Annotated in this window: 99 protein-coding genes and 1 pseudogene (2 of these 100 only partly in view); 39 read left to right on the top strand and 61 right to left on the bottom strand. The window is 59.6% G+C overall.

Annotated elements, in window-relative coordinates; translation table 11 throughout:
* The 3 genes in view from ACQY1P_RS01575 to ACQY1P_RS01565 are tightly spaced (each overlapping or abutting the next) and all read left to right on the top strand, a layout consistent with a single transcriptional unit that may run on beyond the window.
* A protein-coding gene (locus tag ACQY1P_RS01575; RefSeq protein WP_430253640.1) for an ABC transporter permease crosses the window boundary here: on the top strand, positions 1 to 691 show its 3' portion. 476 nt of this gene lie to the left of the window's left edge; 691 of the gene's 1,167 nt are visible here — the last part of the coding sequence; the start codon falls outside the window, past its left edge; the stop codon is at positions 689 to 691.
* Positions 688 to 1,626 carry an ABC transporter ATP-binding protein gene (locus tag ACQY1P_RS01570; RefSeq protein ID WP_430253638.1) on the top strand — a complete coding sequence of 313 codons (939 nt, stop codon included), beginning with the start codon at positions 688 to 690 and terminating at the stop codon, positions 1,624 to 1,626. The genes ACQY1P_RS01575 and ACQY1P_RS01570 overlap by 4 nt, the downstream gene beginning before the upstream one ends.
* Positions 1,623 to 2,372: an ABC transporter permease gene (locus ACQY1P_RS01565; RefSeq protein WP_113111454.1), complete on the top strand. Its 750-nt coding sequence runs from the start codon at positions 1,623 to 1,625 to the stop codon at positions 2,370 to 2,372. The genes ACQY1P_RS01570 and ACQY1P_RS01565 overlap by 4 nt, the downstream gene beginning before the upstream one ends.
* A gap of 33 nt (positions 2,373 to 2,405) precedes the next feature.
* Here ACQY1P_RS01565 and ACQY1P_RS01560 read toward each other — a convergent pair whose 3' ends face one another.
* The 4 genes from ACQY1P_RS01560 to proV all read right to left on the bottom strand — a co-directional run bounded on the left by ACQY1P_RS01560 (position 2,406) and on the right by proV (position 5,896).
* Positions 2,406 to 2,666: a helix-turn-helix domain-containing protein gene (locus ACQY1P_RS01560; protein ID WP_062577991.1), complete on the bottom strand. Its 261-nt coding sequence runs from the start codon at positions 2,664 to 2,666 to the stop codon at positions 2,406 to 2,408.
* Between the two features lie 78 nt (positions 2,667 to 2,744).
* Entirely contained in the window at positions 2,745 to 3,617 is an 873-nt protein-coding gene (locus ACQY1P_RS01555; protein WP_062577989.1) for a glycine betaine ABC transporter substrate-binding protein, read from the bottom strand.
* A gap of 67 nt (positions 3,618 to 3,684) precedes the next feature.
* Positions 3,685 to 4,575, bottom strand: coding sequence for an ABC transporter permease (locus tag ACQY1P_RS01550; RefSeq protein WP_062459766.1), 891 nt, complete (start codon positions 4,573 to 4,575; stop codon positions 3,685 to 3,687).
* 88 nt (positions 4,576 to 4,663) lie between these two features.
* The gene (gene proV, locus ACQY1P_RS01545) at positions 4,664 to 5,896 is read right to left on the bottom strand and encodes a glycine betaine/L-proline ABC transporter ATP-binding protein ProV (RefSeq protein WP_430253635.1); all 1,233 of its coding nucleotides are present in this window, start codon (positions 5,894 to 5,896) and stop codon (positions 4,664 to 4,666) included.
* A 619-nt stretch (positions 5,897 to 6,515) separates the two neighbouring features.
* On the opposite strand from proV, the gene ACQY1P_RS01540 reads away from it, so the two are divergent.
* From ACQY1P_RS01540 to ACQY1P_RS01525, 4 genes are all read left to right on the top strand, one after another.
* Entirely contained in the window at positions 6,516 to 7,787 is a 1,272-nt protein-coding gene (locus ACQY1P_RS01540; RefSeq protein WP_430253633.1) for an amidohydrolase family protein, read from the top strand.
* A 67-nt stretch (positions 7,788 to 7,854) separates the two neighbouring features.
* Positions 7,855 to 8,853, top strand: a complete 999-nt coding sequence (locus tag ACQY1P_RS01535; protein WP_430253631.1) for an alpha/beta fold hydrolase — start codon at positions 7,855 to 7,857, stop codon at positions 8,851 to 8,853.
* Positions 8,840 to 9,283, top strand: a complete 444-nt coding sequence (locus ACQY1P_RS01530; protein WP_430253629.1) for a DoxX family protein — start codon at positions 8,840 to 8,842, stop codon at positions 9,281 to 9,283. Before ACQY1P_RS01535 ends, ACQY1P_RS01530 begins: the two co-directional genes overlap by 14 nt.
* A gap of 128 nt (positions 9,284 to 9,411) precedes the next feature.
* Positions 9,412 to 10,029, top strand: a complete 618-nt coding sequence (locus ACQY1P_RS01525; protein ID WP_062578413.1) for a hypothetical protein — start codon at positions 9,412 to 9,414, stop codon at positions 10,027 to 10,029.
* A gap of 17 nt (positions 10,030 to 10,046) precedes the next feature.
* Here ACQY1P_RS01525 and ACQY1P_RS01520 read toward each other — a convergent pair whose 3' ends face one another.
* The 3 genes from ACQY1P_RS01520 to ACQY1P_RS01510 all read right to left on the bottom strand — a co-directional run bounded on the left by ACQY1P_RS01520 (position 10,047) and on the right by ACQY1P_RS01510 (position 13,915).
* A complete protein-coding gene (locus tag ACQY1P_RS01520; protein ID WP_430249825.1) occupies positions 10,047 to 11,405 on the bottom strand; it encodes a histidine kinase dimerization/phospho-acceptor domain-containing protein in 1,359 nt (452 codons plus the stop codon).
* Between the two features lie 4 nt (positions 11,406 to 11,409).
* Positions 11,410 to 12,063 carry a response regulator gene (locus ACQY1P_RS01515; RefSeq protein ID WP_113165382.1) on the bottom strand — a complete coding sequence of 218 codons (654 nt, stop codon included), beginning with the start codon at positions 12,061 to 12,063 and terminating at the stop codon, positions 11,410 to 11,412.
* 181 nt (positions 12,064 to 12,244) lie between these two features.
* The gene (locus ACQY1P_RS01510) at positions 12,245 to 13,915 is read right to left on the bottom strand and encodes a phosphoethanolamine transferase (RefSeq protein ID WP_430253627.1); all 1,671 of its coding nucleotides are present in this window, start codon (positions 13,913 to 13,915) and stop codon (positions 12,245 to 12,247) included.
* Positions 13,916 to 14,295: 380 nt separating this feature from the next.
* Here ACQY1P_RS01510 and ACQY1P_RS01505 point away from each other — a divergent pair, with 380 nt between their 5' ends.
* Complete coding sequence (locus ACQY1P_RS01505; protein WP_430253625.1) at positions 14,296 to 15,525, top strand: M24 family metallopeptidase; 1,230 nt, start codon at positions 14,296 to 14,298, stop codon at positions 15,523 to 15,525.
* Between the two features lie 184 nt (positions 15,526 to 15,709).
* Entirely contained in the window at positions 15,710 to 17,818 is a 2,109-nt protein-coding gene (locus ACQY1P_RS01500; protein ID WP_430253623.1) for a carboxy terminal-processing peptidase, read from the top strand.
* Positions 17,819 to 18,548: 730 nt separating this feature from the next.
* On the opposite strand, the pseudogene ACQY1P_RS01495 reads toward ACQY1P_RS01500, so the two are convergent.
* The 8 genes and pseudogenes from ACQY1P_RS01495 to ACQY1P_RS01460 form a co-directional block, all read right to left on the bottom strand.
* Positions 18,549 to 20,195: pseudogene (locus ACQY1P_RS01495) on the bottom strand (HAMP domain-containing methyl-accepting chemotaxis protein); the annotation flags it as partial.
* 457 nt (positions 20,196 to 20,652) lie between these two features.
* Positions 20,653 to 21,138 carry a chemotaxis protein CheW gene (locus ACQY1P_RS01490; RefSeq protein WP_062459796.1) on the bottom strand — a complete coding sequence of 162 codons (486 nt, stop codon included), beginning with the start codon at positions 21,136 to 21,138 and terminating at the stop codon, positions 20,653 to 20,655.
* 1 nt (position 21,139) lies between these two features.
* Entirely contained in the window at positions 21,140 to 22,375 is a 1,236-nt protein-coding gene (locus ACQY1P_RS01485; protein WP_082471774.1) for an HD-GYP domain-containing protein, read from the bottom strand.
* A gap of 11 nt (positions 22,376 to 22,386) precedes the next feature.
* Positions 22,387 to 24,579, bottom strand: coding sequence for an ATP-binding protein (locus tag ACQY1P_RS01480; RefSeq protein ID WP_430253621.1), 2,193 nt, complete (start codon positions 24,577 to 24,579; stop codon positions 22,387 to 22,389).
* Positions 24,576 to 25,085, bottom strand: a complete 510-nt coding sequence (locus ACQY1P_RS01475) for a molybdopterin-dependent oxidoreductase (protein WP_342366109.1) — start codon at positions 25,083 to 25,085, stop codon at positions 24,576 to 24,578. Before ACQY1P_RS01475 ends, ACQY1P_RS01480 begins: the two co-directional genes overlap by 4 nt.
* 341 nt (positions 25,086 to 25,426) lie before the next feature.
* Entirely contained in the window at positions 25,427 to 26,161 is a 735-nt protein-coding gene (locus tag ACQY1P_RS01470) for an autoinducer binding domain-containing protein (RefSeq protein WP_430253619.1), read from the bottom strand.
* A gap of 102 nt (positions 26,162 to 26,263) precedes the next feature.
* Positions 26,264 to 27,721 (bottom strand): chemotaxis protein CheW, encoded by a 1,458-nt coding sequence (locus ACQY1P_RS01465; RefSeq protein WP_430253617.1) that lies wholly within the window; start codon positions 27,719 to 27,721, stop codon positions 26,264 to 26,266.
* Between the two features lie 3 nt (positions 27,722 to 27,724).
* Complete coding sequence (locus tag ACQY1P_RS01460) at positions 27,725 to 29,827, bottom strand: methyl-accepting chemotaxis protein (RefSeq protein WP_430253615.1); 2,103 nt, start codon at positions 29,825 to 29,827, stop codon at positions 27,725 to 27,727.
* 266 nt (positions 29,828 to 30,093) lie between these two features.
* Between ACQY1P_RS01460 and ACQY1P_RS01455 the strand changes: the two genes are divergently transcribed.
* The 4 genes from ACQY1P_RS01455 (at position 30,094) to ACQY1P_RS01440 (ending at position 34,503) form a co-directional block, all read left to right on the top strand.
* On the top strand, positions 30,094 to 30,342 hold the full coding sequence (locus ACQY1P_RS01455) for a hypothetical protein (protein WP_062459810.1): 249 nt from the start codon (positions 30,094 to 30,096) through the stop codon (positions 30,340 to 30,342).
* Positions 30,343 to 30,701: 359 nt separating this feature from the next.
* Positions 30,702 to 31,403 carry a gluconate 2-dehydrogenase subunit 3 family protein gene (locus ACQY1P_RS01450; RefSeq protein ID WP_062577964.1) on the top strand — a complete coding sequence of 234 codons (702 nt, stop codon included), beginning with the start codon at positions 30,702 to 30,704 and terminating at the stop codon, positions 31,401 to 31,403.
* Positions 31,404 to 31,405: 2 nt separating this feature from the next.
* The gene (locus ACQY1P_RS01445; RefSeq protein WP_062459814.1) at positions 31,406 to 33,175 is read left to right on the top strand and encodes a GMC family oxidoreductase; all 1,770 of its coding nucleotides are present in this window, start codon (positions 31,406 to 31,408) and stop codon (positions 33,173 to 33,175) included.
* An 11-nt stretch (positions 33,176 to 33,186) separates the two neighbouring features.
* The gene (locus ACQY1P_RS01440) at positions 33,187 to 34,503 is read left to right on the top strand and encodes a c-type cytochrome (RefSeq protein WP_430253613.1); all 1,317 of its coding nucleotides are present in this window, start codon (positions 33,187 to 33,189) and stop codon (positions 34,501 to 34,503) included.
* A gap of 64 nt (positions 34,504 to 34,567) precedes the next feature.
* On the opposite strand, the gene ACQY1P_RS01435 is transcribed toward ACQY1P_RS01440, so the two are convergent.
* The 4 genes from ACQY1P_RS01435 to ACQY1P_RS01420 all read right to left on the bottom strand — a co-directional run bounded on the left by ACQY1P_RS01435 (position 34,568) and on the right by ACQY1P_RS01420 (position 38,460).
* A complete protein-coding gene (locus tag ACQY1P_RS01435) occupies positions 34,568 to 35,542 on the bottom strand; it encodes a GGDEF domain-containing protein (RefSeq protein ID WP_430253611.1) in 975 nt (324 codons plus the stop codon).
* Positions 35,543 to 35,660: 118 nt separating this feature from the next.
* On the bottom strand, positions 35,661 to 35,966 hold the full coding sequence (locus ACQY1P_RS01430) for a hypothetical protein (RefSeq protein ID WP_430245695.1): 306 nt from the start codon (positions 35,964 to 35,966) through the stop codon (positions 35,661 to 35,663).
* Positions 35,967 to 36,005: 39 nt separating this feature from the next.
* Positions 36,006 to 37,595 (bottom strand): globin-coupled sensor protein, encoded by a 1,590-nt coding sequence (locus tag ACQY1P_RS01425; protein WP_092663004.1) that lies wholly within the window; start codon positions 37,593 to 37,595, stop codon positions 36,006 to 36,008.
* A gap of 520 nt (positions 37,596 to 38,115) precedes the next feature.
* Positions 38,116 to 38,460 (bottom strand): ArsR/SmtB family transcription factor, encoded by a 345-nt coding sequence (locus ACQY1P_RS01420; RefSeq protein ID WP_062578407.1) that lies wholly within the window; start codon positions 38,458 to 38,460, stop codon positions 38,116 to 38,118.
* A 281-nt stretch (positions 38,461 to 38,741) separates the two neighbouring features.
* Between ACQY1P_RS01420 and fliQ the strand changes: the two genes are divergently transcribed.
* Positions 38,742 to 39,008 carry a flagellar biosynthesis protein FliQ gene (gene fliQ, locus ACQY1P_RS01415; RefSeq protein ID WP_062459823.1) on the top strand — a complete coding sequence of 89 codons (267 nt, stop codon included), beginning with the start codon at positions 38,742 to 38,744 and terminating at the stop codon, positions 39,006 to 39,008.
* Positions 39,009 to 39,029: 21 nt separating this feature from the next.
* On the opposite strand, the gene ACQY1P_RS01410 is transcribed toward fliQ, so the two are convergent.
* Entirely contained in the window at positions 39,030 to 39,401 is a 372-nt protein-coding gene (locus ACQY1P_RS01410; protein WP_062459825.1) for a hypothetical protein, read from the bottom strand.
* A 150-nt stretch (positions 39,402 to 39,551) separates the two neighbouring features.
* Complete coding sequence (locus tag ACQY1P_RS01405) at positions 39,552 to 40,424, bottom strand: MBL fold metallo-hydrolase (RefSeq protein WP_174197741.1); 873 nt, start codon at positions 40,422 to 40,424, stop codon at positions 39,552 to 39,554.
* A gap of 465 nt (positions 40,425 to 40,889) precedes the next feature.
* On the opposite strand from ACQY1P_RS01405, the gene ACQY1P_RS01400 reads away from it, so the two are divergent.
* From ACQY1P_RS01400 to arsK, 4 genes are all read left to right on the top strand, one after another.
* Positions 40,890 to 41,423 carry a lipocalin family protein gene (locus ACQY1P_RS01400; protein WP_430253609.1) on the top strand — a complete coding sequence of 178 codons (534 nt, stop codon included), beginning with the start codon at positions 40,890 to 40,892 and terminating at the stop codon, positions 41,421 to 41,423.
* 300 nt (positions 41,424 to 41,723) lie between these two features.
* On the top strand, positions 41,724 to 42,056 hold the full coding sequence (locus ACQY1P_RS01395) for an ArsR/SmtB family transcription factor (protein WP_430253607.1): 333 nt from the start codon (positions 41,724 to 41,726) through the stop codon (positions 42,054 to 42,056).
* Positions 42,057 to 42,102: 46 nt separating this feature from the next.
* Positions 42,103 to 42,810, top strand: coding sequence for an arsenical resistance protein ArsH (gene arsH, locus ACQY1P_RS01390; RefSeq protein WP_430253605.1), 708 nt, complete (start codon positions 42,103 to 42,105; stop codon positions 42,808 to 42,810).
* Complete coding sequence (gene arsK / locus ACQY1P_RS01385; RefSeq protein WP_325264973.1) at positions 42,807 to 44,027, top strand: arsenite efflux MFS transporter ArsK; 1,221 nt, start codon at positions 42,807 to 42,809, stop codon at positions 44,025 to 44,027. The genes arsH and arsK overlap by 4 nt, the downstream gene beginning before the upstream one ends.
* Before the next feature lie 46 nt (positions 44,028 to 44,073).
* On the opposite strand, the gene arsB is transcribed toward arsK, so the two are convergent.
* The 17 genes from arsB to ACQY1P_RS01300 form a co-directional block, all read right to left on the bottom strand.
* Complete coding sequence (gene arsB / locus ACQY1P_RS01380; protein WP_430253603.1) at positions 44,074 to 45,144, bottom strand: ACR3 family arsenite efflux transporter; 1,071 nt, start codon at positions 45,142 to 45,144, stop codon at positions 44,074 to 44,076.
* An 84-nt stretch (positions 45,145 to 45,228) separates the two neighbouring features.
* Entirely contained in the window at positions 45,229 to 45,663 is a 435-nt protein-coding gene (arsC, locus tag ACQY1P_RS01375) for an arsenate reductase (glutaredoxin) (protein WP_113111431.1), read from the bottom strand.
* Complete coding sequence (locus ACQY1P_RS01370; RefSeq protein WP_430253601.1) at positions 45,660 to 46,187, bottom strand: arsenate reductase ArsC; 528 nt, start codon at positions 46,185 to 46,187, stop codon at positions 45,660 to 45,662. Before ACQY1P_RS01370 ends, arsC begins: the two co-directional genes overlap by 4 nt.
* The gene (locus ACQY1P_RS01365) at positions 46,184 to 46,537 is read right to left on the bottom strand and encodes an ArsR/SmtB family transcription factor (RefSeq protein WP_430253599.1); all 354 of its coding nucleotides are present in this window, start codon (positions 46,535 to 46,537) and stop codon (positions 46,184 to 46,186) included. Before ACQY1P_RS01365 ends, ACQY1P_RS01370 begins: the two co-directional genes overlap by 4 nt.
* A 97-nt stretch (positions 46,538 to 46,634) precedes the next feature.
* Positions 46,635 to 49,136, bottom strand: a complete 2,502-nt coding sequence (locus ACQY1P_RS01360; RefSeq protein ID WP_430253597.1) for an ATP-binding cassette domain-containing protein — start codon at positions 49,134 to 49,136, stop codon at positions 46,635 to 46,637.
* Positions 49,137 to 49,208: 72 nt separating this feature from the next.
* On the bottom strand, positions 49,209 to 50,276 hold the full coding sequence (locus ACQY1P_RS01355) for a substrate-binding domain-containing protein (protein WP_062459847.1): 1,068 nt from the start codon (positions 50,274 to 50,276) through the stop codon (positions 49,209 to 49,211).
* Between the two features lie 23 nt (positions 50,277 to 50,299).
* Positions 50,300 to 51,295: an ABC transporter permease gene (locus ACQY1P_RS01350; RefSeq protein WP_430253595.1), complete on the bottom strand. Its 996-nt coding sequence runs from the start codon at positions 51,293 to 51,295 to the stop codon at positions 50,300 to 50,302.
* Positions 51,292 to 51,528 carry a hypothetical protein gene (locus ACQY1P_RS01345; protein ID WP_430253593.1) on the bottom strand — a complete coding sequence of 79 codons (237 nt, stop codon included), beginning with the start codon at positions 51,526 to 51,528 and terminating at the stop codon, positions 51,292 to 51,294. The genes ACQY1P_RS01350 and ACQY1P_RS01345 overlap by 4 nt, the downstream gene beginning before the upstream one ends.
* A 276-nt stretch (positions 51,529 to 51,804) precedes the next feature.
* The gene (locus ACQY1P_RS01340) at positions 51,805 to 52,866 is read right to left on the bottom strand and encodes a ketopantoate reductase family protein (RefSeq protein WP_113165359.1); all 1,062 of its coding nucleotides are present in this window, start codon (positions 52,864 to 52,866) and stop codon (positions 51,805 to 51,807) included.
* Positions 52,867 to 52,938: 72 nt separating this feature from the next.
* Positions 52,939 to 53,238 carry a Dabb family protein gene (locus ACQY1P_RS01335; RefSeq protein WP_430253591.1) on the bottom strand — a complete coding sequence of 100 codons (300 nt, stop codon included), beginning with the start codon at positions 53,236 to 53,238 and terminating at the stop codon, positions 52,939 to 52,941.
* Between the two features lie 143 nt (positions 53,239 to 53,381).
* Positions 53,382 to 54,440, bottom strand: a complete 1,059-nt coding sequence (locus tag ACQY1P_RS01330; RefSeq protein ID WP_430253589.1) for a maleylacetate reductase — start codon at positions 54,438 to 54,440, stop codon at positions 53,382 to 53,384.
* Between the two features lie 9 nt (positions 54,441 to 54,449).
* Positions 54,450 to 55,307 (bottom strand): intradiol ring-cleavage dioxygenase, encoded by an 858-nt coding sequence (locus tag ACQY1P_RS01325; RefSeq protein ID WP_430253587.1) that lies wholly within the window; start codon positions 55,305 to 55,307, stop codon positions 54,450 to 54,452.
* 38 nt (positions 55,308 to 55,345) lie between these two features.
* Positions 55,346 to 56,404: an SDR family oxidoreductase gene (locus ACQY1P_RS01320; protein ID WP_430253585.1), complete on the bottom strand. Its 1,059-nt coding sequence runs from the start codon at positions 56,402 to 56,404 to the stop codon at positions 55,346 to 55,348.
* A 4-nt stretch (positions 56,405 to 56,408) separates the two neighbouring features.
* Positions 56,409 to 57,392, bottom strand: a complete 984-nt coding sequence (locus ACQY1P_RS01315) for a zinc-dependent alcohol dehydrogenase (RefSeq protein WP_430253583.1) — start codon at positions 57,390 to 57,392, stop codon at positions 56,409 to 56,411.
* A 22-nt stretch (positions 57,393 to 57,414) separates the two neighbouring features.
* Positions 57,415 to 58,428, bottom strand: a complete 1,014-nt coding sequence (locus ACQY1P_RS01310; RefSeq protein WP_430245723.1) for a Gfo/Idh/MocA family protein — start codon at positions 58,426 to 58,428, stop codon at positions 57,415 to 57,417.
* Complete coding sequence (locus ACQY1P_RS01305; protein WP_430253581.1) at positions 58,425 to 58,709, bottom strand: YciI family protein; 285 nt, start codon at positions 58,707 to 58,709, stop codon at positions 58,425 to 58,427. The genes ACQY1P_RS01310 and ACQY1P_RS01305 overlap by 4 nt, the downstream gene beginning before the upstream one ends.
* Before the next feature lie 116 nt (positions 58,710 to 58,825).
* Positions 58,826 to 59,899 carry a 2,3-butanediol dehydrogenase gene (locus tag ACQY1P_RS01300; protein ID WP_062459869.1) on the bottom strand — a complete coding sequence of 358 codons (1,074 nt, stop codon included), beginning with the start codon at positions 59,897 to 59,899 and terminating at the stop codon, positions 58,826 to 58,828.
* A 506-nt stretch (positions 59,900 to 60,405) separates the two neighbouring features.
* Here ACQY1P_RS01300 and ACQY1P_RS01295 point away from each other — a divergent pair.
* A complete protein-coding gene (locus ACQY1P_RS01295) occupies positions 60,406 to 61,308 on the top strand; it encodes an NAD(P)-dependent oxidoreductase (protein WP_062459871.1) in 903 nt (300 codons plus the stop codon).
* A 92-nt stretch (positions 61,309 to 61,400) separates the two neighbouring features.
* Positions 61,401 to 63,119, top strand: coding sequence for an extracellular solute-binding protein (locus ACQY1P_RS01290; protein WP_062577913.1), 1,719 nt, complete (start codon positions 61,401 to 61,403; stop codon positions 63,117 to 63,119).
* Positions 63,120 to 63,232: 113 nt separating this feature from the next.
* Here the strand turns inward: ACQY1P_RS01290 and ACQY1P_RS01285 are convergent, their stop codons facing one another.
* Both ACQY1P_RS01285 and ACQY1P_RS01280 read right to left on the bottom strand, forming a co-directional pair.
* Complete coding sequence (locus ACQY1P_RS01285; RefSeq protein ID WP_325265000.1) at positions 63,233 to 63,661, bottom strand: DUF3429 domain-containing protein; 429 nt, start codon at positions 63,659 to 63,661, stop codon at positions 63,233 to 63,235.
* A complete protein-coding gene (locus ACQY1P_RS01280) occupies positions 63,658 to 64,653 on the bottom strand; it encodes an NAD(P)/FAD-dependent oxidoreductase (RefSeq protein WP_430253580.1) in 996 nt (331 codons plus the stop codon). The genes ACQY1P_RS01285 and ACQY1P_RS01280 overlap by 4 nt, the downstream gene beginning before the upstream one ends.
* A gap of 278 nt (positions 64,654 to 64,931) precedes the next feature.
* Between ACQY1P_RS01280 and ACQY1P_RS01275 the strand changes: the two genes are divergently transcribed.
* A complete protein-coding gene (locus ACQY1P_RS01275; protein ID WP_192078406.1) occupies positions 64,932 to 65,279 on the top strand; it encodes a DCC1-like thiol-disulfide oxidoreductase family protein in 348 nt (115 codons plus the stop codon).
* Positions 65,280 to 65,405: 126 nt separating this feature from the next.
* Here ACQY1P_RS01275 and ACQY1P_RS01270 read toward each other — a convergent pair whose 3' ends face one another.
* Together ACQY1P_RS01270 and ACQY1P_RS01265 are read right to left on the bottom strand one after the other, a co-directional pair.
* Positions 65,406 to 66,788 (bottom strand): GntP family permease, encoded by a 1,383-nt coding sequence (locus tag ACQY1P_RS01270; protein WP_192078405.1) that lies wholly within the window; start codon positions 66,786 to 66,788, stop codon positions 65,406 to 65,408.
* A 197-nt stretch (positions 66,789 to 66,985) separates the two neighbouring features.
* A complete protein-coding gene (locus tag ACQY1P_RS01265) occupies positions 66,986 to 67,909 on the bottom strand; it encodes a helix-turn-helix domain-containing protein (protein WP_430253578.1) in 924 nt (307 codons plus the stop codon).
* A 145-nt stretch (positions 67,910 to 68,054) separates the two neighbouring features.
* On the opposite strand from ACQY1P_RS01265, the gene ACQY1P_RS01260 reads away from it, so the two are divergent.
* The 6 genes from ACQY1P_RS01260 (at position 68,055) to ACQY1P_RS01235 (ending at position 76,258) form a co-directional block, all read left to right on the top strand.
* Positions 68,055 to 69,290 (top strand): ABC transporter substrate-binding protein, encoded by a 1,236-nt coding sequence (locus ACQY1P_RS01260; protein ID WP_430253577.1) that lies wholly within the window; start codon positions 68,055 to 68,057, stop codon positions 69,288 to 69,290.
* An 84-nt stretch (positions 69,291 to 69,374) separates the two neighbouring features.
* The gene (locus tag ACQY1P_RS01255) at positions 69,375 to 70,283 is read left to right on the top strand and encodes a carbohydrate ABC transporter permease (protein WP_430253575.1); all 909 of its coding nucleotides are present in this window, start codon (positions 69,375 to 69,377) and stop codon (positions 70,281 to 70,283) included.
* Positions 70,283 to 71,134 (top strand): carbohydrate ABC transporter permease, encoded by an 852-nt coding sequence (locus ACQY1P_RS01250; protein ID WP_113166532.1) that lies wholly within the window; start codon positions 70,283 to 70,285, stop codon positions 71,132 to 71,134. The genes ACQY1P_RS01255 and ACQY1P_RS01250 overlap by 1 nt, the downstream gene beginning before the upstream one ends.
* Complete coding sequence (locus ACQY1P_RS01245; protein WP_430253573.1) at positions 71,131 to 73,233, top strand: alpha-galactosidase; 2,103 nt, start codon at positions 71,131 to 71,133, stop codon at positions 73,231 to 73,233. The genes ACQY1P_RS01250 and ACQY1P_RS01245 overlap by 4 nt, the downstream gene beginning before the upstream one ends.
* On the top strand, positions 73,230 to 74,327 hold the full coding sequence (locus ACQY1P_RS01240) for an ABC transporter ATP-binding protein (protein ID WP_430253571.1): 1,098 nt from the start codon (positions 73,230 to 73,232) through the stop codon (positions 74,325 to 74,327). The genes ACQY1P_RS01245 and ACQY1P_RS01240 overlap by 4 nt, the downstream gene beginning before the upstream one ends.
* Positions 74,327 to 76,258, top strand: a complete 1,932-nt coding sequence (locus ACQY1P_RS01235) for a beta-galactosidase (RefSeq protein ID WP_430253569.1) — start codon at positions 74,327 to 74,329, stop codon at positions 76,256 to 76,258. The genes ACQY1P_RS01240 and ACQY1P_RS01235 overlap by 1 nt, the downstream gene beginning before the upstream one ends.
* Before the next feature lie 214 nt (positions 76,259 to 76,472).
* Here the strand turns inward: ACQY1P_RS01235 and ACQY1P_RS01230 are convergent, their stop codons facing one another.
* Positions 76,473 to 77,363 carry a transporter substrate-binding domain-containing protein gene (locus ACQY1P_RS01230; protein ID WP_430253567.1) on the bottom strand — a complete coding sequence of 297 codons (891 nt, stop codon included), beginning with the start codon at positions 77,361 to 77,363 and terminating at the stop codon, positions 76,473 to 76,475.
* Between the two features lie 222 nt (positions 77,364 to 77,585).
* On the opposite strand from ACQY1P_RS01230, the gene ACQY1P_RS01225 reads away from it, so the two are divergent.
* Entirely contained in the window at positions 77,586 to 79,802 is a 2,217-nt protein-coding gene (locus ACQY1P_RS01225) for a putative bifunctional diguanylate cyclase/phosphodiesterase (protein WP_430253565.1), read from the top strand.
* Positions 79,803 to 79,954: 152 nt separating this feature from the next.
* On the top strand, positions 79,955 to 80,548 hold the full coding sequence (locus tag ACQY1P_RS01220) for a hypothetical protein (RefSeq protein WP_430253563.1): 594 nt from the start codon (positions 79,955 to 79,957) through the stop codon (positions 80,546 to 80,548).
* Between the two features lie 79 nt (positions 80,549 to 80,627).
* Here ACQY1P_RS01220 and ACQY1P_RS01215 read toward each other — a convergent pair whose 3' ends face one another.
* The 4 genes from ACQY1P_RS01215 to ACQY1P_RS01200 form a co-directional block, all read right to left on the bottom strand.
* Complete coding sequence (locus ACQY1P_RS01215; protein ID WP_092662941.1) at positions 80,628 to 81,278, bottom strand: hypothetical protein; 651 nt, start codon at positions 81,276 to 81,278, stop codon at positions 80,628 to 80,630.
* 697 nt (positions 81,279 to 81,975) lie between these two features.
* On the bottom strand, positions 81,976 to 82,599 hold the full coding sequence (locus tag ACQY1P_RS01210; RefSeq protein ID WP_430253561.1) for a pyridoxamine 5'-phosphate oxidase family protein: 624 nt from the start codon (positions 82,597 to 82,599) through the stop codon (positions 81,976 to 81,978).
* Positions 82,600 to 82,803: 204 nt separating this feature from the next.
* Positions 82,804 to 84,573, bottom strand: a complete 1,770-nt coding sequence (locus ACQY1P_RS01205) for a CHASE2 domain-containing protein (protein WP_430253559.1) — start codon at positions 84,571 to 84,573, stop codon at positions 82,804 to 82,806.
* A gap of 36 nt (positions 84,574 to 84,609) precedes the next feature.
* Entirely contained in the window at positions 84,610 to 88,254 is a 3,645-nt protein-coding gene (locus tag ACQY1P_RS01200; RefSeq protein WP_430253557.1) for a FecR domain-containing protein, read from the bottom strand.
* 127 nt (positions 88,255 to 88,381) lie between these two features.
* Between ACQY1P_RS01200 and ACQY1P_RS01195 the strand changes: the two genes are divergently transcribed.
* Positions 88,382 to 88,936, top strand: a complete 555-nt coding sequence (locus ACQY1P_RS01195; RefSeq protein ID WP_062459905.1) for a Pycsar system effector family protein — start codon at positions 88,382 to 88,384, stop codon at positions 88,934 to 88,936.
* A gap of 143 nt (positions 88,937 to 89,079) precedes the next feature.
* Here the strand turns inward: ACQY1P_RS01195 and ACQY1P_RS01190 are convergent, their stop codons facing one another.
* From ACQY1P_RS01190 to ACQY1P_RS01155, 8 genes are all read right to left on the bottom strand, one after another.
* The gene (locus ACQY1P_RS01190) at positions 89,080 to 89,802 is read right to left on the bottom strand and encodes a hypothetical protein (protein ID WP_430253555.1); all 723 of its coding nucleotides are present in this window, start codon (positions 89,800 to 89,802) and stop codon (positions 89,080 to 89,082) included.
* Positions 89,802 to 90,833, bottom strand: coding sequence for a zinc-dependent alcohol dehydrogenase (locus ACQY1P_RS01185; protein ID WP_430253553.1), 1,032 nt, complete (start codon positions 90,831 to 90,833; stop codon positions 89,802 to 89,804). Before ACQY1P_RS01185 ends, ACQY1P_RS01190 begins: the two co-directional genes overlap by 1 nt.
* A 31-nt stretch (positions 90,834 to 90,864) precedes the next feature.
* Complete coding sequence (locus ACQY1P_RS01180) at positions 90,865 to 91,710, bottom strand: ABC transporter permease (protein WP_430253551.1); 846 nt, start codon at positions 91,708 to 91,710, stop codon at positions 90,865 to 90,867.
* Positions 91,703 to 92,470: an ABC transporter ATP-binding protein gene (locus tag ACQY1P_RS01175; RefSeq protein ID WP_430253549.1), complete on the bottom strand. Its 768-nt coding sequence runs from the start codon at positions 92,468 to 92,470 to the stop codon at positions 91,703 to 91,705. The genes ACQY1P_RS01180 and ACQY1P_RS01175 overlap by 8 nt, the downstream gene beginning before the upstream one ends.
* A 43-nt stretch (positions 92,471 to 92,513) precedes the next feature.
* A complete protein-coding gene (locus ACQY1P_RS01170) occupies positions 92,514 to 93,536 on the bottom strand; it encodes an ABC transporter substrate-binding protein (protein ID WP_062459915.1) in 1,023 nt (340 codons plus the stop codon).
* Between the two features lie 122 nt (positions 93,537 to 93,658).
* Entirely contained in the window at positions 93,659 to 94,612 is a 954-nt protein-coding gene (locus ACQY1P_RS01165; RefSeq protein ID WP_430253547.1) for a LysR family transcriptional regulator, read from the bottom strand.
* Positions 94,602 to 95,510, bottom strand: coding sequence for an alpha/beta fold hydrolase (locus ACQY1P_RS01160; RefSeq protein ID WP_430253545.1), 909 nt, complete (start codon positions 95,508 to 95,510; stop codon positions 94,602 to 94,604). Before ACQY1P_RS01160 ends, ACQY1P_RS01165 begins: the two co-directional genes overlap by 11 nt.
* Positions 95,503 to 96,435 (bottom strand): LysR substrate-binding domain-containing protein, encoded by a 933-nt coding sequence (locus ACQY1P_RS01155; RefSeq protein WP_430253543.1) that lies wholly within the window; start codon positions 96,433 to 96,435, stop codon positions 95,503 to 95,505. Before ACQY1P_RS01155 ends, ACQY1P_RS01160 begins: the two co-directional genes overlap by 8 nt.
* A 144-nt stretch (positions 96,436 to 96,579) precedes the next feature.
* On the opposite strand from ACQY1P_RS01155, the gene ACQY1P_RS01150 reads away from it, so the two are divergent.
* Positions 96,580 to 97,836, top strand: coding sequence for an FAD-dependent oxidoreductase (locus ACQY1P_RS01150; RefSeq protein ID WP_430253541.1), 1,257 nt, complete (start codon positions 96,580 to 96,582; stop codon positions 97,834 to 97,836).
* Between the two features lie 144 nt (positions 97,837 to 97,980).
* Here ACQY1P_RS01150 and ACQY1P_RS01145 read toward each other — a convergent pair whose 3' ends face one another.
* Together ACQY1P_RS01145 and ACQY1P_RS01140 are read right to left on the bottom strand one after the other, a co-directional pair.
* Positions 97,981 to 98,943 (bottom strand): dihydrodipicolinate synthase family protein, encoded by a 963-nt coding sequence (locus ACQY1P_RS01145; protein WP_430253539.1) that lies wholly within the window; start codon positions 98,941 to 98,943, stop codon positions 97,981 to 97,983.
* 101 nt (positions 98,944 to 99,044) lie between these two features.
* Positions 99,045 to 99,749, bottom strand: a complete 705-nt coding sequence (locus ACQY1P_RS01140) for a GntR family transcriptional regulator (protein WP_062578394.1) — start codon at positions 99,747 to 99,749, stop codon at positions 99,045 to 99,047.
* Between the two features lie 215 nt (positions 99,750 to 99,964).
* On the opposite strand from ACQY1P_RS01140, the gene ACQY1P_RS01135 reads away from it, so the two are divergent.
* Positions 99,965 to 101,167, top strand: coding sequence for a M24 family metallopeptidase (locus tag ACQY1P_RS01135; RefSeq protein ID WP_092662919.1), 1,203 nt, complete (start codon positions 99,965 to 99,967; stop codon positions 101,165 to 101,167).
* A 65-nt stretch (positions 101,168 to 101,232) separates the two neighbouring features.
* Here the strand turns inward: ACQY1P_RS01135 and ACQY1P_RS01130 are convergent, their stop codons facing one another.
* The 3 genes from ACQY1P_RS01130 to ACQY1P_RS01120 all read right to left on the bottom strand — a co-directional run bounded on the left by ACQY1P_RS01130 (position 101,233) and on the right by ACQY1P_RS01120 (position 104,934).
* Positions 101,233 to 101,733, bottom strand: a complete 501-nt coding sequence (locus ACQY1P_RS01130; RefSeq protein WP_430253537.1) for a cytochrome b — start codon at positions 101,731 to 101,733, stop codon at positions 101,233 to 101,235.
* Between the two features lie 438 nt (positions 101,734 to 102,171).
* Complete coding sequence (locus ACQY1P_RS01125) at positions 102,172 to 104,088, bottom strand: hybrid sensor histidine kinase/response regulator (protein WP_113111405.1); 1,917 nt, start codon at positions 104,086 to 104,088, stop codon at positions 102,172 to 102,174.
* A 21-nt stretch (positions 104,089 to 104,109) separates the two neighbouring features.
* Complete coding sequence (locus ACQY1P_RS01120; RefSeq protein ID WP_244473959.1) at positions 104,110 to 104,934, bottom strand: Crp/Fnr family transcriptional regulator; 825 nt, start codon at positions 104,932 to 104,934, stop codon at positions 104,110 to 104,112.
* A 39-nt stretch (positions 104,935 to 104,973) separates the two neighbouring features.
* Here ACQY1P_RS01120 and ACQY1P_RS01115 point away from each other — a divergent pair, with 39 nt between their 5' ends.
* The 5 genes from ACQY1P_RS01115 (at position 104,974) to ACQY1P_RS01095 (ending at position 111,634) form a co-directional block, all read left to right on the top strand.
* Entirely contained in the window at positions 104,974 to 105,714 is a 741-nt protein-coding gene (locus tag ACQY1P_RS01115; RefSeq protein ID WP_430253534.1) for a response regulator, read from the top strand.
* A gap of 936 nt (positions 105,715 to 106,650) precedes the next feature.
* A complete protein-coding gene (locus ACQY1P_RS01110; RefSeq protein ID WP_430253532.1) occupies positions 106,651 to 107,847 on the top strand; it encodes an acetate/propionate family kinase in 1,197 nt (398 codons plus the stop codon).
* Between the two features lie 73 nt (positions 107,848 to 107,920).
* A complete protein-coding gene (locus tag ACQY1P_RS01105; protein WP_430253530.1) occupies positions 107,921 to 110,326 on the top strand; it encodes a phosphoketolase family protein in 2,406 nt (801 codons plus the stop codon).
* Between the two features lie 144 nt (positions 110,327 to 110,470).
* Positions 110,471 to 110,830 (top strand): TraR/DksA family transcriptional regulator, encoded by a 360-nt coding sequence (locus ACQY1P_RS01100; RefSeq protein WP_092662907.1) that lies wholly within the window; start codon positions 110,471 to 110,473, stop codon positions 110,828 to 110,830.
* Between the two features lie 69 nt (positions 110,831 to 110,899).
* Positions 110,900 to 111,634 (top strand): CBS domain-containing protein, encoded by a 735-nt coding sequence (locus ACQY1P_RS01095; RefSeq protein WP_430253528.1) that lies wholly within the window; start codon positions 110,900 to 110,902, stop codon positions 111,632 to 111,634.
* A gap of 131 nt (positions 111,635 to 111,765) precedes the next feature.
* On the opposite strand, the gene ACQY1P_RS01090 is transcribed toward ACQY1P_RS01095, so the two are convergent.
* Complete coding sequence (locus ACQY1P_RS01090; RefSeq protein ID WP_174197780.1) at positions 111,766 to 112,467, bottom strand: CBS domain-containing protein; 702 nt, start codon at positions 112,465 to 112,467, stop codon at positions 111,766 to 111,768.
* A gap of 250 nt (positions 112,468 to 112,717) precedes the next feature.
* Between ACQY1P_RS01090 and ACQY1P_RS01085 the strand changes: the two genes are divergently transcribed.
* Together ACQY1P_RS01085 and ACQY1P_RS01080 are read left to right on the top strand one after the other, a co-directional pair.
* A complete protein-coding gene (locus tag ACQY1P_RS01085; RefSeq protein WP_430253526.1) occupies positions 112,718 to 113,548 on the top strand; it encodes a universal stress protein in 831 nt (276 codons plus the stop codon).
* Positions 113,549 to 113,849: 301 nt separating this feature from the next.
* On the top strand, positions 113,850 to 115,343 hold the 5' portion of the coding sequence (locus ACQY1P_RS01080; protein WP_430253524.1) for a heavy metal translocating P-type ATPase. 357 nt of this gene lie beyond the right edge of the window; the window shows 1,494 of its 1,851 coding nt (coding positions 1-1,494); its start codon is at positions 113,850 to 113,852; its stop codon lies beyond the right edge, outside the window.

Here is a 115,343-nt window from a genome sequence, read left to right as displayed (position 1 = left end):
TTCCATCATCAGGGAATATGCGGGCCGCGCCGACGTCTTCTGGCAGGAAGCGGGAAAACATGTGACATTGGCGATCGGATCGCTGATTGCAGCCGTCGTCGTCGGTCTTCCCCTCGGCGTTCTTGCCCACCGTATCACTTCCTTGCGTGCCGGCATTCTCAACACGCTGAACTTCGTCCAGACGATCCCGTCGATTGCCCTGTTCGGCATTCTCATCGCGCCGCTCGGCTGGATCGCCATCAACGTTCCGGGTGCGGCCGCGATCGGCATACGCGGCATTGGCGCTGCACCCGCGTTCGTCGCGCTTTTTCTCTATTCCCTGCTGCCTGTCGTCGCCAACACGGTCGTTGGCCTCGAGGGCGTCCCCCGCGAGGCAAACGAGGCAGCCCGCGGTGTTGGCATGACCGGACGCCAACGCCTGTTCGGCATCGAGCTGCCGCTCGCCATGCCCGTCATTCTGACCGGTATCCGCATCGTTCTGGTCCAGAATATTGGACTTGCAACCATCGCGGCCCTGATCGGCGGCGGCGGGTTCGGCGTCTTCGTCTTCCAGGGCGTCGGCCAGACGGCAATGGATCTTGTGCTCCTTGGCGCCGTACCCACCGTCGTACTCGCCTTCACCGCAGCCACCATATTGGACGCACTCGTCGAACTGAACGCCCCTGTTGGCACTCGAGGCAAAGCCGCATGATCGAAATCGAGACCCTCACCAAGCGTTACGGCGACAACACGGTTGTCGACACGGTGACCATGACGATCCGACCGCGCACGGTAACGGTTATTGTCGGAACGTCCGGCTCCGGCAAGACCACGCTTCTGCGGATGATCAACCGGCTGGTGGAACCGACCTCCGGTACCATCAAGCTCGACGGCGTCGACAATCGCGACCTGCCGGGGTTCGAACTGCGGCGCAGGATCGGCTACGCGATCCAGGGACACGGGCTTTTTCCGCATCGAACCGTCGCGCAGAATATCGCCACTGTTCCGGGTCTCCTTGGCTGGGACCGGCCCCGCATCGACGCCAAAGTAAAAGAGCTGCTCGAACTCTTCCAGCTCGACCCCGCCGATTTCGCGTCGCGTTTTCCGCATGAACTCTCCGGCGGGCAGCAACAGCGGGTCGGCGTGGCACGCGCTCTTGCGGCTGAACCCAACGTGCTCCTGATGGATGAGCCGTTCGGCGCTCTCGACCCGATCATTCGCGCCAAGGCGCAGCAGGACCTTATCAGCATTCAAAAAGTGCTCGGCACGACCATCGTTCTCGTCACGCACGATATGGACGAGGCCTTTCATCTGGCGGACCGGATTGCGGTGATGGACAAGGGCAAGGTCGTTCAATACGGCGCGCCGATCGAGCTGGTTCGACAGCCTGCGACCCCGTTCGTCGAGACCCTGATCGGTGATACGGAGCGGCCGTTCCGGCTCCTGTCGATGCAGACTATCGGTGAGGCCGTCGAGCCCAATCAAGCGACAGGGGAACCACTGTCCGAAGACATGAGCCAGCGAGAAGCGCTATCAAAGCTTTTGTGGACGGGACAGCAGGCATTGCCTGTTCGCGCATCCGATGGGCGGATCATCGGTTCTGTTTCGGTCGAAGGACTGTCCAAGCGCGCGGCGTGTCTGGCATGAGAGCGTGGCTTCCTCTCATGCTGCGGGCGTTACTGCTCGTTCTTCTGCTGACGTTCCTGCTGATGCCCGAATTGTTCGATCCCATCCTGCGCCCGCTGGTTCAGCAGAATGCGCCCGCGATCTACAATCAGGGAAGTCTTCTGACACTGACGCTTCTGCATCTGAGGACGGTCGCCATCGCCACGACAGCCGCGATTCTTGTGGCTGTTCCCATGGCAATTCTCGTGACGCGGCCGATCGGCGCCGAGTTTTTGCCGCTCTCGCGGGGCCTCGTGAATATCGGGCAAACCTTCCCGCCAGTAGCGGTGCTGGCGCTCGCGGTTCCAACGCTGGGCTTTGGTGAAAAACCGACGCTGGTCGCGCTCTTTCTCTACGGTTTGCTGCCGATTTTCGAAAACACACTGACGGGGCTGACGACCCTTCCGCCGTCTGTAATGGAGGCGGCGCGCGGGACAGGCATGACCGGGTTGCAGCGGCTGTTCAAGGTCGAGCTGCCGCTCGCCACACCCGTCATCCTCGCCGGTATCCGGCTGTCCGTCGTCATCAGCCTCGCCACGGCCACGATCGGTTCGACCGTTGCCGCAAAAACCCTGGGCGAAGTCATCATCGCCGGCCTGCAGGCCAACAATCTCGCCTTTATCCTGCAAGGCGGCCTGATCGTCGGCGCTCTTGCGATCCTCATCTACGACACGCTTTCCGCCGTCGAGCGGATTGCAGCGCGTCGTACGGGCCTGAACGTGCGGTAATTCCGCTTCTGGTAGAGCTTCAACGCTGACAGTCTAGCTGTCCCACTTCGGCCCGACACCGCGGCCGGTGATCAACCAGGCGAGGCTTACCTGCAGGGAGCGTGCGACGATCTCGAGATCGGTTGCGATCGGTGCGTCACGGTCGTTCTCCCAGGCCTCCCAGACACTCCGTTCCACACCGGACATGTGGGCAGCATCATCTACCGAAAGATCAGTCGCATCGCGTGCCAGGGAGATACGCCCGCCGAGCGTATCGCCGGTAGCCTGGTCGAGATCCGTTCCGTCAATAAACATCGTCTGCTCCTAACAACTGGACGCTGGCATCAAGTAGCAAAAGGGCTCCGCGGATAACCGCGAAGCCCGAGGCCTATGTCAGCCGTCTTCTCCAACCCAGGCCTTGACCTGATCCGGATGGTCCTTGATGTATTTTGCGACCGCTTCGTCGTAGGACGTCTCCTGCGCGGTAAACATCCCCGCTTCGAGATCAGCGATCGGCAGCTTCATGCGCGAGAGGAAGCCGGCAACCTTCGGATTTTCGGTCTTGAAATCCTTGCGGGCGAGAACGTCGACATGCTCTGCTTCACCCAACGACTTCTTGGGGTCGGTCAGGTAACGAAGCTTGTACTTTCCGAACATCCAATGGGGGCTCCAGGACGTGGCGACGAACCACTTTTCGCTGCGCATGGCGCGATCGACCGTCGTCAGCATGCCCGCCTCACTGGAGATCTGCAGCTTGTAGTCGTCGAGACCGTAATCCTTCACGGCCTTTTCTGACAACCGTGTCAGACCTGCGCCCGGATCGATGCCCTGCACGATGCCGGAAAGCTTCTTCTGCACTTCAGGCTTCTTCAGATCCTCGATCGAAGCGATCTCGCTTTCCGGGATATAGGCCGGAACGACCCAGCCCAGCTTTGCGCCATCATAGACGGTACCGAGCGTTTCGACCTTGTCTTTCACCTTGTCGTAATAGTCCGCATGGGTCTGCGGCAACCAGGCCATCATCATCGCGTCGAGATCGCCGCGGCTGACACCCTGGTAGAGCGGAGCGACATCGGACTGTACCAGCTCGACTTCCGTGCCGAGTTCATCCTTGATGAGCTTGGCGGCGAGCTTGGTGACAAATTCAGCATCGGACCAAGCGGACCAGCCGATCTTTACCGGCTTGGCGTCCTGCGCCATCGTTGCGGTCACAGATCCACCGATGAGGGTGGCGGCGAGCCCGAGGGTTGCGAGGGTCTTGAACATGTAGTCTCCTTTTTGGGAGGTTTGCAATTGCGGGTTCATCACCCGCACGGTTCGGCGAAGGACTGGATCAGGCGGTTGCCGTCACCATATCCTCACGCTCGTTTCTCTTGAAAAGCGCGCGCCAGAGGGCGTTCGGCTTTCTGGATTTCTGGCCGAGGCTCTGGGTGATCCGGTCGAGAATGACGGCCAGGATGACGACGGCAAGACCGCCCTCGAAACCCGTGCCCACATCCAGGCGCTGGATACCGGTCAGGACCGTGTTGCCGAGCCCGCCGGCGCCGATCATCGAAGCGATGACGACCATCGACAGCGACAGCATGATCGTCTGGTTGATACCGGCCATGATCGAGGGCAGGGCATTGGGAAGCTGGATCTTGAACAGAAGCTGCGTCGAGGTGCAGCCAAACGCGTTGCCTGCCTCGATAAACTCGTGATGTACCTGGCGGATGCCAAGATTGGTCAGTCGCACGACAGGCGGCATTGCAAAGATCACCGTGGCGATGGCACCCGGTACCGCTCCAAGCCCGAAGAACATCGCTGCCGGAATGAGGTAGACGAACGCCGGCATGGTCTGCATCAGATCGAGGATGGGCCGGACGATGGCTGCGACACTATCCTTGCGCGCCATGGCAATGCCGAGCGGCAGGCCGATGATCATCGCCATCAGCGTCGACGCGATCACCAGGGAAAGCGTCTCCATCATGGCGCTCCAAAGACCCATGTGGTCCACCAGCCAAAGTGCGATGCCGGTCAGCAGGCCGAAGCCGAGGCCGACCCGCCAGAGGGATAGCGCAACAAAGATGGCAATGCCGACGGGCATCGGGAGCGCAAGCAGCGCATCCTGAATCGTCCCGGTCACAAAGCCGATCGCCGACGCGATCAGATCGAGAAAGGGGGAGAAGTTGTCGAGGATGTAGTTGACGGCTGTATCGATGCCGTCGCCGATGTTGAAATTCATGTCTGTCTCCGGTTTCTGGCCGGCTACAGCGCCGCCTGCATCATGAGCCGGCAGGGCGCTGCAACAATTCTAAGGTCGTGAATGGAAATCAGCTGGCGCGGTCGAGCGTTTCAAGCAGCGTCGTTTTGCTGATCGATCCGAGATAGCGCTTGGCGTCATCGATGACGGGGACCGGCCAGGCGCTGGCGGCGACCGTGCCGAGAACGTTGGAGAGCGGTTCGTCGGCTGCGATTGTCTCGATCCCGGTGAGAAATGCTCCGCGGTAGGGATCATCCGCCTTGGCGCGCAGCTTTTCGACTAGCGATGTCTGGCTGACCATTCCCTGGTAGGTCTTGTCGCGACCAAGAATGATCGCGTATTCGCGGTCGAAGTGCTTCATGCGTTCGAGTGCGGCGGCGGCCGATACACCCTGACGGTCGATGATCGTGACCTGGGTCTTGCGGGCAACATCGCCGGCCTTGAAGACATGGCTGACATCAACATTGCGGAAGAAGGAGCGGACGTAATCATTGGCCGGGCTCATGACGATCTCGTCCGGCGTGCCGACCTGAATGACGCTGCCGTTCTGCATGATGCAGATACGGTCGCCGATCCGCATGGCTTCGTCGAGATCGTGGCTGACGAAGACGATCGTGCGGCTTTGTTCGGACTGAAGACGGACCAACTCGTCCTGCATCTCGGTCCGGATAAGCGGGTCAAGTGCGGAGAAGGCTTCGTCCATGAGAAGAATGGTCGGTTCACTGGCCAAAGCACGGGCAAGGCCGACGCGCTGCTTCATGCCGCCGGACAGCTGATCCGGAAGGCTGTCCTCGTAACCGTCGAGGCCCACGGCCTTCAAAGCAACGAGAGCCTTCTGCCGACGCTCGGCTTCGTTGACGCCTGCGACCTCGAGACCGAAGGAAGCGTTGTTGAGCACGGTACGGTTGGGCAGAAGCGCGAAGGACTGGAACACCATGCTGATATCGCGGCGCCGCAGATCGATCAGTTCCTTGCGCGACATCTGGGTGATGTCACGCCCGTCGATTTTTATCGCACCGGATGTCGGCTCGATGAGCCTGTTCAGCAGACGAAGGAGGGTGGATTTTCCGGAGCCGGACAGGCCCATGATCACGAAAATCTCGCCAGCTTTGATCTCGAAGCTCGCGTCGTTGACACCGACGGAGCAACCGGTCGCTGAATGGATTTCGGATTTTGTCTTGCCGGCGCGGATCATGTCCAAGGCCTTGTCAGGCCGCTCGCCGAAGATTTTGTAGACGTTGTTTAGACTGATCTTGGTCGGTGTCACTTCGAGCGGCGCGTCATTTTCAGTTGCATAAGCCATTAAAAATTTGGCCCGGGCTCGGTAGCGCGGGCATTCTCCTAGACAGTCGGATCTACTCTACGGCGGAAGCATAGGCTTTCCGGCCAGAGGTCGTCCGTGTATTTTATTTGGGCGATATAGCCATCGCCGGCGCAGAACCAATCCGATCAGCGTATCGCGAGGATTGTATCAAGTCAGACGTCACGCACTAAAAGCGCGCTTCAGACGCACATTCGTTATGCGCATCTGCAGCCCGTCCATGACCTGTTTGTAGAGCGAGAGATGTGGATGTCCATCAAAAAATCCAATTTGCATGGGCCGGAAAATCTCCCGAAGCGCGCTCATCCATCGCAGATCCACTGCATCAACGAGCATCTCGCCCTATCGAACCCGGATTTCAGACCGGCCATCACGAAACCGTGAAACAATGAAAATCATGCTCTAGCCCAAATTGCGAACCTCCAGACTTTGTGAGCCAGTGAGCTAGACTGCGACGCGCAATCGTCCCAACAAGCCGATTTCCCGACCGTTACACAGCCAACGCAACTCCCCGCAGTCGCTCTGAGAAACACTCGCGTTGCACTGCGACATGGGATATTTGCATTGTTGGGTGATGGGCGAGTAACGACGTCTGGTCTTTATGAAGCGGTTTACTCAGCGTGGTCTCATGGGCGTTGTCGGGCAGAGTACTTTTATCATCGACAATCTGAGATTGGCGGACGGTCGCCAAGGCATGTCGCTGAGTGTTTCGAACGGCGTGATAGTCGCGATCGGAGAGCAGACCGCACAGCTATCGTCGCCGCGTCTCGATGCTGGAGGGGTGCTGATCCTGCCGGGACTGACGGATGCGCATGTCCATCTCGACAAGGCGATGATCCTTGGCCGCTGCCCGCTGTGTGAGGGGACCCTTGCTGAAGCCGTTCGGCTGACGGCGCAAGCGAAACGCAGTTTTACCGCAGAGGATGTCGAAGCGCGCGGCGCGCAAGTCTTGGAATTGGCTGTGCGTGCGGGTACGCAGCGCATGCGCAGCTTCGTCGAGGTGGATCCACGCGCAGGTCTTCGAAGTCTGGAAGGTCTGCTGCGGCTGAAGCGCAGATGGTCGGGTCTCATCGACGTCCAGCTTTGCGCCTTCGTGCAGGAAGGCCTGACCAACGAGCCTGAAACCATCGACCTTCTTCACGAAGCCATGAGGATGGGTGCGGATCTGATTGGCGGATGTCCTTATACGGACCCTGATCCCGTTGCCCATGTCGAGCTCATCTTCGGCCTTGCCCGTCGTTACAACGTTGATGTCGACTTCCACGCCGACTTCGATCTCGATCCCGGAAATTCCATTTTGCCCGAGATCATCAGGCAGACCGAAGCCTTCGGCTTGGGTGGGCGTGTCACTGTCGGCCATGCAACGAAGCTTGCAGCCTTCGACCCTGACGAGCGTGAGAGGATGGCGCGGAGCATGGCCGAGGCCGGTATCGCTCTCGTCGTCTTGCCCGCGACAGACGCGTTTTTGAACGGATCGCGCGACAACCCGATGCGGCCGCGCGGGATCGCTCCGGCAGCCCAGATGAAGCGCTTCGGGGTGGATGTCGCGCTCGCCACCAACAATGTGCAAAACCCGTTCACACCGTACGGCGACGCCTCACTGCTTCGGATGGCAGGCCTCTACGCCAATCTCGATCAGCTCTCGACGGCAGCTGATATGCACAGCGTTTTCGAGATGGTGTCGACAGATGCGGAGAAGATCACGGGGATGCTGGCGCCACCGATCGCTGTGGGGGCGAAGGCCGAATTCATTCTTGTTGCCGCAGAAACGGCCGAAGATGCGATCCGCCGCAACGCGCCCGTCGTCGCCGCTGTCAAACGCGGCGTGTTGCGACTATGGGCGCCTCTTGCGCCTTTGATCATTCCGGACTGAAACTTTCCTTGTCCCGAGCGCGTAGTAGGAGCGAAATGCTCATTTCGGCGAAACGCATTGAGGACTAATGCAAAAGATTGTCTTGCTTCTGGGGTTTGCGCTCGCGGCGTTCGGCATCGTCGGCGCGCGGCAGGTGACGGCCGATGACCATGTGCCACAAGCGGTCCGGATCGATGTCGGCGGTTACAAACTCAACAGCGTTCTGATCGAGCCGGACAAAAAAGCGGATCTTCCCCCGATCGTTTTTCTCCATGGTGCGAGCACGAGCCTCAAAGATCCCCTCTTTTCGTTCAGGAAGACGTTGCAGGGCAGGGCGCGACTGCTGTTTGTCGACCGACCGGGACATGGCAGTTCCGATATCGGAGGCGAACAGAATATCCTTCCGGATGGCCAGGCTGATGCCGTCGCGCAACTGATGAGGAAGCGGGGGATCGGCAAGGCCATCATCGTCGGCCATTCCTTCGGGGGCGCCATCGCCGCAGCATTTGCAGTTCGGCATCCGGACATGGTGTCCGGTCTCGTCTTCCTGTCGCCGGCGGTCTACCCCTGGGACGGAAGCGTCGCATGGTATTATTCTGCAGCCACAGCCCCTGTCACGGGCCAGGTCTTCAGCGCGCTCGTCGTTCCACCGGTGGGGCTGCTGGCGATCAAGGGGGCGGCCAGCGCAGTCTTCTCTCCCAATCCTGTCCCAGCCGGCTATATTGCCGAGACCAATGCGTTTCAGGCGCTGAGCCCAACCGCATTTCGCCATAATGCGCGGGAAATCTCGGCGCTCAGCGACTGGGCACGTACCGCCTCGCGACAATATCCGAAGATCAAGGCGCCGACCGTGATCATCACCGGTGATGCCGATGAGATCGTGTCTCCCGAAATCCATGCCAAACATCTGGCGCGCGATATCCGCGGCGCAAAACTGATCGTCGTCCACAAGCTCGGGCACAAGTCCGACTACGTCGCAAGGGATCTGGCGGTGGCTGCCATGGAAAGCGTTGCGGGCCGACGCAGGGACTTAGCCTCCATTGCAAGGTCGGTCGAGCGACGGATAGCGGCAGATGCAAAGGATTGAACCCGCCAGGGAACGCGAGGGACAGGACCTAACCGTCTGGCGCCGTCGGTGCCGGTTGGGCCTCTTCCTGTTCTATGCCGCAGCGGGCGTCCTGCATATTACCGTGCCGCGGCCGTTTCTCAGCATCACACCCAGCTGGGTCCCTGATGCACCGGAGGTGATTCTTGTAACGGGCCTCTGCGAGATCGCAGGCGCGATCGGATTGCTTGTTCCGTGGTCGCGTCGGTATGCGGGCATTGGCCTGGCGCTTTACGCAGCCTGCGTGTTTCCTGCCAATATCAAGCACGCAGTTACCAGCCTGACTGCGCCAGACGCCTCGCAGTGGCAGTGGCTTTATCACATTGTCCGATTGCCGTTACAGCCTGTTCTGATCTGGATCGCCCTGTTTGCGGCGGGCATCGTCAGGTGGCCGATGAGGGCGAGAGACTGATCTGTCGCCTCTGCGCGACAACAATTCCGCGCCGGCATCGTGCCGCGCTCGGCGAAGGTCGGAGGATTTCCAACCCGAATCCACCGGCAGCACGACACGACCTTAAGGGTTTCAAAAAGGAAGAGACCATGTCCTCCATTTCCAGAACCGGCTTTACGATACTCTCAGGCGCACTGATCGCCGTCACGCTCGGTGTTTCGGCCTTTGCGGCAGACACCGTCCGGGTCCGCGGTACAGTCGAGAGCCTCCAAGGCAAGACCCTGTCTGTCAAAACCCGCGAAGGCACGAATGCCAAGATCATGCTCAAGGATGACTGGAAGGTGTCGAGCGTTGCCAAGGCCTCTATCGATGACATCAAGCCTGGTGACTTTGTAGGGATCGCCTCGCTGCCGACTGCCGATGGCGGTGACGGCGCTCTTGAAGTTCTGATCTTCCCGGCGGCGATGAAAGGCACCGGCGAAGGCAGCTACGCCTGGGATCTGAAGCCGAACAGCTCGATGACCAATGCGACGGTTGCCGATGCGGTCAAATCCGTCGATGGCCACACAGTCACCGTGACGTACAATGGCCAGGAGAAAAAGATCTCGATCCCTGAGGGCACACCGATCGTGACGTTCGCGTCAGCAGTCGAAGCGGATATCAAGGCAGGCGCGACTGTGTTTGTGCCGTCGGAAAAGGCGGCCGATGGCTCCATGTCGAGCGGCCGGGTCGTTGTCGGCACCAACGGCGTCGTGCCTCCGATGTGAACGAGCTCGTCGATCGCCTAGAGATGGCGCAGTTCTATCCGCGCTTCGAAACCGTCGGAGCGTCCTGTCGCCGGAGATGCGAGGATCAACTGTCCGTTCATCTGACCGAGTAGTCGGTCCACAATGGAAAGACCGAGACCGGAGCCTTCGGCTTCGGTCCGGCCACGCCCGAAGCGCTTGCGAATGGCGGCGAGTTCAATCGCACTCATAACCGGCGATCCGTTGGTAATGCGCACTGGGCCACCATCCTCAAGAAATACCTCGACCGGTTTATCCGGCGTCCCGTGAATGAGTGCGTTTTCGATCAGATTGCGCAGCACGATCGCGAACGCGTCTTCGCTCACCGGCGCCGTCAGGCGCGCGCCGGCTGGATGGTGGAGGACAAGCCGTTGCGGATCCGCCATGCCGCGCTGAAAATCGGTCACCACCATGTCCAGAACGCGACCGAGATCGACGGCGTGGTCGGCGAGGCCGATGCCAGCTTCTGCGCGCGACAGCTGCAGCATCTTTTCCGCAAGGTGGCTCAGTCGCGTCAATGAGGCTTCAACCTGGTCGGCACGCCGGCGATGAGGGCTTCCCACAAGTTCGGCGACCAGCATCTGAGTCTGCGCCAGCGCGCCCGCAATCGGCGTTCTCAGCTCGTGGGCGCTGTTGGCGGTAAATTCACGCTCTGCATCAAGTGCTGTGCGCAGCCGCTGCATCAGCCGATTGACCGATGCGGCAATCGGCATCAACTCTTTCGGAAGCGCCGTCGCGTCGATCGGCTCGGTGTTGCCGCCGTCCTTGGTTTCGATCTCCTCGCGCAATGCACCGACGGGACGGACAGCTCGCCGCACCACGAACCAGATCGCCATTCCGCAGACGGGAATGAGCAGCAGAAGTGGCAGAAACAGTGCCATGGCGCCTTCGCGAAGCGCTTCTTCTCTGTTTTCGAAAGCGTCGGCGACCTGCACGAAGACACTCCGATCGCCATTCGCCGCGGTATAAAATTGATAGGTGTCGCTTCGCCACAGCCCTGCCTTCAGAGGCGCCTCGAAAGGTTCTGCCGGCGCATCATGGGAACGGATCAGGATCCGCCCGGCCGTGTCTCTCACCTGATAGATCAGGTACTCCCGTTCGCCGCTCGAACTCGCGGTCTGTAGTTGTTGGGGGGAGGCGCCGACGAGGCTGCGATGTTCAAGGTCGTCGACGGCAAGAGGAACCAGTCTCTCGGCCGTATCCTGCAGAGTGCCATCGAAAATTTCGGCGAGCTCCTCTTCCATCACAACCAGGCCGAGGCCCACGGCAAGCAGCCAGAGAAACGCCATCACCACGGTCAGCCACAAAATCAGACGCCGGGTCATGGAAGGCGCCGACTTGGAAAGAAGCATGCTCATCGATCTACCCTAGCCGATATCCAATTCCGCGCAGTGTTGTGATGTGGTCGCGGCCAAGCTTCTTGCGCAAGCGGCTGACATAGACTTCGACGGTATTGCTCTCGATTTCCGAGCCGAAGGCGTAAAGCGCTTCCTCGATCTGTGATTTGGAAACGACCGCGCCGACACGAGACGACAGCGCGTCAAGCACGGCCCATTCTCGGCTGGAAAGTTCGATGACGGTGCCCGTTGCGGTAACGCGGCGGTCGGTCGCATCGATCTCGAGATCGCCCACGCGAAGAAGCGAAACCGGACGGCCGCTGTAACGGCGACTGACCGCCAACATGCGCGCCGTCAGCTCACCCAGGTTGAAAGGCTTCACGAGGTAGTCGTCTGCACCGCTGTTCAATCCTTCGATGCGATCTGAAATCTGGTCATGTGCCGTCAGAATGATTACCGGCGTGGTGATACCCTTGGCGCGCAGGCGTTTCAAAAGCGCGATGCCGCTGCCATCCGGCAGGCGCAGATCCAGAAGGACAAGACCGTAGCCGGTCGTCGAGAGGGCACTCTCTGCAGCGTCAAGCGTCTTGGTCCAGTCGACGGCATGGTCGGCGCTCGCCACATGGTCGCGCACCGCTTCCCCGAGTGTCACGTCATCCTCGACCAGAAGAACTCTCAAGCAGTCCGCTCCATCCCTTTGCCATTTCGCTTCGGCGATCCGAAGGCGAGAATAGCCGGAAATCTCAGGAAGTGGAGCGACAATCGTGCGCACACAAGCGAAGCACGAGAGGCCTGTTGCCAACGCAGCAAACGATGTCGAAAAGAACTGTCTGACCGGACTACCACCAGTGTCGAACGGGTCAGAAGTCTGCACGCGCGCTGGCAACGCCGCTACTGTCTCTCACCCGCCGGCACGATGCCATTACGTCAAGGTCCGGCTTGTAGCTCGAAGTCCGAACGGACATCATTCCGAGTACGGTGTGAAACAGATTGTCATGTGAGGCGGGTGCAGCCGCTCGGGAAGAGAGGCATTGCGGATCGGTCGTGGTTTTCAACTCCGACCCTTGCCACAGCACAAAGGGCACGTGGGTCTGCTGCGATGGCGCAACGACATACGGAGCGCCGTGCAGATAAAGGCCATGCTCACCGAGCGACTCGCCGTGATCGGACATGTAGATCATGGCTGGAGCGATGACGTCCTGACGCGCCTTCAGACTGTCGATAACCGACGCGAGGATGTGGTCGGTGTAAAGGATCGTGTTGTCATAGGCGTTGACGATCTCGTCGGTTTTGCAATTGCCCAGTTCAGCATTGCGGCATTCCGGCTTGAAGCGGGCAAAGGCCGTGGGATAGCGCTCAGAATAGGCGGGGCCATGACTCCCCATCTGATGGAGGACCAGAACGCTGTCGCCCTTGACTGTCGAGAGCCAGCCATCGAGTGCCGCGATCATTCCCTCGTCGAGGCACTCCCTGTCTTTGCAGTAGCGGGGATCGTTTGCATCGGAAAACGAGTGGTAGGCGGTACGGCTTGCAACGTTCTTGCTGCCGGTGTTGTCGTCCCACCACTCCGTTTTGACACCCGCGTGACCGAGGACATCGAGCAGATTTTCGTTCGCGAGGCCGGCACGATGGGAATAGCCCCGCCGTGTCAGGTTGGAAAACATGCAGGGCACGGAAACCGCTGTTGCCGTGCCGCAGCTTGATGTTTCCTTGAAGTAGGTAATGTCTCGGCGGGCGAGCTCCGGATTGGTGTCGCGGCCGTAGCCACCAAGCGAAAAATTCTCGGCACGGGCCGTCTCGCCGACAACGATCACCACGACGCGCGGTCGGCCGGAGGATGTCGGGGCAATGACGCGGGCATCGGTCCCGAGCGATTTCACGACGACGGTTTCGTCCTCGCCGGTTGCCATGGCAAAGCCGATGGCATTGCCGATCGGCACGAAGGGGTTAAGTGTCATCATCAGGTCTTTGTGGAGCCGCGTGACCGAGGCAATGCTGCGAGCGCTGCTCATTCCGCAAGCGAGCGCGACCAGCAGAAGTGGAACGATTGCCGCGCTGTTCCACAAGACTTTGCCGAAGAAAGGCCTGTGTTCGATCTTCACCCAGCAGCCCAGAAGCGATGGCAGGATACCGAAAACAGCCATGTGCAGCACGAAGGCCGGTGTCAACAGATGCCCTGCTTCAGACGACGTCGTCTGGACGGCGTTGCGGATCATGTCGACGTCGATGATCGTTCCGAACCTGTCCATGAACCAGGAGCCCGCAGCAGCGCTCACGAAAAGAAAGACCAGAACCGGCTTCAGGACATACTTGAGCGACAACGATACGATCAACGCTGCGAAAAGGCATGCGAGACCGAGTATGAAGGCAGCAAAGGCGAGGTGACTGTCAAAATAGGCGAAAGCCCGCGTGAGAAACATCCGGTTGGTAAAGGCCGCCAGATAGAGCGCACCTGTCACAGCCAGGGTAACGCTACCCATCCGCGGGCGGAAGAAAGGAGGTGCGGTTCTGGACAGACTGTAGATCGGCACTGGTTGATCCTCGGCGAACTCGATTGCCACGGATTTGCATCGGATCCTGACACGCACCTGAATGCCCTAGACCAACGGCCACCCTTCAGCTGGGAGTCAGCTTCGTTCGTCATCATTGCCTGAGTGAGAAGCAACAAGGCCTATACTCGGTGAACAGTTTTCGTCTTCGGCCCGGTCTAATTTTCGTGGGCATATTCGTACTGATCGTGTGCTCGATCTCGCTGCTGCGCGATCCCCGGCACGTTCGCAATCCCCAGACGCTACCGGGATCGAACGTTCGACAAACACATATGCCGACGGGTTGAGCCACCGCATCTTGACCGGCCGATGTCCGGTGCGCCATGTCATGGGGTGCATCTTTACGGACGACGGGGCAGGCAGTGGGCGATATCGATCGGGACAGGGCAGAGCGATTGATGCAAGAGGCCGATCTTGATGGCCTGCTGCTATTCCAACCCGAGGCATTCCGCTACGCAATCGGCGCACCCGCTGGCGTCGCAACGATGTGGGGCAGGGCAGGGGCAGCAATCGCTTTTGTTCCGGCGGATGCGGGGCTCTCGCTTGCCGCCGTCGTCAGCGATCACGCCCTTCCAAGCATCCGCAAATCCGCACCTGATGTCGAGCTGCGCAGTCATCGGATCTGGATCGACACCGTCGATACATCGGACGCCGGCTCCATCGCGCAAATCGACCAGTGCTATCGCCGAGGTAGGTCGACGGGGGAAAGGCCTGAAACCTTTGATCGCGAAGCGTCCTTCTGCCTGCTGGGAGAACTGCTTCGCGAGCGCGGTCTATCTGAGGCTCGTCTTGGCGTTGACATGGAGTTCATGCCCGCCGCCGATTTTGCCGCGCTGAAGCACCATCTGCCCCGCGCCTTGTTGACAGATGGATCTGCGGTTCTGCGCCGCCTGCGCTCGGTGAAGACGCCGGTCGAGATCGCTCGATTGCGTCTTGCGGCCAATGCGGCAGAGGCAGGCATCGTCAGAATGGTCGAGGCCATACGGACTGGCTCCTCTGTCCAATCGCTTTCCGACGCTTGGAAATCCGGCGCGAAGGCGTTCGCAATCGGGAAGGGCGTCAGCCTGTCCGGGTCATGGGACTACATCTCCGTTGGCCCGGATCTTTCAGACGCGAACGCAACGGTTGTTCCGGGTGCGCTCATCAAGGCAGATGTAGGAACGCTGGTGGAGGGATATTCTTCCGATAGCGCACGAACCTTTGTCTATGGCGAGGCGTCGCCGCTCGCGAACGATCTCGACAAGATCCTCCTCGAGGCATTTGAAGCGGGCCTCGAGCACATCCGGCCCGGCAATACATTCGGCGCGGTGCATCGGGTTGTCACGGCCGCCATCCGCCGTGGGGGATTGAGCGAATATCATCGTGGGCATTTCGGGCATTCGGTCGGCGGCAGTGCCGGCATCGAGGAATGGCCATTTTTCTCGATGGGAAATGAGGAGCTGATCCAGCCGGGCATGGTGGTGGCGCTCGAGACGCCCTTCTACGGGAATGGCTTTGGTGCCCTGATGATCGAGGACCAGTTCCTTGTGACCTCTGACAGCACGGAATGCATGAATAGATTGCCGCGCGGTCTTCAGAAGATCATGCATTGAAGCCTGACGACCGAACGCCCGCGAACGGCATTCTTCAGAAATCAGGGGCCCGCTGAGCACGCCGTTCGTCCTGGTTCTTGCGATGGACACGCAATATTGCACACCCAGACAGTTGCCAAAACTCGATCATTGTTGCACCACCATTGCGCAAAACGAACCGACATCGCAATTGGAACATAGCGGAATGCGTCTGAGATATTCTTTCCTTGGTCTACTTCTTGCCATCGCACCAGCAGCCTATTCCTTTGAACCGGGCACACCCCCCGTCTTGGCTCCGCTCGATCGGCAGGCACAGGCGGCCAATATCAGCGCACAGTTTCTCGGCCGCTACAGCTACAAGCCCGTACCGCTGGACGACGCGCTGTCGGTCAAGATCATGAACAGCTTCATCAAGTCGCTGGATCCGGACCGGAGCTTTTTTCTCAAATCCGATATCGACAGCTTTGCCGCGAACAGCAAGAAGATCGACGATGCGATCGAAGACGAGGACCTGAAGCTTCCCTTCTCGATTTTCAACGTTTATTCGCAGCGCGTTTCAGAGCGCCTGACCTATGCACGTGAGTTGCTGAAGCAGGGTTTCGACTTCACCCAGCGGGAAGAGTATTCCGTGCTGCGAGACGACGCGCCGTGGCCGCAGTCGCAACAGGAAAGCAACGACCTTTGGCGCAAGCGTGTGAAAAGCGACTGGCTGCGCCTGAAACTGGCAGGCTCCCAGGACGCGACGATCCGCGAGACGCTCGACAAGCGCTACCAGAACGTCCTTGATCGGACCTACCGTTATAAGAGCGACGATGTATTCCAGTCTTTCATGGCTGCCTACACGACGTCGGTTGACCCGCACACGGACTATTTCGGGGCGAGGGCAGCGGCTGAATTTGACATCTCCATGAGCCTGTCTCTCGTCGGTATCGGCGCGGTTCTGCAAGAACGTGACGGTTACACCACGATCCGTGAACTCGTGCCTGGCGGCCCGGCGCAACTCTCCGGCAAGCTCGCTGTCGGCGATCGCATCGCAGGCGTTGCGCAAGGTGAAGATGGCCCGATGAAGGACGTCGTGGGTACGCGCCTCGACGAAATTGTGCAGATGATCCGTGGCGCGAAGGATTCTGTCGTCCGTCTGGACGTGCTGCCTGCAGATACCGGTGAGACCGGAAGCCACCGGGTTATCAGCCTCGTGCGCGACCGGGTTAGTCTCGAAAAACAGGCGGCCCAGAAAAGCATTATTCCGGTCGAGGACAAAGGTGTCACCCGCCGCATCGGCGTGATCACTCTGCCTGCCTTTTACGAGGACTTCGAAGCGAGACGCAAAGGCGAGAAGAACTACAAGAGCGCCAGCCGCGATGTCGCCAAGCTGCTCGTTGAACTCAAACAGGAAAACGTTGATGGCGTCCTGATTGACCTGCGCGACAACGGCGGCGGATCCCTGTCTGAGGCGATTGAACTCACCGGGCTCTTTGTCGGCAAGGGACCGGTCGTGCAGCAGCGCGATGCCAAGGGTAAGGTTGAAATCCTGAAAGACGATCGGTCTGCTCCCGCTTGGGCGGGCCCGGTCGGCGTGCTCATCAACCGCGGTTCGGCTTCGGCCTCCGAGATCTTTGCTGCAGCTATCCAGGATTATGGTCGAGGCGTTGTGATCGGCGAGCCCAGCTTCGGCAAGGGAACCGTGCAGACCGTCGTGGATCTCGATCAGGCGACGCGCAGCAGCGAATCGAAATACGGCGAATTGAAACTGACCATCGCCCAGTTCTTCCGCGTCGATGGCGGTACGACCCAGCTTCGCGGTGTGACGCCGGATATCAACCTCCCGGGCCTTTCTGACCCGAAGACGCTGGGTGAGGCGAGCTATGACAATGCCCTGCCATGGACACGTATCAAGCCTGCCAAATATGCCGCAGTCGGAAATGTCGCATCGGTTCTGCCACAACTGCAGACCCAGCACGAAGCCCGAATCAAGGATGACCCGGATTTCCAGCGGTTCATCGAGGACGCTGCCGAACTGAAGCAGCAGCGCGAGAAAAAGGTCATCTCGCTCAACGAGGCCGAACGCCGGGCAGAACTCGCAGCCGTCGCCAGTCGTCTGAAGGCTCGCGAGCAGATCAACAATGGCCTGGTCGGCAGCGAAGACGATGGTCTGCAAGCAAATGAACGTAGCTTGAGTGCTGAGATCGCTCTTGAGGATGCGCGCAAGAATGCCAAGGACGTCCTGAAAAACGAGGCGTCTGCGATTGTCGCCGATCAGGCGACCTTGCTGCAAGACAGCAATGCACAGCCCGGGCGCGCCAAGCGGAACTAGTCACCAGCGGGCTGCGGGGTCGTCGGGGTTCAAGTGAACCTTACGACGGTCATTAGAGCAACTTCGAATGACGTCGACAGCGCGCGGTAGCGATACCGTGCGCTGTCGTCAAAGCGAAGGGGAGATGCAGTTTCAGCGACGTGGAAAATCCGAGCCGCCCAACAGAGAGCATCAACCAGTTATCAGATAATATGCATTATGGAACCAACGGATATTGATGGCGTGTAGCAGGCTTAGCGGCCTTGGCTGAGACGGTAGATACGTCCGCTACGGTTCAACGTGCCGCCTCTGAAGCGCCGATATCAGCACGCCATTTCCGGCTATCTTTGCCGACGCGTGAGAGACGAAGCGAGAGAGACGAAGCGTGACAAAGCAGTGGCCGCGGGTTTAAAAAATGCAAATCCTAGTTCAGCCGCGACCATCGGTAGCTTGTAATCCCGGCCGACCTGGGAGCCTTACCAGACCGCGGCTAAAACTCCTCCCACGCCTCGGCGACAGCTGCACTTGTTGGAAAAGAGCTGTTCACTCTCGCCATCAGCTTTCTGGCTGCGGACGGCATATGGGGCGCGCCGTTGGCGTTTCCGGTTCGAGGTTGAAGGTCACGTCCTTTGCTCAACGTGAACCGACCAATCATGGTGAAAAGGTTATCTGCTTCGCGGGCAAGGCTGTTGCTGGCTGCAGTCGATTGTTCGACCATGGCCGCATTCTGTTGCGTGCCCTGGTCCATCGTATTGACCGCCATATTGATTTCCTTGAGCCCGACCGCCTGCTCCTTGGCCGCCTCGACGATGGCGGTGACATTGACGCTGACGTCCTGGACGCGGGAGACGATCTCAGTGAGCGATTTTCCGGTTTCTGCAACAAGCTGAACCCCGTTTCGAACCTGCTCGCCTGACGTGTTGATCAGGGTTTTGATCTCCTTCGCCGCCTTTGCAGAGCGTTGAGCAAGTTCACGGACCTCCTGGGCGACGACGGCAAATCCCTTTCCGGCCTCCCCGGCGCGCGCCGCCTCGACGCCGGCATTCAATGCCAGCAGATTTGTCTGGAAAGCGATATCATCGATGACCCCTATGATATTGACGATCTCGTTCGACGAGCGCTCGATTTCGCCCATTGCCGAAATCGCTTTTCGCACGACATCGCCAGACTTTTCGGCACTGTCCTTTGTCTCGGTGACAAGGCGACCAGCGGCTTCGGCACGCTTGCTCGATCCGGCAACGGTGGTCGTGATCTGCTCAAGGGCCGCAGCCGTTTCTTCAACAGAGGCAGCCTGTTGCTCGGTGCGCTTCGAAAGATCATTGGCGGCCGACATGATCTGGTTGGAACCCGCCGCGATCGTCTGCGCGTTCTGGCCGACAGTGCGCAAGGTCTGCTCGAGCCTTTCCATGGAGCTGTTGAAGTTCGTCCTCAACACATCAAGCTGCGCAACGAATGCTGCATCGATCCGATGCACGAGGTTCCCATTCGCAAGCTGATCGAGACCATGTTTCAGGTTATCGACAGCGAACTCCATCGCTTCGGCTTCGGCGGCTCTGATCCGGTCGCGTTCAATACGCTCCCGCTCCGAAACGCTGCGGTTTGCATCGGCCTCGGCCTCCAGACGAGCTCGATCTTTCGCACTTTGCCTGAAGACACCAACGGCGCCTGCCATTGTGCCGATCTCGTCGCGGCGGCCCTCGCCGAAGATGCGCACGTCAAGTTTGCCGCCCGCCAACTCGGTCATGGCCCTCGTCATCTCGGTCAACGGCCGGATAACCGCAGAACGAACCGTCCAAACCGAAATCACCACGACGGTAAGACCCGCGAAGGCAATGATCGCCATGACCAATGTCAGGCCAGCCTTCATCTCCTTTCCTGTCGCGAGCGTTTCGGCTGCGACACGAAGCTGAAGCTTCACCAGTTCGTCGATGGGACCACCAAGCGGATCGATTGTCGGATAAAGATCGGCGTCGGCGAAGCGTCCCAAGGCATCCAGATCGCCGGATGCAATCAGGGTCAGCAGGCCTTTCAGCTTTGCATCGGCCGCTGAGCGAGACGCCTCGAAGGTCGTAGCGATCGCCGACTCATCGGCTGTCATCTTCGTGTTGCGATATTCGCGCCATCGCAGGTCGATGACCTTCATGGCGGTCTCGATGTTTTCGGTCGCCTGCCGGGCTGTCAACGTTCTCGCGCGGGCCTTGTGGACCGTATCGACGATGTTTACCGCGTAACTGTCGGCGACCTGCTTCAACTGCGCCAAGGGGATGACGCGATCTTCAACGATGGAATTGGCAAGATTGCCTTCTTCATCGAGTGCATAGAAAGCAAAACCAGCCATCGACAGTAGCGCCGTAGCGAGGACGAAAAGACAGGCTAGAAGCTTTGTTCGTATCAACATTTTCAACCTCTCATCGGGCATCGACCTGCCACCGGCACAACGGGCCGGAAGTCAGTATGGTCGCAGATTTTGGATTTTGGAAAAACTGACCGTATGCAGTGGCAAGGCGTCTTGCTCGCCGGTACCGCAGGGGTCGATCGGAAAAGGAATTCTAGACGATTGGCCCAAACTAAAATTGTTGCCGTTTACTGGGCAGTGCAAATCCTGAAATCGGTCTCGCGCTGACAAAAGACGAGCGCCTACCCACTCCCTCGATTTGTAGGGCAGATTCGTTAAACTGTGGTTACGATGCGAAAATCAGCAATTCGTCTTAATCAAATACTCATACGTTGTGCAATTGAGGCGTAAGTTGCGTTTCAGGTTGTACCTGCTTCTGCAAGCCGAGTTTGGTCGTGCACCGAACTGTCATCTGACAGTCACGGAGCGTCTAGGCGGATGAGTGCGAACGGCGCAGCTATCAGGCGGCGATGAGGCCGGCGGTATTCAAACCTTCGAACATTCGTTCCAGGTTTAGAAAACAGATCATTCCTGTGGGCTGGACGATGATGCCGTCGGAATAGCTCGTCGCGGCACCCGCGTTCATGTCAGGCACAGGCTGCATGTTTTCGACGGGAATCGTGAGGATGTCCGAGACCCGGTCGACAACAAGACCAAAGGCCATTCCGTGGACTTCCGCCACGACGATCGCACTCCGCTCATTGGGTTCGGTACTCCGCATACCGAGCTTGCAGGCGAGGTCGATGATCGGAATCACTGCACCGCGGAGGTTCATCACTCCCAGAACCTCTCTGGGTGAATGCGGGATCGGCGTCGCAGGGCCCCAGCCGCGGATTTCTCGGATCGTCACCGTCCTGACGCAGAACTCCTGGTCGTGAAGGCGGAACGCGATGATTTCCAGGGTCTCACCGGAACGTGCAGAATTGGAAGGATGCAAAGTGTTCATTTCATCGTCCTTGCAAAGCGGTCGGTTGATTTTCGAGTTCGTAGTTCTGTGTTGTTGGTGACGTCATCATTGCAACAGTCAGTGGACCGTCATTTTTCTCCACGCGGGCATCGCTGATGGCGCGGCGGCAGCGTTCAAAGGATTCCTTCGACTGCGAGCACCCAGCGTGAACCGGGATGCAGCTTGTAGGCACTGAAAGCAGGCTTTCCCTGCGATCGGTCTCCATGATTTCGAGAATGACGGACAATGCCTTGTCGAAGGCCGCGACGCAGCGGGGGTCGAAGTGGCTCCCCGATCTTTCACGTATGTGGGCTACGGCGCGATCCACGCTCCACGCCTCTTTGTAGGGCCTTGCGCTCGTCAACGCATCGAAATTATCGGCAATAGCGACGATGCGGCCGGAAACCGGAATGGTCTCACCCGAAAGACGGAACGGGTACCCCTGCCCGTCCCAGCGTTCATGATGACTGCCAGCAATTTCGGCAGCAAGCTGCAGAAGACTCGACTTCGATTCCCGGAGAATATCGCAGCCGACGACCGTATGTCGCTGCATGGCCGCGAACTCCTGTTCGGTCAGCTTGCCGTTCTTCAGGAGGACGGCATCGGGAATGGCGACCTTTCCGATATCGTGCATCGGCGAGGCAAGCCTGATGTCGGAACAAGCCCGCGCCTCCATGCCGTAGGCCCGCGCGATTGCCTCGGAATAAAGGCCTACGCGCCGCGTGTGCCGGGCCGTCTCGAAGTCCTTGTAACTTGCTGCGATAGTCAAGCGGTCAATGATTTCCTCCTCGCGGGCACGCAGCTCAACGACCGCTTTCTCGACCTCGATACGAAGCCACTCGGCCTTGTCGGCAAGCTTGTTGCGCGCGTCCACGAGGGCGACCAGGTTCTTGATCCGGGCCTGAAACTCCAACGGGTTCACGGGTTTCGTCAGAAAGTCGATCGCGCCTGCATTGAGCGCCGCCATGCGCGTCGCCGTATCGGTATCGGCCGTGACAAATACCACGGGCTTGTCGCGGTAATTCTCGAAGCGAACAAGTTCGGTCAACAGCTCGATGCCGCTGTAGACAGGCATCTGGAAATCGATGACCGCGATGTCGAATTCGAGCGCCGGGGCATCTGCCAGCACGTCTTCGGGGTGAAGATAGGGAATGGCGACGCAGTCCGGCAGTTTCTCGACGAGTCTCGTCAGGAGAGAGAGGTTCGTTTTATTGTCGTCGACAAGTAGAATGCGCATGTGAACGTCCCTTATGCGACAAGGAGCTGCCTGTAGCGGGTGACTGTGTCTTCAAGGTCTGCAAGTACGGTTTCGGTGATTGATGCATGACGGAGGTCCTGAGACCGGTCAGCCACGTCTTGAAGACCGACGCTGCTTGCTGCGCCCTTCAGAGTGTGCAGCAGATGATCGGTATGACGGTGGTCATTGACGGCCAAGGCGGAGTGAAGATCAGTGAGGAGTAGGCTTGCGTCTTCGAAAAAGCTCGACAGGAGTTCGTCGAACGTCTCTTCGCCCAGTGCCTCCACGATCTCCAACCGCCGGGTTTCGAACGCGTTATCGATGCTCGGACTTTGGACAGCCTCCACAGCAGTTTCCGCAGCCGCCTCCAGAGACCCGATGATACCCCGAAGCTGATGCATCGAGACCGGCTTCGACTGGAACCCCGTCATCCCCGCCTCCTCGCAAAGCCGCCTGTCGTCGTCAGAAGCATTCGCGGTCATCGCGATGATGGGAGCGTTCCGGCTAAGGCCGTTGGAAGCGCGAATTTGCTTGGTAGCCTCTATGCCGTCCAGCCTCGGCATCTGCATGTCCATGAGGACGAGATCGAAGCGGGTCGTCTCCGTCAGTTTGACGGCTTCCAGCCCGTCGTTCGCGATCGTGACCAACTGGCCGAGATGGGCGAGAAACCCCGCCGCGACCTGCTGATTGATCACGTTATCCTCGACAAGAAGGATATTCCATGACTGAAACTGTTGGGGCGCGGCCTTTGCCGCCAAGGCGTCGACAAGACCCTTCTCGGCCGGGTTGGCAGGGATTACGAACCAAAAGATGCTGCCCTCGCCTTTGCGGCTGTTGACACCTATTGTTCCCGACAGCGCCTCTACGATCTGCTTGCAGATGGTCAGTCCCAGTCCCGTACCACCGTATTTCCGGCTGATAGACGCATCGACCTGCGAGAACGGCTGGAATAGCTTGCCAAGACCTTCACCGTCGATCCCGATGCCTGTATCTTCAATCTCAAACCTCAGCTGTGCGTCTTGCGGCTCGCCAATCTCCAGCACGCGCAACGTGACGGTGCCCTCGCTCGTGAATTTGATGGCGTTGCTCAACAGGTTGAGAAGAACCTGACGCAGACGGGTGGGGTCCGAGGATATGACCGGCGTGGTGAACGAGATCGGAAGTTCCAGCGCAATGCGATTTCCGTGTTCAGTTGCCCTGTCTCGTACCATTTCGACCGTGGCTGTGACGACGGCCCGAACGTCAACCGCGCGGGTCTCGACGTCCAGTTTTCCGTGTTCGATCTTTGCGAAGTCTAGGATTTCGTTGATGATCTCGAGAAGCGCCTGACCAGAACGCCTGATGGTCTGCAGGCCAGGGGCAACTGACGGCGGTAGCGGAGACAACTCCAGTAGTTCCGCAGTTCCGAGAATGGCGTTCAAAGGTGTGCGGATCTCGTGTCCCATCGTGGCCATGAACTGGGACTTGGCGCGGTTCCCGGCTTCCGCCGCGAGATATGACTCCTTCAGCTGGTTCGAAATCGCCTCCAGGCTGAGACCGGCAAGCTGAACTGACTTGAGCTGACGTCGCAGCGTAAGAATGAGGAATACCACGCAGCAGACAAGAAGTGCGACGAGACCCGCCGATTTCATCTGAAGGTCAAGGACTGCGTCCCGAGCCTCAGCCCGTTCGATGCTGACGGTGCTGTTCGTATAGAGAAGCAGTTTTTCCGTGTTCTCTACCAGCCTCTCAAACTCTGAATCTGCTGTCTCTAGCTGCACCGGATCCACGGGGTCGCCTGCGGCCAGTCTGTCGAAAACGGCGCTGCGACCGAACACCGCGTCGCGAATGGCAGTGACCTGCTCGGCAACAGCCGCATCCAGCTTGAACTTTGTCTCGAACGAGGTTTTGTCGAGAATGTTCATTCGCGAGTACAGAATGTCGTAGCGCGTCCCGAGAGCCTTGATGCGCTCCGGAGTCAGGTCGTTTTCAACGAGCATGATGTGCAGGGTCTCGTGCAACCGGCGCGCTTCCCGGTCGAGCTGGTAGACGGACCACAAAGCGTTCTCGCGAATGCCGTCCTGCAGGGCGGAGTATTTCCTTGAGATATCGGCGAACAGAAAAACGAGGCCCAGCAACAGCAACACGGCAAAGCACTGCAGCACGACGGTCGCCTTGCTGGCTTTCCGGATGATATCGCCACTCTGCTGGGCGGCAGTGATCATTCAGTGACCTCGATATCCTTGATCTGCCAGACCGACCGGGAGAAGTATTTCTCGTTGAACAGACCTTGGTCCTTATCGAAAGGATACACGAGGAAGAGCGGGCCCTTGTCGCGGACAGACATCAGCTTGCCGTCCATGCGGGTGGCGAGCATTGTGTCGAGCGAGGTTGCATCTTCCATCGGCAGGTCAGCGGCATAATCGTTGAGCGCAATGACCTTGAGCTTGTTGCCATGGGCCCCCGCTGCCTCGAGTACAGACCGCAGAAGCGGGCCGGAGAACTTGACCACGCCTTCGGTCCAGGGGGTCTCCATTTCACCCGTGCGGCCCGCAAGGGCTTCGAGCATAGGCATGTCGAACTGGGCTTTGCCACCGACGTTGGGATGATCGAGCTTGGTGCCAGTCACCGTAAGCACCACCTTGCCTTTCGGCAAGTCAAGCGCCGTCGCCTGAAGAGGAAGCAGCGCGCCAGCGACAATGACGGCTGCGATCATGATGCGGTTTATCACTTGAAACTCCAAGATACGAAGTAGACTCGCGGCGCGCGCGACAAGCTGTCAAAACGGGGGGTGCCTATTGGCCAGCGTCCCATCGGGGCATGCGTGGTGGAATACACCCCGCGCTCCTCCCAGATCGGCGTCATGCCGATTGCGTGTTCAACGCTGTGGACGCCTTAATTCTAGGGCGGAGGCATTTATATTAGGTGAATCTTGAAATGAGAATTGGAGTAGAAAGAGACGTTACGAGACGTATCGCTCAATTCTTACTTCTTTGCTGTTGCCTCAGGCGCTTACGGTCGGAAAGATGACCGCGCCCTGTGGCAGATCGCTTTTTAGCTAGGGCGATGCGATCATGCGATGAGCCGGCGGCGTATAGCTTCGGCAATGGCCTGCGTTCGGTTGGTCGCGCCGATCTTCTTCACGGCCGACTTTATGTAACTGTTGACCGTATCGTTCTGGTATCCGGTCGCGACCGCAATCGCCTCGCTCGTAAGCCCAAGACTGGCCTGGGTCAGGCAGGCAATTTCACCCTTGGAAAGCCGAAGCTGGTGGGCAGCGAAGCGATCCATCAGCGGCTTGGTGACAGCCGTGTGAATGGATTCCGCTACCAGCGAAAGGAAGATCAACTCTTTTTCGTCAAACGGTGTCGAGCGGGAAAAACAGATCGCTCCGTAAATGACATCGTTCCTGAGGATCGGGATAAGCGTTCGGTTGTGCAGGCCGAAGGTTCGTTGGAGGTAAACGAGCCTCTGCGGCGGCGGATTTTCCGCGTAGACCTCGCTCTCGACCACGATCACGTTCGAGGCCTTCGCGGCTAGCACGAACGGGTCGGTCAGATAGAGGCGATCCGCGTCATAGGCGTCGAGGAATGCAGGAGGCATGTCGGTGTCGATCGAAAAACCCTGACCGAACCTGTAGTGGTCGACGTCGAGACCGCTGATGGAGATGTAGTCAAATGGAACCGCCAACCGCAGGCGGTCAACGATGTCGTTTTTTCCGAAATGACGATGCTTCGGCACCGAACGCAGGTCGCAATAGTCGTCGAGAGCGTTTGGATCAAGAATGGAAAGCGGGCTGACGGGCATATCAGAATCCGTTGGAAGATCGTCAACACGAGTTTTGGCGTCTCAACGTTAACAAAAGGTAAAGACTCGACCTTGGATTTTGCAACCAACAGTCGGGCTCTTTCAAGCGAGGGCTTTTCTGAGGTCGATATATGGGAGGAGCCGCCCGTCCGCTGACCGAACCATGAAGTCTCCCAGGATCCGATGCTCGAACCCGCTGGAGTCCGTAGCGTCCGGTCCTGTCGCACATTTCGAGGCCATTTCGATCCGTGCCAGACTGTCGACCACCAGGCCAGTCGTCTTGAGGCCGTCCGACACGAGCAGAACGCGACTTTCTTGGCCGGGAGGAACTGCAGGCAACCGGAGCCGTCTGGCAAGGGAGATGAGAGGGATAGCTGTGCCACGGTGGACAAACAGGCCCATCGTGCCGCGTCCGACATTGTTCAACGAAACGTAGTCTTCCGGCATCTCGACGATCTCCCGGACATCGGCAACCGGCGCTGCCATGTCTCCCCCTGCTCTGAAGACCAAGTATGGCAGCAACGCGTCTCCGCGCTGCCCCGGCGCTCGACCGGCCGCCGCTGTCTTGCGCTTGGTGGATGAAAGTCGCGAAAACATCAGCAGGACATCGTCACTCATCATTGTGCGCTCGTCGAGGACGAGAAACAATGTCCGTCCGTCGACGGAATAGACACCGCTGAGAACAGACCCGGTCTCTACGGCATTATCAGGCATCGCCATAATGTCGCCCAACGGTATCGGCCGTATATCGACGACGGTATCGAGCGCAAAGCCCAGCAGCCGGTCGTCGGGGTAACGCAGGACGAGGACGGACGACTGCTTGCGTTCCGACAGGACGCCCATGCCAAGCACCCGAAGCGTATCAAGAACCGGCACCTGGGTGCCATGATGATCGATGACACCGAGGCAGGTCTCCGTCTTCATCGGCGAATCCTTCAACTGCGCGGTCGGCGCGGTGGCCTCGACCACCCCGGCCGCAACGCCGAAAGAAAACGCGCCGCACGTGAACAGCAGAAGCGGCTTCGCATTCGAGCTCGTCTTTGCGACCGCCTCCGCGACTGGCTCTTGCACCGACGGAATTCCCGGCAACGCCAAGATGCGCTCCGCTGCCAGGACCGAGATTACCTTTCCGCTGTGGAAGAATGAATGCGTGACCAAAGGTCCCTGTACAGCGGGTCGCGACACGCCCAGTTCATCGAGTGCCGCGACGTCTTCTGTCGCGATGCCGCGCACTTCGTCAGCAAAAATGCATATCAGCCTCTGTCTTACCCGCAGGACCAGAATCACGGCGCCGTAGGCCTCCGTCGCCGGCAGGCCGAGCATCGGTCGGATATCCATAACCGGGATGGTGCTGCCTCTCAATTCGAACAACCCGCACAAGCCGGTTGCCGCGATGCCTGCATTCGATAGCCCACCGGGCGCCGGAACGACTTCTCGGATATTCTCGACATTGATGGCAAGCATCGCCTCGCCAATGCGCAGGAGGCCGAACTGCTGCGTTGCAGGGCGACTGCCTCTCAGCACTTCCGGCATCGCGAGAGATCTGACCATCTGGTTCATGGGTTAACCTACTTTGCGCTGTTGCGCCGTCGATGACGTCAGGTCATTGATGAGCTCGACAACAGTCCTTGAGACACGCTGCTGAGCATCCGTCGATTGCGCAATCTCCCGGATGGACTCGCCGGTCTTGTTCACGCTGCCGACGATCCGTTCGAAAGCCAGTCTCGCATGCTGCGACCGGTCCGTTCCCTGGTTGACGCGCATGGTCGATTCCTGGATGAGCTTGGATATCTCGTGCGCAGCTTCCGAACTTCTCTCGGCGAGTTTCCTGACCTCGCCCGCGACGACCGAGAACCCGACCCCATGTTCCCCTGCCCTTGCGGCTTCGATTGCCGCGTTGAAGGCGAGAAGGTTGGTCTGACTGGCGATCTCGCCAATCACCTTGACGATATCGGAGATTTCCGTGGAGGACTTCTGGATGAGATCGATTGCCGCGATCGCGCTGCCCAGCGCTTCTGAACCCTGTTCCGCATTGCCCTGCGTCTCGGATGCAAGCGTGGTGGCCGTGCGGGTGTTAGCGGTGATTTCCGCGATCGATCCGGACAGTTCTCCGACAATGCTGGTCATTTGCTGCGATTTCGAACGGATGTCATGCTCGAGCTTGACCTGATCGGTGATGTCGCTGGCATACTTCACCACGCGCACCGTCTCGCCCCGCAGATTGACGATCGGGCTGTAGATCCCCTGAATGTGCACTTCCCGGCCATACTTTCCAACGCGGGCAAAACGCCCCGAAAAGAATTCACCCTTGTTGAGACGCAGCCAGAAATCCCGGTAGTCTTCCGAAACGATGTAATCCTGGCTGCAGAACATGCTGTGGTGCTGCCCCGTGATTTCGCGAAGCGAGTATCCCATGACCCGTAGGAAGTTCTCGTTGGCGGAAACGACATGTCCGTCGAGATCGAATTCGACGACTGCCTGCCCCCGCGAGATCGCGTCGACCCTTCCCTCGAACTCGATGTTGCGCAGTTTCGCCTGCGTGATGTCAGAGGCGAACTTTACGATCTTGATCGGGCGGCCTGCGAGGTCGAGGATCGGATTGTAAGTCGCCTGAAGCCATATGTCGTTACCGCTTCTGGTGAGGCGCCGGTATTCCCCTCCTTCGAACTGGCCACGTCCAAGCCGGTCCCAGAAGGAAGCGTATTCCGCTGTCTGCGTGAAGGCAGGGTCGCAGAACATCCGGTGGTGCTTGCCCCGGACTTCCTCCAGTGAGTAGCCGACGGCGGCAAGAAAATTCTCGTTCGCGTCAAGGATATTGCCGTGCAAGTCGAACTCGATGACGGCCTGGGCCCGGCCGATCGCGTTGACCTTGCCTTCGAACTCGGCGTTCCGGATCTTGCTGGCAGTCACGTCATAGGCATACTTGACCACCTTGCAGGGGTTGCCGTTGAGATCGAAGATGGGATTGTAGGTCGCCTGGATCCAGACATCCTTTCCGCCCTTGGCGAGACGACGGTACTCTCCGCTCTCATAGTCGCCGCGCCCCAACCTCTGCCAGAATGCCTTGTAGGCGGGTGTTCGGGTTTGGTCGGCTCCGCACAGCATCCGGTGATGCTGACCGATGACCTCTTCCCGAGCGAATCCCATCAGGGTGAGGAAATTTTCGTTCACTGCGAGGACGTGGCCTTCGAGGTCGAATTCGATCACGGCCATTGCGCGGTCGATCGCCGCTACTTTTCCCAGGAGTTCCGCCTCTACCGACTTGGTCGCTGTGACATCCATCGCGTACTTGACCACCCCGATGGTCACGCCGTTGTCGTCGAGGATCGGATTGTAGCTCGCCCGGATCCACACCTCGCGTCCGCCGCGTCCGATGCGCTTGAACTCTCCGTCGTGGAGCTTGCCCTCCGCCAGATCACTCCAAAACGCGGCATATTCGGGAGCTTCGACGATCTCCGGCTCGCAGAACATGGAGTGATGTCGGCCACGCACCTCGGCCAGCGAATAGCCCATGAGGGAAAGGAAGTTCTCGTTAGCGTTCTTTACCGTGCCGGTTAGATCAAATTCGATGACCGCTTGCGCACGGTCGATTGCGCGTGCCTTGTTGCGCAGAACGGCGATCTCGTTGAGGTCCGAAAGGGTGCTGACAGAAGACTTTAAAGTCATGGGAGAGCACTTTCGGTAACCAGGCAAACTTCGAATTTCATCACGAACCCCCTCCATCTGAAGCAACGGCACGACCGCGACGGTCTGATACCCGAATTTTAGAGGCAACTAACTAATGAAGGATTAATGCTAAATTAGAGCCCGCGTCGTTATGCGTCCGTTTCCGGTCGTACTGGCGCCGTCGCGGTAACCAAGTCGCTGTAACCAAATTTTGACGGGTTAGCGCTCATCCTTGTCCTGAATTGTAGTGAGTACGGGATAGGAACATGCGTTTCAGCGCTCAGCGGCTTGGCGATCTCGCCGGTATCATCCGGCATCTGAACTGGCGCCTCAGCCCGCTCAGCCGGATGGGTGTCGCCCGGATGGTCAACGACACGACGGCAGCGCTGGAAACTCTTGCTCGCAGCGAGGCCGATCTCTCGATATCGGAGCAAGCTGAAATACGGGCTATTGCCTCGCGGCTGATCGTGATCCTCCAGGACGCGTATTCCGGCAAAACACCGACAATCCACTGACGTCGGCAACCGGCCGTGTCCCTCCCACCTTTTTTATCGGACCGGTCCTGCGGATCCCGCCACCTGAATTTCGAACGCCGACAGCGATCCGCCGGCAAATTGACAATTGATAATAATACTCGATGAAGTCGAGCAAGCCACGAACTTCCCGCAGAGGTAGGCGTTTGTGCGCACGCATCGCAGCATCGCTAATTAGCGCAAAATTTTTCTCATAAATCGTACCTCATAAGCATTGCATACTCAAACCTTGCGGGTTTAAAGGTCAGCAACGAATGAGGCCATATGTCGCAGCGACGGGTGCCTCACGTTTCCAGCCTATTCGGTTCCGGCCCCCTGTCGGGACACCAAGGAGCGATACAATGAGAGATGTCCCGGGGTTACCGTCCCGCCGTAGCTTTTTGAAAGCTTCGGCGGCAAGTGCGGCCGTCGTCGGCGTGGTGATGCAGGCGAAGGCGGAGACCCCGCCGGCCCCGCCACCGATCGAAGAATACCAGCCGGTCTGTCTCAAGCCCACTGAGTGGGCCTTCGTTATGGCTGCCACGGCGCGGCTCATTCCCTCCGAAGGCGAAGGTCCCGGTGCCATCGAGGCCCGCGTCCCCGTCTTTATCGACAAGGAACTGGCCGGTGGATTTGGTGAGGCGGCAGACTGGTACATGGAAGGTCCGCACGATGCCGCAGCCCATCCGTTCCGCGGCTGGCAATCGCCTTTGACGCCGCTGCAAATCTATCAGCAGGGTATCCCGGTGTTCGACGCATGGTGTCAGCAGACGCACGGCAAGATATTTGCCGAGCTTGACGCCGCAACCCAGGACAAGGCCCTGACCTCCCTCCAGAAAGACGAGATGAAGATCAAGCCCGAACTGCGCGACTTCTTCACGATCCTCTTGCAGAACACCAAGGAGGGCTACTTCGCAGACCCGATGTATGGTGGCAATCACGGCATGCAGGCCTGGAAATATATCGGTTTCCCAGGTGCCCGCGGCAGCTACAAGGAGTGGGTGTTGAAGCACAACGTCGCCTACCCGCTCGGTCCCGTTTCGATTTCCGGTGAGAGGGCATAACGATGGCACGCACTGCAAAGAAGAAGGACGTCGTCATCGTCGGTCTCGGCTGGACCGGCTCGATCCTCGGCATGGAACTCGCCAACGAGGGTCTGGAGATCGTTGCGCTTGAACGCGGCCATGACCAGAACACCGTTCCGGATTTCCAGTACCCGAACATGATCGACGAGCTGAAATACGGCGTTCGTCTCGGCATGATGCAAAAGCCGCGCAATTCGACCCTGACGATCCGTCGCAACGTCGATGAAGCCGCCCTGCCCTATCGCAGCCTCGGCTCGTTCCTGCCGGGTATCGGTGTGGGCGGTGCAGGCACCCACTGGAACGGTCTGAACTGGCGTCCGCAGCTCTCGGAATACCGTCTGCGCTCGCATGTGGAAGAGCGCTGGGGCGCAGGCATCATTCCGGAAGACATGAACCTGCAGGATTACCCCGTCAGCTACGAAGAGCTGGAGCCGTTTTTCGATCGGTTCGAGCATGTCGCGGGGATTTCCGGCAAGGCCGGCAATCTCAATGGCAAGAAAATCGAGGGCGGCAACCCGTTTGAGGCACCGCGCTCGCGCGAATACCCGATGCCGCCTATGCCGGTGACCTGGGACGGAGCCAAATTTGCCGAAGCCGCGAAAGCTGCCGGCTGTCACCCGTTCCCGAGCCCGGGCGGCATTGCCTCGCAGGCCTATGTCAACGAATACGGAATGCAGATGGGCCCTTGCAACCACTGCGGTTTCTGCGAGCGCTACGGCTGCTACAACTATTCGAAATCCTCGCCGCAGACGGCGATCCTCGACGCGTTGAAGCGCAAGCCGAACTTCGAATACCGCACCCACGCGGAAGTGCTGAAAATCGAAATGGCGCCCGACGGCAAAACCGCGACCGGCGTGACCTATTTTGACGAAAAGGCCGGCGAAGAGGTGTTCCAGCCCGCGGATCTGGTAATCCTGGCCGCCTACCAGTTGCACAACGTCCATCTGATGCTGCTCTCGGGCATCGGTCAGCCGTTTGATCCCGCAACGAACGAAGGCGTCACCGGTCGCAGCTATGCCTACCAGATGAACGGCGGCTACACGATGTTCTTCAAGGACGAGGTGTTCAATCCGTTCATCGGTACCGGTGCCAACGGCATGTCGATCGATGATTTCGGCATGGACAATATCGACTTCGGTCGTGAAGGCTTTATCGGCGGCGCCTACTGGCGTGCCGGCCAGTCCAACGGTCAGCCGATCCGCTCCATGGCGCTCCCCGCGGGCACGCCGACCTGGGGTGCCGGCTGGAAGAAGGGCATCGGCGAGTGGTACGGCCACTCGATGTCGATCGGCTCGCACGGTTCACACATGTCCTATCGCGGCAATTATCTCGACCTCGACCCGACCTACAAGGATCGCCACGGTCGTCCGCTGATGCGCATGACGTTTAACTGGCAGCCGAACGACATCCGCATGACCCAGTTCATGAAGTCGAAGATGGAGCCGATCGCCAAGTCGATGAACCCGACCTCAATGCAGGAAGGCTTCAAGAAGGACGGCGCCATGTACGACGTGCGTCCTTACCAGACGACGCACAATGTGGGCGGCACTGTGATGGGAGACAATCCGAAGACCTCGGCAATCAATCGATATCTGCAGGCCTGGGACAAGCACAACATCTTCGTGATGGGCGCCGGCGCCTTCCCGCAGAACACCCAGTACAACCCGACCGGCATGGTCGGCGGCCTGGCCTATTGGGCGGCGCATGCGATCCGGACGCAGTACCTGTCCAATCCGCGGCCACTGGTGTGAGGAGCGCAACGATGAAAACCTTTCTTCGCGTCATTCTCATCCTCGCCGTTCTCGGCGTCGTCGGCCTTCTCGCCTTCATCTTCGTGCCGGTCCAGCGCACTGCCGCGGTTGCCCAGCTCCCGGCTGATTACAAAGCACCGGCAGGCAGTGGCGAATACGCCATGCGGGCCGGTGACTGCATGGCCTGTCACACCGCGGAAGGCGGCGAGCCCTTCGCCGGCGGCCGGCCGATCCACAGCCCGATGGGCACGATCTGGGCCACCAACATCACCCCGGACAAGGAAACCGGCATCGGCAATTACACGCTCGATGATTTCCGCGCGGCGCTCTACGACGGCGTTCGCAACGACGGTGCGCATCTCTACCCGGCCATGCCTTACGAAAACTATCGCAAGCTGACGGAACAGGACATCCAGGCCCTCTACCAGTATTTCATGACCGAGGTGCCTGCAGTTTCCAACAAGGTCGAGGAAACGGCACTGTCCTTCCCGTTCAACCAGCGCTGGGGCATTCGCGCCTGGAACTGGCTGGCGCTGGGCAAGCCGGGCTTTGAACCTGTTTCGCAGGACGAGCAGTTCAACCGTGGTGCCTATCTCGTGCAGGGCGCCGGACACTGCGCCGCCTGCCACAGCCCGCGCAACCTGCTGATGGCACAGGATGGCACCGACGAGAGCAGCGCTGCCTTCCTGACCGGCGGCGAGATCGACGGCTATACGGCACCTGACCTGCGCGGCCCGCAAAGCGCACCGCAGAAATGGTCTACCCAAGAGCTGGCGGCCTATCTTACGACTGCCCGCAACGCGCATTCCACGGCAACCGGCGAGATGATGCTGGTGGTGCGCGATTCGCTGCAATACATGACGCCCGAGGACAATCTGGCGATCGCAACCTACCTCAAGAAGATCGGCAGCACTGGTGGTTCCACGGCACCGGCAACGCCTTCGGCGGCGCCTGAAAAGGCCGAGGTTACCGACACCGAGAAAATGCTGACGGAAGCCAAAGCGGATATGCCGCTCGGTCCCCGCCTCTATCTCGACAATTGCGGTGGCTGCCACTTTGTCAACGGCAAGGGTGCCGCGGAAATCTTCCCGGAGCTTGACGGAAATTCGCTGGTTACCGCGAAGTCTTCAAAGGGCCTGTTGGATGTCATGCTGCACGGAGCGGAACTGCCTTCGACCAAGGACCGTCCCATGCGCGTGCGCATGCAGGGCTATAACGACCGCCTGAACGACGAAGAAGCGGCAGCACTTGCCACCTTCCTGCGCCAGGCCTGGCATAACGACGCTCCGCCGGTCACTGCGGAAGACGTCAAGGCTGTCCGCCGCTAGACCACGACATCAGACCCTGCCGGTTCGTAACCGGCAGGGTCTTTACACGTCGCCATGGGTGGCATCAGCCGCTGGCCGTTGCCAAGGCCTCCGGCGGCCCGAGGATCGCAATACTTCGCCGCGTCAGTTTGGCGTGATACATGCGCCGATCTACGAGAGCTACAAGAGCCGTTCTCGACCACTTGACCTCGCTTGCAAAGCCAAAACCGAGCGCCGCACCGACGCGCAGCGTTTTGCTTCCGATCGTGACGGCGGCCAGCACAGTGTCCATCATCACGGCGAGCCTCTGCTCCTGCATTTCACTGTCTCCCATGTCTGACTGGAACAGGAGGGCAAACTCGTCACCGCCCAGCCGCGAAACGAATTCTCCCGCTCTCAGGGACGACAACAGTCTTTTCCCGATAACCGCAAGCAACTCGTCCCCGACCGGGTGACCGTGCATGTCATTGACGATCTTGAAGCCGTTGAGATCGAAGATTGCGAGCCCGAACTCCTCATGGTTGGCGCGATCTTCGATAAAGTGAGCGATCCGTTGCTCGAACCCAAGACGGTTCGGAAGCCCGGTCAGGCTATCGGTGACGGCCGCAGCTCGCAACGCCTCTTCCTGTCTGATTTGCGCGCTCGTCTGTTCGGTGACATCGGTCAGCGCCTCGAGATCGTAGAGGTCGTTTCCGATCTTGATCCGGCGTGCGGAGATCATCACGGAAATTTCCCGCCCGTCACGATGCCGGATCTTGCCCGACTGCGCGGAGTAATACCCAACCTCGTCAAGGAGTTTGATCCTGGCAACACGGTCTGAGCCATCGACGATCAGGCCGACATCCGTCAGTTTGCGACCAACCAGTGCCGTTTCGTTCATCCCGACGAGGTCCATGTAAGCCTGGTTGACCCGCACATAAACGGAGTTTGGCCCGGCCGTCGAAATGGCATAGGCAAGCGGAGAGATGTGAAACAGCGTCTGCAACATTCCGTCCAGCCCATCTCCGCCTTGTGTCGCACTGGAAAAGAGTGAGGCTGCCGCCCGTTCATCCGAAAGCATCGGCCTAACCCTTATTCACTTTAGGGGATTGCCACAGCAGGACGACCGGTGACGGCAAGAACCGCAGATCCACCCGATATTGCATGTCGCAGGTTCTGTCTGTCATCATTCCCTAGCCTCAACCTCGCCCGATGGAGAGGTTCGCGGGTGAAAAACCTCCAGCTAGTTTTGCGTCCACAATACGAGTCACAAACTCGACGACTTCCGTCATCTCTATCCATTCGGCCCCGGTCGCTTTGGATCCCGACCTATACCCTCGGCGACCCGCAAACCCCGTGAGCATGTTCAGATCGAACTGCGCCGTATTCCCGACGTCCAGGTGCTCGAGATTCCTCCTGACCAAAAGGATCAGTTTATCGAGCGCTTGTGCGGTGGAGAGCCCGGCAGCCAGCAGTGCGAGTGGTATTGCGATCAGCATTTTCACAAAACTACCCTCATGATGTGGCGTACCGGGTCGCCATGCTCAGAATTCCGACCAGCCTTCATTGGCCGCCTTCGACCGCTGTAGTTTGCCAGGAAGCGACTGGATCATTTGTCGCGCAGGCGAAGCTGCAGGCGCATGCGCCCGACCGTTGCTTTGGCCTACCGCGCTTGGCGTCGTTTTGAACCCGGCGACAAGCTCGGAAAGTCTCTCGGCCTCGTTGGAGAGTTTTATCGTCGCCGCAGACGTCTCTTCCACCATGGCAGCGTTTTGCTGCGTGATCGTATCCATGCTGCCCACGGCAGAGTTGATTTCAGCTATCCCAGTCGCCTGTTCGCGCGACGACATGGCAATCGATACCATGTGTTCGTCGATCGTCTGCACCTGTCTGCCGATGCTTCTCAATGCCTTGCCCGTTGTGTTCACAAGATCGACGCCGCGCGCGACATCCTGAGAAGATCTCGAGATGAGATCCTTGATTTCCTTGGCGGCCCGGGCTGAGCGTTGCGCGAGCTCCCGCACCTCCTGCGCCACCACCGCAAAGCCTTTCCCCTGGTCACCGGCACGGGCTGCTTCGACCCCCGCATTGAGTGCGAGGAGGTTCGTCTGGAACGCGATTTCGTCGATGACACTAATGATGTCGTTCATTTGTTTGGATGACTCGACAATGTCGCTCATCGCCTTGACGGCCTGCTCTACGATTTCTCCGGACGTTGCTGCCTCTGTTGCAGACGCCGTTACGACCGCCTGGACTTCTGTCGTCCGGGTTTGAGACTGCCGCGCGATTGAACTGATCTGTTCCAGCGCTGCCGCTGTTTCTTCAAGCGCCGTGGCCTGCCGTTCGGTGCGCTTTGCCATTTCGTCGGTCGCAGTGGCGATTTCGGCCGACTGCGAGAGAACGAAGCCGACCGTGCTTGAGATCTCGGAAAGAGCACCGTTGAGGCTCGATACGGAATCGTTGAAATTATGCTTGAGCCCGTCGAAACTGACCGCGAGGGGCTGTTCCAAGGGCCGGGTCAGATCACCGCCGGAGAGAGATCTCAACGCACTTTCGAGGGCTGAGAGCGCTGTGTCTTGTTCCGCTTTCAGCGTCGCCTGCTCCGCTTCAGCCTTGGCTCTCTCGTCCGCAAGGACGTCGAGATAGACGGAGATCGCATAATCCATGTCCACGAGGGCCGCTTTGACAACCGTCGTTACGTCGTCTCCGATCTTTTGGCGTTTGCCGCGAACCAGAAAACTACCAAGCTCGTTATCGATGACGGCGCGCACGATGTTCTCGATCATCAACGCATAGCCGCCAATGTACCAGCGCGGTTGAAGCCCAAGCCTTGCATGGGCTTTGCCGATCATGGTGACTTCATCAACATAGGCTTCGTCGAACTTTGCCGAGGAAATCGTTTCCCAGTGTCGAGCCTGTCGTCCTTTTGCCTGGGTGATGTGATTTTCACCGGAAAAGTATTTGGAGGTTTCCGGGTGATGACGGACCTTGGCGTAAAACACATCGAGCGCGCTATCGAGCGACCCGTTGATGATGGGCGCCAATGCTGCGAGTGTCCTGCGCTGTGGATCACCAAGACCGGCGAAGTCCAGTCGGTCGTTAAGCGTTGCCTGTGCTGATTTCTGCGTACTCATGTATGTCCCCTGCTGCGGTCCCTTGGTAACAAGGCATGGTTGGTCTGCCCGCTAAAGCGAGTGCGATCTGTTGCTGACGGGAACGCAGTCCATCACCGGCGCGCGTGCTTCGAAGCCATCGCGGGGCAAGCAAGGGGGCTCAAAAACCCAGATGTCTACCGAACAGGTGTTAGACTGTCAGGTGGCGGCTGTTCCTGATCTTCACGGCCATAAAACCCTCATGGGTATGCGGCGCCACGGCGCCTATCTGGCACCACAAATCTAGGATTCAGGGGCTAAAAAACCGTTAATAGTTCGCCCCATGCTATAGTAGCAGAACTTGATTTAAGCAGCGCCATCGTTTGACCGAGGCTATATCTGGCAATCGTCAAGCATAGAGCCAAAAATACGAGTTTTTGCCTTAAAATTCATGCCGCATGTAAGCGCTGCTATGACCGGCAGCGCGCTCATTGCATTCTCAAGACAGCGGTCGATATTGACAGAAGAGAGCTGGGACATCGTCAAGGTCGTTGCGTAGGGTCTAAGCGTAGGCAACCGCCACAGCATCGTGAGTCTCTGCGACGGGACAGAATATGCTTTGCATACAGTCGAGAACCTGCCGGACACCTTCCTCGTGAGAGCGATAGAAAACCGTCTGCGCTTGTCGACGCGCCGAGACGAGGTTCGCGTCTCTGAGAATCTTCAGGTGTTGAGAGAGTGCCGATTGGCTGAGATTCACCGCCTTTGCGAGTGAACGCACGTCGCGCTCCCGATCCTGTACCAGACAGAGGACTTTGAACCGTGCGGGGTGCCCCATAACCTTCAGTAGATCGGCGGCATCGCCCTCATCGAAGGGAAGAACTTCTCCCGACAGACCGATGTCCATAACGCCTCCAACCACCATTGAATAAAATCGCGTATCTTCATGGACCGAACCAAGTCCGGCGCCACATAAGCGAGCAGTAATACAAGCAAGATATGAGCTGCGGTGGCTAAGCATCTCCGCATTACGTCTCTGCTTCAATACGCAAATTGTACGTTATTTTATCGCAGTCCAGACGTTTTACGCATCTTAACAATACTTAACTCTGATAACCGCCGAATCTGTATTAAGGCAGATACGAAACGCGGTCTCGCCGCCCAATATACATTCAATGCTGGTGTGAAATGACAGAAGCAGACGCGTTGGAGATCCTGCGGATCTCTGTCTGGGCAATGCTCCTTGCTTCAGCGCCTGCGGTTTTCACCGCGATGGCAGTCGGCCTGGTTATCAGCCTTGTCCAGGCTCTCACGCAGGTCCAGGAAAGCACGCTGAGCTTTGCGCCAAAAATTGTTGCTGTCTTTGTAGCGCTGGCAGTGGCCGCCCCGTTCATAGGCGGCCAACTCAATCTTCTCGTTGTCGAGATTTTCTCTCATGTGCAGTCGGGTTTCTAGGCCGGCTGCGATCTCAAGAGGTCAGGCGTCTGCAGTCTCTCGCACTTCGTCGAGCAGGAAGAACACGACCACATAGCGGGTCGCATAGGATCGGCCGCCCTCGGCATCGCCTGCGTCCGAACCTCCGTCGGCCGGGTGCCATTGCTGGTAGTGCGGATTGTTGGCGATCAGCGTGATCGCTTTGCCAGTACGGCTACCGCCAAGACGATAGCGTGTTTCCGCCAACGGCCAGACACGTTCGTAATCCTGTTGCGTGAGACGGACCTTAAGAGCATGGCGCGTTACCGTTTCGCCCTGCGAAACATCTCCCTTGCGGGCCACTGGAACCTCCAGCGAAACCTCCTCAGCCCCATCCAGTATGAAGTCAAATTCCTCAGGCCACGTCCGCTTCATGTAATCGCTCCTCCAAGCTATACCGAGGGTTGCCGACGACTGTATCGTCGTCTGCCGAGACAATATGCAAACATTATCCCCTTCTGAAAAGCATCAAACCGCCTACGGCCGCACTATTTCGTGAGGTTGCGCTTGGCGCCGACAAATGTCTTACCAAGCCGCCACAGGGAAAGCGTCGATCGGGATCTTCAGGTACCTCACACCGTTCGCCTCCTTTGGCGGCAGCTCTCCTGCCATCAGATTGACCTGCAGGGCATGCAGCATCAGTTTTGGAAACGGCAACGTTTTGTCACGGCTGATGCGGGACTGGATAAACTCGTCACGCCCTGACCGGAGGTGGATGTTCTGCGCCTTCTGTTGCGCGACGGTGCTCTCCCAGAGCGCTTCCCGCCCGCCATGACGATAATCGTGGCCGGTGAACAGCCGGGTGTCGTCGGGCAAGTTCAGGATTGCCTCGATCGACGACCACAGATCTTCAGCGCTGCCTCCGGGAAAATCGGCGCGGGCCGAACCGCTGTCGGGCATGAACAGCGTGTCGTGGATGAAGGTCGCATCACCGACCAGATACGTGATCGATGCCAGTGTGTGGCCGGGCGAATGCATGACGCGGCCCTCGATCTCACCGATCATGAACCGGTCGCCATCCGAAAACAGCCGGTCCCACTGGGATCCGTCGGTTGGCATCGCCGGCGCATTGTAGATGTCCTTCCATAGCGCCTGGACCTTGACCACGTCGGCGCCGATCGCGGTCGGCGCGCCGGTCTTCGACTTGAGGTATGCTGCTGCGGTGAGATGGTCTGCATGGGGATGCGTGTCGAGGATCCACGCGACGTCCAGTCCCTGCATCTGGATATGTGAAAGGAGCGCATCGGCGTGACGCGTGGCGGTGCTTCCGGATTTCTCGTCGTAGTCGAGAACCGGATCGATGATGGCGCATTTCTTCGTGGCCTTGCAGCTTACGACATACTGGATGCTGCCGCTACGCGCGTCGTAAAAACCAGCGACTTCGGGTTGGGCACTCATGGTGTAAAATCCGGCTTGTCAAACGCCTACACTGGCGCGGCTCTATGATGGTCTGGCCACAGGATGTCCACGAGGCAGGTCTGATCGCAGCAACGCTGTGACAGGGGCAAGACGAGGACATCAAGCGTCACGGCGGCCCCTCCTAAGTCAACCTCTCACGAACGTCAACTCGGAGCCCTTTGCAGCAATCTTGCTTACCAAGCGATAGGGCCAACCCGATAAGCCGCGCCCTTGGATCGAGACCAGCCGAGCAGTTGTTCGCGCGTGGCAACGCGCTTGATTTTGCCCGTCGCAGCCATAGATCCACATCGTTGGCCGGCAAACAAACTGGTTGTGCCTGTGGCGCATGTCTCGGCGACCCTGAATGCGGCTGATGTGTGGTTCCGTTTGGCAACAGCGAGTACTTCCCCGGGGAGTACGGTTGCCTCGAGATCACGCGGGATCGGCAACCGACAGGATGAGCATATGCACAATCTTATCAGACATCTCAGCTTGCACTTAATCACATGCCTTTTCGCGATCGGCGTCGTATCGCAGGCCCTCGCCGCTCCCGATGTCGTCAAAGTCGGGCCGGATCATTACCGGGGGACATGGCTGGAAATCGGGAGGACCCCGATGTTCCTGACCGACGGCTGTGTTGCCGGTTATTCCACCTACCGCAAGGGCAAAACGCCTGACACGGTCATGGTCGAAGACGGTTGTCGTGTCGATACTCCAAACGGTCGCCTCAAGACGATCAATGGGACCGGGAAGATCCAGGATTACGGAACGACGAACGCAACGATGCGCGTCCGCTATCCACTGCTCATCACCTTCACCTACCGCGTGCTCTACAAATCGCCGGATAAATCCTGGTTCATCAGCGCCAACCCGTCGATGTCGGACCTGTGGATCTATTCGCGAACCGTACCATCGAAATCCAAGCTCAACCGCATGGTGCGCAAGGCGAGCGAACTTGGCTACGACGTAAAGAAGCTGGAATTTCCGCCAGCCCGCTAGACCGATCGCAAAGCGTCCGAACGGTTTGGCGTCCACGCGACAGGGCAGCCGTTCGGAACGCGAGCTTCTTTGCGGCTTCGAGCCTTGGTTTTATAAAGCTCGGCCCCTACCCTGCGACCAGCTTGAGAGACCGGATGGAGTTATGGGATCGAGCGTGCGGGCTTCGTCACGCATATTGTTTTCGGCCAATATTTCAATAATCCTTGAAGTCTTGAATAATTGTTGGTCTATAGCCTTTACAGGGCTTTGAAGGCCGGGCAAGCGCCCGCGCCTGGTCACTATTGGACAAGGAATGAACTGGTGAACGAGCGACAGGTCCTTGATGCGTTCGGCGCACTGTCACAGCAGACCCGACTGCAGGTCATTCGCAAGCTCGTCGTCGCCGGCCCGGGCGGACTGGCGGCGGGTATGATTGCCGAAGCTGTGAACGTGTCGCCTTCCAACATTTCCTTTCATCTCAAAGAACTGGAACATGCGGGCCTGATCAGCGCTCAGCGGGAGTCACGCTCCATCGTCTACAGCGCGAATTTCGAGACCCTCAACGGCCTCGCCCATTTCCTGATGGAGAACTGTTGTTCGGGCCAATCTGACGTCGGTTGCGGGCCTACAGAACTCGCCGGGTGTGGGTCATAGGAGCCCCAAATGCGAACGTTTCAATCTCATCCGACGGAGTATCCAAATGGCTGATCTGCCAGCCGCCTCGCTTGATCTCATTTCCCAGCCCGACCTTGAGGCACTTCGACCACCCTATTCGCAGCACAAGCCGCGGATCCTGATCCTCTATGGATCGCTGCGGAAGATTTCGTTCAGCCGTCTTTTGGCGGAAGAGGCAGCACGGCTCCTCGAGCACCTTGGATGCGAGGTGAAGATCTTCAATCCCGAAGGTCTGCCCCTTCCAGATGGCGCACCGGATACGGATCCGAAGGTTCAGGAATTGCGCGCGCTTTCTCTCTGGTCGGAAGGCCATGTCTGGGTCAGCCCGGAGCGGCACGGTGCGATGACCGGCATTATCAAAGCGCAGATCGACTGGATCCCCCTCACGACCGGTTCGGTGCGACCGACGCAGGGCAAGACGCTCGCCGTCATGCAGGTCTCCGGTGGCTCGCAATCCTTCAACGCGGTCAATCAGTTGCGCATTCTCGGTCGCTGGATGCGGATGATCACCATTCCGAACCAGTCGTCGGTTGCCAAGGTATGGCAGGAGTTCGACACGGATGGCCGCATGAAACCCTCGGCCTACTACGATCGCGTCGTCGATGTCTGCGAGGAATTGGTCAAATTCACACTGCTGACCCGCGATGCGTCCGACTACCTGACAGACCGCTATAGCGAGAGGAAGGAAGAGGCCGCAAAGCTCGAACAGCGCGTGGATCTGAAGTCGATATGAGCGAGCGGCCGCCGATCGGCACTATCCTTGCCCTGGGCCTCACCCAGATCATCGGCTATGGAACTCTCTATTACAGCTTCAGCATTCTTGCACCCGATATGGCGCGAGACCTGAACTGGTCGACGGAGTGGATATTTGCCGCACTTTCGGCGGCACTTCTTCTGGGCGGCTTGACCGCTCCCTGGCTCGGCCGGGCCATTGATCATTTTGGCGCAGGACGGGTGATGACGGCCGGATCCGCGATTGCCGCGGCAGCGCTGGTCGCTTGTGCCTATGCGCCGGGCAAGAGCGGCTTCGTCGCCGCTTTGATCGTGATCGAGATCGCCGCCAATCTCGTACAATATGGCGCGGCCTTTGCGCTGCTGGTGCAGGCAAGCCCCCGCACCGCCCAGCGCAGCATCACCTATCTGACCCTCATCGCCGGCTTCGCCTCGACGATCTTCTGGCCCATCACAACGGCTCTGCACGCCCATCTGTCCTGGCAGAATGTCTACCTGGTGTTTGCCGGGCTCAATCTGCTCGTCTGCCTGCCTCTGCACGCCTGGCTGTCCTACGGCCTTGCCCAGGGGAAGTCGCAGAAACAGAACGGCACGGCGCAAGTCGTCGAAGGGTGCCTCAGCCCGGACGTCCGGCAGTTCGGGTTCAAGCTGATGGTGGTGGGGTTCTCTTTGCAATCTCTCGTCAGTGCGGCGATCCTGGTGCATATGGTGCCGCTGCTGTCGGGTCTTGGCCTTGGGGCCACGGCCGCCATTGTCGGCACGCTGTTTGGTCCGTCACAAGTGCTGAGCCGGTTTGCCAATATGGTGCTCGGCGGCAATCTGCCGCCGCTGGCTTTGGCAACGATTGCCGCCACGTTGATCCCCGGGGGTGTATTGATCCTCACCCTCACCGCTCCGTCGGTGACAGGCGCCATGGCGTTTGCCGTTGTCTTCGGTTTGGGCAACGGTCTTTTCAGCATCGTCACCGGCACCCTGCCGCTGATGCTGTTTGGCAGCGCTGGCTACGGCAGGCTGCAGGGCAAGGTCATGGCCGCACGATTGATCCTGTCCGCGACCGCACCGTTTGCGCTGGCGTTTGCCATGGCCCATATCGGCACGCTGTGGTCACTGACCATCACAACAGCGCTCGGGGCCTGTGCGATTGTCGCCTTCGTCGGGATTGCGCGACTGGAGCGCCGCCACAAGTCTGGCGATCATCTCGCGAGCCGTCCGGCCTGAACCAGTACGCTGGGATCCGTGCGTCCTTGGGTGCCCGCTGGGAGCGCTACACGGCCGGGCTTCCTGCCGATTTGGCAAAATATCTGCGGCCCATCCACAGTGCCATCTGTACCAAAAGGATCAGCACAGGAACCTCGACGAGCGGGCCGATGACGGCCGCAAATGCGACCGGGGACGCCAGGCCGAACGCGGCAATGGCAACCGCGATGGCCAGCTCGAAGTTGTTGCCGGCCGCAGTAAAGGCAACCGCTGTCGTGCGCGGATAATCTGTCCCCACCGACCTCGCCATCCAGAAACTGACAAGAAACATGATGAGAAAGTAGATCGTCAGCGGAATGGCGATCATCACCACATCGCCCGGCAGGCGGACCACGTCTCCGCCCTTCAGGCTGAACATGGCGACGATCGTGAACAGAAGGGCGGCCAGGGTCATAGGGCTGATCTTCGGGAGGAAGACATTTTCGTACCAGTCCCTGCCCTTGCTCGCGGTCAGCAAGCGGCGCGACAGATATCCCGCAAGAAACGGAATACCGAGATAGATCAACACCGCTTCCGCAATCGTCCAGAACGAGACGTCAATCACACTGCCTTCAAGACCAAACAGCGGAGGCAGGACGGACAGGAAAAACCACGCATAGACGCTGAAAAACAGGATCTGGAAAATCGAATTGAAGGCAACGAGACCCGCGACATACTGGTTGTCGCCCCGGGCAAGCTGGTTCCAGACGAGAACCATGGCAATGCAGCGTGCGAGACCAATCAGGATGAGGCCGGTCATGTATTCCGGATAGTCCCGCAGGAAGATCACCGCCAGCGCGAACATCAGCACCGGACCGATAATCCAGTTCTGCAGGAGAGAAATCGCCAGAACCCGCTTGTCGGCAAACACCTGAGGGAGTTCCTCAAAGCGCACTTTCGCCAGAGGCGGATACATCATCAGGATGAGGCCGATTGCAATCGGAATATTGGTGGTGCCGACGGACAGGCTGTCGAGCGCTGCGGGCAGGCCGGTAATGACAGTTCCGAGCAGCACACCCAGTGCCATGGCGGCAAAAATCCAGACGGTCAGATAGCGGTCGAGGAACGACAGACGCAGTGTTGGTTCTTCGGGACGCATTTGCGACCTCCTTGGCAGATAGACATCGTCCGCAGCCTTGCCATGAAGACTGGGGCCGCACGGGTTCGGCTTAAATGGCGTGCGTCAGACGACGCGACGACCGGCCTGATCGACGACGACTTCGCCATCTTCCTTGGCAAACGCAGCCTGCTGGCCAGCTGGAAGAATATCCAACACCGCTTCCGATGGTCGGCACAGCCTGACACCGGCAGGCGTGACGACGATTGGACGGTTGATCAGGATGGGATGGTCCATCATGGCATCGACCAGTTGCTCATCGGACAAGGAAGGGTCGCCCAAACCGAGTTCGGAAAATGGCGTTCCCTTTTCGCGAAGAAGATCGCGCACTGAAATTCCCATCCGGTCGATCAACTGCTTAAGCAGCGCGCGCGCTGGCGGGGTTTTGAGATACTCGACCACATGGGGTTCGATGCCGGCGTTGCGGATCATCGCAAGCGTGTTGCGCGAGGTCCCGCAGTCCGGGTTGTGGTAGATGACGATATCGATAGGGTTAGTCATGCGACGTCAGGCCTTTTGTTTGTCGATCCTTCGAGCTGACCGATTTCCTGAAGCCTGGCGGTCAAGCTTATCCTTTCGAGGCTTTGCAAAGGCAGCGCGGCGAAAGCCGCAATACGCAGCTTCATGTAGCGTAGCGCTGTGGTGAAGGCGATGCGCTTTTCCGCGTCGGTCCCCTCCACCGCAGCAGGATCCTCGATACCCCAATGGGCGGTCATCGGTTTTCCCGGCCAGACCGGGCAGGATTCGCCAGCAGCGTTGTCGCAGACCGTAAAGATAAAATCTAATTGCGGAGCCTCGGCACCCGCAAACTCGTCCCAACTTTTTGACCGAAGTCCCTCCGTGGGAAACTTGTGGCCAACAAGCACATCGAGCGCCATTGGGTTGACGTTGCCTTTAGGCTGGCTTCCCGCCGAGTAGGCATTGAATTTCCCAGCGCCAATTTTTCGCAAAACACTTTCCGCGAGGATCGATCTCGCAGAGTTGCCGGTGCACAGAAACAGGACGTTGAATGTCTTGTCGGTCATGAGAGCGCCTTTTCCGGAGGGCAGCACGGGGTGAGTTCCGTAATCAGCGGCGCGCAGAGCTCTGCGTTTCCGCCACAGCAGTCCTTGAGAAGGAAGAGTACCAGTTCCCGTAACGTCTCCATCTCCACACGGTAGGTAACGACGCGGCTTTGGCGCTGCGAAGAAACAAGACCCGCGCGTGACAAGATGTTGAGATGCGCAGACATCGTGTTTTGCGGCACCGCGAGCGCGCGCGCTATGTCACCTGCGGGCAGTCCATCCGGTTCATGCCTGACAAGCAGGCGAAAAGCTTCGAGCCGGGTTGGCTGAGCAAGCGCCGCAAGGGCGAGAATAGCGACTTCTGATTCCATATATCCAGAATACTGGATTTATGGAATCAGTCAAGATGCGCGTTCCGGGTCGTCTTCTCACGATCGACGGCAGGTACTCCTGTTCAGAACCAGGAGGTCAGTGCGATTTCCGCCGGCCAGCGCTTGCGTAGATCAACGCTGCCACCACAACCAGCAATCCCTGGAAGAGATACTGGTAGGTCTGGGTCAGCCCCAGGAATGTCACCGCGTTCAGCACTTCGGTCAGAAGCACGGCTCCGAGAAGGGTTCCGATGAAGGTTCCCCGCCCGCCCGAAAGGCTCGTTCCGCCCAGAACGACTGCGGTGATGCTGGCCAGCGTGTAGTTCACGCCCTGGCGCGGGTCACCGACACCGATCTGCGTCATCAGCATGATGGCACCGACAGCGGTCAGCAGCGAACAGGCGATATAGCCGCCGATGAAGGTGAGTTCGACAGGAATGCCGGCCCGGCGCGCAGATTGTTCGTCGGATCCGACCGCCCGCAAACGCCAGCCTGCACGTGTCCGGCGCAACAGCGTTTCGGCGCCGACCGCTGCAACAACCAGTACCAGAAAGGCGACCGGGAAAGGACCCAATTGCCAGTTGACCCAGTCGGTGACCGTCGCGCTGATATAGCCATCCGGATTGTCGCGCAGCAGGAAGCTGCAGCCCTGGATGGCGATATACATCGCAAGCGTCGCGGCAATCGGGGTGAAATTCGCAAAGCGGATCAGCACTCCGTTGATAGCCCCGGTCACCAAGGCGGCGGCAAACATCAGGAGGAAGCCGACCGCCATCATCGCAGTGGAATTGTCGTCGGTAATGAAGAATGACGCGACCACGACCAGAAATCCGGCGAGAGGACCGACCGAAAGATCGATCCCGCCCATCAGCAGCGCCACTGTCTGGCCCATCGCAATAAAGCCGAGTGCGGTCGCCAAAAGCAGGATGTTGTAGATGTTGTAGACCGAGAAGAAGTTCTCGTTCTGGCCATAGACATAGAGCCCAAGGAGCACGGTCACGATGGCAAGCGGGACCGCCGGAGCATTGTCCGACCGCAGCAGGTCGCGCCATCGGCTGCCGGTACTCGGCTGTGCCACCGTCGAACTGCTGTCGCCATGCGTCTGCGCTCCAACGGCCGCAGCGACTATTCGTTCTTCGGTGACGTCGTCACCTTCGAGGATCTCGACCACATGCCCGCGCGACAGCACGACGACCTTGTCGCACAGCCCTTCGAGCTCCACGGCATCGGAGGAGTTCACCACAACCGGCGTCCCTGCCTCCGAGACTTCGCGCAGAATTCGGTAGATTTCAAACCGGGCTCCGACATCCACCCCTTGCGTCGGTTCGTCCGCAATGATCAGTCCCGGCTCGGACAAAAGTGCGCGGGCCATGACCACTTTTTGCTGGTTGCCGCCCGACAGCGCAAAAATCGGCGCTTCGATCCCGGGCGTCTTGACCGCCAGCTCACGGAAGATCGCGCCGACCTGCGCCAGTTCCTTCTTGCGGCTCATCACGCCACCGACCGCGAACTTCTCAAGCGCGGAATAGGTTGCGTTTTCCCGAACGGTCAAACTACCGGCGACACCTTCGACGTGGCGATCCGACGGCATGAAGGCCGCCTCATGGAGGAGTTCCGGTTGGGCGAGTGCGCGCCCGCGTAAGACGATCTGCCCCTCGGCACGCCTCAGCCCTGCAAGAACCCGCATCAGTTCCGGCTGACCGTTGCCGGCGACACCGGCGATCCCAACGATCTGCCCGCGCGGCACGTCGAAGCTGATGTTCTTCAGGTCCCTGTTGGTGATGCCCACCACGGACAGACCGGTCTCCGTATCGGCCGTTGACGCTTTCGGCGGGAATGCCGATTCCAGAGTACGCCCGACGATCAGCCCGACCAGATCGGAATCGCTGATCTCGCCGATGACGGCGGAGCCGCGCACGCGACCATCCCGAAGCACGGTGACCCGATCGGCGATCTGGCGAAGTTCGGCCAGGCGATGGGTGATGTAGATGACCGATGTGCCAGCGGCCGCAACCTCTCGGATGCGGGCAAACAGCATGTCGGTCGAATCCTGGTCGAGCGAGGCAGTGGGTTCGTCCAGGATCAGCACCTTCGGCTCAAGCGCCAGCGCCTTGGCGATCTCCAGCAAATGCTTCTGCGCAACCGTCAGACCGTCGGCGCGCATGCCAAGCGGGAGATGCAGGCCGACCTTGGCAAGCACGCGCCGGCCCACATCGTCGGGCTTTGCGCCCGCAAACACCGAGGCTGGCAAGGCCACGCGCAGGTTTTCCAGGATCGACAGATCGTCCAGAATGGCAGGATGCTGGAAGCAGATGCCAATCCCGTGGGACTTGGCGATTTCCGGGGTCATTTGCTGTACGGCGCGGCCTTCGAAGTGAATCTCTCCCTCGGTCGGCTGCAGCGTTCCGGAAATGATGTTCATCAGGGTCGATTTGCCGGCGCCGTTCTCGCCGAGAAGGGCATGCACTTCGCCGGCCCGGAATTCCACACTGACATCGGCCAGTGCCGCGACAACCGAGAAATATTTCGAGATGCCCGAAAGGCGGATCACCACATCCCGAGCGTCCAGCGCCACGTCTTGACTGTTTCGTGCCAACATTATTTGCAATCCGTCCTGGTGACAGAGCCCCGGAAGGTAAACCCTCCGGGGTCAGCGATGCGTGAGTTTCAGTTACTGGCCGACGGCCTTTGCCTGGTCTTCCGGCTTCAGCGCCGAGGACATGTAGATGGCGCCCGGCAGATCCTTGCGGCACTGAACGGCATTGGGCTTGCCCGATACGGAATCCTCGTAGGCAGGCGCCTCGAAGATCTGCTCCTTCGGCTTTTCGCCGCCGGTTGCAAGCGCGACGGCCCACTGCACGGCCAACCGGACATTGTCGTTACCGGTGGCGACGGTGAACAGCTTGAAGTCCGGGTTGCTGGCGTGGTTGTCCTGCCAGAAGCAGCCGAGCGAGTTGCCGTCTGACGTAGCCAGTGCCGGGATCGATTTGCCCTGCTTGGTGAAGGCCGGCAGAGCACCGACCAGCGACGGGCCGAAGTCGGAGACGATGACGTCGATCTTGGCGTTCTTGGCGATTTCGGCGGTCAGCACCTTTTGCGTCAGCGCCGGATCCCAGTTCGTGACGGCGAAAGGCGCCTGATTGACGAAGACATACTCAGGCCCGAGCACGCTCTTCAGCCCTTTCAGCTCATCCAGACCCTGGCTGTTGCCGGCAGGACCGCTGAGGAACAGGACATTGCCGCCCTTTGGAAGCACACCCTTGATCCATTTGCCCCAGGTGACGCCGTCGTTTTCGAAGGACGAGCCGATGAACTTCGAATAATTCATGCCTTCCTTGCCGCCAACAGCGACGCGGTAGGGCACAATGATCTTTCCGGCCTTGAAGACGCTGGTGATGGCCGGCAGCATGGCCGGGCCGGCGTCGCCAAAGACGACCAGCGCATCGACGCCCTTGGCGGCCATACCCTTGATGTCGGAGATTGCCTTCTGGGTGTCGCCCTGGCCGTCGGCATACTCATACTTGGTGATACTGGGGCACAGTTCGACGGTCTGCTTGCCGGATGCCGTCGTCACCTGGCGCCAGCTGTTGCCGCCGTAGCCGTCGAGAAGGGCGAGCGTCGCCTTCTTGGGCCCGCACCAGGACGGTGTCTCCGCCTTTGCCAGACCCGCACCTCCCAATGCGATGACCGCAGTCGCAACCGAGACTGCCAGGCCCTTCTTCAAATTTGCGTAGTTCATGTCTGCTCCTCCACTTGTTATTGTTAGGTTGTTTTTCTGACTTTCCCGCTCCACCGGAGCGAGTAGACGCCGATGCCGAAACCGAGGGCCAAAGCCTGGATGATGGTTTGTGCTGAATAGGGCACACCGACCGACAGCGCGAACTGGCTCAGCTGGTTGAGGAAGAAGGCCGCCAGCACCGTCGAGATGGGAAATCCGCGCCCGCCGAGCAGCGACGTGCCTCCCAGCACGACGACGGCAACCGACGGCAGCAGCAGGCTATCGCCTTGGAAGGCCGTGGGTTCGCGGGTGATGCCGGCAATCAGGACGCCGGCCAGGCAATAGAACAGCTGGGCATAGACATAGGCCATCATCTGATAGGAGCGCACGCGCAGGCCTGCGGCCTCTCCGGCAGCAGGGCTTGCGCCGATCGCCTCGAACCGCCGGCCGCCCACGGTCTTTTTCAGCATGAAAGAGACCAGCGCGGTCGCGCCGAGGGCGAAGAAGACGGCATTGGGCAGGCCGAAGGTCTCGCCGCCGGCAATATTTGCAAGCAGGTCCGTCGTGACCGACGGCACCCCGCCCGACATGGCAAAGACGGTCGCATAAAGCAGTGCGTTGGTGCCAATCGTCGCAATGATCGAGTTCAGGCGGAAGATGCTGACGAGCGCGCCATTGAGAAAGCCGATCGTCAGATTGAAGGCCAGCGCCAGCAGCACCGCCTGATACAGCAATCCGTCATTTTGCTGCGGGTAATGGGTCGAGACCACGACGGCGAGAGAGACGGCACCGGGAAGCGAGAGGTCAAAGCCGCCCTGCTGAACCACCATCAACTGGCCGAGGCCGACAATGGCAATGATCGCCGCAAACGGAAGACTGCCTGACAGGGCACCCCAGGATACGCTTGAGGGCGCAAAGACTAGGCAGGCGATCAAAAGGACCATGGTTGAGAAGACCACGGTCACGAAACTCCGCGTCAGCTTCATCCGGCCTGGGGCATAGCTGTCCGCCCGTGTGGGGATTGTTGAGACTGCACTCACCGGTCGGCTCCTTTTGATGATCGCACCTCACCCGAGGCGATGGCCGGGCGGCGCAAGCCGATCTCTTCGGCGGCGCCGGACGCCGCCTTGAAGTCTGCAAAGAGACACGTCGGTTTGTCAGCAAAATCAGGCATCGCGTCCTCCTCCCAGAGCCGGTTATGGTTCATACCTGGAGGAAGCAATCTGCTGGACAGATCCTTAGCATCGTCGGCCTCAGCCTCAAGCTTCGGCAAGCCTGTAGCTGGCTCCGAACCGCTGCGCGGTCAGAACTTCACAAGGCACGATGATTTGCGGATTGCCCAAATTCTTGCTCCTCCAAGAATTTGTCACTCTGACCGGTCAGCATCTCTTGCTAAAACAAGTACGCAATCCGGCGCTTCAAATACGTCAGGAAATTCTCTCCTCCGAACTCCTTCCGATCAACTGTATGTATTTTGAAGACTACGAAAACCCTGAAAATATCCGCTTTGGATAAGTGTATTCGAGACGGGAAACATATCAGTGCACCCTCAGCCCGCCGGGATGCTGGCCGCATAGGTTTCGATCAGCAAAGCGGCGTTTTCTGGTTTCGCCTCAAGCGTGTTCGCCTCGATCTCATAGGCCAGATCTACGACCCGCTGATTGATCGGGGCCGTCCGGCCATGCGCTTTCAGCGTGTCGATGACCCAGCCGTTGACCTCCTGGATCTCGGCCCGCCGGCCCTTCCGCCAGTCCTGCAGTGAGGTCGTGAGCGTATCGGCTTGCGAGAAGACGGTGAGCACCTCCTCGAAGATCTGATCGACGTAGCGTTCCGGATGGTTGGTGGTGACCGGTGGCATGCCGATGATCGGGACAATCTTTGCGCCATCGGCAATCGCCGCCTGCATGGCCTCATATCCGGCAGCTCGCATCACCTCTAGCATTCCCGGGCTGCGGGCTGCATCGCCGAGCGGCAGGTTGACGATGGCAGACGGAATAAGTTCGGCGGCGTTGACGACGAGCTTCATCCATTTGGCGGAGCGGATATCATCCGTCACCTCGACGGTCCCGGTGCAGCGCAGCAGGTCGGCCACCGACTCCACCCTCTCCTGGGTCTGCGGGTCTAGGGCGCCGAGCGCAAACCAGGAGGTATCGTGGTCGTTCTGCCGGTTGGTGACGCCGGGTACGAACATGTTGGAAGCGATTTCGATGACGGCGCCGATAGTCCGCTGCCGCCCGACGATGGCCGCAATGTCCTCGTGGGTCATGCCGTTTTGGAGGCCGATGACCAAGCCGTCCTTGGCCAGCACCGGCTCGATCAGTTGGGTCGCCCATTTCGTGTCGTAGGCTTTGACCACCAGGAAGACGAGATCAAACGGCTCCTTGATCTCCGCGACTTCGCAGAGATGCAAGGCCTTGACCCTGGCGTTGATCGTCCGGGTCGGCAGATTGACGGTGATCCCATTTTCCCGGATCGCGTTCACATGGTCGGGCCATTGCTCGATGAAGGTCACGTCATGACCGGCGAGAACGAAGTCCGCTCCGATCGATGCGCCCTGTGCGCCGGTTCCGAGAAAAGCAATTCTCGGCGTCTTGCTGGAATGGGAAGTCATGCGATGGTCTCCTAGAAAGGCATGAAGGCGGGGCCGCGCCGCGCTTATCGCGCGGTCAGGCGACACGTGTGGTCAGCAGATATAATCGACCTGATGGCGGGCGATCCGGATGCCCTCGAGCTCGGCCCGCACCTTCGCGTGCGCCGGATGGTCCGCGTAAAGCTTGAGAGCGGCTTCGTCGTCGAACTCGGAGTAGAGAACTACGTCGCAGGCATAGGAGATGCGGCTGATGTCCAACCCCACCTCAATTGTACTCAAACCGGGGATCTGTCCTTTGAGGCCTTCGAATTTGGTCTTGATCAGACGCGCAGAGACGAGTTTTTCCTCGGGCGTCTCGCCGCGCACGTTCCACATGACGATGTGCCTGATCATGGCTTGTCTTTTCGCTCGGATGAGCCGTCGTCCACGACGTGGGCGGCGCCCAGTTCACGAAGCCAATCCGATATCACCTGCCAGTAATCACTAAGCCACTTGCTCATCGCTACCTCCTCCCAAGGGCCGTTCATTATAAGACGTTATTCTGGTCGCTGGCCCTCGTAAGCCCCGGCCAAAAGCTGGCGCAAACCATCCTTTTCCAGCACTCGCGGGTTCCAATAGGCATTGGCCATAGCCTGCTCGACGGCAGGATCGATGCCGTCGTCCGGCATTCCCATAGTTTTAAGAGCCATCGAAGCCCCCAGTCCTTGAGCCAGATCAAACAGCCCCGTTGCCGAATCCTTTGCACCGAGCGCCTGCGCAATACGCGCCATGGCTTCCGGCGCGGCCGGTGCGTTATAAGCGACCGCATGCGGCAGAAGTGCCGTATGCATGGGGGCGTGCGGCAGGTTGAACATGCCGCCGAGCGTGTGGCAAAGCTTGTGGTGCAACGCCATGCCGACGGATCCAAGGCACACGCCACAGAGCCAGGCCCCATAGAGCGCGTCCGCCCTGGCATCCGGATCATCCGGGCGACGGGCAATGATGGGGAGCGCGCGGGCAATCGCGGCAATCCCCTGCTCCGCCATCAGCGAAACAATCGGGTTGGCCTCGCGGGCATAAAGCGCTTCCACCGCATGCGCCACGGCATTGATGCCGCTTGTCACCGACATGGCAACCGGCAGGGTGAGAGTGAGGTCGACGTCGTAGACGATGACCTCGGGAAGGATGCGCGGGTCGGATTTCGTCACCTTACGGCCATTCTCCGTCTCACCCAGAATGGGAGTCGCTTCAGACCCGGCATAGGTCGTCGGCACGACGATCTGCGGAAGGTCGGTGCGAAAGGCGATCGCTTTACCAAGCCCAGTCGTGGACCCGCCGCCGATCGACAGAACCGCATTGGCCCCGAGCCGCTCGACCTCACGCAAAGCATCGGCCGTCACGTCGACCGGCGTATGCATCTGCGCCTTGGAATACAGCCCGGCAAAGCGCGAGCCCAGAACCTCTGCAATCCCCTGCGCCTGGTCTGCCTGTTCGGGCGTTGAAAGCACCAGCACCCGATCGGCCGACAATCGCTCGGCCTCTTCCGCCAGGCGAGAGATCGTTCCACGCCCGAAAATCACGCGGGCCGGATTTCCATTATAGATGAAATTGTCCAAGCCTGGCTCCTATCTTGACTGGTCAGGTCGCACGAGGATGAAATCGAACTCCGAACGCCACAGCGTGTCGCCGTCTTCAAGGCGGTCGAACGGTGCGACGAGGGTCGATTTGACGCCAAACACCGCGTCGGATTCGAGATACGCATCACCACCGACAAACGTATGCGTCACCAGCTTCTGATAGCCTTCGGCTCGCACCATGTAGTGCATGTGAGCCGGGCGATATGGGTGCCGTCCCAGATGCGCGAGCATCTCTCCCACAGGACCGTCGTCGGGAATGGGGTAGGACACCGGCTTGATGCCGATGAAGCTGTAATGTCCGTCGGCCTCCGTGACGAATACGCCGCGATTGTTCCATTTCGGCTGAATGTCGGGCTGCTGGACGTCATAGTAGCCGTCGGCATTGTCGGACCACACGTCGATCCGCGCCCCCTCGATCGGCTTGCCCTCGAGATCGAGCACACGGCCGAGGAACAGGCAGCTCTCGCCCTTCCCGTCCAGACAGATCTGCGCGCCCATCTCCCTCACCGGGGCGCCTTCGACATGGAACGGCCCAAACACGGTGTTTTCCGTTGCACCCTCGGGCCGACGGTTGTTGATCGCATCCACCAGCATCGACAGACCGAGCGTATCGGACAGAAGAATGAACTCCTGCCGCTCCTGCGTGCAGATCTGGCCGGTGCGGGTGAGAAACCCGATCGCCGTCTCCCACTCATCCTGCGTCAGTTGGACCTCCCGGGCAAAGTCATGCAGATGCTTCACAAGGCTCGCCATCACTTGCGCAAGACGCGGATCAACGTCAGAGCCCATGCGCGCATTGACGGTGTCGACCGAGTTCGTCTCCGTAAAGTAACCGATGTCCGCCATGGCCTGTCGATCTCCTTGCTGGTCGCGTGGTCCTGTCATCACGGAATGATCCGGTCGGCGCGCAGGCGATCGAAGGCGTCCGTGAAGGATTCCGTCGTGTCCTGGTAGGCAAGGAAACCGGCCTTGCGGCTGCGGGCCATGTCGTTGAACGTCTCCACCTGCCGGCCAAGGTCGGCGTCCGTGTGCCAGAAAGAGGCGACGCGCGAGAGCGCATTTTCCTTGAGGCCGTGCTTCTTCACGAGCGCATCCCAGATGGGCGCGGCATCGGCCATCTTCGTCTCGAGCGGCTGAGGAGAGCCCGGATAGTCCGCAGCTTCGATGCCGAAATAGGCAGCGATGCGCGGCCAGAGCCACTTCCAGCGGAAGACATCGCCATTGACCACGTTGAACGCCGTGTTGGCTGCGGCCGGCGTCGTCGACGCCCAGGCCAGTTGATTGGCGAGGATGCGCGCATCGGTGACGTCGGTTGCCGCCTGCCATTGCTCGGAGGATCCCGGAAACACGAAGGGCATGCCGGTTTCCTTGCAGATGGAGGCATAGACGCCGAGCGTGGCCGCCATGTTCATCGCATTACCGACCGCATAGCCGATCAGCGTGTGCGGCCGATGCACCGACCAGGTGAACCCTTCGCGGGCTGCCGCCGCAAAGACCTCGTCTTCCTGCACATAGTAGAAGTTCTGGTTGGGAAGGCGCTCCTGCTCTTCGCGGAACGGCGTCTGCGGCGCGACTTTCGCATAGTTCTCGAAAGGCCCAAGATAATGCTTGGTGCCGGTAACGAGGGCGACATGGTTCACACCTCGGCCACGCAGGGCATCGAGAACGTTGCGGACCATCGCACCATTCACCTTGCAGTTCTCGTCTTCCGTCTCCTGCCGCGACCAGGCGGTGATGAAGACATGGGTAGGCCGGATACCCTCGAGGGCGGCAGCGACGGAGGCAGCGTCGGTGAGGTCGCAGGACAGGGTCCGGACGGCGGCAATCGGGCTTTGCGACCGGGACAGACCGGAAATCTCCCAGCCGCCTTGGGCCAGCAGGTATTCGGCAAGATTGCTGCCGGCAATGCCGGTCGCACCGACAATGAGAGCGTGATGTGTCATGTTCTCATCCATTCAAAAGAGTGATCTTGATGCTCTTGGTCGCGTCCTTGCCAAAGTTGAAGGCTTGCACCGCATCGGTCAGAGCATAGTCATGGGTCTGGATCGGCGAGAGGTCGATGCCCGTTCGCTCCAGGAAGCGGATCGCGGCCGGCCAGACGCCGGGCGAGCCGATACAGCCCCGGACCGTCAGATTCTTCATCTGGATCTGGCCGATGACAACAGGGACTTTGCGGCCGATGTTGATGCCGACCATCGACATGCGCCCGTCTTCTTTTGCGTAGTCGAACGCCGCCGCAAGCGAGGCATCATGTCCGGAGGCTTCGACCACCAGATCAGCGCCATGACCACCGGTCATCTCTCGGATCCGATCTGCCGCGCCGCCATCGGATGGATCGATCGCAGCGTCTGCGCCGAGTTTCAGCGCCACATCGCGACGGGTTACGAGCGGATCAACGACGATGACGCGCGCACCCATGCCAATCGCAGCCGCTGCCGACACCAGGCCGATCGTTCCGCCGCCGGAGACGACGACCGTCTCGCTGGCATTGGTGCAGCCGGACCGCAGCACCGCATAGAAGCCGCAGGTAAACGGCTCGATCAGCGCCGCCTTCTTGTCGTCCACCGCGTCCGGCAGCTTATGCAGCCATTCCGGATTGACGGCGAAGAACTCCCGGTCGGCGCCGCTTATCGAAAAACCGAAATGATGAAGCCGCTCGGGCGTGCGCACCACGCATTCGCCGACCACACGGTCGCCCGCCTTGAAGCCCGTGACGTTGCGACCGACCTCGACGATCTCGCCGCTCCACTCGTGGCCGGGCGTCACCGGATAGGAGATCGGAATGATGTAGCGACCGGCCAGAAGTTCGTAATCCGAATGACAGATGCCGACGGCACGGGTTCGGACGAGGACCTCGTTTGCGGAAATCTCCGGCATGCCCAGATCGGCAATGACCGGCTTGTCCGGTGCTTCGAATACCAAGGCTTTCATGATGCTCCTCCCAAAGCCAATCTCAAAGTTGCTCCACTGCGCCCGAGCGGGCAGACAGGATGATCGCTTCGAGCAGCGCAATATTGTCGATCATTTCTTCGCCGCTAATCGGATAGGTCTCTCTGCCGCGGACAGCGCGCGCAAAAGCCCGCAGGTTGTCCCGGACCGGCTCGGCCGGTGACACTTCGCGGGTCGTGATCGGCTGGCCCTTCCAGCCCTCGGTGACGATCCACCCATCCGGCGATTCCACATGCGCTTTGTCCCGCACCTCGATCCAGCCGAGCGTGCCGAACACCGCAAAGCGCGAGATGAACGGCGTTGCAAGTGTGGCGGACACATAGGCCGACCCGCCGGACTTGAAGCGGATATGCGCACTCATGGTGTCGCCCTGCGGGATTTCCGACGCGAGGTTTTCGCAGATGACGCGGACATCCTTCGCCGGCCCCATCAGCTTGACGGAGAGGTCCGTCAGATGGATGCCGGTGGCAGTCATGCCGCCCGCCGGCGCCTGTTCGGCATCGAGCCGCCAGTTGGACGGATCGAGCCCCAGGAACTTGTCATGGCTGAAATTGGCTTCGATCTGCAGTAGGCGGCCAAGGCGGCCCGTGGCCGCGGCATCAAGGATCTCGGCAATCGGCGGTTCAAAGCGGCGCTCGTGTCCCATGCCAAGCACCAGACCGGCCTTCTCGCACAGCGCGACAGAGGCTTCGGCGTCCTTCCTGGTCATCGCAAGCGGCTTTTCGCAAAAGACATGCTTGCCGGCGGCAACCGCCTGCGCGATCTGGCTCTGGTGCAGCGAATGTGGCGTTGCCAAAATCACGGCCTCGACCTCGGGATCGGCAAGCGCCTCGCCGAGTTCGGAGGAGAAACGCATGCCCCGTTCCGCGGCAAAGCCCTGCTCTGCCGGGTTGGGGTCGACGCCATGCACGAAGTGCATTTCAGCACCTCCCGCATTGACCAGCGTCGCCATTTTCTTGCCCCACCAGCCAAGGCCGACAATGGCCGCCTGGACGGGTTTTCCCTCGTAGCCGCTCATCGGTTGTCCACCCGCTTGGCAAAGGGATGGATGTTTACCGACGCCCAGACGCCGGCAGCATTGAACGGATCTGCCTGGTTGAAGGCCACCACCTCGTCCTTCGTGTCGGCCTCGAGCAGGAACAGCGAGCCGATCATCGTCTCGTTGTCGTCGGCGAGAAGAGGACCGGAGATTACGGTCTTTGTCTTGGCAGATGCCAGATAGTCCTTATGGGCATCGTAATGGGCGAGGCGCTTGTCAACGGCGCCGGGATGGTCGAGGCAATGAACGATGTAATGCATGATAACCCTCTTGGATCAGGCTGTTTCAAGTGCTGCAGACCGCCCGCAAATCACCTTTGGTCGGACGGATCTGCGTGGCGGCCGCGCTTGTCACGGTCCGCGGCAAGCGCAGGGTGTCAGCCCTGCATGTTGACCAGAATCTTCATGTGTGACGCATTGGGATCGAGCAGAGCCTCGAAACCCTTCTCGACCACATCCTCCGGCGAGATCTGCGCGGTCACAATCTGCTCAACCGGAAAGATGCCGGCGCCGATCATCTGGGCTATGCGTGGCCAGATCGTCACCGGATAGCACCACGTCGCCTCCACTGTGATGTCCTTCAAGGCCCAGAGCATGGCGTCGATCGAGGCAGGTTTGACATGCAGGCCGACCTGGACGACCGTGCCTCGGCGCTTGACGGCCTTGACGCAGAGATTGAGAGAGGCTTCCGCGCCGACACATTCGAGCGCCACATCGACGCCGACGCCGTCTTCGGTATGCTGTCGGAAAAGGCTTTCCGTATCCGTTTCGCGCGGGTCGAAGACGATCGCCTCCGGGACCAGCTTCTGAGCCAGCGCGCGGCGGTTTGGATTGAGTTCGGAAACGAAGATCGTCGTCGCACCGGCTGCGCGGGTCGCCAGAAGGACCAGAGCTCCGATCGGCCCGACACCGGACACGAGGACCGTGCTTCCGGCCTCGACACCGCCGCGATCGACGCCATAGAGCGCGACCGCCGCCGGTTCGATCATGGCCGCCTGAACGTCGCTGACGCTGTCAGGGACCGGAAAGACGTTGTAGCTGTTGACGACAGCGCGCTCGCCCATGCCGCCCCAGTCCCAGGACAGGCCGACGCAGGCCATTTTCTCGCTGAGATGATATTGACCACGGCGCCCGTAATAGTCGTCGCGTGGGGAGATGAGTGGCTGCACCGACACGCGGGTTCCGGGCGAAACATGCGTTACGTTGCGCCCGACTTCAAGGACGCGCGCCGAGAATTCGTGGCCGAGAATCTGTGGCAGTGTTGCGCCCGAATAGACATGAGGCGTGCTCGGCGTCACGATCGGTCCGGCAATGTATTCATGCAGGTCGGTCCCGCAAATGCCACAGACCAGCGGCTCGATCAGCACCATGTCGTCCCCGAGCGGACCCGAAGGCGCCGGGACATCCTCCACCCGGATGTCTTTCTGTGTGTAGTAGCGAACGGCTTTCATCTGACTGTCCTTCCCGAAATAACTGCATCTGCCTGCGCTGCCAGCCGCGCCCCGCCAATCTCTGATGTCACGAGGCGACATGGCGGCAGTGGCCTCACCAACGCATTGCCGAGGTTTGCTAGCGGCGAATATCCAAATTTCTGAAATGATCGTCTTGCATGGCGGATCCTCCTCCGATCCTCGACATATCCTGCGAAACACACGGCACAGGGGAACGACGCTCGACAGCGCGCGCACCATGATCCTTGTTGTCAGCTAAGTTCCTCCCACGGAACGCTGAACGGTCCGACTTCAGGCTAGTAGATAACGGAACCTGTCACAGCCCCCCTTTTGTCCAGAATGGATATTTTGCAGAGAGCATTCGATAGGCTGTCGCCCTAGTGTTTTGGAGGGAGGAAATGTCTGGTCCGCGCAGATCGATGCGCGCGCTGGGCGTATGGATCCCCAGGCGATGGCCAGATCGGTGGTCCGTCACAGCCTGTTGTCGATTGGGACGGGAGGACGCAATGAACGAAGAAATTTCAGTCGGCTGGGCTGGCATAGGCAAGATGGGCGCTCCGATGAGCCGCCGGGTGCTGGAAGCCGGTTACCGGCTTCACGTCTATGAACCCTTGCCCGAAAATCGGGCGACGATCGTTGCGGAAGGCGCCAATGTCGCCCACACGCTTGAGGATCTGGCCGCGAAATCCGACGTCGTGATCCTGACTATTCCCAACGACGCCGTTTTGCGGGACCTCATCTTCGGCAAGGGCGGCCTTGCGAGCGTCATGAAAACCGGCCAGACGCTGGTGGAAATGAGCACTGTGTCGCCCGCGATCTCCGCCGAAGTGAATGAAGCCATGAGCGCATGCGGCGTCCATTACCTGCGCGCACCGGTCTCGGGCAGCACGGCGACCGCGTCTGCGGGAACCCTTTCGGTTATGGCGTCAGGTCCGGAAGACGCCTACAAGCGCCTTGATCCTATCTTTGGTTGCTTTGCCTCGCGTCGCTTCTATGTCGGCCAGGCCGAGGAGGCCCGCTATCTGAAGCTCGTCCTCAACGCCCTGGTGGGCGCCACATCGGCTCTGCTGGGCGAAGCGCTGACGCTCGGCCTCAAGGGAAACCTCTCGGTTGAGACCATGCTCAATGTCATTTGCGAAAGTGCAGTTGCGTCGCCTTTGATCGCCTATAAGCGTGACCTTCTGGTCCAGCGCAATTTCGATCCGGCTTTTTCGGTGTCGCAGATGATGAAGGACTTCGACCTGATCCTCGACGCGGCCCGGGCAGACCATATCCCGATGTACATGGCATCGATGATCCGTCAGCAATACGAGACCGCCTTTACGGAAGGGCTGGCCGAAAAGGACTTCTTTGTGCTGTTCGAGCAGTCCGAACGCCGCGCGGGTCTGCTGCCGCCAGCGGAAAAATAATCACCACATTCGCGTCAGCACCTGGCGCCTAGCCAAGAGGCGCTGCAATGGCTACGAACATCGTCTAGTGACGCGACGGACGGGGGGCCGACGTGAACGACTACGAAATGCTGCGGGTGATTGAGTTCCTGGACAAGACCCGGCGGCCCTTCGGCGACGTGATCGGCGGATTCGACGAAGACCCCGGCTGGAAAATCGTGGTCTTTCTCATCAAGGCCCATATCCACAGCCAGACTGTCGCCATCTCAACGCTCGGCCAGGAATCCGGCCTGCCCTACGCAACTTCCATGCGGCTGATCAATCGCATGGTGGACAGTGGCTACATTTTGAAAGTCCCCAAGGGGCCCGGCGCCAAGACCTTTTCCCTGCAACCGAGCGAAAAGCTCCTGCAGTCCTTCCAGGCTTATGCCGGAAAGACGAAGTCCCTGCTTGCCCAGACGCTCGGCCTGCGCGGCGGCGAGCAGGAGGAAGACTATTACTTTGGCGGGACCCCGTTGGGCTCGCAGATCATCCCGCCCATGCGACTGGTGCAGAAGCGGGTCGAGTCGCATATCGAACTGCGCTTCCTCCTCAACGACGACAACTACTTTTCGTCCATGCGCAACATGTGGGCCGACTTCCGCAACAACCTCGCATCGAAGAAGAACTTCGACCTTCTGCCACTGCCAGATCTCTATCGCCGCATCCTGGACAATCGCAACAAACCGGTCTCTGACTACGATGTTCTCGCCATCAACATGCCCTGGCTTGGCGAGTTTGCCGAAAAGGACATCATCCGCCCCTTCGATGCCCTCATTCAGAAAACCGGTATCAACCCGCTCGACTTCCATCCTTCCATCTGGTCGACGGCCCGTTGGGATGGCCAGGACTATGGCGTTCCGGGCTACTGCACGATCGAGATCCTCGCCGCCCGGCGGGACCTGTTTGCCGATGCCGGGCTGGATTTCCCGCGAAAGTTCGAGGACGTGCTTGCCGCAGGCCGGCATTTCCACGCCCCGCAGCACGGCATGTATGGCGCAGTCTGGGACGGTGCCCGCGGCATGCCGATCGCGTCGAGCTTCATGTTCTTTCTCGGCGCTTGCGGCCAGCCGACCATTTCACTGCGCAAGTCCCGGGCGGGCTTTACGCTGGAGGGTGTGAACCTCGAAGAACTGCACTGTACCATCCAGTCGGATGCCGCCCTCTCCGCGCTGGACTTCATGCGCCGCCTGATCGAGATCTCGCCGCCGGGCATTCTCAACATGGCGTGGGACAAGACGCTTGACGTGTTCATGAAGGGAAAGGCCAGTCTCGGCTATTTCTGGACGATGCGCGCGGCAAGGTTCGAGTACGACGTTCAGTCCGTGGTCAAGCGGCGGGTCGAGTACCTGCCACAGCCCTCCGGGCCTGGCGGCACCCGCGCTTCGCCGATCGGCGGTTTCCTTTTCTGCATTCCGTCCAATCTGCCCGAAGCCCGGGTGGAACTCGCCGCAGACGCAATCGCCTGGATGGCGTCGCGCGAGGCCATGAAGGCCCATGTCAAGAACGGCTTTCCGATCGCCCCGCGCTTCTCGGTGAGTGCGGACCCGGAGGCGGCTGCGAGTTCGCCGATCGTGCGTTTTGTCGATCAGCTCGCGAAGAAAAACCTGCTGCACACCTGGCAGCGACCCAATATTCCGCAATATTCAGCGATCGAACGAATCCTTGGCGAGGAAGTGCATGACGCATTGTCGGGGGCAAAGTCAGACAGGACAGCATTGGCGGATGCGGCCGATCGGATCAACCGGGAGCTTAAAGCCTCAGGGAAACGACGCACCGGGCCTGCGAGCTAGAAAAGGACGGAAGCAGTCTTGAGACGGCCACCGGCAGTGTGCCATCGAGATATTTGGGGCGTCGCCAACCTATCGAGTTGATGACGCTTGAGAGCGCAGTTTCAGCCACCCGTTCAAAAGACGTAGCGGAAAAGCATGACGCCATAGGCAAGCGCGACAAGCGCAGTCACCCGAATGCGCAGTTTCCAATACCACTGCCGTGAAGGATCCGTAGAAAGGGTCCTGTGGTCGGCGATCAGCAGAAGGGCAAACAACAACACCTGTACCAGCAGGGCTATCGGCAAAGGACTGGCAACCAGTGTCGCAAAGGCAATGAGAGCCAGCACGTTACTGGCGACAATGATCACCAGGTCGCCCCTGCCGGTTTGAGCGCTTCCCCAGAGGGCTCCGGCCATAAAGGATGCGATGACTGCCCCGTAGGACAGGAATGCGGGTGCCGTTTCAAAACCGAGAACGGTCGAGGGGGCAAATGCCAGCAGCCAGAACGGCAGGGCCCCGCAATAGGTCAGAAGCGTGGAGATGGTCCGCGGGGTCACTGTCATGGCGCTACCTTTACGATCTGTTTGAGCGCATCGCCAAGGGCCGCGGCGCTGAGGAACGCTGCCTCGACCCGCCCTGCGATGCACCAGTCTCCGCAAGCCGCCAATTGGGACACATCATCGAGAAGGAAAGCCTGTCCGGCCGGCTGATCGACATTGGCATAGCGCCAACGATGGATGGTTACAGCCTCAGCCTCACTTGGGGAGATCGGAATATAGCGCTGGAGCGCCTCCAGCATCGTCCGACGAACATCTTCCAGTGGCTCCTCCAAATGATCGTCGGACCACTTGCCCGTCGCGTTGACCACTAGACAGGGCTCGTCAGGCCGTTCCGGCTTGGAATTGTTGCGGGAGATCCAGCCGATGACCGGATCATCGACACGGGCGGCAGCAAAGGGAAGCTTTGCATCCTCGGTCTGGCGGATCATCAGCGTGAAGCAGGCATTCATCCGGGTTTTTGCCAGCGCCCCGTGATGCGTAAACTCGTCAGGAAGAAGCAATGCCGACTGCGGGGCTGGCGCCGCTGCAACCAGCCAGTCGAACGGGCCCTCGCGGCGATCGCCGATTTTCAAGAACCACTTACCCGCCGTGCCGCTGATCGCCTCCACAGGCGCGTCGGTCTGGATATCAAGACCTGCCGCCATCGCTTTCGCAAGCGCGTTCATCGAAGGGCTCCCGACATAACGCGTGGTGTCGCCCCCCGACAAAGCCGCGAGATTGCCGTCGGGCAGCGTTGCAAGCGCACCGGTCCAGGGCTGAACCACTCCGTCGGCCTGCGCCGTCTCCAGCGCTGCACGGAAACGTCCGTCCCTGATGGTGAAATACTGCGCTCCATGATCAAAAGTCACGGCATCGGTTCGCCGTGTCGCCATCCGTCCGCCGACGCCTCTGCTTTTCTCGAAAATCCTGACATCGGCACAGTCGGCCATGGCTCTGGCCAGAGTCAGGCCGGCGATCCCTGCACCGACAATGCCCAGTCGTATTCGTCTTGCCATGTCTGTCGATCTCCGGCGGTGGCTGAGGCCATCAATGCCCCATAGGTTCCGCCGCCGCAAGCCGATCAGGCTGCGTCTCTGGTTTCCATCTTGGATGCGGCCTTGGTTGAATACGTGGGCGCTCGTGGGCGCAAGGTGCCCTATATCGGGGATAGAGGGCACCGATCCAGCAGGTAGGCTGTGATGTAACCTATGCTTGCGGAACATCTGTGCAGATGGGATGGTTTGGAATTCTTCGCACTCGAGGTATTAGCCATGCTCATCAACACTGCGACGTCATGATGGGGCAAGTCACGGTCTGGTTTGACAGCGGCTGTCCGCTTTGCCGGCGCGAGATCGCGATGATCCGGAGGCTGGACCGCCGCAATGCAATCCGCTTCATCGACGCCTGCGATCCCATGGCATCGTGTCCTGTCGATCGTGTGGAGATCCTGTCGCGGTTTCATGCCGAAGAAGGGGGCAAGCTTTTGTCGGGGGCGGCAGCCTTTGCCGCAATGTGGCGGGCGATACCCCTTTTGCGCCCGCTCGGTCTCATCGCAGGCTGGCCTCCCGCCACGCCATTGTTCGAGATGGCCTATCGGGGGTTCCTGCGACTGAGGCCGTCTCTGCAGAAGTTTTTCCGGTAATGGATACCGTGGTCACGGCGCTGTCTGAACGCGGCTCGCTGCCGACCGTCTCGAAATTTGCCGATTAGCGCGGGGGAAGCCAGGCACGCCTTCATCAAGAGCGTGCCTGGCTATGAAACCGGGTTGTTAGGCCAGCCAGAAGATGATCCCGGAAAGCGCAAAGCCAACGAGGCCCACCAAGGTCTGCATCGCGGTCCAGGTCTTGAACGTGGTCTTGATGTCCATGTTGAAGAAGCGACCGACCAGCCAAAAGCCGGAATCATTGACGTGCGACAGCATGACAGAACCGGATGCGACCGCGATGACGATCGCTGACAGCTGAATACCCTGATAACCGGCAGCCTGCACCGCAGGCTGCACGAGGCCAGCAGCCGTGATGAGTGCAACCGTCGCGGAGCCCTGTGCAACGCGCAGCGCGGTCGAGATCAGGAAGCCTGCCACCAGTATGGGCATACCGATATCGGCAAGCACATCCGACAAAGCATTGCCGATCCCAGAAGCACGCAGAACGCCGCCAAACATGCCGCCCGCGCCGGTGATCAGGATAACAGAGCAGACAGGTCCAAGAGCAGAGTCAACGATGCGCTCCACCTTGATCGGATCGCGACCGCGCATTGGCCCAAGAACGTAGCCGGCGACGAGAACCGAAATCAGAAGTGCGATTGGAGTAGAGCCTACGGTGCGGGCAAGCTGGAACCAGCTGGCATCCTTGCTGACCCATTCCTGTGCGCGCGCGAAGTCGAGGCCGGTATTCATGAAGATGAGAACGAGCGGCAAAAGAAGAAGTGCAACGACGAGGCCAGGGCTCGGCAGGGAGATTCTATCGTCGTCGGAGGATTGCTCATCAGTGACGTTGTCGGGCACCGGCAGGTAGATGCGTTTGCCGATCCAGCTTCCGAAAAAATGGCCCGCAACGACCCACGTCGGGATGGCGACCAACAGACCGACGATGATCAGGAGTCCGACGTCAGCGCCCAGCAGTTCGGCTGCGGCGACGGGCCCGGGATGCGGCGGCACGAAAACGTGCATGCACGAGAAGGCGGTCGCGACCGGGATGCCGTAGAGAAGAAGGCTTCCGCCAAGGCGACGCCCTACCGTGAACATCACCGGAAGCATGACGACGAGGCCTGCATCGAAGAAGATCGGGAAGCCGAAGAACAGCGACGCGATGCCCAACGCCAGCGGTGCACGTTTTTCGCCAAATCGGCGGACGAGGTCATCCGCAAGAGCCTGCGCACCACCCGATACTTCCAGCAAGCGACCCAGCATGGCGCCAAGGCCGACAAGCAGAGCAACGCCCCCGAGGGTTGAGCCAAACGCGGACGTGAGGGTGGTGAGGATATTCCCCGCCGGAATTCCCGTCACGAGCGCGGTCAGGAAACTGACGAGAATGAGCGAGACAAAAGCGTGGATGCGAAACTGGATGATAAGAACCAGCAGCAGCGCAACGGCGCCAGCCGCAATGGATATGAGCGTACCCGCTCCCAGGGTCTGTTCGAACTCCGGCAAAATTATACTCCTACAGGGCTTAGCGGTTGTGTCTGCGCGATGTACGGAGGTATCGCCCAGAATGCAAACTCAACCTCAATCGACGTGCACGACCACGTTAGGGCCGCTGCTCAGCGCGGCTTGCAGGAATTGCCTGCGATGGCTCTATTCAACTTGAAATCGGACGTTCAACCAGAACGGCTAGTCATCAAGCAGTGTCAGTCGCGTCGCGCATTTGCCTGCATCCTGTGGCGAAACGCGGATGGCCGGTCGGCGAAGCGGTCGGTGAAAGCTTCGTAGAAGCGCGAGACCGAGCCGAAGCCGGATTCGAAGGCGACATTCGTGATCGACATGTCTGTCGAGATCAAAAGCGAGCGAGCCGTGTCCAACCGGTGGCGGGCAATCGCCTGGTTCATCGTCTGGCCGACCGCCCGCTTGAACAGGCTCATGGCATAATTTGGATGAAGTCCCACATCCCGCGCCACGTGATCGACGGAAATATCGCCGAGGGCGTGTTCGGCAATGAAGCGCAACATCTGCTCCACATGACCGGCGCGCCCGCTGTCACTGGATGAGAGGCCGGCAATGGCAGGGGCGTGTTCGCGCAGATCCCGCCAACCTTCCCGCTCGATCCTTAAAACCCGGGCCGTGAGCTCGGTTCGGACGATCTCTGCCAGTCCCTCGTCACCCTGCAAGAGTTCCTCGCGCCATCTGAGAAAGACGTCCTCATCGAAAGGCCTGATAACGGTCGCTTCGATGACCGCACCACGGAAGACGGCATCCCGGAACCGGCTGAGAGTGGCAAGACCAAGAAAAACGGACATGGGAACATAGAGACAGACAAACCGCGTACCTTTTTCGATCTCCGTCACCTGATGCGGTACCATGCCCCAGAAAAGGCAGAGACGACCCGCGCCGATCGTCAGTTCCCGCCCGTCGAACCAGTAGGTCATCTGGCCCTGGGTAAGAAAATTCAGTTCGATCTGACTGTGCATATGCGGGCCAGCCATCCGCTGCACGACAAGAGTTTCGCCCGCGCAGAACCGATGGTCGCCGAACACGACAAGCGGGTGCCGCGGATCGAGATCGGGATGTGCCGGAACCGATCCGTCCTTTAAAATGGTTGATGCGGCCTTATCCATCTTAGGATCCCGGAAAACATTCCCTGAAATACAGTGGAACTCTACGGGTTTGTGGCGGAACATCAAGACGGGCTGGAGGAGCTCGATCGGTAAGGCTGAAATCTAGGACTTCATCCGGTTACCGATGGTCACAAGGGAGGAACACATGACCGTTCTAAGAAAGAGGCTGCTTGGCCTCGTATTGTCGACTTTTCTAATTGCGCCATCGGTTTTCGCGGGCGAAATCACAGTCAATTCAGACCATTCGGATCCCGTGCCGAAAAAGGCGATGGGCGATCTGATTGCGGCCTTCGAGAAGGCCAACCCCGACATTAAGGTCAAGTGGAACAACTTTGACCACGAAGGCTACAAGGCCGCGATCCGCAACTTCCTGACCGCCGACGCGCCTGATGTCGTCGCCTGGTATGCCGGCAATCGCATGGAGCCCTTCGTCAAGGCGGGACTGTTTGCCGATGTGAGCGATGTCTGGGCGCCCAATGGCTACGATCAGCAGATGAAGGCTGCCGTACCGTCAATGACGATCGACGGCAAGAAGTGGGGCATGCCCTACACCTATTACCAGTGGGGCATCTACTACCGTAAGGACATCTTTGCCGAAAAGGGCATCACCCCCCCAAAGAACTGGGCAGAGCTGATTGCCGCGAGCGCCAAGCTCAAGGCTGCGGGGATCACGCCCTTCACGATCGGCACCAAGGCACTCTGGCCGACCGGCGGCTGGTTCGACTATCTCAATCTTCGCGTCAACGGCTACCAGTTCCACATGGATCTGACAGCCGGCAAGGTTCCTTACACCGATCCCAAGGTAAAGGCCGTGTTCGAGAAATGGGCCGAGCTCGTCAAGCCCGGCTACTTCATCGAGAACCATGCGGCGATCGACTGGCAGGATGCAGTCCCGCAGCTCGTCCAGGGCAAGGCCGCCATGTATCTGATGGGCAATTTCGCCGTCGCCACCATGAAGGACGGTGGTCTGAAGGAGGAGCAGATCGGCTTCCTTCCCTTCCCTGAAATCACCCCCGGCCTGCCGAGGGCCGAAGAAGCGCCGACGGATACGTTCCACATTCCAGCCAAGGCAAAGAACAAGGAAGACGCCAAGAAATTCCTGGCTTACGTCGGCTCGGCCCAGGCACAGTCGACGATGAACGCCACGCTTGGCCAGCTGCCCGTCAACAATCAGGCCGAAAAGCCGAAGGACGTCTTCCTCGAGGCCGGCTTCACGATGCTATCGGGCGCCCAGGGCCTCGCGCAGTTCTACGACCGCGATGCCAATGCCGAAATGGCAAAGGCCGGCATGGAAGGCTTCCAGGAATTCATGGTCAAGCCGGACAAGATCGACGCCATCCTGGCACGGCTCGAGAAGGTCCGCACCCGCGTCTACAAGTAGCGCTTCCTCCCAGGAGACCGGGCGCAGCGACCGCAAGGTCCTGCGTCCGGTCGCAATCCTAAAAGAATCTGCAGGAGTATCGTCGTGAGCTATTCCGCAACGCAGCCGTCGCGCCGCTCGAAGAACAACAGGGAATGGCTCACGCCATGGCTGTTTCTCGCCCCCGGCCTTTTCATGTTCATCGTCTATGTCCTTTTGCCGATCTTCCAGTCGATCTGGATCAGCTTTCATGACTGGGACGGGCTTGGCGAAAAGGTCTGGATTGGACTTGGCAATTACCGCGAACTTCTGGATGACGACTCCTTCTACGTTTCCCTGAAGAACAACGTCATCTGGCTGCTGCTCTATCTTCTGGCGATCCCTGCAGGCCTTGCCGTAGCACTTTTTCTCAACCAGTCGGTCACCGGGATCCGGCTCTACAAGTCGCTGTTCTTTTTCCCGTTCGTCATAAGCCAGGTCGTGGTCGGCCTGATCTTTACCTGGTTCTACGCGCCGGATTTCGGGCCGTTTTCGAAACTGCTGGAATGGCTGACGGGCGAGCAGGTGGCGGTTCTGGCGGATGAGCACTACGTCACCTACGGCATCATCATCGCCGGCCTGTGGCCGCAGACGGCCTATTGCATGATCCTTTATCTCACCGGTCTCAACAACATTAATCCGGAACAGGTCGAGGCCGCGCGGATGGATGGCGCCAAGGGGCTCAAGCTTCTCTGGTACGTCGTCCTGCCACAGCTTGCGCCGGCGACATTCATCGCCATGGTCGTGACCGTCATCGGTTCGCTGCGCTCCTTTGACCTTGTCTCGATCATGACCGCCGGCGGACCTTACGGATCGAGCCAGGTTCTCTCCTATTTCATGTTCGAACAGGCATTGTCGGAATACGGTTTCCGCATGGGTTATGGCGCCGCGATCGCGGTCGTGCTGTTCCTGATCATGATGGTGTTCATCTCGCTCTTCATCGTGCGGATGCTTGTCCAGGAAAGGAACGCCTGATGTTCCCCTCCCCCATTCAGAACGCATCGCCTTGGATGCGGACCAGCTACAAGGTGCTCTTGCCTGTGTCGCTCGTCCTCTGGCTGCTGCCGCTGATCGGCGTCGCCATCACCTCGGTGCGGCCGGCGGGCGATCTTGCAGCCGGCAATTACTTCGGCATGCCCTCCGGTTTTGCCGGTGTCGAGAACTACACGGCCGTCTTCCGGGATTCTCCGATCGGTCTCTACATCCTGAACTCGTTCAAGGTGACGATCCCGACGGTCATCGGCGCGGTCGGCATTTCCTGCCTCACCGGCTTTGCGCTGGCGGTCTATCGCTTCAAGGGCAATCTCGTCCTGTTCTTCATGTTCGTCGCGGGCAATTTCATTCCCTTCCAGATCCTGATGGTTCCGGTTCGCGACCTGACGCTGAAACTCGGCCTCTACGACACCGTAACTGGACTGGTCCTTTTCCACGCAGCCTTCCAGACCGGTTTCTGCACGCTCTTCATGCGCAACTTCATCAAGGGCCTGCCTTTTGCCCTCATTGAATCCGCGCGCGTCGAAGGCGTTTCTGAATGGAAGATCTTTCGCCATATCGTGCTGCCGCTGATGCGGCCGGCGATTGCGGCTCTTTCCGTCCTGATCTTCACCTTCGTCTGGAACGACTATTTCTGGGCGACCGTGCTCGTGCAGGGCCAGCACGCCATGCCTGTCACCGCCGGCCTCTATTCGCTGAACGGCCAATGGGTTGCCGCCTGGCATCTGGTGTCCGCCGGATCGATCATCGCGGCCCTGCCGCCGGTCGCCATGTTTTTCCTGATGCAACGGCATTTCATTGCCGGCCTGACACTTGGAGCAACCAAGGGATGAGTGACATCGTAACTGTCGGCTCGGGCGATTTCGCGCTGAGCCTCCGCCTGCCCGAAACGGGGATGCCCGAAATCCTGGCCTTCGGCCGCCCGCCGGTTGCCGCGGATCCGCTGTTTGAGATCGAACGATCGAGCCGAATCAACGGCATGGACGTCGCTGTCCCCTCCGCCGTCCTGCTGCCATCTGGGGGAATGGGCTTTTTCGGCTGGCCGGCGATTGCAGGCCACCGCGCCGGCCGCGATTTCATTCTCGCCTTCAGCGGCTGGTCGGCAGCACGGGACGGAGCACAGAGCGTGCTTTCGGCGAACGACCCGGTCGCACGGATCGGGATCTCCATCACGCTTACGGACCATGCGTCCGGCGTGCTCTCGATCGCAACCCGGCTCTCCAATGCGGGCGATAGCGACTACCAACTCGATCGCTGCATGGCCGCGAGCTTCCTGGCGCCCTCAGGTGAGACAACCATCACCAGTTTTACCGGCTCGTGGGGCCGTGAATTCCAGACGCGTCGCGAGACGCTCGGCAATGGCCTGTGGATGCAGGAAAACCGCCGCGGCCGCACCTCGCACGACCGTCTTCCAATGCTGTTCGTCGAAAGCGCTGACCAGCGTTTTGGCGTCACGCTCGGCTGGAGCGGCAATCACCAGATCGCCATCGACCGGACCGATGACGGCCAGCGCCTCGTCCATCTCGGCGAACTGTTCGAACCCGGCGAGATCATTCTTGCGCCCGGCGAGAGTTACCAGAGCCCGGTCGCCTATGCCGGGCCACACAGCGAGGCATTTCATGCCTTCGTCCGCACCGAGCTTGTCCAGTGGCCGGGCGGCTCCATGAGCCCAAGGCCTGTCACGCTCAACACCTGGGAAGGCAACTATTTCGACCACCTGCTGGACTCGCTCAAGGCGCAGGCGTCTGCAGCTGCAGCACTCGGCATCGAGCGTTTCGTTCTGGACGATGGCTGGTTCGGTAAACGTGACGACGACACGACGAGCCTTGGCGACTGGGATATCGACCCCCGCAAATATCCGGACGGACTGAAACCGCTCGTCGATCACGTGACAAGCCTTGGCATGCAGTTCGGCATCTGGTTCGAACCGGAAATGGTCAATCCCTTGTCCGACCTATTTACCGCCCACCCGGACTGGGTGCTGCAGGTGGAAGGGCGGCCCCTGCTCGCGTCCCGCAACCAGCTCGTGCTCGATCTCACCCGGCGGGACGTCTCCGACTATCTGTTTTCAAAGATTGATGCGGTGCTTGGCGCCCACGCGGTTTCCTATGTCAAATGGGACATGAACCGCGACCTGACCCATAGCGGCGGTCGCGACGGCAAAGCAAGGACCGCCGCCCAGACACGCGCCGTCTACGCCCTGATGGACCGCGTTCGCGCCGCTCATCCCGATGTCGAGATCGAAAGCTGCGCGTCGGGCGGTGGCCGGATCGATTTTGGAGCGCTCGCCCGCACCCATCGCGTCTGGACATCGGACTGCACCGATGCGCTGGAGCGGCTGGAAATCCAGCGGGGCGCCTCGCTTTTTGTGCCGCCGGAAATTCTCGGCAGTCACATTTCCGCAGACCCCAACCACCAGACCAACCGTCGCCATTCGCTGAGCTTCCGGGCGCTGGTGGCGATGGCCTACCATTTCGGCGTCGAACTCAACCCGCTGGAACTCTCAGTCAAAGAGCGCGGCGAGCTGGCGCTCTATATCGAAACCCACAAGCGGCTTCGCCCGCTTCTGCATGCGCCCGGCGCCAACTTCCGGCTTGAGCCAATCGATGGCCGTTATGTCTGGGGTGCCGCAAGCGCTGAAAAGATCGTCGTCATCGTTGCGCAGGGACCGCAGATGGTGGGCGAACAACCCGCAACCCTGCGGTTGCCTGAACAGATCATACGCTTCGGGGGAACCTGGCGCATCGAAACTGTTCTGCCCACAGAGCCTGATTTCATCCGCATATCGGACGGTCAGAAGCGACTGCTTTCCGGCGAGATCGCTTTCGATCTGGCAAATTCCGGGCTTGCAGGCCTGCCCTTGCCGATGCTTCGGCCCGAAAGTGCCCTGCTTCTCGAACTAACACCTCACAATGGGAGACAGACGCGATGAGCGACGTCAGCCTGCGCGCCGTCAAGAAAAGCTTTGGCGCCGTCAATGTCATCAAGGGTGTCGATCTCGATATTGCCGATGGCGAGTTCTGTGTGTTCGTCGGCCCGTCCGGCTGCGGCAAGTCCACGCTGTTGCGGATGATCGCCGGCCTTGAACGAATTTCCGAGGGGACGCTTTCGATCGGCGGCCAGGAGATGACCGATGTCGGCCCGTCGGAGCGCGGCGTCGCCATGGTCTTCCAGTCCTATGCGCTCTATCCGCACATGACTGTTGCGGAGAATATCGGTTTTGGCCTGAAGATGACGGGCCATCCGAAAGCACTAGTCGCGGAGCGGACGGCCTATGCGGCCAAGATGCTGCAACTGGAGCCGCTGCTGCAGCGCAAGCCGGGGCAATTGTCGGGCGGCCAGCGCCAGCGCGTCGCGATCGGCCGCGCGATCGTCCGCAATCCGGATGTCTTTCTATTCGACGAGCCGCTCTCCAATCTGGATGCGGCGCTGCGCGTGCAGATGCGCTCGGAGCTGTCGAACCTGCATCAGGATCTGAAGGCGACGATGATCTACGTCACCCACGATCAGGTCGAGGCGATGACCATGGCCGATAAGATCGTCGTGCTGTCGGCAGGTCGCATTGAGCAGGTCGGTGCGCCGCTCGAGCTCTATCACCGGCCGAAAAACCTGTTCGTCGCCGGTTTCATCGGTTCGCCGAAGATGAATTTCCTCACCGTTCCCGTGACATCAGGGGAGAACGGCCGCGTCACCGCAAGCCTTCCCGGCGGCGCGTCGCTTTCGCTCGACACGCATGGCGCCTCTGTGAAAGGCGCAACGATGACGCTTGGCATTCGCCCCGAACATCTGGATGCGGCCGGCGCGGGCGACGTCGTTCTGGACGGCCGCGTGAAACTTGCCGAACATCTCGGCTCCGAGACCCTGTTCTTCGTTTCGCTCGCCGATGGTGCAGAAATTTCGGTAAAGGCCGACGGCCTTGCAAGCCAGCGGGCGGGCGACCCTATCCGCATCGGCATTCCGGCCAGGGCCTGCCATCTGTTCGATACCGACGGCCATGCCGTCGTCAATGGAGATCTCACACGATAATGCTTGGCGTCTGCTACTATCCGGAACACTGGAACGAAGACCGCTGGGAAACGGATGCGCGGCGCATGCGCGAACTCGGCATTTCCTTCGTGCGCATCGGCGAATTCGCCTGGTCACGGCTTCAGCCGAGCCGCGGCAATTTTGACTTCGCATGGCTCGACCGGGCGATGGACGTTCTGACGAAGGCTGGCCTCAAGATCGTGCTGGGTACGCCGACGGCGACACCGCCGAAATGGCTGATCGACGAATATCCCGAGATTCTCCCCTATGACGAACAGGGGCGTCCGCGTGGTTTCGGCTCGCGGCGTCACTACACCTTCTCCTCGGAAACCTGGTGGCGCGAGAGCGCCCGCATCGTCGAGGCGGTCGCGAAACGGTACGGCGACCATCCGGGTCTCGTCGGCTGGCAGACTGACAACGAATACGGCTGCCACGACACGACGCTGTCCTTTGGACCTGAAGACCTGAAGGCATTCCGCCGCTGGCTGCGGCTGCGCTACCAGTCTACCGAGCAGCTCAACGAAGCCTGGGGCTCGGTGTTCTGGTCAATGGAAGTCGCGAGCTTCGACGACGTCGCGCTGCCGAACCTGACCGTGACCGAAAGCAATCCGGCGACGCGGCTCGATTTCTGGCGTTTTCACTCGGAGCAGGTCGCAGCCTATGACGCAATGCAGTGCGAGATCATCCGCCGGCATTCGCCGGATCGCTGGATCACCCATAACTTCATGGGCTTCGTTCTCGATTTCGACCATTTCCAGGTGGCTGACAATCTCGACCTCGCCTCCTGGGACAGCTACCCGATCGGCTTCGTCGAAAAGTTTCCGTTCTCGGAGGCGGAGCGCAATCGCTGGGCCGAGACGTCGCATCCGGATATCGCGCCGTTTCACCACGATCTCTATCGCGCGGTGGGCCGTGGCCGGTTCTGGGTGATGGAACAGCAACCCGGCCCGGTGAACTGGGCGCCCTGGAACCCGATCCCGAAGCCCGGCATGGTGCGCCTCTGGACCTGGGAAGCGCTGGCCCATGGCGCAGAAGTCGTCAGCTATTTCCGCTGGCGGCAGGCACCCTTCGCTCAGGAGCAGATGCACGCGGGTCTGAACCTTCCCGGCCTAGACGAACTTTCGCCCGGCGGCCGCGAAGCTGGACAGGTAGCGAGCGAGCTCGCCACTTTCGGAACTCTGCCGGAAACACAGACGGCTAAAGTTGCTGTTGTCTTCGATTACCAGAGCTACTGGACGACGGTGATCCAGCCACAGGGCAAGGACTTCCGTTACGAAGAACTGACCTTCCGCTGGTATGAAAGCCTTCGGCGCCTCGGCGTCGATATCGACTTCGTGCGCCCCGGCGCGCCGCTGGATGGCTACGCGCTCGTCGTTCTGCCCTGCGTCACGGAAGTATCCGCGGATCTGGAGAGGGAACTCCGCCAATTCGACGGCGTGGTCCTGATCGGTCCACGAACCGGATCCCGAACCCGCAACTTCACCATTCCCGACAATCTGCCCCCCGGTCCGCTCGCCGATCTCACAGGCCACCGCGTCCTGCAGGTCGCCACCCTGCGGCCGGGCCTTGCCCAGCCTGTGACCGGACAGATCTCAGGCGCAGCAATCCGCTGGCGCGAAGATATAGAAGCGACCGGCGATGTTCTTGCCCGCTTCGGCGATGGCATGCCGGCCCTCACCCGCAAGGAGAAGATCCATTACCTGGCCTGCTGGCCGGATGAGTCACTCCTTGCCGCAACGATGAGCCTGGTTCTGGACGCTGCGGACATCCCCACGTTCGAGCTGCCGGAACATGTTCGTATGCGGCGACGCGGCGAGCTCGTCTTCGCGTTTAACTACGGTGCGGAGGACTGGACGGTTCCAACCGGGATCCGCATCGTGCTCGGCGAGCGCACTCTTCGCCCGTATGAGGTTGCTGTCTGGCGGGCGTGAGCGAGCCAGACAGCAACCAAACACGCGCCTGCCAAACGGTTGCTCGGTAGCTGAACGGGCCCTATGGAACGGTGCGGAACTGACCGAAATGATGCGAGCGGATCTCCACTACGACATTCGCTGAGCTGTATCAGGATTCCGGCTTAGGCCGGTTCGCGGCAGGGTGTCGACCCGACATCCTGTTTCGATCTTCAGGAATGCCAGATGGCCCGCATCAACGGATGCTGAAGGGGAAATATTTCGCGTTGATGCTGTCATAGACTTCGCCAGCCTGAAGCTCCGCCAGGGCCGCATTGATCTTTGCCGTCAACGCAGCATCGTCCTTGCGGAAAGCGATGCCCGCACCTTCGCCGAAGATCGATGTGTCCTTGACGTCGGTGCCAACGAACTTGCAGCAACGTCCTTCGTTCGTGTTCGTGAGCCAGTCGTACACGGCAAGCTTGTCTTCAAGCATGACGTCAACGTCCTCATTTGCCAACGCTTTGTAAAGCTCCGGCGAGGAGCGAAACACCGTTGTCTCGGCGCTTGGGAAAAACTTCTTGATGTATGCCTGCTGTGAGGTCTCCGCCGCGATGCCGACGCGCAGGCCCTTGAGGCTTTCGTCCGATATGGTGGTCAAGACAGAGTCCTTGCGTGCGATAAAGACGGAGGGACTGTCGTAGTATTTGTCCGAGAATGTCACGAGTTTGCGTCTCTCTGCACTCATCGACATGGACGATACGATCATGTCGTATTTGTTCGAAAGCAGATTGGGGATCATGTCGGTCCATTCCTGGACGACTAGTTCGCAGGAAAGCCGTGCCGTCTCACAAAGGGCCTTGGCGATGTCGACGTCGAAACCCTGCAGTTGACCGCTGGAGTCCACGTAGTTGAAGGGAGGAAAGCCTCCCTCAAACGCAACCTTGATCTTCTGATCTCCTGCCCGGTCGGCAGCGACTGCCTCTCTAAGGTTATGTGTGGGCAAAAGGAGCCACGAAGCAGCTATACAAAGTGTGATCAGCGCTCTGGGGTTCATTTTCGGCATCTGGCTCTCCTCTTGTCGTCCGGGCTCGATTCCCGTATTGGGAATATTAGAACATACAAGGATTAAGAGCTTCTCTCGCATGCTTGTCAGCGGCCAACCAGAAGCTCATCTTGACCCCGGCCGCCTCCGGCATTGCGTGTTTTCGTCATCAATCGCGAATGCTTCAATTTTGAGACATGCTTTAAAAGCATTTCGTAATTAATCCCCTCTACACTTCCCTGGGCGAGGGGAGATTCCGTGTCTTCAAACTGGGTGTTTTCATTGTTGACGCGACTGTCGGCTCGTTCGTCGTCGCAGTCGGTTTTGATCCTGCTGACCGGAACCGGTCTTGCAATATTAGGGCTCGTTGTTCTCGCAGCCATTTGGGCCGGAAGAGAAAGCGACTCTGCGGCGCGCGACAGGCAACGAGAGCTGGTTGACGGCAGGCTGCAAAATCAGGTCGACCGCGTTGCACAGGATATGCAACTGCTGGCGGAAGGCTATGCTTCATTCTTATCGCCCGGCTCTTCGGACAGCGGCACGGAGATATCCAGAAGCGCGTCGATCCAGACGTTTGGTCGGATCGCCACATCCGTCTTTGGCTACAGCGCCGTTTTTCTGATTTCGCCCGACGGAGAACTCGCACTCCAGCCTGACCCCGATAGCGTGCGTCGTTTCAAATGGGTTCGTCCCGTCCTTTGGCCAATGATCTCGGCCGTAACAAAAGGCCTGGAAACCGATGGGCAGCACGCTCCCGCTCCCCAAAAGAATCAGGTGGAGTTGCTCCGGCTGGAAGGCAGGCCCTCGATTGCGGGCATCGTTCCGGTGGTTCATCAGGTGCAAGATGATCCGGGTAAGGTGAAGGCGGCATACTATCTGATCGCCATCCGGTTCCTGGACGGCCCGACGCTCGATATGTTGAGCAGGGAGCAGGGTCTCGCGGGGGCACGTTATGCTCGCACAGCGGATTACGAACCGGGTGAGGTCGCGTTCCAGGTGGCGTCCACCCGCACGGCAGAGCCCATCGGATTTATCGTCTGGAAACCGGATCTGCCTGGTTCTCGCGTTATCGCGCGTCTCCTGCCCTTCCTGTCTGCCGCCGGACTTGTCGTCACCATCTTGTTTTCCGCCCTGCTGCTGCGCCTGCGCTATAGCCTGAAACAACTCGCTGCGAGCGAGACCCATGCGCGGCATCTTTCCCATCACGACGTGCTGACCGGTCTTCCCAACCGCGCTTTGTTTGCGACAAGACTTGAGCAATGTCTTACCGAACTCGGGACACAAGACCGCGAGACTGTCGTCGCGCTGATCGACCTCGACCGGTTCAAGCAGGTCAACGACGTCTACGGCCATCTCGCTGGCGACGAGCTGTTGCGTATCGCCGTAGAGCGGATGAAGTCGCTTCTTCGGCCTGGTGACACACTTGCGCGTTTCGGCGGCGACGAGTTTGCCCTCCTCATCCCCTCTCTCGGCCACAACCGAAGCATCATCGGTTTGTGCAACGAGATCATGTCGCGCATCAGCGACCCGTTTCATCTTGTGAACGGTACTGTTGTTGTCTCTATCGGCGGCTCGATCGGATACACGGCCCCTGAGGGCGCGTTTACCACCGCCCGGGAACTCCTTCGTCGGGCAGACGTCGCACTCTACGATGCCAAGGAAAGTGGCCGCGGCCGCGCGGCAGAATACAATAGTTCGCTGGACACCCGCGCAAACGAACGCACCGAACTGCGGAACGAACTGCGCATCATGCTCGAAAGAGATGAAGGTCCGGGTGACACGCAAGGGGTGATCCGCGACAACCGGGTAGGTCATCTGGAAGTTTTTGCCCAAGGGGTCCATCAGGCAGACAGGTCAGGTGATCTTACAGGTGCGGAAGCTCTTGTCCGATGGCGCCACCCGACAAGGGGGCTTCTGTCGCCCGACAAGTTTATTCCGATTGCTGAAGAAGCCGGGATGATCAACCAGCTTGGCCGATGGGTCTTGCTCACGGCGGCCGCCGCTGCTGCGTCCTGGCCGGCTCATCTCTCGATTGCCGTCAACGTCTCCCCGTCACAAATCGGACAGCGCAACTTTGCCCAGATGGTTCTGTCGATTCTGAGAGATTGCGGGCTTTCGCCGGATCGCTTGGAGCTTGAAGTAACAGAGGCTGCCATTTTCAACCTCGACGAAGGCGCGGCCGAGAACCTGAACCTACTCAGGTCACGCGGGGTGAGAATTGCGCTCGACGATTTCGGCACCGGCTTTTCGTCGCTGAGCCATTTGATCGACCTCAAAATCGACCGCGTAAAGATTGACAGGTCCTTCGTCCAATTGCTGGGCTGCAAGGCAGAAGGTGCCGCTATCGTCTCCGCTATCGCCAGTCTGAGCCGAACATTGGGCAAGGCAACAACGGCCGAGGGTGTCGAAACCGAGGAGCAGAGGGAGTTCCTGATCGCAGCGGGATGCGACGAGCTGCAAGGTTACCTTTTCTCGCGACCCATACCGATCGAGGCCTTCGGCCACCAGGTGCGGCCGAGCCAAATACGCGTCTCGTTATAAACGGAACACGAACGGTGGCAGAATTCCATCGGTCGTTTCGGATCTGCCACAACTCTCGACAGTCGATGACGTCTTGCCTACAACGGATCAGGTCGTATGTTGTCTTGCTAACGTTACGGCGCGCGAAACAACTCCTGAGGAGGAAAGCTGGAATGAATTTCTTCCTGAGGGTGGCTTTGGTGGCCGTCGTCTTGCAGTTGGGTCTCGGTCATGCGCGGGCAGACCGTCCTGATCTGGATCAGTCGGTGATGGTGTTCGGTGGCGCTATGGTCGATGAGAATATGCTCGACGCTGCCAACGTGTTCGGTTCTGACTACGAAGATAACGCGTTGATTGGGCTGGGGTACCAGGTGTTCCCATACCAGTTCGGGACGTTCAGCTTCGGGCTGGAGGCGGGTCTTGCTGGTCGGTTCGGCCAGAGCACGAGCGGCGAGGTGTGGGGCGGTGTCGTGGGCCGACATGACGGCGTCAAGCTTGGTCCTGTGCGTGTCGCGCCATCGTTCACGTTCGGCCTCAGCCATGTCACCAAAAGCCAGAAAGGTCGGGAGCGGGATCACGAGCAGGAACGGGACGGCAACGCCCGCACCCTGTTCTACCTTGGGCCTGAGCTGAGCCTTTCGAGCGACAAGCTCCCGAACACGGAAGTGTTCTGGCGGCTCCACCATCGCTCAGGCGCATGGGGAACGCTGGGCGACATGCACGGCGGCTCGAACGCCAATGTCGTAGGGGTCCGGTACAAGTTCTGACAAAAAAGGTCCGTATCAGGCTCAGCCTGATCACATGGCCTGACGTTGGAAATGTCGATCGGCAGATGCCGGCGGCAGATCACACTGACTTTGGGAACAGTGGAGTCACATTCGTGGTTGCATTCCCGGTGGCGGGTTGGAGCTTGTTTGCGGTCGCCTTATCGAGGCCGTGCAGAATCTTGGCCAGCCCTTCCGCCTGACGATAGTAGTCCGGTTTTTCAGGAAGGGTCAGGTCGAACTCGCTGCTGATCCGAGCAATCAGATCCATCGCTCTTGCAGCAAGCCGGGCGTAACCCTCAATGCGGCGCTCGAAAAAGCCGTCATGCGCGGGTTTCGACAAATCGAGGCTTTCGAGAGCGTTCTCGTGGTTGCTAACACGGTTTGAAAACCACAATATCTCTTCGCCAAGATCCGCCCCGAAAAGTTGCCAGTCCGCGTCGTCAGGAAGGATCAGCACTGGTTCGGGAAGATGGAACGCGAACTCTTCCTGGTCCATAGGATTGAACTCAGGCCGGTCATGGACGGCTGCATAGGCGGCCCCGACGTAGTCATCGAGAGCCAGCATCGTTCGCATTGCAAGGCTGCGCGCGTTCCGGTTTGTCTGTCCCGGACGGACGAGAACGCCGAGTTTGTGGATGGACCGACTGGCGGATCCCAGAGCAAAGCTACCAGCGCCAATCAGCGCTCCCAACGTCATGAAACCTTGCGTTGTGCCGAAGAAATCAATCACCGAGTACCTCGTTAAGTAAGCCCGTCGTGGAGTCGACTGAAGAGTAAAAACCGGAATCGTTCCAAGTGACAGTCTGCACCGAAGCGTGCAGAAAACAAACGTTACCGTTCCAGTTTGATGAGTTTTTCAAGATGGAGCGGACTTTACCGGCAATAGATGTGATGCCGAGCAGCCGTGTTCAAGTCTGCGGGCGATGCCCATCCTTCAGCGCGGGGCCTACGTCATAGAGGTTCTCCGTGTCTCCTGGACGAGGCAGTGTCACGAGAAACAGGCCTCGTCGCCGGCAACAAGAACCGCGTCCATGCGTTATCGTCGCAACGGTCTCATGGTAACTGCGAAGAGATCGATAATGGAGACGACGATGGCGGCGGGTGTATTTGACGTTACGCAACTCAACTTGATCAGAGACGCGCACCTCGACTGGTGCGCCGTTAACACCGTTGAGCCGACCAGCGTGTTGGGGGAGGAAGCGGTTGCCTATCTGTTGAGGGCATATAGCGCTGGCTGCGACAGCCCCCAAGAGATGATCGCGTCCCTTGATCGTCACATCAGCGAACGGGCGAGCCACGTACAGCTGGGATCGCCTGCTATACCATCATCCGGCGACGGACGTTGAGACCAGCGGCTGAGGCAACGCTGCCCGGCGACCGACCACGCAATCTCGTGCGTAAGTCTTAGACGATCGTTCGAGCGTCGATCACAAGGCTTTGCCTTCCAAGCGGGCGCGCAGTGTCGCGTTTTCGGCTTCCAGCTGGTGCAGTCTTTGACGAAGGGGTACTACCGCTTCCTCGACCTGCTGCTCGGTATAGCGCGGGATGATGTGTTGTGGGCAGTTCCAGTCGTAAGCCTCGAGCCGAAGCTTGAATAACCGCTCAGGCCTGCCTTTGTAGGTGGGATCGGAGACCAGATCTGTAAGAGCTTGATCGGCATCGAGCGTTAGCCGCTCGACATGCGCGTAGATTTTGAGCCGGGCTCGTCGGACGTAGTCCATAAGGAACAGGCAGGCCCGGTCGTTGGCTGCGAAATTTCCTGCACTGATGTACTGGCGGTTACCTCGATAATCGGCAAATGCCATGGTTCGATGATCGACGACCTTCAAAAAACCAGCTCTCCCTCCACGGTGTTGAACGTATGGCCACCCGGTTTCAGACACCGATGCCATGTAGAAGCTGTCGCGCGAGGCGATGAAGGCGATTTCGTTTTGCGTGAATGTATCTGAGGGGCGGTCGTGGTCGCCCAACCATATTTGATCCACACCCATATCCGCCTGTGCGGCTCTGACGCTCGGCGTCACGGCGACTTCCAGGAAATGATACGGCACGTGAACCCCCATATTCAGGCGGGCCCGCAGGGTGACCGGACGGTGCGGCGCCGCGGATTGGACTATAGCTCGACCAAATCAAAGATTGGAATGCTCATTCTTCCGGCCGGTGGACATTCCGACGGCAGTTGATCGGGATCACACTCTTCGGCTCGTCTCTATCGATGCACGCTTTCTCCCGCCAAATTCTTCCTGTCCGATCTCCTACCGCACAACAGTGAAAACCGAGACTTCCTCGCTCTTGCCTTTGACGAGGATGCGGCCGAGCTCCCTCACACCGCTCGTGTCGGCCAGGCTGGCCGCAGTCCCTGCCCCGATCAGTAGGGAGACGCCGAGGTTCTTGGATTCCCCCTCAAGACGTGCTGCCAGATTGACGGCATCGCCGAGTGCGGAATAGTCAAAGCGCCTGGTCGAACCCATGTTGCCCACGACGCAATCACCCGTGTTGATGCCGATGCCGATACGCAGCTCGTGATGCGTTCGACCGGCGATCTCCGCCTCACGCGCGAGCTCGGCGTTCAGGCTCTCCATTGAAGCGAGCATTGAGAGCGCGGCTGAAACCGCGTGATCGGCATGGTGGGGATCGTCGAGCGGCGCATTCCAGAATGCCATCAGGCAGTCGCCGATATATTTGTCGATCGTTCCCCCATGGGAGAGCACGATATCCGAAAGCGGCGTCAACAGCCGGTTTATCAGCTCGGTGAGGTGTTGAGGGTCATCCTTCAGCTGTTCGGCGATTGTGGTGAACCCGCGGACATCGCAGAAAAGGACGCTCAGCTTCTTCTTCTCGCCGCCAAGCTTCAAACGGGTCGGATCGCTGGCCAGTTGAGAAACAAGGTCGGGCGATAGGTATTGAGCGAACGCTTGCGTGATCTGGCGACGGCCCGCCCGCTCCTTCGCGTAATCGAGCCCCGCCTGCGCAGCGCTCAGGCTGAGCATCGCCAATGCGGGTGAAACCGGAGACACAAACACCCTCCCGAACCGCAACGCCGCGTAAGCTCCACCCAGCAACACGACAAGCGCGACACTGTTGTAAAAAACGGTTTTCCAACCGGTATCCTTGCGGACCAGCACTGCCCCGATGACGACCGCACCAAACAGAAGAAGTTGACGCAGTGCCTGGTCAGCTTCTGTAACGGAAGATCCCAGTCTTATGTTGTCGACGATCGTCGCCTGGATTTCAGCGCCGGCCGTCAGGTGACCGGTGTGGACGGTGTAGGGTGTTGCAAAAGCGTCCGCTCCGCCCTTCTCCACCGTCGCTGCGGTTTGAAGGCTTAGACCGACCAGAACGATCCTATCCTTGAAAAACCCTTCGGGCAGAAACCGCTCCGGCTCGAGCGCCTGGTAATAGGAAACTGTCGGGTATGTGCGGGCTGGCCCGTAAACCTGAAGCAGTTTGTTCGGCACTCCCACAGGAATTTCGAAACCTGCAGCAGTCGCAACCGTGGCGGCGAAGCCATCGTCATAGGGTGGCAGACGACGCAGAACGCCGTCGCGATCAAGCGTAATCGAGGCAATGCCCGTCAAAGCATAGGCGTCACTGAACATTTGCAGCGGCAGAACCCGCACGAACTGATCCGCCTGCGCGGACGTCACAAGCGTTTCGTCACCGGCGAGCACGACGTCTGGTCCAAGCGCTGCGGCAAGGGCGGCGTCTTCTTCCGGATTGGACGGCTCCGCGAAGATGATGTCCATACCGATCGTCCTGGCACCGGCCGCGCGCAACGCCGTGATCAGTCTGGCATGCAGGCCTCGTGGCCACGGCCACTGGCTCTGGATTTCGGCGAGAGAGGGTTCGTCGATCGCAACGACGATCGGGCTGTCCGAAGCAAGCGGCAAAGGGTTGAGGGTCGAGAGATAGTCGAACGCACGGTTGTCGAGCAGCGACCAAGCTGGAAGCTGAGCGATCAACGTCAATGCGACGTAGATTATCAGTGACAGCGCCGTGAGCTTTAGCTGCCGAGACCCGAGCATGGGCCCGCCGCGGGCATTCGACCGACTACCTGACATCTAGAAACGAACCTTCAACGTACCCTTGAAGGATCTTCCCCATGCAGGAACGCCGGCGTCGACTTCGAACTCTTCGTCGAGCAGATTGAAAGCCTCCAGTTCCAGCGCCATCCGCTTGTCGAGAGGCTCCCAGGTCAGCTTGCTGTCGAGCGTCCAGTAGTCACCAAGGCCAGTCCCGGCACTGCCTATCCGCTCGCCAATGTAGTTGGCGGCCAGCGAAACCTGGACATTGGCCGGATTGACATAGGTGAGCGCCAGCTGGCCCGCCCATTCCGGGATGAACGGCAAGGATGAGCCGGCGGGCAGGCTACCGCCTTTTTCTTCCGAATCCGCGTAGGCGATCGTGGACGAGAGACCGAAGCCGTGCCCTAAGAGAAGATTGCCTGTCAGACTCGCCCTATCGATGCGCCCCTCGCTGGTGGTGAAGGGAACGGCTGTCAGTGGAACTGCGATCTGCATGTCGCGCACGTCCTGGTGCTGGAACTCCGCAGCCGTGAAGAACCTGTCTGTCCACTCCGCATCCCACCGAAGTGCGACCGTATCGGCACGTCCTTCCGGTGCAACGTCGAAAGCATTCGGCTGCAGGCCGACGACAGAAACCGGCGACAGCGTCGGCGTCGACAGATCCGTGCTGCTGCGCATCACGGCAGCGCGGAGCCACTGTCCCTCGGCAGGTGACCAGGCAAGGCCGAGACGCGGCTCTAGGCGAACACCGTCAGATACGTCGTTGCTGAGGTAGTTACCGAATACGGCGTACTCAGCCTTCAAGTTTGACTGGATCTCGTGGAGCAGATCGACATAAACGCTTGCGACGCTCGTGCGATCCGAGCTGCTGACGGTCCTAGAACCCCCGTTAAGAAGGTCTTCTAACGTCTGAGACTGGGATTCGGAGATCCAGCCTCCTTCAACACCATAGCGCCAGGTCAGATCACCCGCATTGAACGTATGGCTGGCTGCGGCAATATAAGCATTTTCTTCAAACTCATCGCTTTCCCGCGCGAATGGAAGGGTCGGGAACGGAGGTCCAAAGTCGATCTCGCTGTACCGGGTGTCATTGCGCCTCGTCCCGCTGTACAGAATGGCCGCGTTCATGACATTCTCGTAGGCGAATGTGTGGCTCCAGCCTAAGCCGCCGTTGCGGCTTCTCCCGACGATCTCATTCCTCACAAGGGGGAAGGCTCCAGAGCTTGTCACCTCTTGGTCGAAGGTGCTCTTGGCGTCGTTGTAATAGAGAACGATGCGGTCGTAATAGGTCGGACTGGTGGTCAGGAAGACATTGCCGCCGAGCACCTCCAGCTCTGTCCCGATATCCGTGATCAAGCCGGCATCGCGGGCGTCGAGTGACTTCTGCCATTCGAAATTGGCATAGTAGCTCGTCGGGTTCGGGATGTTCGTATAGCCCTGAATCTCTGCCTCGCCCGTCCCGCCGGTGCCTCCGCCCGCCGCAGTGAAGCCACCTCCGACAGATACTTCGAAGAACGGCCGGGTGAGAATGTCAAACCCGCGACTGGGAGACGAGATCAGTGTCGGCTCCAGCAGGAGCCCCTGAAGCGTTGATGAAAAGAATTGCCCGTTCGGGGCATTGTTGATGACATCCTCACCATAGAGGTAGCTGTTCGCGAAAGGGTTGACGCTGCCACGGATGCTTTCATCGATATAGGCAGCACCGGAAAATGGATCGAAGACGGCATCGCTGTAGAATTCTCCCCAGGCGTTCAGGCCTTGAAAGCGGAACGCACTGTTGAGAATCGAACCCGCCTGCTGGTTTGCGCCAAGCGACGTGTACTCACCACCGCGCGCTCGCGCACGCAGGACGTAGTCTCGCGCATGTTGGATCGCACCCGGCGCATCATACTCCGAAATGGCCACCGAGGCCCGAACCGCCGAGATGACGGGATCATTGTCATCCAGTCTATCGGCATTGTCGATCGCCTGTTCTGCAGCGACACGGTCCCCTTTCTGGTAGTAGGCCGCGCCAAGAACAATTTGCCCCTGGGCATCCGCCGGATTGGAAACAGTGCCTGCGAGCAGGTCTTCGACCGCCTTGTCGGGCTCGCCTGTCTGGAGATAGTAGCGACCTCTCGCAATCAGAACCTGATCCAGCGCCGGATCCGCAGCCATGGCAAGATCGATCTCGCGCTTCGCCTCCTTCACCCGGTTTGTGTCCAGATAGAAGATCGCCAGATTCGAGTGCGATATAGGATCGATCGGATCCAGCTCGATCGCCTTTCGAAGCGCTGCCTCTGCCTCTCGATTGGCACCCCTGGTCGAGTGTATGTCGGCGATCGCATTCCAGGTGGTGCTGCTTCCCGGCGTTACCTTCAGAACCTCGTAGAGATCTGCCAGCGCTCCGTCGTTATCGCCCTGGAACCCTGCCTTGAAATGAGATCGCGCCTCCAGCGCAGTGGGCTCATGCGGATCGAGAGACAGTGAGCGGTTTATCGCCTCCTCCGCCTGCTTGCGGTCATTCAACAACAACGCGATCCAGCCGCGATAGGCCGGAAGCGAGGGGTCGGAAGGGTACTGTCGCTCCGCTTCGCGAAGAGCCTCGATCGACGCGTTCAGGTCCTTCAGGAAACCGACCGCATAGGCCCGCAGAAATGCGGCTTCCGGTCCACCATTGCTCGGTGGCAGCGGCTCGACACGGCTTGGATCTGCCAGCGACCGTGCATAATAGCCACCCCAGAGCGCGATCGCTCTCCTGCGGGGATCGAGGCGGTGAGAAACCTGCGCGAAAAGGGCCGCCGCTTCACCGTATCGCGCTTGGTTGGCTGCGATGATGGCCTTGATCAGGATCAGCCGGTCCCGTTGGGTTGATGATAACTGCGTGCGCTCCAGCGCACCAAGCATCTCCATTGTCTTTGCCGGGCCTTCAAGCGACAACTGCGCTTCCGCAAGATCGACCAGGTCGGCGGTCGAACGCTTCGCAGGTGGAATCGCCAGAATACGATCGGCATTTCGGCGCATGTCTGCAAATGGGACCGCTGCTGGCGGCATACGCTCGAACGCTTCTCGCGGCGGAAGGTAGAACAGCATTTGTTCGCGGTCATCGGAGTCGACGATAACCACCTTGCGAGGCGCCTGACCCAAGGTGGCTGCTGCCGCCTCACCCGCACGCACGTCGACCATGCCTTGTGGATTGGCGAGTTGCACGACCCCGTCGAGAACCGTCAGCGACGTGTCGTTGCCGCTGACCGTCATGGTCCAGTCGGTCCCTCGAATAGCGGCAGCCGCTGCGGCAGTCTGGACCTGTACGCCGGGCCCTCCGCGCTCGGCCCGGGCCCAGATCGTTCCTGACTGAAGCTGCAACACCGTGTCGGAACTCGTCTCGCTGGTGATCTGCTTCACGACCATCGAGGTGTTGCGGCCGAGCCTGACCTGGGTACGGTCCGAGAAAACGATGGCGAGCTGGCCGACCTCGTTCGTGCGCAGGATATCGCCGCTCATCAGGTCCTGTTTGAGATCGACGGACTGCCAGTCGGACACGTCAATAAAGCGGACTTCCTCGCCGGTCTTGCGTGCGATGACGGCCCCAGCTGCAGTACCTGAGCGCGGAACGGGCTCCGCACCCGCAGGCTCAAGTGCAGCCGATAACAGAACAGCCGTCGTCATCGACAGCACTGTTGCTGCCTTAAAAAGTTTCACTCTACAATCCGGCATCCCCCGCCGCTCCACCCTTAAGCAACCAAGTGTCGTAGTCGCCCTAGCAAGACTATTGAATAGCCGCCAGAGTCTTATTAGAGAGGATACTTTGTAAGCGGAGAATTTTCACGTGAGTGACTTTGATAGCGCACCTACGGAGATGCTTGACCTGACCATGGCGAGCGGTGAGGTGACGGAGGAGTACATAAACCACATCCGAAAAATCAACGACGTCTTCTATGACCAGATCAAGATAGCCGACCAAAAGGCCGCCTATATCTTCACGTTCATGCTGGCTTTCTTGATCTCTTCTGCGGAAGGGCGAAGTGTGTTCGATTGGGCGCTCTATGCAAAGGCAGACATTCCGGAGGCATTGCTTCGCGCGATACTGGCCTGCGCGTCAGTCTTTTCAATCATTTGCGCAATCCTGGTTGTCCTCCCCCGCAACATCCCCCGCTCGACGTCTCTCTTCTGGGGCACCTGGCCGCATCATCGCCCGCTGTTCGAGCTCGCTGCGGCGAACCGCGATGTCTCTTACCTGTTCAACGAATATCTCGATAACGCCGACATCCTGTCGCTGATCTCGCGCCGTAAGTACAAGTGCGTGTCGTTCGCCTTCCGCGGACTGGTCCTGACGGTCCTCGCGTATGTCATTCTCCTGCTAGCGACGCAGAACATCCGCTAATCACGCCATCTTGAGGCGATGAGCAGTACTCAACCCCGGTCCTGTTCATCGTCACATCGGCACGGCTGCGGCACCCACCAAGCGACCGCGGAATCGGTCTTTCGAAAGAGGTCGATCCATTCCGTTTCTGACGTCGATTTGGATCAGGTGTGATCGCCGCTATGCCACATCGTGTTGGTGTCGATCTCGGACCGATGCGAGGGAAAGTCTTCGCCGCGGTAGCTGATCAGCAGCTTGAACAGGTCGCTGCGCAGCCTTTTGCGGGGTTCGAGACGGTGCTCGATCTGCCGCGTCAATGCGGCCTGCATGACCGATAAAGCTTCGACGGAGGTTCCTTCGGCGATGATGACAACATTGACCGTATCAGGGTCGGTCGCTTCATCCTGCTCGAAAACCTCATACACCTGGTTGGGCTCGGCGAGTACGACCTGGAAGCCCGTTATGCGGGTCTGGGTCATCAGCTGGCGCAGAATTTCTTCCATCGTCGGTATCGATGCATGGGCCTTTCCGCTTTCGACAGAATAGGCCTGCACGAGTGTTGCGCCTCCGATACCGCTTCCAGCTTTCACAGCGATCTCGCCCGGGATCCGCAGCACGCTCGAAAAATGCTGCCGCATTTTCTGAGACCAGGGCGTCGGATTTCGCACAAGATCGAGATAGGACGGCTGCTCGATCACCGCGAGACTTTCAAGCTCGTAGAGGGTGAAATAGCTCTCTTTTCTGGCTGCCGAAACGTATCGACTGGCGGCACGCATGCCGGCGACCGTCAATCGCTCCGGGACGTGCTCGAATGTGTGCCAGGCTTCGTATTCTTCCGCCATGGTGGCGGGATAATCGTTCCAGAGCGCGAGAATGGCGGGGATCATCAGGGCTCCCCCATGCGAAGGACGACCTTGGATGCGACCCGATCCTGCGCGGCCTGGAACCCCGTTAGCGCGTCCGACAGTAGGAGCGTGTGCGAAATCAGCTGTCGCATTAGCGGCTGATTGGCGTCAAGAAAGGCAATGACGCCGTCCCAGTCGGCAGCAGGTGCCCGGTAGGAGCCGCGGATCTGCTGATGCATGCGCACGACGGATGTGAGGTCGATTTCGGCTGGCCGAGGGTGGATGCCAACAACGGTGAAGATCCCGCGCTTCTTGAGATACGGGAGCGTGGCGCTGACGAGCGCGGGTACGCCGGCCGCCTCGATGATCGCGTCGAACGGCGCAAGGTCCGCCAGGGCGCTCGCCATGTCTGTCTTCGCCGTATCGATCAGTTGCTCGAAACCGGCCGTGCGGAGTGCATCCAGCCGCGGCCCGTCATCGCGGCCGATCACTACGACCTTGGCACCTATCGCCCGTGCCATGATGGCGATGCCCTGTCCGATGAAACCCGGACCGATCACCAGAATGGTTTGACCCGGCAGGACCTCCGCAGTCGCGACCGCCTCGGCGCAGACGGTCATCGGCTCTGTCAAAGCCGCGACATCCATGTCGAGATTGTCGGGAAGGGTGTGGCAGTTATCGTAGGGCACACACACGAACCCTGCAAATGCGCCGTTGCGGCCGATGCCGATCCCTTTGCGCGCCGTGCAATTGTCTTCGTCGCCGCGAAGGCAGGCGTCGCAACGGCCGCAGGTGGTTGAGGGTCTTGCGGTAACGCGGGTGCCGATAATCGTTTCCGACAAAGCCTCCCCTACCCGTTCGATCGTGCCCGCAAACTCGTGGCCAAGGGTGACGGGCATGGCGCGCTCCATCGACTCGTAACCCGGGGTCCACTCCGCGATGTGCAGGTCTGTTCCGCAGATGCCGGCCGAATGGACACGGACCAGAACGTCGCGCGGAGCAAGAGCCTCCGGCACGCCGATCTCGCGAAACTCCACGCCTTTGGCGGGCCGGACCTTTTGCAATGCCAGCATGGTGTCGTTCCCTTCGATAATATTTAGGTGTTCAGCCGCGCCAGCTCAGAAAGCGCTTTTCGACCTGCCCGATTACAAAATTCACGAGCAGTCCCATGACCGACAGGATGGTGACGCCGGCAAAGAGCTTTTCCAGGTCGTAGAGCGAGCCGGCCTCAAGGATGTAAGAGCCGACGCCGTATTGCGCACCGAGCATCTCTGCGGCGACGAGAAGAATGATCGCGATCGAAATCGAGACGCGCAGACCCGAAAGGATGGCCGGGAATGCCCCGGGCAGGACGATCTTGCGGACGATCGACCACCAGTTCAGTCCGAAGCTCTGGCCCATGCGGATCAGCGTGCGATCGACGTTGTCGACGGCGCCATAGGTGGCAACCACGGTTGGCGTAAACGTGCCAAAAGCGATCAGTGCGTATTTCGACATTTCGTCGATGCCGAACCAGATGACGAACAGAGGCAGGAGCGCGATCTTGGGGATCGGAAACAGCGCGGCGACAAGCGGGACCAGTCCGGAGCGGACATAACTGAAAAGACCGATCAGCACGCCGACCGCTATGCCGACGCTGATGCCCATGAACGCACCGACGAAAAGCCGCTGCAGTGAAGGCAGAAGATGCTTCCACAGCAGACCCGTCTGCCAAAGCTGAACAAAGGTATCGAGGACCGCCGAGGGCCGTGGCAGCGTCAGGTTCGAGATGAACCCGCTACGGGTGCCGATTTCGGCGAGCGCGATCAGAACGACAAAGACTGCAATGCCGACGCCCTGCACCGGGATCGGTGCAAAGCCGCCACCGCGGAACGATACGGTCGATATCTTTCCTGTTTCACCCCTGCTTGATGTCTCTACAGGGCTGGAAAACGTTGTGACGTCAGACATTGACCAACTCCTTGTCGGCCGCCATGGCCTCTTCGCGCATCAGGTCCCAGAGCTGCTTCTGTTTTTCTTCCAATACGGGATCGCCGAGATGCCGATCTGACAGTGGAATGTCGATATCGACGATCTCGCGGATCCGGCCTGGTCGGCGAGACAGGACGACGACGCGGTGCCCGAGCCGGACCGCCTCGTTGAGATTGTGGGTTACATAAACCGAGGTGAACGGCTGGCGCGTCCAGAGCGAGATCAGGTCATCCATCAGCAGTTCGCGGGTCTGGCTGTCGAGGGCCGACAGCGGTTCGTCCATCAGCATGACTGCGGGACGGACCGCCAGCGCCCGGCTGATTGCCACGCGCTGCCGCATGCCGCCCGACAGTTGCTTGGGAAGGGCTTTGCGGAATTCGGAAAGGCGGGTGCGATCGAGAACATCCGTCACGATTTCGTCCATCTGACGCCCGCTCAGGCCATGGTCCTCGAGGACCAACCGGATATTGCCCTCGACCGTGCGCCAGGGTAGCAGAGCGAAATGCTGGAAGACGTATGTCAGCGGGTTGAGCGAGTCTGCCGGCGGATTGCCGACCTGCAGCACGTTGCCAAAGGTCGGCCGCTCTAGGCCACCCAGGAACCGAAGCAGGGTCGACTTGCCGCAGCCTGACGGTCCGACCAGGCAGATGATCTGCCCTTGCGGAATGTCGAGCGAAATATCCTTCAGAACCTCGACGGCTCCATAGGAGTGGCTGATGTTGTTGAGCTTCAGATCCATGGGTACTCCAGGCAGGCCGCAGTGCTGCCGCGGGTTCGACCGGTCAGATGGTCTTGACGTAGGACGTATCGAACAGCTGTTCGTTGGTGATCGCGTCCTTGACCATGCCTTCGGACTTGAACCATTCGAGCTGTTCGACACAGCTTCCAAGCGACAATGCGAGGCCCTCGTTGACGCGCATGGCGCCTTCGATCAGGTTCTGCTTGGCCGTTTCGAATGGGCTGTCGCTTTCCACATATTTGTGGACGATCTTGGCCAGGGCGTCGCGCTCGGCGTCATCTGCCTTGTTGTCGACGAAGGCCGCGTTGTAGTCGGCGATCGCCCGCGAATAGGCCTTGACGAAAGACGCTGTCATGTCGCGCTCGTTGGCGGCGTTTTTGGTCGAGGTAAAGGCGGTCGTCACCTGGTAATCCGGTGCGTAGTCCGACACGAGGCCGATTTGCTTGGCAGCGCCTTCGCGGATCATCTTCTTGGCGACATTCGGCTGAATGGCCCAGGCATCGATCTGGCCCGTGGTCAGGGCGCCGACGATTGCGCCAAGCTTCTGCAGCGGACGCAGCTGGATGTCGGACAGCTTGATGTTGTTGGCTGTGGCAATCTTGTGCGCCATGAAATGGAAGGAGGATCCGGCCGTTGTGATGCCGAAACTCTTGCCGGACAGTTTCGAAGGGTCGGTGAGACCGGCCTCATAAGCCTTGTTCGACGCCAGGATGATCGCGCCGGTAACGCCCTTCTGTTCGGTCAGCGCGCCGCCGATAACCTTGATGGCGTCCTTTTGCGCGAGGCTGATCAAGCCACCGCTCATCGCGGTAACGCCGAAGTCGGCATCACCCGAAGCGATTGACACGGCCATCGGCTGCGCTGCTTCGAAGAACTTCAGTTCGATGTCCAGCCCTGCGTCCTTGTAGTAACCGCGTTCGAAGGCAATGAAGCTCGGTGCGTGGCTGGCAAGGTGAAGCACGGCGAGGTTACGGGTTGCAGCCCGCGCAGGCAGACCAAAAGCCGCAGCGCTGCCGAGTGCACCCATGCCGATGAGTGCCTGACGGCGATTCATTTGAAACTTCATGATTATCCTCCTCCAAGGACGGCGTTGCGTTACGCCAGTGCCCCTCATTGCCACTCACCGCACCAGAAGACAACAAACAATGATTATGCCTCCGATGCCTTCAGAGCATGTTATCCGGCCTCTCAGGGCAGCGGCGGCAGGGCTGACAGTCGTGCGGCGATGATCTCGATCAGTTTGCGCAGGTTGGCAGAGTGCGAGCGACGACGGTTCCACAGGACGGATATCGAGAACTGGGGTGCGTTGTAGATCGGTCGGATGACAAGATTGCTGCCAACCGGACCGAGAGTCGTGACGTAGTCGACAAGGACGATACCCATGGCTTCGTTCGCCAGCGCCAAGGCAGTGTCGGAAAAGCGCGCAACGGCACGGGTGTTGACCTTCAGTTTCTCGCGGCTGAGGAAACGATCAACGATTGTCTGATGGGCACCCCCGGCGGCAAAGCTGATGAAGTCCACGTCGGCAAGATCCGCTGCATGGATGACGGAACGGGCCGCAAGGCTATGGCTTTTGGGAATGACGGCGACCAGATCGACGCGCCCGACATGTTCCCTTTCGATCAGCGGATGGTCCAGCGATGCAATCGTCACCACCGCTTCACCGCGGCCGGTAATCAGATATTCCTCGATCTGGTCGACCGGCAGCACGTCGAAGAACAACTCGATACCCGGCACTTCGACGGAGAGCGTCCGCAGCGCCTGCGGAACCAGCGCCCGCGCCACGCTGGCCGTCGAGCCGACCCGAAACACGGCGGTTTCGCCGCGCGCGATACGGCCGATCTGCGTTCCAACACCGGTCAGCTGGCGGATCAACGGATCGATTTCCGCGTATATTTCCAGCGCCTCGGACGTCGGCACCAGCCCGTTACGATCACGGGCGAAAAGCGCGATTCCAAGCAGGTCCTCAATCCGGCGGATCGTGCGGCTGAGCGCCGGTTGCGATATGGTGAGAACCTTGGAGGCGCCGGTGATCGAACGCGCCTGCATTACCGCATGGAAAACCTCCATCTGGCGCAGGCTCAGCAATCCGTCGGTGGTGGCCGGCACCCTGTGCTGGTGGTCGTCGTTCTCAGCGGGCATCGGTGATTTTCCTAAGGAAGGCCAGCAACCTCTCGATCATCTGGTCAGCCGCCGTTTCGGGCAGCAGATGTCCGCCTGGAAGACCCTCGCATTCTACCGAGACCGCCCAGTCAGCCCAGATGTCGAGCGGCGTGCGTCCGCCACCGTAGAGCCGGCCTTGTTCGGAGAGCACCAGCACCGGCGCCTGTATCTTTCGACCGGAGTTGCGATCGGCAAGGTCGTCTGCCTCGTCCACCGACGCGCCAGCCCTGTAGTCTTCGCACATCGCATGACGGACCTCGGCGCTGCCGAAGGCCATCCGGTAGTCTTCCAGTGCCACAGGATCGATCAGGCGGATGTCGCCGGCCATCTTGCCGAGCGTCAAGTCGATAAGAAAACGCGGATCGGCCGCCATCAGCGTTTCAGGCAGCGGTGCGGGTTGCGCCAGCATGAACCAGTGCCAGGCGCCAAGCCCGAAAGCCTTGCCTGCCCCTTCCCACATTTCCGGCGTCGGCACGACGGTGACGGAAACCAGTGCGCGAACCGCCTCCTCGAAATCGAGCGCGAGCCGATAGGCAACCCTTCCGCCGCGATCGTGGCCGACGACGACGAAGCCGTCGTGCCCGAGGGCTCCCATCATCTCGTGCAGGCTCTTCGCCATCCGACGCTTGGACCCCATATCTTTGAGCGTCCCGGTGACCCGGCTATTACCGTAACCCGGCAGGTCGGGCACGACCACGGAATAGGACGCAGCGAGCACGGGCGCGATCCGGTGCCAGGCCGAACGGGTTTCCGGATAGCCGTGCAGCAGCAGGATGGCAGGGCCGGAGCCTGAGGTGAGGACGGCGAAATCGACATCAGCCGTGTGGACGCGACGGTCCTTGAACCCCGGGAACAGGTCGTTTGCCGGTCTACTCATCGGTTTTTGCTCCTGCTTGCGTGTGTGTCACAGCTGCCGCGATTTCTCGGAGCGCGGTGATCAGGCTGTCGACGCCTTTCTGTCTTGGACGACGGTCGCAGACGTGAACATAGGCGGAAACGCTGGCGCTGTTTTCGATCGGTATTGCCACCAACCCATGGACATCGCAGTCGATTGCCGAAAAGGCATCGAGAACGCTGATGCCGATACGTTCGGCGACGAAGGCGAGAGCGGCGTCGACAAAATGGACGTAGACCGCCGTTTTGCGCGTCTCGCCCCAGCGCTGATAGGTCTGATCGATCAGAAGACCGTGCGTCGTGGTCGCGCCAAACGAAATTAGTTGTTCGTCCGCAAGATCCGCTGGCCTGACGGACCGTCTACCTGCCAGCGGATGGCCAGCAGGCACCACGCAGACCAGGCCAGCGGTGGCGATCGGGACAGTCTGGATAACCGGATCGTTAACCTCCGCGATCGTCGCGACGCAGGCCCCTTGGCCAAAGAGGAGGTAGTCACGCACATCGCGCTGCGACAAGGAATCGCTGTAGAAAGTGCCGGCGGTGCCTTGCTGCTGCAAGCGCTTCAGTGCCTTCGGGATCAGCCGGGCGCCAAGGCTTGGCGTGGAGCCGAAGCGGAAGGTGGACGCGTCGCCCCGGGCAATCGAGTAGATGACATCGGACAGTATTTCCGACTGCTGATGAACATGCTCGACCTCGGCAAGAATGAGTTCGGCCTCCTGTGTCGGGACCAGCCGGCCAGAGATGCGGGCAAACAGCGCGATGCCGAGCTGGTCCTCCAGACGCTTGATCGCAGTCGACAGGCTGGGCTGCGAAACGCCGAGATGTCTTGCGGCAACCGTCAGCGATCCCATCGCCATGATCGTCCGGAAAATCTCAATCTGCCGTTCCTTGAGCTTGGGGTTCGGCATCCGCCACGGGTCTCCATCCTATAAATCCGGGTTATACCCTCGTTCGGAAACTGTATTGGCGTCAATACCCGCGGCCGCCTATCGTCGCCTTTATGCTCGCAACCGCAGTGAGCATCATCGATTGAGAACCATAGGATGAGCATTATGCGTGGTGGTCGATATGATGTCGTGGTGGCCGGAGGCGGTGCAGCCGGCATGAGCGCGGCGGTGGCCGCATCCCGGTTTGGCGCACGAGTTCTGCTCGTAGAGCGGTACGGCTTTCTCGGCGGCGCAGCCGCAAATTCTCTGGTTCTCGCCTATTGCGGCTTCTACCAGAAAGGCCCCGCCCCGGTCTTTGCCGTGCGGGGCGTAGGTGCGGATCTCTTGCACACCCTCGGCGCGCTCGGCCAGGAGGTCGCGCCGATCAGGTCGAGCAGCGGCAACTGGATCGTCATGCTGGATCCGGAGGCAATCAAGTTCGGCTTCGACCAGATGACCGACGCTGCCGGTATCGACGTGTTGCTGCACTCTCGCGTGACAGCCGTCGCAACCGGCTCGGACGGCCTGACCGCAATCACCGTGACTGACCACGCCGGTTGCTACGAGATCACTGCCGCCGCATTCGTCGATGCCAGTGGCGAGGCAGCGCTCGCATCGCTCGCCGGGTTCGAAATGACAGTCAACAGCATGGCAGGCGACAAGGTTCAGCCGGCCTCCATGCCGGTTCGCATCGGCGGAGTAGCGCCAGGGGTTTCATTCGACCGGGCGCGGATGGCAGATCTGGTTGCAAGGCACAACGAGAGCGGCGATACGCAAATCCACCGTGCAGACGGGGGCGTTATGCTGCGGCTTCCGACATCGAACGACTACTGGTGGATGACGATCGACCTCGACACGGACGGTTTGAGCGGCGCAAGTCTTGGATCAGCGGAACGCCAGGCACGACGAGAAGCGTGGCGAAACCTTCAGTTGCTGCGGCAGCTACCGGGCTTTGAAACAGCCTTCATCGCAGCGACCGGACCGCAGATCGGCATCCGCGAAACGCGCCGGCCACGGCCGCGCAACGATCTGACCGGTGCAGCCCTGGCAAAAGGCGAGCGGCGCGAAGACGGTATCGGCCGCGCAGCCTGGCCGATGGAAGTTCACGAGGCGCCTGGAAAAGTTCGTTTCGTCGATCTTGGGGGAGAAGGATTTGCAGACATCCCGATGGGATCGATCGAGGCTGCCGGAGCATCCAATCTTTACCTCGCGGGCCGCGTCGCCGGGGCCGATCAGGCAGCCTATGGTTCGCTGCGGGTGATGGGAACCGCTTTCGCAACAGGGCATGCAGCCGGCATTGCCGCGGCGTTGCGCGCCTCGAGCGCAACAGTTTCGGCCGACGACGTGCGGGCAGCGCTTACGCTCCAGGGCGCGTTGATTTGAAATTCTGCAGCTTCACTGGCGGCCGGAAATCGGCGGGACGACAATGACTTTGATCACCGCAGTGCCGTGGCCGCGTTGAGTTCAACACGGCCACGGGTTTTATCGTCGCGGAAACAGGAACCGTTTTACCCGCGAGCGCAAAGATCAGGGCTTGCAGGTCTGTACAGCGCCGGGGAGCTTGCACCAGTCGGCATACCAGGTGTCGAACAGCGTCAGCTGGGCTTCCACATAGCCGCGCTGGCTGTCGCTGAGCACGTCCGTCTCGATGAAGTTCAGTGCATATTCTGCATCGCCCTTCAGGACCATCATGTGCTTGAAATAGAGAACCAGATCCGGGCCTTCATCGAAGGAGGAAAGCACGCCGAGCGCTTCTTCCAGTTCCTTGGCGCGCAAGCGTGCATCGGCGTTACCCGTGGCCGCGGCTTTCGCGAGGTTGCACAGATGCAGCACTTCCCTGGGAAGAACGTTGCCGATGCCCGTAATGGCGCCGGTTGCGCCGCAATTGACGTAGCCGTGGTAGACGGCCGTATCGACGCCGATCATCAAAGACACGCCGTCATCGCGGCTGGTAATGGTTTCGGCCGCATAGCGCATGTCGGCCGGACCGCCGAATTCCTTGAAACCAACGAGGTTCGGGTGCTCGGCGCGAAGCGCGAAAAACAGATCGGCGCGCGTGGCAAAGCCGTAATAGGGGCTGTTGTAGATGACCGCTGGCAGGTTCGGTGCCGCGGACAGGATTGCCTTGAAATGCGCCTTCTGGGCGGCGATCACGGAGCCGCGCGACAGAACACGCGGGATGACCATGAGACCATTTGCGCCGACCTTCTGGGCGTGTGCGGCAAGCGCGACGGCAGATGCGGAGTTGATCGCGCCAGTGCCGACAATCACGGGGATGCCAGCCTCAACCAGACGCGAGACGCCTTCCATGCGCTGCGCATCGGTGAGCAGGGGCCAGTCACCCATGGATCCGCAATAGACCACTGCCGACATGCCCGTTTCGATCAACTGCTGTGCCTTACGGACCATCGCGTCAAAATCCGGCATGCGGTCTGCGGTGCACGGTGTCATCAGCGCGGGAACGACGCCCGAAAATATGCTTGCAGTCACGGGAAGCTCCTTCGTTTCGGCGCACGGAAACGCGCCACTATCCCTATCGACGAGCAGCATAGCGTCTTCTTCAATCTTGTCGACAAGAAAAATACAAGGACCTACAGGAGGATGTCGAGCCTGTCATGGCGGGTGAGCAACCGCTCGATCTGGGCTTCGATCTGCTCACTGTGAGCGCGGCCGAGCCTGTCCGCGGCCTCGACGTCTCGCGCTTCGATCGCCGCGATGATTTCTTCGTGTTCGTCCACAAAGCGGGATGGCAGCCGATCATCATAGGATTGGTAGTAGAGACGCAGCATTCTCCGCCCTTCGCCCAGCAGACGCTCAAAGAAGCGCGCATAGTATTCATTGCGGCCAGCCGCAGCGATCGCCGCGTGAAAGTCCGCATTGGTTGCGATCATGGCCAAGGCGTCCTGGGCTTCGACAGCCGCTTTGAATTCTGCCTGATGAGCTCGAATGATGTCGAGGTCACCTGCCTTGTGGTGCTGCGCGGCGAGCCGCGTCGTGACCCGGTACATCAAACCCAGCGCATCGAAATAGGCGTGCATGCCGAGAAAGTCGATGTTCGACACCATGGTCGACCGGTTCGGCAGGGTCTCGATCAGCCCCTCTCCGGCAAGCCGCACCAGAGCTTCACGGATCGGCGTGCGCGACATGCCGAACCGCGTTGCCAGTTGAACTTCGTCGATCGCACTTCCAGGGGCGAGGCGAAGATCAAGGATTTCATCCCGCAAGAGGTCATAGACCTGCCTCGCGCCGGACCCCCTCTTGCGCTCCAGCGCATGATTTTGATTGCTGTCGTCCATGCCGGCACCCACAAAGTTTTTATCTGTCATTCATGCACTACTGCATCCTCTCCTCGTCGTCAGCCCGTCCGGCAATTCGAACGAAAGTCTTGACGACCGTCGCCAGCAGCATATTCATCGCCCAACGCTACCGCTACGCCAACTGCGCACGCTCAAAGATCTCACCCCTCGCGTAGGCCCCGCCCGCCGAACAGCGCTTTCAGGAAAGTCCCAGCATGAGTGCCCCTGCCTACATATCGTTCGAACAGTCGCTTGCCGGTTTTGACAATATTGCTGCCGCGGTTCCGCCGATCTCGAAGGAGGAACTGAACGCGCGCATAGCCAAGCTGCAGGGGCTGATGCGCGACGGAGGCGTCAAGGCGGTCTATCTCGATACATCGACGAGCCTCACCTATTTTACCGCCATGACGCTCGGGGCGAGCGAACGCATGCATGGTGCGATTATCCCTTCGCGCGGCGCTCCGATCTATATCAGCCCAGCCTTCGAGGAGCCGAAGACCCAGACGCTAATCACGATCCCCGGCGAGATCGCGGTCTGGGAGGAGCATGAGGATCCGGCCCGTTTGGTCGCTGACCTGATCTGCAGCCTTGCCGCAGACGGGAACATTCTGGCCTTCGATCCGGCGACGCCGTTCGCATTTTCCAGCCCAATCACCACGCATCTCGGCGACCGCCTGACGGTTACCGGCGCCAAGGACTTGATTGCCCAGTGCCGGCAGATCAAGTCGGCGAACGAGATCGCGATCATCCAGGCCGCGATGACCGCGAGCCTTGGTGTTCACAAGGCCGTCTGGGAAGGTCTCTACGAGGGCGTGAAGACAACGGAAGTCACCGATTTCATTGCCGCTGCGCATGCCAAGCTCGGCATGAAACACATCTTTGCCGCCGCGCAGTTCGGCGAAGCGACCGCCTATCCGCACGGCGTTCCCTATGCGCAGACGCTGAAGGCGGGCGACATGGTGCTGATCGATCTCGGCGCGCATATCCACCGCTACTGCTCTGATATCACCCGCACTTATGTCTTCGGAGAGCCGACGGAACGGCAGCGCGAGATCTGGTCGCTCGAACAGAAAGCCCATCGCGCCGCCTTTGACGCGGCAAAGATCGGGATCGCCTGCGAAGAGGTTGATTTTGCCGCCCGCAAGGTGCTGACCGATGCCGGCTACGGTCCCGACTATCAGGTTCCCGGCCTGCCGCACCGGACCGGACACGGGCTCGGCATGGATATGCACGAAGACCCCTACATCGTTCGCGGCAACAAGACACCTCTTGCTCCAGGCATGGTGTTTTCCGACGAGCCGATGCTTGCACTATACGGCGAATGCGGCGTGCGCCTGGAAGACATCATCTACATGACCGAAGAGGGCCCCGCCTTCTTCACGCAGCCGTCGTCCTCTCTCGAGCGGCCGTTTGATTGACGAGGCGAGTCTATCCGAGGGCGTGAGCCGGGGCCGGCGTCACCTGTGTCGGCCGGCGCAGCCTTCTAGCCAGTCGTCATCCTGCGCAGAACATTTGTTTTCCAATAGAACTGGTGGACAAGAGCGCCCAGCACATGGCCGGAGATCAGCACCCATAAGGCGACTTTGAGGACATCGGCATGCAGTTCCCCTGCACTGCCGTAGCCAAGATAGTATGCAGCCATGCCAGTCAGCGGCATTGCGACGAGCAGAATGTAGAGCGCGGCATGCGCGGCTGTGGCAGCCATCCGAAAAATCGGGGGTTCCTGCGGCGGGGATGCCGGAACGCCACTGGTGAAGCGGATGATCAGGCGAAGCACGACGAGAGCCAGAGTAGAAATGCCCACATAGGCGTGAATATTGGCACTTGCCACTTGGTCGGCAGAGGCCATCCCGTCTCGCTCCATACTCCGGTTCCAGTCGCTCATGCCATCGGGCAGGACGAGGTTGAAAGTGACGAGCGCAGCGGTAAGCCAATGCAGGACGCGTTGAGATACGGAAAATGATATAGGTCTAGACGTTGTCATTGGTGATCCTTCCATCGTGGTTGTCTCAGACGTCGCATGGGGCGGTCGGATGTGAGCGTCGACGGGGCATTGGGTTTGATCATCGAGATCGCTTGGTGCGGGGACTTCAGTCTCACACGCACCGTTTCATTCCTTCGGTTGTCACGATGATCGACTAGAGGCCGAAGCTGACATTGAACTGAAGGCGGTCAGGGTCATTTCCCAACGCCTGCCTCCGCTGCCATGACGCGGTCTCGAAGCGTTTCGCGATTGCATCAGGTAGAGAGACCCAGCCGCCACGACGTCCCGTTCCGGACGGCCCGAACACCGTGCCGGTCGCCGTGGAAAGGTTCATCCGCGGCAGCCGTTGCGGTCACGGATAGAGTTATACGGGGTGAAAGACCGATCATTCAAAGCGTATGCGAAAGCAGAAAAAAACAGACGCCGTGTTCAGGGGAGTCAATCCAAAAGTTCGCGTAAGACGGTCGCGAGCTCCCGAGCAGTATGTGGTTTCCGCAACCATCGTCCTGACTGAGCCAGTTCTTTACCTGCGATGGTTGGCTCGGCGTATCCGGACGTGAACAGAACCTTTATCGTCGGCTTTGCCATCCTCACTTGATCCGCAAGCTCGTTGCCTGTCATGCCGCCTGGCATGACGATGTCGGTAAAGAGGAGCGAGATGTCATTGTGCTTTTGGAGGAGTTCGAGCGCCTCAATTCCAGTTGCTGCTTCGATGATCTGGTAGCCGAGGTCTGCAAGCCGTGCGACCACAACTCGACGCACCCTCGGATCGTCTTCGACGACCAAAAGCTTTTCCCAGCCTCGGGGCAGCGGAGCGGTTTCTGCCGTGTCGAAATGCGTGATCTCTTCGTCAGCTTTTGACCGGGCGGAAGGCAGAAAGAGCCGGACGCTCGTTCCCTGCCCGGGCTCGCTGTAGAGCTGGATGTTTCCACCGGATTGCTTGGCAAAACCGTAGACCATACTCAAACCCAGACCTGTCCCGGCACCAAGGCCCTTCGTTGTGAAGAACGGGTCAAAAGCCTTCTCGCGAACCTCGGCCGTCATTCCCGAACCCGTGTCCGTTACTGAGATCAAGACAAAGTCACCAGTCCTTACCGACGGATAGGTTTTCGCGTAGTCAGCGTCGAGTTTGACGCTGGAGATATCGATCGTCAGCCTTCCGCCTTTTGGCATAGCGTCGCGCGCATTTATCGCCAAGTTAAGAATGGCATTCTGGAGCTGCGATCCGTCGACCGAAGCCTCGATGGCCGCGCCTGATATAACCGTGCGAAGCTCAACGGCTTCTCCAAGGGTTCTGCGCAACAGGTCCGAAAAGCCTCCGACGAGTTGCCCTATATCCACCGTTCTCGGATTGAGGCTTTGACGCCGTCCGAATGCGAGAAGCTGGCTTGTCAGTTTGGCACCGTCATCTGCCGCGCTTTGCGCCTCACGCAGAAGCACTCGAAGCTTTGGATCCTCAAGCTTGTTGTCGATCATTTCCAGATTGCCGCTGACCACGGTCAGAAGATTGTTGAAATCGTGAGCCAAACCGCCGGTCAGTTGGCCGATTGCCTCCATCTTCTGCGATTGGCGCAGTTCTTCCTCTATCTTGTGTCGGCTCGTCAGGTCCCGGATGAAGCCCGTAAAGATCCGCTTGTTGCGGGTTGCTGCTTCGCCCACCGAAAGCTCCATCGGAAAGGTCGAGCCGTCCTTGCGTCGTCCGGTCACAACCCGGCCATATCCGATGATGCGCCGTTCGCCGGTCGTCAGGTAATTGGAAATATAGCTATCGTGCGCCGCTCGGTCGGGGTCGGGCATCAAAACCTTGACATTCAGTCCGCAGACTTCTGCTGCCTTGTATCCGAACAGCCGTTCCGCAGCCGCGCTGAACGACGAGATGATGCCCGCTTCATCAATGACGACCATCCCGTCAGGAACGGTATCCAGGATAGAAAGCTGGTGGGCCTCGCGCTCGGCGACGGTTTCCTGCATCACTTTCATGGCCGTGACATCGTTGTTTGTCTGGACCACGACCTGCTCGGCCGAGCCCAGCGGCGACAGAAGAACCCAGTGGGTCGCAATGAAGAGAGGACGGCCATCCTTGTGGTGATGAATGACTTCGCCGCTCCAAGACTGCGCAGCCAAGAACCGGTTTCGTTGTTCTTCAACAGATTCAGGGAACTGCGTGCCGAGAAGCTCGTGAACCTCTTGGCCAACGGCCTCGATGCGTGACCATCCGTAGAGGTTTTCGCATCCTGCAGTCCAGCTGCGGATGATACCATCCGTTCCGTGAACAATGATGTTTGCCGCATCCAGCAAGCCTGTAACAGCAGAAAGCTGTCGTTCGAGCTCATCTCGACTGCCTCTATATGACATAGCTTTCCCATGATCGCACGCTCAGTGGGACCGTCCCCCGCGGACGATCGTTAACCGGGGCTCGCGGGAACGATCATCTTCATCTCCGGCCATCTGCGCAAGCAGAACCGGACGGCAGATCGTTATCGCGTTTCGAGCCGCCACACCGTCGATTTGGATGGCACCCTTGCCGATGAGCTTTGTCATGGTGCGCGAGACTGTTTCGATTGTCAGTCCAAGGTAATCGGCTATGTCCTGCCTCCCCATGGGAAGCTCCAGCGTGGTCCGGTTGCCTGAGGAAGCCGCTTGGCGCCGGAGTGTCGCCAGCAGAAAGGAACAAAGGCGTTCCTCCGCGTTCTTGGATGACAGGAGCACCATCTGATCCTGCGCTGCCGCCATCTCGTCGGAGACCAGAGCGAAGAGCTGTGGGCGCAAGTGATCACTCTCGGTCACCGCTGCATCGAACCGGCGTCGTGACAATCGCCTCAGGGTTACAGACGTCACCGCCTCGGCACTGTAGAGATAACGCCCGCCAAGCGAGATGCCGACGATATCGTTTGGATAGAGGAAGCCGGTAATCACCCGCCGTCCGTCGGCGATGATCCGAAAAATTCTCAACGTACCTTCGAGAATTTCGAAAACATCGACCGCATCGTCGCTCTCAAAGAAAAGCGCTTTTCCCGCTGTCAAATGTTCAAACGGCTGCTTGCAGAACAGGCTGTGAAGGCTGGTTTGGTGATGGACTGCGTGAAGAGCAGTCGTCCCACTTTCATAATTCTGAGTTGTACTGAGCATGACCGTGCCTCCAATCTCGATGCGCGCAGTTGACTCGCGTGGCGTGACGGGCGGATGCTGTTTCCGTGACAATCTATGGAATTGCGTAACACATTGTAACAGGAGGGGATAATGGCGCGGCAAAATCCTGCGACAGCTCACATCCTCATCGTCGATGATGATGTGAGGATCACTCAAATGTTGAAGCGATATCTCAACGAAGAGGGCTATTTAACCAGCGAGGCCAAGGACGGTGAGGAGATGCGCCTGCAACTTGCGCACACACAGGTCGATCTCATCCTGCTGGACGTCTCTTTGCCCGGACGGGCCGATGGTTTTGATCTTGTTCGGGAGGTGCGAGCGGCGTCCGATACCCCGATCATCATGCTGACCGGTCGAAATGACGTTGTGGACCGGATCATCGGGCTTGAGATGGGCGCCGACGACTATCTCGCGAAGCCGTTTAACCTCAGGGAGCTGCACGCCAGGCTGAAAGCCATTCTTCGCCGGCGAAACGTGCAACCTCCCGAGCAGGAAGAGACCGACAAGATCGTCCATTTCGACCGCTGGGCTCTGAACCTTACGCGACGCGAGCTGTCATCAGCGGATGGCGAAGGTATCCATCTGACAACAGGCGAATACGACCTCCTTGCTGCCTTTGTGGCCCATCCAGGACGCGTGCTGTCGCGAGATTTCTTGCTAGAGGAAACAAAAGGGCGCCATCTCGATGCCTATGATCGGGCAATCGACGCTCAAATCGTCCGGATCCGGCGCAAGGTGGAGATCGACCCCAAACAGCCGCAAATAATTCGCTCCATCCGGGGCGTCGGCTACATGTTCGCCGCACGCGTCAGCGTGGCGAAGGTTGCTTAGAGGGCGATAGGTCATACGTTAAACCGGCCCGCGGTACTTTGAAAGTCGAGGTGTCGCCCAGAAGCCAGTGGTCCGTTTTGGCGACGGGCCAGACGTGGATGCGATTGCATCCTTCCTCTGCAGCGCGGCGTTTCGCATACTCCAACAAGCGCCCTGCCACGCTGTGCTCATTGAGGAGACTTACGGACGCGAGAACAGGAACTTCCAGCTGTTTGCTCAAGCCACTTTGCGGGCTGACAAATACCAGGGAAATCCCGCGGACAACCCCTGCCGGGTCGATTACAGTAAGCCAATTTCTCCGGAGGTCTTCTGTGGAAGTCGCTGCCTGCCACTCGGCAAGATCAATGTTCGGAAAGAGATGCCGAACGATTGCGTAAGCACGAGCAACGTCCGAGGCTCGAAGTGCACTGACCGTATAGTCCGCATCCATCTCCATCCCCCCATTGCACCGTTACTCTTTGGTGGACCGGCTGAGCCTGCATTGACGGCGGTCAACGCAATGACTGCAGATGTCGAAGGGTCAGCGCGGGTGAAGAAAGACGCAATATGGACGCTGAAGCGCCTTCTTCAGCGCGTAGCGTGAGGATCGAAGGAGAGCGCAAGGATGTGCTTATCCATTCGCCCGATGAACCTGGAAGGCATGCCTGCTCGGAAATCAGGCGACGGTCTTCAACTGGTCCTCTGCCAACATCCGCTGCGCCACAAACGCCTGACCCGCAATGGCTCAACGATCAACGCCCCGTTGCATTGCGCTTTATCAATGAGAGCCGCACCATTCCGGGTGAAAGAGTTACCGGAGGCGAGCCACCGAGAACGACCGTTTTGAACACGCGGCCCCAAAGCCCAGCCATGCGGTTGCAGGACTACTGAATGATTGCCATTACAGCGCCGTGTCGAGCCGCGGGCTGCAAGAGGACGTGAAACAAGGACGCCTTTATGACGGACAAGCTTCTCCTCACCTTCAATGCCGGATCTTCATCCGTGAAAATCGGCATCTTCAGAGTGGACGGTGAAAGGCCTGAGCGGATCGGCAAAGCCGTGGTCGATTTTGCAAGCGACCCCGTGTCGCTGCATCTGAAGGAAGGTCCGGCGCAGTTCGAACTGTCGCTGGAAGGCGCTTCCGGCGACGATCTTGCCGGCCTGATGGACAAGGTGTTCGGGGAACTGAGTGCCCATTTCGATCTCGACGCCGTCACCTCCGCCGGTCACCGCATCGTCCATGGCGGCGACGTCTTCGACGGTCCCGTGGAACTGACGACCGCGACTGCTGCGAAGGTTCGGTCGTTGACGGCACTTGCGCCACTACATCAGCCCCAGGCGCTACGGATGATCGAAGCCGTCCGGCACCTGCGCCCTGATTTGTTCCGGACCGGTTCCTTCGATACGACTTTCCATGCGACACAGTCCGACCTCGTGCGGCGTCTCGCAATTCCGCGCGCCTATCATGACGAGGGTATCAAGCGGTACGGCTTCCATGGACTGTCCTATCGCTACGTCGCCGGTGCACTGGCCGCCAAGGCGCCCGGTATTGCGGACGGCAAGGTCATCATCGCCCATCTGGGCAGCGGCGCCAGCCTCTGCGCCATCGAAAACGGTCTCAGCCGCGATTCCAGCATGGGCTTTTCGACGCTGGACGGAATCCCGATGGCAACGCGACCCGGCTGGCTTGATCCCGGTGTGCTGCTGCATTTTCTGGGGCCGCTCGGCAAGTCGGTCGAAGACGTGGAGGACATGCTCTACCACAAGTCCGGCCTGCTGGGTGTTTCAGGCCTTAGCGGCGATACGCGCGAGCTCCTGGAGAACGACAGTGAAGAAGCGCGGGAGGCAATCGATCTCTTCACACTGAGGATCGCCGGCGAGGTCGGGAGACTTGCATCCACGCTCGGCGGGCTCGACGGCCTCGTCTTCACCGCCGGCATTGGCGAGAACCAACCGGAGATCCGCAGGCGTATTGCAGACCAGCTTTTGTGGCTGGGCGTAGAGCTGGACGGTTCGGCCAATCAAAACAACGCGCTCACGATCAGCACCGCGGCAAGCCGCGTTGCCCTTCATGTCATCGCTACGGATGAAGAACAGATGATCGCGGAGGAGTGCCTGTCCGTTTTTCGCGCGGGGGAAAATCCCGCCACCTGACGGCACCCCGGAGGCGTCGCTCCCAGTCACGACAGTAATTTTCGATCACTCGCCCTTTCGAAGGAGCAAGAAGATGCAGCTACGTAACAACCTGCCCGTCACGCCTGAGATCAGCATCGAGGAGCTGACGCTCATCGACCGCTATTGGCGGGCGGCAAACTATCTCTCCGTCGGGCAGATTTATCTTCTCGACAACCCACTGTTAAAGGAGCCCTTGAAGCCGGAGCATATCAAGGCACGGTTGCTCGGCCACTGGGGCACGACGCCCGGGCTCAACTTCATCTATGCGCATCTCAACCGGATGATCCGCAACCGCGATCTCAGCATGATCTATGTCTGCGGACCCGGCCATGGCGGTCCCGGCATGGTGGCGAGCACCTATCTCGAGGGCACCTATAGCGAAATCTATCCGGACATCTCCGAGGATGCCGAAGGTATGCGGAAACTGTTCCAGCAGTTTTCCTTCCCTGGCGGCATTCCGAGCCATGCGGCCCCGGAAACCCCGGGCTCGATCCATGAAGGCGGCGAACTCGGCTACGCTCTGGTGCATGCCTATGGCGCAGCCTTCGACAATCCCAACCTCATCGTCGCCTGCGTCGTCGGCGATGGCGAGGCAGAGACCGGACCGCTTTCCGCAAGCTGGCAGTCGAACAAGTTCCTGAACCCCGCCCGCGACGGTGCGGTGCTGCCGATCCTGCATCTGAACGGCTACAAGATCGCCAACCCAACGCTTCTCGGCCGCATGGCCGACGAAGACATCGAGCACCTTTTCCGCGGACACGGCTACGAACCGTTTTTCGTGGAGGGCCATGAGCCTGCCGATATGCACCGGCAGATGGCTGCGGCATTCGAGACGGTTTTCGATCGCATCCGCACGATACAGGCCGAAGCCCGCGACGGTACGGTGTCGGAAGGCTTCCCACGCTGGCCGATGATCGTGTTTCGCAGCCCCAAGGGCTGGACGGGACCAAAGGAAGTCGACGGCAAGAAGGTCGAGGGTTTCTGGCGCGCGCACCAGGTGCCGGTCTCCGGCTGCCGCGAGGACGACAAGCATCGCAAGGTCCTTGAGGACTGGATGCGGAGCTACAATCCGGACGATCTGTTCGACGCCAACGGCCGGCTGAAGGAGGAATTGCGGGCGCTATCGCCCGGCGGCGAACGCCGCATGGGTGCCAACCCGCACGCCAATGGCGGCCTTTTGCGCAAGGAACTCATCGTTCCCGACATCCGCGACTACGCGGTGCCCGTAAAGACGCGGGGCGCCGACATGGTGCAGACGACGGAGATCCTCGGGAAGTATCTGCGCGACGTAATGAAGCGCAACGACGCGAATTCGAACTTCCGCATCTTTGGTCCGGACGAAACGGAATCGAACCGGCTCGGCAATGTCTTTGAGGTCACCGACCGCGTCTGGATGGAGAAGATCGAGCCCTACGACGTGCATCTGTCCCGCGACGGCCGAGTGATGGAGGTGCTTTCAGAGCATCTTTGCCAGGGCTGGCTGGAAGGTTATCTGTTGACCGGCAGGCATGGCCTCTTCTCCTGCTACGAGGCCTTCATCCACATCATCGATTCGATGTTCAACCAGCACGCCAAGTGGCTGAAAGTGTCGAGTGAACTGCCATGGCGCAAGCCAGTCTCTTCGCTCAACTACCTGCTCACCTCGCATGTCTGGCGGCAGGACCATAACGGCTTTTCCCACCAGGACCCGGGCTTCCTCGATCTCGTTGCCAACAAGAAGGCGGATATCGTGCGCATCTACCTGCCGCCGGATGCCAATACTCTGTTGTGGATCGGCGATCACTGCCTGAAGACCTGGGACCGCGTCAACGTGATCGTTGCCGGCAAACAGCCTGAACCGCAATGGCTGACAATGGACGAAGCGATCCGGCATTGCGAGGCCGGCATCGGCATCTGGGACTGGGCTGGCAACGAGGACGGTGCGGTCGAACCCGACGTGGTGATGGCCTGCGCCGGTGACGTGCCGACGCTCGAGACGCTGGCGGCGGTTTGCCTGCTGCGGGACGCGATCCCGGAACTCAGCATCCGCGTCGTCAATGTCGTCGACCTGCTCGCCCTGCAATCGCAGGACCAGCATCCCCATGGTCTCTCAGACGAGATGTTCGATCGTCTGTTCACCACCGACAGGCCGGTGATCTTCGCCTATCACGGTTACCCCTACCTCATCCACCGGCTGACCTACAAACGCACCAACCACCAGAACATCCATGTTCGAGGCTTCATCGAAGAAGGCACGACGACAACTCCATTCGACATGACGGTGCTGAACGAACTCGATCGATTCCATCTCGCGATCGAGGCAATCGAACGCGTACCCGGTTTGAAGGACAAGGCAGGCAGCGTGATCGCGATGCTTGAGGACAAGCTGGCGGAACACACACGCTATGTCCGCGAACATGGCGAGGACATGCCGGAAATTCGCGACTGGAAATGGAAAGCCTCCAAGACGGTCGGATAAGAGGCCGGGCATCACACGAAGCAGCCCGACCTCATCACGCTCGGGCTGCTTTGAGCGGAAGCACCAAGTCCCCTTGACCACGATCAATGCCCTTTCCTGCGAGTGGAAGAATATCCGGTCTCACACTTAAAACTCGGGGACACGATGACGACATTCTCATTTGAGCAGCGGGAGCAGCGCGAGACGAAGTTCAAGGCGATCCTCCTCCAACGACAGCAGTATCTGCAAACACGCCTCGAAAAAATCGAGCATGACTTTGAACAACCTCGTAATCGCGACGACGACGATCGTGCGGTCGAACGCAACAACGACGAGGTTCTGGATGAGCTCGGCGAGGCGGGGCAAACGGAGCTGCTGGCGATCGAGGCCGCCCTTCACCGGGTAAAGGAAGGCACTTTCGGTATCTGCGCCAAATGCGGCAATGCCATCAGCGACCAACGTCTCGACGTCGTCCCGCACACGCCGTTCTGCCAATCCTGCGCACACGCGCTTCAGCATCTCTAGACAGCCCTATGGCGGCGTTACGGGCGAAGGCGTGAATTCCGGCAGTGGCTGCGTCTCGGGCGCCTTGCGTTGCGAAAGATCAAAGGTCTCCAGCATCGCATCTGTCAAAGTGAACAAAAGCTGCGAGAGGATTGTTTGATGTTGGTCAGGGACTTCATGACACAGAGGCCGATCTGCGTGTCGGCGAACACGAGTATCAAACATGCGATCCAGCTGATGCTCGATCACAAGGTCAGCGGTCTGCCGGTGATCAGCGACGATGGTCAAGTCGTCGGGATGCTGACGGAAGGCGATCTCTTGAGTCGGAGCGTCTTCAATCTCGGCCCGCAGTCTCCACCGAAAGATCCTGACGATAGTTTCTTCGAAAATTACGTGCGAGCGCACGGCACCACCGTGGCAGATTCCATGACAAAGGACGTTATCTCCGTTTCGCCACAACAGTCGCTTGCGGATGTTGCAGCGCTTGTCAGGACGCATGGTATCAAACGGTTGCCCGTTCTTCAGTCGGAAAGGCTCGTGGGGATCATCAGTCGGAGCGATATCATGCGGGCCGTGACTGCAAACCGCGATGCGGTGGCAAAAGGAGATGTCGCGTTGCGGCTTGCAGTTTTGACGCGGCTGCGCTCGGAGCTCGGCCTCGAGCCAGAGCGACTTACAGTTGAGGTCAGGAATTCGATCGTCGAGATCTTCGGCCCTGTCCCCTCGCCTGCGCAAAGGCGTGCCATGCAAGTGGTGGCAGAAAGCGTTGCTGGTGTAGCCGGCCTGATTTTCGAAACCAACTGCGTTGAGACAATGGACCACTGACGCGACGTTCGCCCTGTCTGACGCCTGTCGGTTGTCCACATAGGCGGCGCAGGCGGCGACCGCCCCTCAAAACAAAGACGATCATGCGCGAGCGATTTCGTACGGTCCGTCCTGCGCAGGCACTGTTCGGCTTAAAATCCTGGAGGTGAGACTGGCATCTCCGGTAGTCCGACAACCAGAATCTGATCGATCACCTTGGTGACACCCAGAGTGTTCTCAGCCGCGACCCGCGCAGCCGTCTTTTCGCGTGCATCCAGTACCCTGCCTTCCAGTGTGACCACAGTCGCGTCGACGGCCACCGTGATGGTGTCACCCCAGCGTTGCCGGTCATATTCAGCCTCAAGTCCGGCTTTGATATCCGCGTCGATTCGATCGACGGCGGACGCTGACATCTGTCGGATCAGGGTGCGCATGATGTCGGCTCGCGTGACGATGCCGACGAGCTTGTTATTTTCGACAACCGGCAGGCGTTTGATGCCGCGATCGCCCATCAGGTTCGCGGCATCTTCGACGGTTATCCATGGCTCGACCGTGATCGCCGGCGAGGACATGACTTCGCTCACCTCTTTCCCGAAAGCTTTCGCGTAATCCTCCGCCAACGCACCGCGTGACGAAAACAGCCTACGCCACATCCCGGGCGAAGCCTGCGACCGAAGCTCCCCGCGTCGCAGGAAATCGCTTTCACTGATCACGCCCAGTACCTGCTCGTCATTATCGATCACCGGCAGACCGCTGAACCCGCAATCCAACATGGTGTTGGCCGCCTCCCAGATCTTGGCGTCTGGGTGAACAGAAATCGGATCTGCTGTCATGATGGATCGCACGGTCTGCATGGTCTTTTCTCCCTCGTTATGGGGAGGTTAAACCCGCGGCTCGGGCCGTCCTTGATCTTCATCAACGATCACCGCTTCGAGCGCCCCAGTCCGGGCAACGCGCGTGCGAAGAGGCCGGTCTGAAGATATTGGTCCTGTTCGGTCTCCCGAAAGCGCTTTCGTACCCATCGATTGACAAAGATCATCGCCATCTCGTCCGAGGCTTCTAGGCTTGCTTCATCCAAGACCTCTGAAATGGATGGAGCCAACCATGTCGTTCAAAACTATTCTTGCTGTCGTCGGTGAACACGGCGCCAACGCCGATATTGCCAAGGCCATCGAGCTGACAATTGAGTCAGACGCGCATCTTTCGATCATGGTCATCGGCACGGCGTTGCAGCCGATCACGTCCGACTATCCCGTGGCGACCGCCTGGCTTGAGCAACGGCAGGAAGAGATAAAGGCGCTGGTCAACGTCAAGACGGCCGCCGAGGCGCTGTGCAGCCAGAGCGCCATTTCCTTTGATATCGATCACTTTTACGACGACAACTTCATTCTTCAGAGCAATATCGGCGTGCGCGCCATGTATGCCGACCTCGTCATTCTCGGCAACAGCGTCCGGCGCGAAAGAGGGTTGCGACGTCTGGTGGTCTCAGCTGCAGCCTTTGACGCCCGCACGCCGATCCTGCTGATCCCTTCCAAGGGCAACATCACTTTTCCGCCCAAAAATGTTCTTCTCGCCTGGAATTCCAGAGCGGAATCCGCAACAGCCGCCAAGGATGCACTGGATATTCTGAAACGAGCCGATGCCGTGCATGTCGTTCTCGTCGATCCGGATGGTGCCTACTTCAAAAACGGGGGCGAGCCTGGCGCAGACGTTGCCGCATTTCTCTCGCGACATGGCATCAAGGTTGTCGTCGAACAGCTGGCGAGCGGCGGCCGAGCAACCGAGGACATTCTCACGCAGCATGCATTGGAAACCGGCTGCGACATGATCGTCATGGGAGCCTACGGCCATTCGCGGCTGCATGAACGTATCTTCGGCGGTGTGACGGCAACCTTGCTGGAATCTTCGGATTTTCCGATATTCATGGCCCGATGAGCGGCTGTCACGCACAGTCTCCGAACCTTAGGCGCATCGGCTGCGGTCGGGCCTCTCGTTCCGTCCGGCGCGTTGACGGCCTCATGGCCGTCGCGCGCCCGATGGTTCTCGTGGTTCAGGGCTTGGTCCGTCCAGCACGTTCCCGCGTCGCTGACCCGGTCGATCCTATACAGATCGTCTCGGCGGCAACCGGGGTGGGAATACCGCAATCTAAGATTGCAATCCTGATCATGCGATCGGTCCCTGGTAGCGGATCCCGGTGACGGTCCCCTGCCTCAACAACAGGCGCTTGAAGACGAGGATGACTATGCCCCTGGAACACTGGCTCCGGCCGTTACGGCCCCTTCTCGTCGCGGCCCCGATCATCGGGCTGACAATTGGATTGATCGCCTGGCACGGCGGATTTCAGGATCTCTATGTCACATCGCTGGCGCTTGCGACCGGCCTCGTCATGGTCGCCCTCGTTGCCCAGATCATCGCGCGGATTGGCGCCGGTGAAATCGGTCTGGATGTCATCGCGCTTCTCTCCATGGGCGGAGCCCTTCTTTTTGGCGAATACCTTGCGGCGACGATCGTGGCCTTGATGTATTCCGGCGGTCAATATCTCGAGAATGTCGCCGAGGGCAGAGCCCGACGGGAGATGACCGCGCTTCTTTCGCGTGCACCTCATGTGGCAACGAGGCGCCGTGAAAGCCAGATGGAGGAAGTGTCGGTCGATTCCATAGCGGTTGGCGACTGCCTTGTTGTTCGGCGTGGCGATCTGGTGCCGGTCGACGGTACCGTGAACGACGGGGAGGCTGTTCTTGACGAGTCCGCACTGACAGGCGAACCGCTGCCTGCCAAGAAACGCCCGGGCGATATCGTCATGAGCGGGGCCGCCAATGTCGGTGACCTCTTTAATATGACCGCCACAAAAGCAGCCTCCGACAGTACCTATGCGGGCATCTTGAAGCTTGTTGAGGCGGCCCAGCAGAGCAAGGCGCCGATGGCCCGCATGGCAGACCGGTATGCGTTGGTCTTCCTGACCGTCACAATCGCAATCGCTTTGCTGGCTTGGTGGATTTCCGGGGATCCCGTCAGGTCCGTCGCTGTCCTCGTGGTCGCAACACCCTGCCCACTCATCCTCGCCGTACCGATCGCTTGGGCTGCTGGTGTCTCAAGGGCGGCAAGCTCCGGTCTTCTGATCAAGGGGGCAAAAATCCTTGAAGAGCTAAGCATGATCCGGACGCTGGTGCTCGACAAGACAGGGACGCTGACCGATGGCAGACCGACCCTGCGAGAAATTTCTACATCTTGGCCAGAGGACGAGTTTCTGCGCCTCGTCGCCTCGCTCGATCAGGCATCGAGTCACGTGGCCGCCAAGGCGCTGGTTGATGCAGCGCATGCCCGGAACTTGAGCCTTGTTTCGCCGGAACAGGTGAGCGAGGAACCCGGCGAAGGAATTGCCGGGACGGTTGGCGACAGAAAGGTTGCCATCGGTGGCATCAACTTCATCGCCTCGGCCTACGGCGTTGAAATCAACGACGCACACACACCAGGAACCATCGCCGCAGCGGTCGCGATCGACGGGAAATTTGCCGGCATCTTGTTGTTTTCGGATCAACTCAGGGCGGGAGCTGCTTCGGCGTTGAACGGTTTCAAGGCAATTGGGGTAACGCGGATCATTCTGGCCACGGGCGACCGCGCGATTGTCGCACGCCAAATCACCGCCGGCCTGCCTTTCGATGAGGTCAGAGCCGACCTCTCGCCAGGCCAAAAGATCGACATCGTCAAGGATGAAAAGACACGCGCGCCG

Origin of the sequence: Neorhizobium sp. DAR64872/K0K18, from assembly GCF_050500175.1 — a bacterium.
Classification (GTDB): domain Bacteria; phylum Pseudomonadota; class Alphaproteobacteria; order Rhizobiales; family Rhizobiaceae; genus Neorhizobium; species Neorhizobium soli.
The sequence above is the reverse complement of the archived record's forward strand: the minus strand, read 5'-3'. Positions and strand labels throughout refer to the sequence as shown.

Coding starts and splice junctions, on each gene's coding strand:
- ACQY1P_RS01570 (WP_430253638.1), top strand. CDS start 688: ATGATCGAAATCGAGACCCTCACCAAGCGTTACGGCGACAACACGGTT.
- ACQY1P_RS01565 (WP_113111454.1), top strand. CDS start 1,623: ATGAGAGCGTGGCTTCCTCTCATGCTGCGGGCGTTACTGCTCGTTCTT.
- ACQY1P_RS01560 (WP_062577991.1), bottom strand. CDS start 2,666: ATGTTTATTGACGGAACGGATCTCGACCAGGCTACCGGCGATACGCTC.
- ACQY1P_RS01555 (WP_062577989.1), bottom strand. CDS start 3,617: ATGTTCAAGACCCTCGCAACCCTCGGGCTCGCCGCCACCCTCATCGGT.
- ACQY1P_RS01550 (WP_062459766.1), bottom strand. CDS start 4,575: ATGAATTTCAACATCGGCGACGGCATCGATACAGCCGTCAACTACATC.
- proV (WP_430253635.1), bottom strand. CDS start 5,896: ATGGCTTATGCAACTGAAAATGACGCGCCGCTCGAAGTGACACCGACC.
- ACQY1P_RS01540 (WP_430253633.1), top strand. CDS start 6,516: ATGAAGCGGTTTACTCAGCGTGGTCTCATGGGCGTTGTCGGGCAGAGT.
- ACQY1P_RS01535 (WP_430253631.1), top strand. CDS start 7,855: ATGCAAAAGATTGTCTTGCTTCTGGGGTTTGCGCTCGCGGCGTTCGGC.
- ACQY1P_RS01530 (WP_430253629.1), top strand. CDS start 8,840: ATGCAAAGGATTGAACCCGCCAGGGAACGCGAGGGACAGGACCTAACC.
- ACQY1P_RS01525 (WP_062578413.1), top strand. CDS start 9,412: ATGTCCTCCATTTCCAGAACCGGCTTTACGATACTCTCAGGCGCACTG.
- ACQY1P_RS01520 (WP_430249825.1), bottom strand. CDS start 11,405: ATGAGCATGCTTCTTTCCAAGTCGGCGCCTTCCATGACCCGGCGTCTG.
- ACQY1P_RS01500 (WP_430253623.1), top strand. CDS start 15,710: ATGCGTCTGAGATATTCTTTCCTTGGTCTACTTCTTGCCATCGCACCA.
- ACQY1P_RS01490 (WP_062459796.1), bottom strand. CDS start 21,138: ATGAACACTTTGCATCCTTCCAATTCTGCACGTTCCGGTGAGACCCTG.
- ACQY1P_RS01485 (WP_082471774.1), bottom strand. CDS start 22,375: ATGCGCATTCTACTTGTCGACGACAATAAAACGAACCTCTCTCTCCTG.
- ACQY1P_RS01480 (WP_430253621.1), bottom strand. CDS start 24,579: ATGATCACTGCCGCCCAGCAGAGTGGCGATATCATCCGGAAAGCCAGC.
- ACQY1P_RS01470 (WP_430253619.1), bottom strand. CDS start 26,161: ATGCCCGTCAGCCCGCTTTCCATTCTTGATCCAAACGCTCTCGACGAC.
- ACQY1P_RS01465 (WP_430253617.1), bottom strand. CDS start 27,721: ATGAACCAGATGGTCAGATCTCTCGCGATGCCGGAAGTGCTGAGAGGC.
- ACQY1P_RS01460 (WP_430253615.1), bottom strand. CDS start 29,827: ATGACTTTAAAGTCTTCTGTCAGCACCCTTTCGGACCTCAACGAGATC.
- ACQY1P_RS01455 (WP_062459810.1), top strand. CDS start 30,094: ATGCGTTTCAGCGCTCAGCGGCTTGGCGATCTCGCCGGTATCATCCGG.
- ACQY1P_RS01450 (WP_062577964.1), top strand. CDS start 30,702: ATGAGAGATGTCCCGGGGTTACCGTCCCGCCGTAGCTTTTTGAAAGCT.
- ACQY1P_RS01445 (WP_062459814.1), top strand. CDS start 31,406: ATGGCACGCACTGCAAAGAAGAAGGACGTCGTCATCGTCGGTCTCGGC.
- ACQY1P_RS01440 (WP_430253613.1), top strand. CDS start 33,187: ATGAAAACCTTTCTTCGCGTCATTCTCATCCTCGCCGTTCTCGGCGTC.
- ACQY1P_RS01435 (WP_430253611.1), bottom strand. CDS start 35,542: ATGCTTTCGGATGAACGGGCGGCAGCCTCACTCTTTTCCAGTGCGACA.
- ACQY1P_RS01425 (WP_092663004.1), bottom strand. CDS start 37,595: ATGAGTACGCAGAAATCAGCACAGGCAACGCTTAACGACCGACTGGAC.
- ACQY1P_RS01420 (WP_062578407.1), bottom strand. CDS start 38,460: ATGGACATCGGTCTGTCGGGAGAAGTTCTTCCCTTCGATGAGGGCGAT.
- fliQ (WP_062459823.1), top strand. CDS start 38,742: ATGACAGAAGCAGACGCGTTGGAGATCCTGCGGATCTCTGTCTGGGCA.
- ACQY1P_RS01410 (WP_062459825.1), bottom strand. CDS start 39,401: ATGAAGCGGACGTGGCCTGAGGAATTTGACTTCATACTGGATGGGGCT.
- ACQY1P_RS01405 (WP_174197741.1), bottom strand. CDS start 40,424: ATGAGTGCCCAACCCGAAGTCGCTGGTTTTTACGACGCGCGTAGCGGC.
- ACQY1P_RS01400 (WP_430253609.1), top strand. CDS start 40,890: ATGCACAATCTTATCAGACATCTCAGCTTGCACTTAATCACATGCCTT.
- arsH (WP_430253605.1), top strand. CDS start 42,103: ATGGCTGATCTGCCAGCCGCCTCGCTTGATCTCATTTCCCAGCCCGAC.
- arsK (WP_325264973.1), top strand. CDS start 42,807: ATGAGCGAGCGGCCGCCGATCGGCACTATCCTTGCCCTGGGCCTCACC.
- arsB (WP_430253603.1), bottom strand. CDS start 45,144: ATGCGTCCCGAAGAACCAACACTGCGTCTGTCGTTCCTCGACCGCTAT.
- arsC (WP_113111431.1), bottom strand. CDS start 45,663: ATGACTAACCCTATCGATATCGTCATCTACCACAACCCGGACTGCGGG.
- ACQY1P_RS01370 (WP_430253601.1), bottom strand. CDS start 46,187: ATGACCGACAAGACATTCAACGTCCTGTTTCTGTGCACCGGCAACTCT.
- ACQY1P_RS01365 (WP_430253599.1), bottom strand. CDS start 46,537: ATGGAATCAGAAGTCGCTATTCTCGCCCTTGCGGCGCTTGCTCAGCCA.
- ACQY1P_RS01360 (WP_430253597.1), bottom strand. CDS start 49,136: ATGTTGGCACGAAACAGTCAAGACGTGGCGCTGGACGCTCGGGATGTG.
- ACQY1P_RS01355 (WP_062459847.1), bottom strand. CDS start 50,276: ATGAACTACGCAAATTTGAAGAAGGGCCTGGCAGTCTCGGTTGCGACT.
- ACQY1P_RS01340 (WP_113165359.1), bottom strand. CDS start 52,866: ATGACTTCCCATTCCAGCAAGACGCCGAGAATTGCTTTTCTCGGAACC.
- ACQY1P_RS01335 (WP_430253591.1), bottom strand. CDS start 53,238: ATGATCAGGCACATCGTCATGTGGAACGTGCGCGGCGAGACGCCCGAG.
- ACQY1P_RS01325 (WP_430253587.1), bottom strand. CDS start 55,307: ATGGCGGACATCGGTTACTTTACGGAGACGAACTCGGTCGACACCGTC.
- ACQY1P_RS01320 (WP_430253585.1), bottom strand. CDS start 56,404: ATGACACATCACGCTCTCATTGTCGGTGCGACCGGCATTGCCGGCAGC.
- ACQY1P_RS01315 (WP_430253583.1), bottom strand. CDS start 57,392: ATGAAAGCCTTGGTATTCGAAGCACCGGACAAGCCGGTCATTGCCGAT.
- ACQY1P_RS01310 (WP_430245723.1), bottom strand. CDS start 58,428: ATGAGCGGCTACGAGGGAAAACCCGTCCAGGCGGCCATTGTCGGCCTT.
- ACQY1P_RS01305 (WP_430253581.1), bottom strand. CDS start 58,709: ATGCATTACATCGTTCATTGCCTCGACCATCCCGGCGCCGTTGACAAG.
- ACQY1P_RS01300 (WP_062459869.1), bottom strand. CDS start 59,899: ATGAAAGCCGTTCGCTACTACACACAGAAAGACATCCGGGTGGAGGAT.
- ACQY1P_RS01295 (WP_062459871.1), top strand. CDS start 60,406: ATGAACGAAGAAATTTCAGTCGGCTGGGCTGGCATAGGCAAGATGGGC.
- ACQY1P_RS01285 (WP_325265000.1), bottom strand. CDS start 63,661: ATGACAGTGACCCCGCGGACCATCTCCACGCTTCTGACCTATTGCGGG.
- ACQY1P_RS01280 (WP_430253580.1), bottom strand. CDS start 64,653: ATGGCAAGACGAATACGACTGGGCATTGTCGGTGCAGGGATCGCCGGC.
- ACQY1P_RS01275 (WP_192078406.1), top strand. CDS start 64,932: ATGATGGGGCAAGTCACGGTCTGGTTTGACAGCGGCTGTCCGCTTTGC.
- ACQY1P_RS01265 (WP_430253578.1), bottom strand. CDS start 67,909: ATGGATAAGGCCGCATCAACCATTTTAAAGGACGGATCGGTTCCGGCA.
- ACQY1P_RS01260 (WP_430253577.1), top strand. CDS start 68,055: ATGACCGTTCTAAGAAAGAGGCTGCTTGGCCTCGTATTGTCGACTTTT.
- ACQY1P_RS01250 (WP_113166532.1), top strand. CDS start 70,283: ATGTTCCCCTCCCCCATTCAGAACGCATCGCCTTGGATGCGGACCAGC.
- ACQY1P_RS01245 (WP_430253573.1), top strand. CDS start 71,131: ATGAGTGACATCGTAACTGTCGGCTCGGGCGATTTCGCGCTGAGCCTC.
- ACQY1P_RS01240 (WP_430253571.1), top strand. CDS start 73,230: ATGAGCGACGTCAGCCTGCGCGCCGTCAAGAAAAGCTTTGGCGCCGTC.
- ACQY1P_RS01235 (WP_430253569.1), top strand. CDS start 74,327: ATGCTTGGCGTCTGCTACTATCCGGAACACTGGAACGAAGACCGCTGG.
- ACQY1P_RS01230 (WP_430253567.1), bottom strand. CDS start 77,363: ATGCGAGAGAAGCTCTTAATCCTTGTATGTTCTAATATTCCCAATACG.
- ACQY1P_RS01220 (WP_430253563.1), top strand. CDS start 79,955: ATGAATTTCTTCCTGAGGGTGGCTTTGGTGGCCGTCGTCTTGCAGTTG.
- ACQY1P_RS01205 (WP_430253559.1), bottom strand. CDS start 84,573: ATGCTCGGGTCTCGGCAGCTAAAGCTCACGGCGCTGTCACTGATAATC.
- ACQY1P_RS01190 (WP_430253555.1), bottom strand. CDS start 89,802: ATGATCCCCGCCATTCTCGCGCTCTGGAACGATTATCCCGCCACCATG.
- ACQY1P_RS01185 (WP_430253553.1), bottom strand. CDS start 90,833: ATGCTGGCATTGCAAAAGGTCCGGCCCGCCAAAGGCGTGGAGTTTCGC.
- ACQY1P_RS01180 (WP_430253551.1), bottom strand. CDS start 91,710: ATGTCTGACGTCACAACGTTTTCCAGCCCTGTAGAGACATCAAGCAGG.
- ACQY1P_RS01175 (WP_430253549.1), bottom strand. CDS start 92,470: ATGGATCTGAAGCTCAACAACATCAGCCACTCCTATGGAGCCGTCGAG.
- ACQY1P_RS01170 (WP_062459915.1), bottom strand. CDS start 93,536: ATGAAGTTTCAAATGAATCGCCGTCAGGCACTCATCGGCATGGGTGCA.
- ACQY1P_RS01165 (WP_430253547.1), bottom strand. CDS start 94,612: ATGCCCGCTGAGAACGACGACCACCAGCACAGGGTGCCGGCCACCACC.
- ACQY1P_RS01160 (WP_430253545.1), bottom strand. CDS start 95,510: ATGAGTAGACCGGCAAACGACCTGTTCCCGGGGTTCAAGGACCGTCGC.
- ACQY1P_RS01155 (WP_430253543.1), bottom strand. CDS start 96,435: ATGCCGAACCCCAAGCTCAAGGAACGGCAGATTGAGATTTTCCGGACG.
- ACQY1P_RS01150 (WP_430253541.1), top strand. CDS start 96,580: ATGCGTGGTGGTCGATATGATGTCGTGGTGGCCGGAGGCGGTGCAGCC.
- ACQY1P_RS01140 (WP_062578394.1), bottom strand. CDS start 99,749: ATGGACGACAGCAATCAAAATCATGCGCTGGAGCGCAAGAGGGGGTCC.
- ACQY1P_RS01135 (WP_092662919.1), top strand. CDS start 99,965: ATGAGTGCCCCTGCCTACATATCGTTCGAACAGTCGCTTGCCGGTTTT.
- ACQY1P_RS01130 (WP_430253537.1), bottom strand. CDS start 101,733: ATGACAACGTCTAGACCTATATCATTTTCCGTATCTCAACGCGTCCTG.
- ACQY1P_RS01125 (WP_113111405.1), bottom strand. CDS start 104,088: ATGTCATATAGAGGCAGTCGAGATGAGCTCGAACGACAGCTTTCTGCT.
- ACQY1P_RS01115 (WP_430253534.1), top strand. CDS start 104,974: ATGGCGCGGCAAAATCCTGCGACAGCTCACATCCTCATCGTCGATGAT.
- ACQY1P_RS01110 (WP_430253532.1), top strand. CDS start 106,651: ATGACGGACAAGCTTCTCCTCACCTTCAATGCCGGATCTTCATCCGTG.
- ACQY1P_RS01105 (WP_430253530.1), top strand. CDS start 107,921: ATGCAGCTACGTAACAACCTGCCCGTCACGCCTGAGATCAGCATCGAG.
- ACQY1P_RS01100 (WP_092662907.1), top strand. CDS start 110,471: ATGACGACATTCTCATTTGAGCAGCGGGAGCAGCGCGAGACGAAGTTC.
- ACQY1P_RS01090 (WP_174197780.1), bottom strand. CDS start 112,467: ATGCAGACCGTGCGATCCATCATGACAGCAGATCCGATTTCTGTTCAC.
- ACQY1P_RS01085 (WP_430253526.1), top strand. CDS start 112,718: ATGTCGTTCAAAACTATTCTTGCTGTCGTCGGTGAACACGGCGCCAAC.